This window comes from Pseudomonas sp. UBA5666, from assembly GCF_002420785.1.
GTDB lineage: Bacteria > Pseudomonadota > Gammaproteobacteria > Pseudomonadales > Pseudomonadaceae > Aquipseudomonas > Aquipseudomonas fulva.
This window is the reverse complement of the sequence record NZ_DIIQ01000045.1, coordinates 1-102,694: the sequence shown is the minus strand read 5'-3', so window position 1 is coordinate 102,694 and position 102,694 is coordinate 1. Positions and strand designations below refer to the sequence as shown.

The following is a 102,694-nucleotide window of genomic DNA, read 5'->3' as shown; positions in this document are numbered from 1 at the left end:
CAGCGCTTGACAGGCCTCCATGCGTGGCAACTCCCTCCGCAAGCGCTGCGTTCGGCCTTCTGAAGTCGCGAAGATAAAAAGCAAGACCAAGATCAAGATCAAAAGCAAGATCAAAAGCAAGATTAAACGCTATGGAGTAAGGGGGAGTCAGTATTGAACTCAAGAGTCATGAGAGGTTGTGTTGGAAGCACGTACGCAGCGCAAGGCCCGATAGCGACCTTGAACGTGAAGAAGTTGTAGCTCGGTGCAAGTCAGGCGCGCGTACTGTCGCCTTGAGCACCCCATCAAGGGGCGGGTAATAGCTGAATAACTACAACCTTGGAGGCCAGCGCCGGAAGTCCACAGCGTATCGGCAAGATCACCTCGACCCCGCCACACTATCGCCTCGATAGCGAACGGTGGTTGTCCTGCAACCTGCGAAAGAGGACAATTATCGGCTTCCTGTCACAACCAGCGATCTTGCATGGCCTTTCTTGCACTTGGTATCAACCATAAGACTGCCTCGGTAGACGTACGCGAGCGCGTGGCGTTTACCCCGGAGCAGCTGGTGGACGCCCTGCAGCAGCTCTGCCGCCTCACCACCAGTCGCGAGGCAGCGATCCTGTCCACCTGCAACCGCAGCGAGCTCTACATCGAGCAGGACCAACTGTCGGCCGATGCCGTGCTCCAGTGGCTGGCCGACTATCACCGCCTCAGCCTCGACGAACTGCGTGCCAGCGCCTACGTGCATGAAGAACACGACGCCGTCCGGCACATGATGCGCGTCGCCTCCGGCCTCGACTCACTGGTGCTCGGCGAACCGCAGATCCTCGGCCAGATGAAATCCGCCTATGCCGTTGCCCGCGAGGCCGGCACCGTCGGGCCGCTGCTCGGGCGCCTGTTCCAGGCCACGTTCAGCGCCGCCAAACAGGTCCGTACCGACACCGCCATCGGCGAAAACCCCGTGTCGGTCGCTTTCGCGGCCGTCAGTCTGGCCAAACAGATCTTCAGCGACCTCGCCCGCAGCCAGGCACTGCTGATCGGCGCCGGCGAGACCATCACCCTGGTCGCTCGCCACCTGCACGAGCAGGGCGTACGCCGCATCGTGGTGGCCAACCGTACGCTCGAGCGCGCCAGCACCCTGGCCGAACAGTTCGGCGCACATGCCGTGCTGCTCGCCGATATCCCCCAGGAACTCGCCAACAGCGATATCGTCATCAGCTCCACCGCCAGCCAGTTGCCGATTCTGGGCAAGGGCGCCGTCGAAAGCGCCCTCAAGCAGCGCCGACACAAACCCATCTTCATGGTCGATATCGCCGTCCCGCGCGACATCGAGACCGAAGTGGGCGAGCTCGACGATGTGTACCTGTATACCGTCGACGACCTGCATGACGTGGTTGCCGAAAACCTCAAGAGCCGCCAGGGCGCTGCCCAGGCCGCCGAAGAACTGGTGGCGGTGGGGGCCGAGGATTTCATGGTGCGCCTGCGAGAGCTGGCCGCTGTCGATGTGCTCCGGGCCTACCGCCAGCAAAGCGAGCGACTGCGCGATGAAGAACTGCAAAAGGCCCAGCGCTTGCTGGCCAATGGTGGCAACCCTGAAGACGTATTGGCCCAATTGGCGCGCGGCCTGACCAACAAGCTCCTGCATGCGCCCAGCGTGCAGCTGAAAAAGCTCTCGGCCGAGGGCCGCCTCGATGCGCTGGCCATGGCCCAGGAACTCTTTGCCCTCGACGAGGGCTCCACGGACAAATCCCTGCAATGAAAGCGTCGCTGCTCAATAAACTGGACATTCTCCAGGACCGCTTCGAAGAACTCACCGCCTTGCTCGGTGATGCCGAGGTCATTTCCGACCAGACATGTTTTCGCGCCTATTCCCGCGAATATGCCGAAGTCGAGCCGGTGCACACGGCCTATCAGCAATGGCGCAAGGTCCAGGATGATCTTGAAAGCGCCCAGGCGCTGCTCAAGGACAGCGACCCGGACATGCGTGAAATGGCCGTGGAGGAAGTGCGTGAGGCCAAGGACCAGTTGGTGGCGTTGGAGTCGCAACTGCAGCGCATGTTGCTGCCCAAGGACCCCAACGACGGGCGCAACGTGTTTCTCGAGATTCGCGCTGGAACGGGTGGCGACGAAGCGGCGATCTTTTCGGGCGATCTGTTTCGCATGTATTCGCGCTACGCGGAAAAGCGCGGCTGGCGGCTGGAGATCCTTTCCGAGAACGAAGGCGAGCACGGCGGGTACAAGGAAATCATCGCCCGCGTCGAGGGCGAGAACGTGTACGGCAAGCTCAAGTTCGAGTCCGGCGCGCACCGTGTACAGCGCGTCCCTGAAACCGAATCCCAGGGCCGCATCCACACCTCGGCCTGCACCGTGGCGGTTTTGCCGGAGCCGGATGAACAAGCGGCCATCGAGATCAACCCAGCCGACTTGCGCGTGGACACCTACCGCGCGTCCGGCGCGGGCGGTCAGCACGTGAACAAGACCGACTCGGCCATCCGCATCACGCACTTGCCCACAGGCATTGTCGTCGAATGCCAGGAAGAGCGTTCCCAGCACAAGAACCGTGCGCGCGCCTTGTCCTGGTTATCGGCGAAGTTGAACGACATGCAGACCAGCGCCGCTCAGAACGCCATCGCCAGTGAGCGCAAACTGCTGGTGGGCTCCGGGGATCGCTCCGAACGCATCCGCACCTACAATTATCCACAGGGTCGGGTCACGGACCATCGCATCAACCTGACCTTGTACTCGCTGGACGACGTGCTGGCCGGTGGGGTCGATGCGGTGATCGAGCCCCTGCTGGCCGAATACCAGGCCGACCAACTGGCTGCACTGGGGGACTGATGACCATCATCGCCAGCCTGCTGCGCAACGCGCAGTTACCCGACTCGCCTACCGAGCGCCTGGATGCCGAGCTGCTGCTGGCGGCGGCGCTTGGCAAGTCGCGCAGTTATTTGCACACATGGCCAGAGCGCATCGTCAGCAGCGAAGCTGCCCAGACCTACGCCGGCTACCTGCAGCGGCGCAGGGAAGGGGAGCCTGTGGCCTATATCCTGGGCCAGCAGGGCTTCTGGAAGATCGATCTGGAAGTGGCCCCGCATACGCTCATCCCGCGCCCGGACACCGAACTGCTGGTCGAGACGGCACTGGAGTTGCAGCCTGCGCTGCCGGCCAGGGTGCTCGACCTGGGGACCGGCACCGGTGCAATTGCCCTGGCGCTGGCCAGCGAGCGACCGGCGTGGCAGGTAACGGCGGTGGATCGCGTGCCCGAGGCCGCCGCGTTGGCCGAGCGCAATCGCCAGCGGCTTGGCCTGGCCAACGTCCGCATCCAGGTCAGCCACTGGCTTGAGGGGCTTGCCGACGAGCGCTTCGACCTGATCGTCAGTAACCCACCCTACATCGCGGCTTCAGACCCGCATCTGGTCGACGGTGACGTGCGCTTCGAGCCCAGCAGCGCGCTGGTAGCCGGGGTCGACGGTCTTGACGACCTGCGGGTCATCGCCGCCCAGGCGCCGAGCCACCTCGCCCCTGGCGGTTGGCTTCTGCTCGAGCATGGTTACGACCAGGCTGATGCCGTCCAGGTGCTGTTGCGGGAAAACGGCTTTGTCGAGGTGGGCAGCCGCATCGACCTGGGCGGTCACCAGCGCATCACCGTGGGGCGCTTGCCATGCTGAGCGACCAGGAGCTGCTGCGCTACAGTCGGCAGGTATTGCTGTCCCAGATCGACATCGACGGCCAGCTGCGCCTCAAGCAGAGCAAGGCCCTGATCGTCGGACTCGGTGGCCTGGGCTCGCCTGTGGCGCTGTATCTGGCAGCTGCCGGCGTTGGCGAGCTGCACCTGGCGGATTTCGATACGGTCGACCTGACGAACCTGCAGCGCCAGGTCATCCATGACAGTGCCAGCGTGGGCATGAGCAAGGTCGACTCGGCCCTGCAACGTTTGCAGGCGATCAACCCGGAAATCGACCTGGTCGCCCACCGCCAGGCGCTGGATGAAGACTCACTGGCCGCTGCCGTATCGGCAGTGGACCTGGTCCTGGACTGCTCGGATAACTTCGGTACACGTGAGGCGGTCAACGCGGCCTGCGTGGCGGCCGCGAAGCCCTTGGTCAGTGGCGCCGCAATACGCCTGGAAGGCCAGCTGTCGGTGTTCGACCCGCGCCGGGACTACAGCCCCTGCTATCACTGCCTGTATGGCCATGGCAGCGAGGCCGAGCTGACCTGCAGCGAGGCTGGCGTGATCGGCCCCTTGGTGGGTCTGGTGGGCAGCTTGCAGGCGCTGGAGGCCATGAAGCTGCTGGCCGGCTTTGGCGAACCCTTGGTAGGGCGACTGTTGCTGATCGACGCCTTGGGCACGCGCATCCGTGAGTTGCGGGTCAAACGCGACCCTGGCTGCGCGGTGTGTGGCAAGCGCGATGGCTGAGCGCGAGGGGCCGGTCGGGGTGATGGACTCCGGGGTGGGGGGGCTGTCGGTGCTTGCCGAGATTCGTCAACGCTTGCCCAACGAAACGCTCCACTACCTCGCGGATTGTGGCCATGTGCCGTACGGGGAAAAGTCCCCGGACTACATTCGTGAACGCTGCCGCCACATCGCCGCCTTCTTGCATCAACAAGGCGCCAAGGCCATGGTACTGGCCTGCAACACGGCTACCGTGGCTGCGGTGGCTGATCTGCGCGCGCACTATCCTCACTGGCTGATCGTGGGCATGGAGCCGGCGGTCAAGCCTGCCGCAGCGGCCACCCGTTCAGGGATAGTCGGCGTGCTGGCCACGACCGGAACCTTGCAAAGTGCCAAGTTCGCCGCCTTGCTCGATCGCTTTGCCAGCAACGTGCAGGTGATCACCCAGCCTTGCCCCGGGCTTGTCGAACTGATCGAAACGGGAGACCTGAACAGCCCGGTGTTACGCACGTTGCTGGGCAGGTACGTTGAACCGCTTCTGGCGGCGGGCTGCGATACCTTGATACTGGGCTGCACGCATTATCCGTTCCTGAAACCCTTGCTGGCTGAAACGGTGCCGTCCCACGTGGCCGTCATCGATACGGGCGCAGCCGTGGCGCGCCAACTCGAACGCCTGCTCGCGGGTGCTGATCTGCTGGCACCCGGCCCGGCTCGGCCAACGCGGTTCTGGACCAGCGGCGATCCACGCGCGTTGATGGATATCCTTCCGGTGCTGTGGCATACCTCTCAAGACGTGGAACGTTTCACGTCCTGAGCACGCTGCACTGCATGACTGCACGGTGTGTTGAGCCTCGCAGCTAGTGCTGCGGCAGCGGCCAGAGATTCGACGGGTTCAGCGTCTCGAGCACCAGCTCAGGCTCACGTGCAGGCAAGCGCGCCAGAAGCTCCAGCGCCGCTGTGTCGGCGGTCCAGTCTTCCGGCACCGCGCTGGCAGCCGTCACAGGGTTTTTCAGGGATTGTGGCGCTACCACTGTCAGCGCTATGCCGTTGGCGAGCAACGATGAACGCTGCTCCCTTACCCACTGCACGGCGTTGTTCCAGCCGGCAGGAAACTGCGTCGGCGCGTAGAGCTGCGTGGCGGAGTAGCGGCTGAAAACCGCCATTATCTGGGGCGTATCGCCCTTGTCCAGCAAGGGCGTGGCGTACTCGAGGCAGTGCTGTGCCGCCTGAAGGTTGGTGGTGATCAGATGCTCGAACAACTCGCTGTCCGAGGTACCAGGGAGCAAGTAATCACAGGTGGCGGCATTCAGGATCAAGCCATCCAATGAGCCCCAGGCGTCGCCGATCATGCGGCCTGCCTCGTCAGCATCGGGCTGCTGATGTAACTGGCCTGGAAGCCGCAGCAAGCGATCGCCATGGTGCAAGCACAAGCGATCGAGTTCCTCGCTTGCACCTGCACTGGCGGCGACCCGCTGCCCATTAGCTAAAAGATTGCGGACCAGTGCCAGGCCCAGCCCATCCGTTGCGCCCGTAACCCAAAAACTGCGTGAGCCACCCACGGCATTGCCCTCTATACACGACTAGCGGGGCAACTCCTTGAAAGCCTGGAGCGCCCGCTGTCGACTACTGTGAAGATCGACGATAGGAGTGGGATAGAGGTTAGCATCAATCAAGCCGTGGCATTTTCCGGGGTCGTGGATATTTTTGTCGTCAATGCCCTGCAATTCAGGTACCCACTGACGAATGAAGCGGCCCTTGGGGTCAAAACGTTGGGACTGCGACACGGGGTTGAAGATCCTGAAGTAGGGGACCGAGTCGGTGCCGGTGGATGCGCTCCACTGCCAGCCGCCGTTATTGGCCGCCAGATCGCCGTCGATCAGATGGCGCATGAAGTGACGTTCCCCCAGCCGCCAGTCGATCAACAGGTTCTTGCTCAGGAACATGGCGGTCAGCATGCGTAGCCGGTTGTGCATCCAGCCGGTGGCCAGCATCTGGCGCATGGCCGCATCGATGATCGGGAAGCCGGTTCGGCCCTGCTGCCAGGCTTCGAATTCCTTGGGTGCCTTACGCCACGGCAACGCCTCGGTGTGCGCACGGAAGGCACGATGCCGAGACACCTGGGGATAGCCCGTCAAGATGTGCTTGTAGAATTCGCGCCAGAGCAGCTCGTTGATCCAGGTCTGGACGCCGCTGCTGCCGCTGTCGAACTCGCCTCGGTTGTGGGCCAGCGCGGCATGCAGGCATTGGCGGGGTGAGATGACCCCCGCTGCAAGGTAGGCTGACAGCTGACTGGTGCCCTCGCGAGCAGGAAGATCACGCAACGTCTCGTAATCGTCGATGACCTCGTCGGTGAATCGGGCAAGCCTTGCCTGAGCCTCCTGCTCGCCAGCAGGCCAATGCTTGCGCAGCGCGTCTGCGGGCTTTTCGAAGGGATCGACATGGTGCGCAATCGGGTCGCTCTTGATTGATGTCGGGGCTTGACGTTTAACCGGTGAGGCCATTGAGGGCAGGCTGCGGTGCAAGTGTTCCAGGCAGTTTTTCTTGAATTGGCCGAACACCTGGAAGTAGCCGCCACTGCGGGTCAGCACCGTTCCGGGCCGGAACAGGAGCTGGTCGAGGTGGCTGTGAACCTGAACCTCGGAGGCTTCGAGCAACTGGCGCGTGGCCGTGTCGCGGCGGGCCTCGTTGATGCCGTATTCCTCGTTCCAGTGAACGCTCTGGACATGATGCTTCCGGCAGACGTCGAGCACAGCCTGAGGCGCATCATCCCAGGTGTCTATCGTGCGTATGAGCAATGGGATGTTGAGCGCATCAAGCGACTGGCGCACCTCGCGCAGGTTGCGTAGCCAGAAATCCACTTTGCAGGCCGCATCGTCATGGGCCTGCCATTGACCAGGACTGATAAGCCACAGGGCCAGGGTTGGGCCACGTTCACTGGCGGCGCTCAGGGCGGTGTTGTCGGTAACGCGTAGGTCACTGCGAAGCCAGGTCAAATGCATGAAATCGGAATCTCTCCAGGCTGGCAGTCACAGGCCTTGCAGTAACTGCAAGGCCGCTTGAGGGGTATCGAAGGTGTGCAGGTGAGGCAGGTCGAGCGAGCCCAGTTGGGCCTGATGCAGCGCCAGCAAGGCTCCCCCGGCAAGGGTGGGCAGCTGCAGGTTCTGGAGCGTGCGCTGCAACGCGCGGGTGTCGATGCGCGGGCCGAGGTTCAGGAGCACCGCGCGCGGCTTCAAGGCCGCAGCTGCACTCTGCAACTGCGCACCGGCCACGGCTTGCTCGAGGATTTCCACCGCAAAGCCATTGCTGGTGAACAGCCATGCGCAGAGCCACAGGCCAGGGTCGAAGCCTCGGTCACTGTCTTCGGCAAGCAGAACCGGTGGGCCCTGTAGCAGCTGATTGTCGTGATACACCCGCGCGCCCAGTTTGCTGCGCAACCACGTATGGAAGAACACCTGCTCAAGCCGGGCGTTGAAGTAATTGCGCCAGCGCAGTTCCAGCAGGTCCAGCAAAGGCAGCAGCAACTGCTCGCATAACGTGACGGCAGGGTAGAGCGCCATGGCCTGGTTCAACTGTTGATCCAGCGCCCGTTGCGACAAGTTGGCGATGGCTTCGAGCATCTGGAACTGACGGGTTTGCCAATCCCCGGTGGGTGGGGTGCTGAGTGGCTTGTCCAGCAAATCCCCCACCTGGCTGACCGATGCACCACGCTGCAACCAGGCCAGGATCGCTTCCACTCTCTCGACCTGTTCGACCGGGTACAGTCGATGCCCCTTGGGTGTGCGCTGTGGCTTGAGCAGCCCGTAGCGCCGCTCCCATGCGCGCAGGGTGACCGGGTTGACGCCCGTGCGCCGGGCCAGCTCACCAATTGGTAGAAGAATCTCAGACCGCATTACGTAGTCCCAGGCGTTCAGGATGAGGCTGCAAGTAGGCTTGTTGCAGCAGGTAGGGGTCAGGGTGGTTGCGCAGATGATGCTTGAGTAGGGTCAGCGGTACGATCAAAGGCACGACCCCTTGCTGGTACTGTCCGATCAACGTCTGCAGCTCGGCTTTGTCGGCAGGGGTCAGGGCGTTTTTGAAGTAGCCGCTCAGATGCTGCAACACATTGCCGTGTGTGCCACGGCTGGCACAGCGGCGCAAAGCCTGCATCAGCTCCGAGAAATAGCAGGGGGCGACAACGGCCGTATCGTCGTCCTTGCTCATGCTGCCGAGCATGCGCCCCAAGGTGCGATAAGCCTGCGGGTTGTTCGCCATCAGCAGGTACTTGTAGCGGGAGTGGAAAGCCAGCAGCGCATGGCGACTCAAGCCTTGCTCAAGCAGATGTTGCCAATCGGCGTACGCGTACACGCGGCTGATGAAGTTTTCGCGCAGAACAGGGTCGTGCAGGCGGCCTTCCTCTTCGACCGGCAGGTCTGGCCTTAGCTCGCAAAAAGCTTGCGCATAGGCGCCGCGACCGCGGTTGATGGCCGGGTGACCATTGTCCTGGTAGACCTTGACACGCTCAAGACCGCACGAGGGCGACTTCTGCATGAAGATGTAGCCGCAAACATCATCAAGTTCGGCGGCCATCTGTTTACCGTAATCACGCAGCGGACCCGTATAGTCCAGGTCAGGGTTGCGCGTGCCCACGACTTCAGGATGTTCAGGGTCGCCCACCAGCCGGATTGGATCGCGCGGTACACCCAGGCCAATGGCCATTTCTGGGCACACCGTCGTCCATTCGAAATGTTCTTCCAGTTGGGTGCGGCACAGGTCCGAGGACTTGTGCCCACCGTTGTAACGCACGTTATGCCCGGTCAGGCAGGCACTGATAGCGATGCGCGGCTTGTGGTGAACTGCAGGGTCGTGCATAGCTGCCTCCGTATACCTGTACAACTTATCAGTCATGTACAGGAATATTCCAGCACATAGTGGGTCCGGTGCGAACCCTTAAGGTGTAGATAGCCGATCAGTCCAAGTGTTCAAGTAAACGGCGCGCGGCCTCTTGTCCACTCAACCAGGCACCTTCCACCCGTCCGGACAGGCACCAGTCCCCGCAGGCATATAACCCTTGGTCGGCATCGGCCAGGGCGCCGAATTCGTGATGGCTGCCGGGGCGGGCGTACAACCAGCGGTGGGCCAGGGCAAACGCGGGCTCAGGCACGGCGCAACCGACCAGTTCGGCGAACTCGCCGCGCAGGTGCTCGACGACGTCGTCCTTGGACAGGTCGATGTGTTGTCGGCTCCAGTTGGAAGTGGCGTGCAGTACCCACGTGTCCAGCGTCTCGTCGCGCCCCGGCTTGCTGCGGTTGCGTGCCAGCCAGTCAAGGGGGCTTTCCTGGACGAAGCAGCCTTGCATGGGCGTATCCAGAGGGGCCTTAAAGCCCAGCGCCACCGCCCACGTCGGCTCCATCTGCACCCCGGCGGCCACGGCTGCGAGCTTTGGCGTGGCTGCCAGCAGGGGCGTTGCCTGTGGCGCCGGTACGGCAACCACCACACGGCGGAATGGACCATGGCTGCAGCCCTCGGTGTCCTGCAGGTGCCAGTAGTCCTTGCCGCGAAAGACCTCGGTAATACGGCAGGCGAAGCTTACGGTCATGTCCTTGAGCAGGCCGCGGGTGATGGCGCTCATGCGTGGCACGCCCACCCAGCGGGTCTGTTCATCGGGGGAGGGGGTGAGTGACCCGTCGCGGTAGTTGTACAGCTGTGGTTTCCACTGCGCCGCCCAGCCGGCGGCTACCCAGTGCTGCAGTTCTTCGACGAAGCGGCGGTCACGGGCGGTGAAATACTGCGCCCCCAAGTCCAGTGCACCGGCTTCGCTGCGTTTGCTGGCCATGCGCCCGCCGCTGCCATGGCCCTTGTCGAAAAGGTGCACGGTCTGCCCGGCGCTCTGCAGTGCCTGGGCGGCTGACAGGCCGGCAATGCCAGCCCCGATGATGGCAATAGGTATGGTCATGATGGCCTCTTAAAACCTTGCTATGCGCAGATTACGCTGTCAGGCAAACCTGTACAATCATAAAAATATGTATAAGTATATTCCGCAAGTAACGATTGGTTGGCCTATGTTTATCGGAGAGCATGGGCGCTAGAAAGTGCCTTGATGTTAAAAATAGACCACTGCCTTATTCCATGAGGACACTGCCATGCACATCCTGCTGACAGGCGGCACCGGATTGATAGGCCGGCACTTGTGCCGTCACTGGCTTGCTCAAGGGCATCGGCTCACCGTGTGGAGTCGACGTCCCGAGGCGGTGGCGACGCTTTGCGGCGACGGTGTCAGAGGCATTGCCGAGCTCAATGAACTGGAAGCGGCCGACCCCATTGATGCCGTGGTGAATCTGGCCGGTGCGCCGATTGCCGATCGACCCTGGACGGCCTCTCGGCGCAACCTGCTGTGGTCAAGCCGCATCGCCCTTACGGAGCAATTGCTGGCATGGCTGGGCAGGCGTGAGCAGCGTCCGGGCGTGCTGATCTCAGGTTCGGCCGTGGGATGGTACGGTGACGGCGGCGAACGTGAGTTGACCGAAGACGCCCCGCCGGTGGTCGAAGACTTCGCCAGCCAACTGTGCATCGCCTGGGAGGAAACGGCGTGCCGTGCACAAGCGCAGGGCATTCGGGTGGTGCTGGTGCGTACAGGGCTGGTGCTGGCCAGCGACGGCGGCTTCCTGTCTCGCCTGCGCTTGCCCTTCAAGTTGGGATTAGGTGGGCCGATAGGCAACGGTCGGCAGTGGATGCCCTGGATCCACATAGACGACCAGATCGCCCTGATTGATTTTCTCTTGCAGCGCACCGACGCCAACGGCCCTTACAATGCCTGTGCACCTGAGCCTGTGCGTAACCGTGAATTTGCCAAGCAGCTGGGCAGGGCGCTGCACCGACCTGCCGTGATACCCCTGCCTGGGTTGCTGCTGAAAGCTGGCCTGGGCGAGATGTCGAACCTGCTGCTCGGTGGCCAGCGCGCCTACCCCACGCGGTTGCTGGCAGCCGGGTTCACGTTCCGCTTCAACGATCTGCAATCGGCGCTGGGCAATTTGTCCAGCCGCCTCTGACATAGGATGCTGCATGACCGATCACGCTTTGCTGCTGGTCAACCTGGGTTCACCGGCCTCCACGTCGGTAGCCGATGTTCGCCGCTACCTCAATCAGTTTCTCATGGACCCCTATGTGGTCGACTTGCCCTGGCCCATCCGGCGCCTGTTGGTGTCGTTGATACTGATCAAGCGTCCCGAGCAGTCCGCCCACGCCTATGCCTCGATCTGGTGGGACGAGGGCTCGCCGCTGGTGGTGCTTACCCGTCGCCTGCAAGCGGCCATGGTCGATCACTGGCCTCACGGGCCGGTGGAAATCGCCATGCGCTACGGTGAGCCAGCCTTGCCCCAGGTACTGGAGCGGCTTGCGGCGCAGGGTATACGCAAGGTCACCCTGGCGCCCCTGTACCCACAATTTGCCGACAGCACAGTAACGACCGTCGTGGAGCTCGCCCGGCAGACCATCACCGAGCAGCAACTGCCGCTGCAGATGCGCGTGCTGCAACCGTTCTACGATGATCCAGACTACATCGACGCATTGGTCGCCAGTGCCCGGCCCTATTTGGAGCAGGACTATGACCACCTGCTGCTCAGCTTCCATGGCTTGCCCGAACGCCATTTGAAGAAACTCTTCCCTAGCGGTACGAAGCATGACCTGCGAGCGCCCGAGTGCTGCGAAGGTGCCAGCGCCCAAGTGCGTGCCGTGTGTTACCGCGGGCAGTGCCTGGCTACGGCCAGGGCGTTCGCGACGAAGCTGGGCATACCAGCGGGCAAGTGGTCGGTCTCCTTCCAGTCGCGGCTGGGCCGGGACAAGTGGATCGAACCCTATACCGAAGCGCGGCTGGACGAACTCGCCCAGGCCGGGGTGAAGAAGTTGCTGGTGATGTGCCCGGCCTTCGTGGCTGACTGCATCGAGACGCTCGAGGAAATCGGCATGCGCGGCAGCGAGCAATTCGTCGAAGCCGGTGGTCAGGAGCTGGTGCTGGTGCCCTGCATGAACGAACACCCGGAATGGGTGAGGGTGCTGGCCAAGCTCTGCGAAAACGCTTGATGGCCCGCCTGGTCTGGCCCCGTCGAGGACGGCGCCAGACCAGGCGACTCAGGCGTCAAGGCAACTGATCATCCTGCTGCTTGTGCTTCCAGGCATCGTTGCCTGGCAGGATGAGGTTGAGCGCGATCGCCACGATAGCGCACAACGCGATGCCCTTCAGGCCCCAGTCGTCGGGACCGTCACCGCTGCCGACCAGCACGCCGCCGATACCGAATACCAGGGTCACCGACACGATCACCAGGTTCCGCGCTTCGGCGAGGTCGACCTTGTGGCGGATCATGGTATTGAGCCCGACGGCTGCGATCGAGCCGAACAGCAGACAGAGGATGCCACCCATCACAGGCACCGGAATGCTCTGCAGCAGGGCGCCGAACTTGCCGATGAAGGCCAGGGTGATGGCGAACACCGCAGCCCAGGTCATGATCTTCGGGTTGTAGTTCTTGGTCAGCATCACCGCGCCGGTCACCTCGGCGTAGGTAGTGTTGGGCGGTCCGCCGAACAGGCCGGCTGCCGTCGTGGCGATGCCGTCACCCAGCAGCGTGCGGTGCAGGCCCGGTGTCTTCAGGTAGTCCCGTCCCGTCACGCTGCCCACCGCGATGACCCCGCCGATATGCTCGATGGCCGGCGCCAAGGCCACGGGCACGATGAACAGGATGGCCTGCCAGTTGAAGGCAGGGGCGGTGAAGTTGGGCAATTCCAGCCAGGGCGCCGCTGCAATCTTCGCCGTGTCGACCACCCCGAAAGCGAACGACAGGGCAAAACCCACCAGCACGCCGGCGATGATCGGCACCAGGCGGAAGATGCCTTTGCCGAACACGGCCACGATCAGCGTCGTCAGCAGGGCCGGCATGGAAATCAGCATGGCGGTGCTGTAGGGCAGCAGCACGCTACCATCGCCAGCCTTGCCCATCGCCATGTTGGCCGCGATCGGTGCCATGGCCAGGCCGATGGAGATGATCACCGGGCCGATCACCACCGGGGGCAGCATACGGTCGATGAAGCCTGTGCCCTTGATCTTCACCATCAGGCCCATGAAGGTGTAGACGAACCCGGCGGCCATGACGCCACCCATGGTTTCTGCCAGACCGAACTGGCCCTTGGCGAGAATGATCGGGGTGATGAAGGCAAAGCTCGATGCCAGGAAAACCGGCACCTGACGCCCGGTCACCAGCTGAAACAGCAAGGTGCCAAGGCCTGCGGTGAACAGCGCGACGTTAGGGTCCAGGCCGGTAATCAAGGGCATCAGCACCAGCGCGCCAAATGCCACGAAGAGCATCTGCGCGCCTGAAACGACCTGACGCCAGAGCGGGTCGTTGTAGCCGTCCTGCATGGTCAGGCGTCCTTTTGCTTGGTGCCGAAGATCTTGTCGCCGGCATCACCCAGGCCTGGGACGATGTAGCCATGTTCGTTCAGGCGCTGGTCGATGGAGGCCGTGTAGATCTGCACATCCGGGTGGGCCTTGTGTACCACGTCAATGCCCTCTGGGGCAGCAACCAGGACCATGGCGCGGATTTCCCGGCAACCGGCCTTTTTCAGCAGGTCGATGGTGGCGACCATCGAGGCGCCGGTGGCCAGCATCGGATCGATGATCAGTGCCAGGCGCTGATTGATGTCCGGCGCGAGCTTTTCCAGGTAAGTGTGGGCCTCAAGCGTCTCTTCGTTGCGGGCCACGCCCACCGCGCTGACCTTGGCACCCGGCACTAGGCTGAGCACGCCGTCGAGCATGCCGATGCCTGCGCGCAGGATTGGCACGACCGTGATCTTCTTGCCGGCGATCTTTTCCACGGCAACCTTGCCGCACCAGCCGTCGATTTCGTAGGTTTCCAGTGGCAGGTCCTGGGTGGCCTCATACGTCAACAGGGCGCCGACTTCCTGGGCGAGTTCGCGAAAATTCTTGGTGCTGATATCAGCACGGCGCATCAGGCCGAGCTTGTGGCGGATCAGCGGATGGCGGATCTCACGAGTGGGCATAGGGGGGGGCTCCGAAAGGCGGGCAAAAAAACCGCGCTAGATTAATCTATTCAGCCTGTGCTGTCGTCTGATCATTTTGCACGTTAGTCCATAAACGCTTGATCTGTGACGAGCGGATGCGTACCTTTGCCCGCTTTTCCAAAATGCACCTCCTGGAGAGCGCCATGTCCGCCGATCTCGAGCATATCCGTCAAGTCATGCGTGAAGCAGACTGCCTGTACACCGAAGCCGAAGTCGAAGCGGCCATCGCCAAGGTCGGCGAGCAGATCTGCCAAGAACTGCACGACAAGAACCCCGTGGTGTTCTGCGTGATGAACGGCGGCCTGATCTTTGCTGGCAAGCTGTTGACCCACCTGCAATTCCCGCTGGAAGCCTCGTACCTGCACGCCACCCGTTACCGCAACCAGACCAGTGGCGGCGAGCTGTTCTGGAAGGCCAAGCCGGAAGTCTCGTTCATCGACCGCGATGTGCTGATCGTCGATGACATTCTCGACGAGGGCCACACCCTCAGCGCTATCATCGACTTCTGCAAGCATGCCGGCGCCCGCGCCGTGCACACGGCCGTGCTGATCGACAAGGACCACGACCGCAAGGCCAGCCCGGACCTCAAGGCCAACTACGTGGGCTTGCCGTGCGTCGATCGTTACATCTTCGGTTATGGCATGGACTACAAGGGCTACTGGCGCAACGCCAACGGCATCTTCGCCGTCAAAGGGCTCTGAGCGCAGCCTGCCTGCCGCCCGCGTGTAGCATGCTAGAGTGCTCCTTCAAGCCAAGGAGCCTCACATGCGTGCGTTCATCCCGTTCCTGCTGGCAGTCAGCCTGCCCCTGGCTGCCGCGCCGATGCACAGCCAATTCTTGCCGCCCGACGACCAGTCCCTGCGCCAGGCAGCGCCCACCGCCCAGCAGCTCCTTCAGGTCACCGACTACACCGTGGTGGTCGGCGCCCAGCGCCAATCGGACCAGCAACCCATTCCGATCACTTCTTCCTTGCAGGTGCGCCTCAAAGGCAAGCCTCTGAGCAAGGCGGCCAGCATCACCCAGGTGCTGCTGACCTTCGACGGCGAGGCGGCCAAGAGCCTGAAAAAGCCGCTGTACGACGAGAAGACACGCACGCTGAGCTTGAATTACCCGCTCAGCGATTACCGGGTCATCATGGACCTGCTGCGCAACGAGACCCTGTATGTGCAGTTTCTCACCTATGCCAACGGGCACATCTGGGCGGACCTGCACACCGGCACCGTACGTACGCGTTGAGGCTCGCGCGCGGCGGAAGGTACACTGCCGCCCTTTGAACATCGTGATGGTCCAGTTGGAGTCGGCAATGCGTAAAGACAAGAAACAGGTAATCGGTGACGAAATCAGCGACGACTACATCAAGGCGTTTCTCCAGTTCGAGCCCGCCGATGAGGTCACCTCGCCCTCGCTGCACAAGCTGGTAAAGGCTTACCGCGGCTTGCGCGTGGATGACTTCCGGCGTTTCGTTGGCTTCTTCGTCGAAGCAGGCTTGGACCTCGATGGCAAGGACGAGCACGGCAAGACGTTCGCCGAGCAGATCGCCGATCAGCGCAATGGCGAGGAGTACATCGAAATCATCGAAAACGCCCGCTCACGGGCATGAAAAAACGCCCCGAGGGGCGTTTTTCGTTGGCCGGGCGGCTTAGGCGTAATGCTTGGCTGCCGGGCTGCTTTGCACCAGATCCAGTGCCGCATCGTTGTCGGCGCTGATCTTCTGGTAAAGCGCAGCGTCGGTGGCCAGGGTCTTCTCGCGCGCCGGGAAGATCTCCTTGAGCTTGGCTGCCCAGGCACCTTTTGCCTGCTCCGGGAAGCAGCGCTCGATCAGTTCCAGCATGATCGAGACCGTCACCGAAGCACCGGGCGATGCGCCCAGTAGCGCCGCCAGGCTGCCGTCCTGGGCAGACACCAACTCGGTACCGAACTGTAGAACGCCGCCTTTCTTCGGGTCCTTCTTGATGATCTGCACACGCTGGCCAGCCACTTCCAGGCGCCAGTCTTCGGCCTTGGCCTCGGGGTAGAAGCGGCGCAGGGATTCCAGGCGCTGCTCCATCGACTGCATCACCTCACTGACCAGGTACTTGGTCAGGTCCATGTTGTCTCGGGCCACCGCCAGCATCGGGCCAAGGTTGCCCAGGCGTACCGACAGGGGCAGGTCCAGCAGCGAACCGTGCTTGAGGAACTTGGTGGTAAAGCCGGCATACGGCCCGAACAGCAGGGATTTCTTGCCGTCGACCACGCGCGTGTCCAGGTGCGGCACGGACATGGGCGGCGCGCCAACGGCGGCCTGGCTGTAGACCTTGGCCTGATGCTGACTGACGATTTCCGGATTGTCGCAACGCAGCCACTGGCCACTGACCGGGAAGCCGCCAAAGCCCTTGCTTTCGGGGATGCCGGAGGCCTGCAGCAGCGGCAGGGCAGCGCCGCCGGCGCCGAGAAACACGAAGCGGGCGTCCACTTCGCGGCTGCCGCCGCTGTTGACGTCCTTGATGCTGACCGTCCAGCCGGCGCCGTTGCGACGCAGGCCCACGACCTTCTTGCAATACTTGACCTGCGCGTCGGGCGCGTCGCCCAGCAACTTGAGCAGTTTGTTGGTCAGGGCCCCGAAATTGACGTCGGTCCCCTTGAGCACCCGGGTGGCGGCAATGTGCTGGTCAGCCGGGCGGCCCGGCATCATCAGCGGCATCCACTCGTTCATCACGGCCTTGTCGTCGGTGTACTCCATCTCGGCAAAGGCGTGATGCTGCTTGAGCAGTTCATAGCGCTTTTTCAGGAAGGCGATGCCCTTGTCACCCTCGACGTAGCTCAGGTGCGGTACCGGGTTGATGAACGCCCGCGCCGGGCCGAAGTTGCCTTTCTTGCTCAAGTAGGCCCAGAACTGGCGAGACACCTCGAACTGGGTATTGATGTGCACGGCCTTCTTGATGTCGATGCTGCCATCAGCGGCCTGGGGCGTGTAGTTCAGCTCGCACAAGCCGGCGTGGCCGGTGCCTGCGTTGTTCCAGGGGTTGGAACTCTCTGCGGCCCCGGAATCCATCGCCTCGACCACTTCGAGTTTCAGGGTCGGGTCGAGTTCCTTGAGCAGTACGGCCAGGGTGGCACTCATGATGCCTGCGCCTACCAGTACTACATCAACCGATTCGTTCTGCGCCATTTAACGCGTCTCCACAATCTACAGCTACCTAATTGACAGCACAGGATCACCGGGTTCTCCAGGATCGCCATGTCCGACTTTTCGCAGTTCATGCAACGTCCGCGGACACCGCCAACCAGTCTTTGGGTTCGCCTATTGAACCCTGTTTGCCCCAGGTGCGGCAATTCGACTTATGGTCAACGACCGTCGGATGCGCTACGCAAGCCGCTCAGACACGCATCCAGGTTGGGGCCATTTGCCGCCTGTTCAGGGCTGTAGGGGACACACCTGCCGCTTTTGCACATGCCAGATTGTTCATTTGCTCGCCACACTCTTGTGAAGTAGTGAAAACCGTTTTTTCACGCTCTTTTGGAGACGTGAACCTCAAAAGGGGACTGCGCGATGGCAACCCACAGGTTCTTTGCAGTGTGACGGCCATGGAAGCAGGCACGACAGCCGATGCAAGACCTGAGTGGAAGGCTCTCTGTGGGCGAGGCGGGTAGATTTGCCGTGGTCAGACGGCGGATGCGGGGCCCGATCAGGAGACGTCCTTATAATCGGGGGGAGATTATAGCGATGTCGCAGCCAGAAATGTCGCCATTTCGCGGTTTTATTGCGGGGTTTTTCAGGCAGCCAGGATGCGTTGGTGCCAACGACGACTTGTCGGCTTGCAAACCCGGGCATCGTCCGGCAGTGCATGACCCAGCCAGGCAAGCTGCACCTCTTGCACCTGCACCCAGCCATCGCCCTCGGGTGCTTGCGAGCAATGCTTGAAGGCCAGGCACGTGCCATTCGCGTCGAGCAGGGCGTAGGCGGTATGGCGAGGAGCAGGCAACAGCAGGTGCAAAAGCGAGGCCATGGCAGATGTCCTGTGCAGGTGAACGTGCTGCCACCTTAAGTGTCGCCGGTTAAGCGTTCGTGACAACCTCGGGCCTACCGGGCGCAAGCGGTGCAAGCCGCTTGTAGCCAGGCCCTTGCCGCTGGGTATACTGTGCGCCATCGCCGCATTTTCTGGAGAATCGCGCATGTTGCAACGACTGTTGTTCGGTTTGATCACCGTAGCCAGCCTCAGCCTGGTCGGTTGTGCCCACAGCCCGCAACAACTCAATCCGCAGCCCAAGCTCACCGCGCAACTCACCCCGGTGGGGCAGGGCCAGCCGGTGGTGGTGCGAGTGGTAGACGGCAGGCCTTCACCGTCCCTGGGCACCCGCGGTGGCATGTACCCGGAAACCAGCACCATCAGTGTCAGCGGCAACCAGGTGGTGCCCAAGCTGCAGGCCCAGGCCGAGGCTGCCGTGCGCCTGCTGGGCTTCACGCCCACCACCGCAGGCAACGCGCCCCAGTTGACCGTTACCCTGGCTGAGCTGAAGTACCAGTCGCCCAAGGACAAGCTGTACGTGACCGAAGCCACCATTGGCGCTACCTTCCGTGCGGACGTCGCCAACAACGGCCGCCGCTACACCGGTCGCTATGGCGCTTCGCTGGATCAGCGCTTTGGCATGGCGCCAAACCAGGACACCAACACCCAGTTGGTCAGCGATGTGTTGAGCGACGCACTGACCCGGTTGTTCAAGGACCCAAGCATCGGTCAGGTGCTGGCGCAGTAACGTTCAATGCTTCACTCAAACCGCTGCCCGGTGACGGCCAGCGGTTTTTTCATGCCGCGTGCCGGTATCATGCCGTCGCGATGCGCAGGTCCAGCAGGCTGATCCCGGTCTGGGTGTCCACCTCGGGCCAGTGCTCATGGGCATGCCCGCCCAAGGCGCAGTAGACCAGCCATTGGCGGTCTTGGACATTGATGGCCAAACCATCGATGAGCGCCTGTTGCTCATCACTCTGGGCAACGAGGTAGAGGCGGTCCTGGTTTTCGGCATGCAGCATGAACGAGCTCCGGTTCGAGGAAGGACGACAGGGTGGCCTGTTCTGATGACGAACCGATGACAGATGAAATTAAATGACACCCGGTCGCCGCCGTGCAGGCAGTGCCAGGTGGCTTGGGTAGAATGCTGGCTTTTGTTCAGGTCTACGCCGAGGTAACGCGATGTCCATGCACATGCTCTGGGGGCTGATTGCCGCCCATCCCACCAAGCTCATCAATGTGCTGGCCTTGCTGCTGACGTGTCCGGGCGGCCTGCTGTTGCACAGCGCCAGGCGTGAGGCGGCCGATGCACGGCTAGGGTTGGGGGCGCAGCCGAGGACGTTTGCGCGATTCGCTGGGTGGGTGCCCAGGCAGCGCTACAGCCTGGGCTTCGCCTGCCTGGCCATTGCGCTGGTGCTGTCGTGGGTCAGCACCTGGGCCTGAGCACAATCGGGGGCTCAGGCCGAACGCGAGGCTCGCGTTCAACAGCGCCCCCTTGATGCTCAAGCAAGCGGTGCCTGCTGCCGGACCTGATACTGATTGCGCACCGGCGTCGCGTATTGCAACACCAGGTAAGGCCGCTGCTCTTCAGGGCAGGCATCCAGACGGCGCTGCCATTCTTCCTTGGCCTTGGCCAGTTCATCGGCTGGGAACACCTGCTCGGCGCTTGGCACCTGCAGCGTGTCATCCTGCTCGGCCCACATCGCATAGGCCAGGTAATGCACGGGGAACAGTCGATAACCGCCGAGGATCTGCCGGTCGATTTCCGCTGCCAGCTGCTTGGTGTCCTCGTAGTACTGGGTCACTGGCGGTGCAAAGTTGATGTGCACGCGGCCCTTGTAGCCGGTAATGCCCTTGGCGATGCTGTGATCGTCCTCTCCCGGCGCCTTCTGGTAAGTACCGGTGGTGGCGCGGATGTACAACTCACGGGCCTTGGCCTGGTCGCAGGGGTCGTATTCGTAGCTGATCGATACCGGCGTCAGGTTCAGGCTCTGGATGACCGCGCCGAATGCCTCGTCCTTGCGGCTCATGTGGAACATCTTGAGGATGGCCGAATCGGTGCGGTCGTCGCCATCCTTGGCCCGGCCTTCGGCCTGGGCGATCCAGATGGAGGTGCTGTCGTTGATGATGGAGTGACTGATATAGGCCGACAGTAGCTGGTAGGCGGCCAGTTTCTCGCGACGGCCGGTGATCGAGCGGTGCACGATGAAGCTCTTGTTGAGCCGCATGAGATCGCTGACGAAGGGTTTTTGCAGCAGGTTGTCGCCGATGGCGATGCGCGGGGTGGGCAGGCCGGCGTGGTACACCGCGTAGTTGACGAATGCCGGGTCCATGACGATGTCACGGTGATTGGCCAGGAACAGATAAGCCGTGCCGGCCTTGAGCTGCTCCACACCCGAATAGGTCACGCCATCGGTGGCGCGGTCGATGGTGCGATCAACGTAGTGCTCGACCTTGTCCTGCAGGGTCGATACACAGGTCACGCCAGCGAACTCCTGGCGCAGGCGCCGGGCGATCAGCGGTTTCAGCAGCCAGCCAAAGGCACCGGCTGCGCGCGGGAAGCGGAAATGAGTCAGGATATCGAGGAATGCCGGGTCGCTGAGCAAGCGTGCCAGAACTCCAGGGACCTCAGCGTCGTCGTATGGTCGGATGGCATCGAATTCGCCCATCATGCTCTCTTGTTGGAAACGGCTAGGGTAATAATGAAGTACGGGCAGGCTCCGAAAAACGGCTCGGACGCACGTGGCCCTGTAAACAGAGCGGCAATTATACGCATAACTCGTCGTGGAGGCCCTGATGCTGGAAACAGAGTTCTACGATTGCCCTTATTGTGGCGAACGGGTGGAAACCTACGTCGATCTGTCCGGCGGCGATCAGGTCTACACCGAAGACTGTCAGGTGTGCTGCCGGCCGATCGTGTTCGTGCTGCAGGTGCATGACGACGAATGGATGCTCGATGTCAGACGTGAGGACGATGCGTGATGAGGCGTATCTACGAACCTGAAAGCCTGCTCGAGGCTGAGATGCTGGCCGGTATGCTTGCCAGCGAAGGGGTGCAGGCGCACCTGGTGGGCCGCGATCTTGTCGGGGCGACCGGCGAATTGCCTCTGCACGGTCTGCTGGGCTTGTCGGTGGCCGATGAGCAGGCCGAATACGCACGGCAGTTGATCGATGCGTACAATGACGCCCAGCCACTGGTTGGCGACGAGCCGGAGAGCTTCCCCGGTACCTTGATCTGCTAGGTTCAGAATTACCTCATGTGTGGACGTTACGCCCTGTTCCGCTGGTCCCAGGCATTGGCCAACCTGCCTGGCTTTCCCGCCGGGCAACCCGCCCAGTGGAATATTTCGCCCGGCAATACTGTCCTTATCCAGCGCCAGCTGGATGGGCAGCTGCAAGTGGCCAAGGCACGCTGGGGGCTGACGCCGCCGTGGCTCACCGACCTTTCCCGCACTCCTGCGCACGCCCGCGCCGAAACGCTGGCCGAGCAGCCGATGTTTCGCGAAGCGTTTCGCCAACGACGCTGCCTGATACCGGCCAACGGGTTCTATGAGTGGCGGGGCAGTGTGCGCAAACGGCCCTTCTGGCTGACCCCGGGGGAGGGGGCATCGCTGTATTTCGCCGCTGTGTGGGAGGCTTATGCCGTACAGGAGCAGGTCTGGCTCAGTTGCGCCGTGGTCACCCAGGCGGCGATGAACCAACGCAGGCCCCTGATTCTGGATGAGGCAGGGCAGGCTGCCTGGCTGGATCCGCAAACGCCGCTGATCCGTTTGCAGGAATTGCTGGCCAGCCCCTCGGTGACGTTGCGCGAGCGGGCACTGGCGCCTTTCGTGAACGACCCGAAACTGGACGCTCCCGAGTGCCTCACCCCGGCCTGAGTGCCTGTCCATGCTTTGTGGCGCGCCGCGCAGAGGGCACGGGTGTGCAAAATCTTCCCTGCGGCTATGGCGGCCTACCCATGAGTCATCCTAGGATACGGCGCATGTAAAAAGGAGTGTTTCCATGCGTAAGTCTTTTGTCATCAGCCTATTGAGCGCTGGCATCCTGCTCGCCGGCTGCCAAGGGGTGAACACCACCAGCGGCGGTGCAGTGGGCGTTGAGCGCAAGCAGTACATGTTCAGCATGCTGTCGCCGGACGAGGTCAACACGATGTACGCCCAGTCGTACCAACAGACCCTGGGCGAGGCGTCCAGCAAAGGCTTGCTCGACAAATCCAGTGCCGATGCCAGGCGCGTACAGGCCATTGCCAACCGATTGATTGCCCAAGCGCCCCAGTTCCGGCCGGACGCTGCGCAGTGGAAGTGGGAGGTCAACGTGATCAAGAGCGATGAGCTCAATGCCAACTGCGGACCAGGCGGCAAGATCATCGTCTACACGGGCCTGATCGATCAGCTCAAGCTCAACGACGCCGAGATCGCGGCCGTCGTGGGTCACGAAATCGCCCACGCCTTGCGCGAGCACAGCCGTGAAGCCATGTCCAAGGCCTACGGCGTGGAAATGGCGCGCCAGGGGGCCGGCGCCATCTTCGGCCTGGGTCAGGACAGCATGGCGCTGGCCGACACCGTGGTGAACTACGCCATGACCTTGCCCAACAGCCGGGCCAACGAGAACGAAGCAGACCTGATCGGTCTTGAGCTCTCGGCACGTGCAGGCTACGACCCGAACGCGGCCATTACCCTGTGGAACAAGATGAGCAAGGCCTCGGAAGGGGCGCCACCGGAGTTCATGAGTACGCACCCGGCCTCGGCCAGCCGTATTGCCGCCTTGCAGGCAGCCATTCCCAAAGTCATGCCACTGTATCAGGCAGCGGCCAAGCCCTGAGGCCGGCTGCAAGTGGGCAAGCTGGCGCCATGAAGGCGCCGGTCTGCCCGCCGGTGCGTCAACCCACCCAACCGCTGGCCTTCATGGCCGTGTAGACCGCAACGATCGCGAGCACGAAGAACGCGGCGGCCGCCAGGCGGCGAATCAGCGTCAGCGGCAGTTTGTCGGCGGCGAAATTACCCGCCAGCACCACGGGCACGTTGGCGATCAGCATGCCCAGCGTGGTACCGACGATGACCATGATCAGGTGTGGGTACTGCGCAGCCAGCATGACCGTGGCGACCTGGGTCTTGTCCCCGATCTCGGCAAGGAAGAACGCGATCAGCGTGGTCAGGAACGGCCCGAAGCGGCGCGCAGGGTTTTCGTCGTCGTCCATTTTGTCCGGCACCAGCGTCCACAGGGCCGTGGCGGTGAAGCTGGCGGCCAGGATCCAATGCAGCGCAGCGTCGCTGAAGAAACTGCCGAACCAGGCGCCCACGGCACCTGCTGCGGCATGGTTGGCCAGCGTGGCCGCGACGATGCCGGCAATGATGGGCCAGGGCTTGCGAAAGCGGGCAGCGAGGATGAGCGCGAGCAGCTGCGTCTTGTCGCCGATTTCGGCCAGGGCAACGATTGCGGTGGGGACCAGCAGAGATTCCAGCATCAGGATTCCTACGGGGGCGGGTCGACACGGCTATGACACGTACGACCTCCCCGCCCCGGGTAAGGTGTGCGTGTCATAGGTCTTGTCAAACCCCGGGCCTGTCTGTGCAGGCCTGGCCATGCAGGTTTGCATGGTGGGTCGCACGCGCCATGGTCTGTGGACCAAGTATGTTGACGCGTACCGGGCGAGCGTGGCGCTCGCGGGAGACTACTCCCCTAGGACGGTGCGGATTCTGCCTAGGCGAAACGGTTTCGGCAAGCGCTGTTTTTATCAGCGTGTTGCCTGGTAGATCCTGAACCCGTCGGCTTCCTCCAGGACCTGACAGTTGCCCAACGCTGCTTCGATGATCGGTTTGTAGCGCAGGAAGGTGTTGGCTACCAAGCGTATTTGGCCGCCTTTTCGCAGATGAACGGCAGATTTTTGCAGCAAGTTCTCCGATGCCTGGTAATCGGTATGGACCCCGGTGTGAAACGGTGGGTTGCTCAGTATCACGTCCAGGTCCAAAGGTGCTGCATCGATACCGTCACCTTGCACGACGTCGGCTTCCAGGCCGTTGGCCGCCAGGGTCAGACGGCTGGCGGCCACGGCGAAGGCATCCACATCGAGCATCGTTACCCGGCTGTCTGGGTAGCGCCGTTTCACTGCCGTCCCCAGCACGCCAGCGCCGCAGCCGAAGTCCAGCACATGACCTTCGGGCAGCGCCTCCAGGTGGCGCAGCAGCACCGCCGTGCCTCGGTCGAGGCGGCCGTGGCTGAAGACCCCAGGCAGGCTCACCACCTGCAAGGGACCCTCTGGCAGAGCCAGCTCGAACTGCTTGGCCAACGTGTGCAGCGCGACTGCCTCCGGCGCCTGCTCGATGCTGACTTGCCACAGTTGGCAGTGCCGGGCGCTGTCGAGTTTGCGCGGCTTGCCCAATGCCTGGAGGTGCCGTGCGACGCTTTCGATCCCCCCGCGCTTTTCACCCACCACGTACAACGTGCCGCCTTGCAGGCGTGCGGCCAGGGTGGTGAGCAGGTAGGCCGCCAGCTCGCGCGACTTGGGAAGAAACAGCACGGCAGTGGGCACGTCCACCGCTGGAGGCTCCACCGCGCAATGGCAGCGGCCGGCAAAGCGGCTTTCGAGCAGGGCGTGATCGCCTGCGTGCCAGGTCCAGGCATGAGCCTGGGGCAGTTGAGCCAACAGGCCATCGGCTGGGGCCCCTGCAATCAGCAGCGGGCCCTGGAACAGCTCTGCCTGGCGGAGCAACACTTCACTGCGCGGGTCCATGGACGACGCCTCCGAAAAATCGCGCAGTGTAGCAGAGCCGCGCTTGCGCCTCAGCCGACCACGCGGCGTGCCTGCCCGGCAAAGTACGCCTGGGCGTTTTCCGCCAGTTGGCCCACGATCCGCTGGCGCGCCTCGACCGCGCCCCAGGCGCTGTGAGGGGTAACGATCAGGCGCTCGATGCCAGGTTCGAGCAGGGGGTTGCCGTCAACCGGAGGCTCGACGCTCAATACGTCGGTTGCAGCCCCGCCCAGGTGGCCGCTGCGCAATGCATCGGCCAGCGCCTGTTCATCGATCAGCCCGCCACGGGCGGTATTGACCACCAGTGCACCGGGCTTGACCATGGCCAGCTCGCGCTCGCCGATCATGTGCCGGGTGTGCTCATTCAGGGGGCAATGCAGGGTCAGGGCGTCGACCTGTGGCAGCAGTTCATCCAGTGGCAGGCGGTCGGTACGGCTCGGCCGGCCTGGAATCTGCCCGCTCAGCACGCGCATGCCGAAGGCTTCGGCCAGGCGCGCCACTGCACCGCCCAGTTCGCCATGGCCCAGCAAGCCGAGGGTCTTGCCCTCCAGCTCGACGATTGGATAGTCCAGCAGGCAGAACTGGCTAGCTTTGGCCCATCGCCCCTCGGCCACCGCCTGGTTGTAATCACACAGGCGCGTGGCCAGCGCCAGCAGCAGGCCCAGGGTGTGCTGGGCCACCGAAGGTGTGCCGTAGCCCTGGCAGTTGCAGACCGTGATGCCTTGCGCCCGTGCGGCAGCCAGGTCGACGTTGTTGGTGCCGGTGGCGGCCACCAGGATCAGCTTGAGCTGTGGGTTCGCTTCGAGGCAGGCGGCGTCGAGCACCACCTTGTTACTGATCACCGCAACAGCACCTTGAAGACGTTCCGCCACCTGTTCTGGCGTCGTGGCAGCGAACAGCGCCAGTGAATCGAACGACTGATGCAGCGGTGTCAGGTCCAGGTCGCCCAGGTCCAGGGAGTCGTGGTCGAGAAAAACGGCGTGGCGCGAGCTGGGCATAGATGGGCTCCGGTTACAGAGAAGGGGGGATGAAGGTCTGGTTGACGCCTGTGGACCAGTGTCCAGCCCCTGCTTGCCGCCCGTCAACGCCTGGCGCCTCAGGCTGCATTGGCCAAATCATTCCTTCGGCTGATTTGACCGGCGCAGTCGCACACTACAGTGACGCCACGCCTTGCAAGCCCTCGCCTCAATAAAAGGGATATTTATGCTGCAGACCCGTCTCCTCAAGCCCGCCGACGACGCCTATGCCTACCCCCTGCTGATCAAACGCCTGCTGATGTCGGCCAGCCGCTACGAAAAAACCCGTGAGATCGTCTACCGGGACCAGGTGCGGCTGACCTACGCTCAGTTGAACCAGCGCATCGCGCAGTTGGCCAACGTGCTGAGCGAAGCTGGCGTCAAGGCCGGTGATACCGTGGCAGTGATGGACTGGGACAGCCACCGCTACCTTGAGTGTATGTTCGCCATCCCGATGATCGGGGCGGTGGTGCATACCATCAACGTGCGCCTCTCGCCCGACCAGATTCTTTACACCATGAATCATGCCGAAGACCGGCTGGTGCTGGTCAACAGCGACTTCATCGAGTTGTACCAGTCCATTGCCGGCCAGCTGACCACGGTCGAGCGCACCGTGCTGCTGACCGATGGGGCGGACACCCAGGCGGCCTTGCCTAACCTGGTCGGCGAGTATGAACAGCTGTTGGCTGGCGCGAGCACGCAGTACGATTTCCCCGACTTCGACGAACACTCGGTCGCCACCACCTTCTACACCACAGGCACCACGGGCAACCCCAAGGGGGTGTATTTCACCCATCGGCAACTGGTCCTGCATACGCTGGCCGAAGCCTCGGTCATGGGCAGCATTGACAGTGTGCGGCTGCTGGGCAGCGATGATGTGTACATGCCCATCACCCCCATGTTCCACGTACATGCCTGGGGTATTCCGTACGTTGCGACCATGCTGGGCGTCAAGCAGGTGTACCCGGGGCGTTACGAGCCCGAGATGCTGCTCAAGCTATGGCGCGAAGAGCGGGTCACCTTCTCCCACTGCGTGCCCACCATCCTGCAGATGCTGCTCAACTGCCCTCACGGCAAAGGTGTGGATTTCGGCGGTTGGAAAATCATCATCGGCGGCAGTGCGCTGAACCGTTCGCTCTACGATGCGGCCTACGCCCGCGGCATTCAGCTGACAGCGGCCTATGGCATGTCCGAGACGTGCCCGTTGATCAGTGCCGCGCATCTCAACGACGAGCTGCAGGCCGGCACCGAAGATGAGCGCATCAGTTACCGCATCAAGGCCGGTGTACCGGTGCCGCTGGTGGAGGCGGCCATCATCGATGCACAAGGGCGTTTCCTGCCCGCCGACGGTGAAAGCCAGGGTGAACTGGTGCTGCGCGCGCCATGGTTGACGCAGGGCTATTTCAAAGAGCCGGAAAAGAGCCAGGCCTTGTGGGAGAACGGCTGGCTGCACACCGGCGACGTCGCCACGCTCGACAGCATGGGTTTCATCGACATCCGCGATCGCATCAAGGATGTGATCAAGACCGGCGGCGAATGGCTGTCTTCGCTGGATTTGGAAGACATGATCAGCGCGCATCCGGCTGTGCGGGAAGTGGCGGTGGTCGGGGCTGCCGACCCGCAGTGGGGCGAGCGCCCCTTTGCCCTGGTGGTGGTGCGCGAAGGCCAGGCGATCGACGCCAAGGCACTCAAGGAGCACCTCAAGCCGTTCGTGGAGCAAGGGCGCATCAACAAGTGGGCCATCCCCAGTCAGGTCGCCCTTGTTACTGAAATTCCCAAGACCAGTGTCGGCAAGCTCGACAAGAAACGCATCCGCCAGGACATTATCGAGTGGCAGGCCGGTAACAGTGCCTTCCTGTCCACCCTGTGAAAGCGGGCATGCGGCAATCTGTCCCGGGCCAACCCGCATGCCAGAGCGGTGCAGTGCTTGCCAAATTGCACAAATGCGCCATTCTTCGGCACGGCCGGGGCGCAGTTGGAGCACACAGCACCGCCCTGGCGGCACGGAGCGCAAATCACACTTTAGAGGGATCGAGCGCCTGTGCCTTGCTGGCTATAGTCGGGGCCAGGGGCTTTCGGGAGGGGAGGGTGAGCAGGCGCAGGCTTGCACACCGGTCGTTCGGGCCGTTCCTTGAAGCACCACTGCCATAACAAAAAAGAACATGGAGTAGCGTCGATGAAATCTGCAAACCCGTTCTGGCGCAGGGCCAGGTTGCCCATGGCTGTAAGCCTGGCGTCCACCCTTGCCAGTCCCGCTTTCGCGGTCAGTTTCAACATCGGTGAAATCGAAGGCCAGTTCGACTCGTCGCTCTCCATCGGCGCCAGTTGGTCCACGGCCAACCCCAACCGCAACCTGATCGGGGTCAACAACGGCGGCAAGGGCCTTTCGCAAACGTCCGACGACGGCCACCTCAACTTCAAGAAGGGCGAGACCTTCTCCAAGATCTTCAAGGGCATCCACGACCTGGAGCTCAAGTACGGCGATACCGGCATCTTCGTGCGCGGCAAGTACTGGTATGACTTCGAACTCAAGGACGAGGGCCGGCGTTTCAAGGACATCAGCGACTCCAACCGCAAGGAAGGGGCCAAGTCCTCGGGTGCCGAGCTGCTCGACGCCTTCGTCTACCACAACTACTCCATCGGCGATCAGCCGGGCTCGGTGCGCCTGGGCAAGCAAGTGGTCAGCTGGGGCGAGAGCACCTTCATCGGCAGCGGCATCAATGCCATCAACCCGGTCGACGTGTCGGCGTTTCGCCGGCCAGGGGCCGAGATCAAGGAAGGCCTGATTCCGGTCAACATGTTCTATGTGTCCCAGAGCCTGACCGACAACCTGTCGGCCGAGGCCTTCTACCAGCTCGAGTGGGACCAGACCGTCGTCGACAACTGCGGCACCTTCTTCTCACAGCCAGACATCATTGCCGACGGCTGCACCGACAACCTGCGCGTGCTCAACAGCAGCCGTACCGTGCCTGCCGCCGCTCGCCAGTTCCTGGCCACCCGCGGCGTCAACATCAACGAAGAAGGGGTGATGGTGCGCCGTGGCGGTGACCGCGATGCCCGTGACAGCGGTCAGTTCGGCGTGGCCATGCGCTACATGTTCGAACCGCTGGACACCGAGTTTGGCGCCTACTTCATGAACTACCACAGCCGTGCGCCGATCTTCAGCGCAACCGGCGCATCGCCTTCGGTCTTCTCCGCCATCCCGACCCTTCCAGCGCAGTTGCGTGCACTGGCACCGTTGATCGTGGCTGGCAACTCCAAGTACTTCGTCGAGTACCCCGAAGACATTCGCCTGTATGGCCTGAGCTTCTCCACCACGCTGCCCACCGGCACCGCCTGGAGCGGTGAGATCAGCTACCGCCCCAACGCACCTGTGCAGCTCAACACCACCGACATCCTGTTCGCCGGTGTGCGCCCGCTGGGCGGCGCCTTGAGCAACGCGTCGCTGCTCGATGGCGTGCCTGGTCAGGACCTGCATGGCTACCGGCGCAAGGAAGTCACTCAGTTCCAGACCACCCTGACCCACTTCTTCGACCAGGTGATGGGCGCCAGCCGCATGACCGTGGTAGGCGAGCTGGGCGTGACCCATGTGGGCGGCCTGGAAAGCGCCTACGACACACGCTACGGCCGCGATCCGGTGTTCGGCCCTGGCCCGTTGCCCGCCACCGGTGGGGCCAATACCTGCCAGGCGCTCAACACCAGCACCATTGCTGGCGCAGGTGCCGGTGCCTCGACGGCCAACCTGAACCGCAAGTGCGAGAACGACGGCTACACCACCAGCACCTCGTGGGGCTACCGCGCCCGGGTCATCTGGGACTACAACGATGTGTTCGCAGGCGTCAACCTCAAGCCGAGCGTGGCCTGGTCTCACGACGTCTCCGGTTACTCGCCAGGCCCAGGCGGCAACTTCGAGGAGGGCCGCAAGGCCGTCAGCCTGGGGCTCGATGCCGAGTACCAGAACACCTACACCGCCAGCCTGTCGTACACCAATTTCTTCGACGGCAAGTACAGCACCGTGGATGACCGCGACTTCCTCGCCCTCAGCTTCGGCGTGAACTTCTAAGCATACGGATCCAGGACGACACGACATGAACAACACCAGAAGTCTGCTGCAAGCCGGTGTGCTGGGCCTGTCCCTGCTGGCAACCAGCGTGATGGCGGCAGTACCGGCCGGCGAAGCGGCCAAATTGGGCAACACCCTGACCCCCATGGGCGCAGAAAAGGCCGGCAACGCCGATGGCTCCATCGGGCCCTGGCAGCCGCTTTCGAAGACGGCCGGCAGCGTCGATGGCAAAGGCTTCCTCGCCGACCCCTACGGTACCGAGCAACCGCTGTTCACCATCACCGCGCAGAACGCCGACCAGTACAAGGACAAACTGTCTCCAGGCCAGATGGCCATGCTCAAGCGCTACCCGGACACCTACAAGTTGCCTGTCTACAAGACGCACCGTGGGTCAACGGTACCGGCCGAGGTGTTTGCTGCAATCAAGGAAAACGCCACCCAGGCAACCCTGGTGGAAGGTGGTAACGGCCTGAACAACTTCCGCACGGCAGTGCCGTTCCCCATCCCACAGAATGGGCTGGAAGTGATCTGGAACCACATCACTCGCTACCGCGGTGGCAGTGTGAGCCGCCAGGTCATCCAGGCGACCCCGCAGCAGAATGGTTCCTTCAACCCGGTGTCTTTCTCTGATCAGTTCGTGTTCCGTGATCGGATGAAAGACTACGACCCCAACAATCCAGGCAACATCCTGTTCTACTTCAAGCAGGAAGTGACCGCGCCGGCACGCCTTGCAGGCACCGTGCTGCTCGTTCACGAAACCCTCGACCAGGTCAAGGAACCGCGCAAGGCATGGATCTACAACGCCGGCCAACGCCGCGTACGTCAGGCGCCGCAGGTGTCGTACGACGGCCCGGGGACGGCTGCCGACGGCCTGCGCACCTCCGATAACCTGGACATGTTCAACGGCGCTCCGGACCGCTATGACTGGAAGCTCGAAGGTAAAAAGGAGCTGTACATCGCCTCCAACGCCTTCAAGCTCGACGACCCGAAGCTCAAGTACGCCGACATCATCAAGGCAGGGCACATCAACCAGGACCTGGCCCGCTACGAGCTGCGCCGCGTCTGGCATGTGGTGGCCACACTCAAGCCCGGCCAGCGACATATCTACGCCAAGCGTGACTTCTACATCGACGAAGACACCTGGCAAGCTGCCGTGATCGACCAGTATGACGGGCGCAACCAGCTGTGGCGCGTCTCTGAAGCCCATTCGCAGCCGTACTACAACGTCGAGGTACCATGGATCACCCTGGAAGCCATCTATGACCTGCAATCGGGGCGCTACCTGGCCTTGGGCATGAAGAACGAAGAAAAGCGTGCCTACAACTTCAACTTTACTGCCAGCAAGGCCGACTTCCAGCCTGCGGCCCTGCGTCAGTCGGGCATCCGCTGACAGCGAAGCCATAAAATGATGGGGCCACGCTCGGTGGCCCCATCGCGCCCATGCAAGGGTGCCAGTCCCAGCAGATGCGCCAGGCCGGTGCGATAAACCGTCTGAATACCCCGCCAAAGCCCCCATCCCAGCCTGCGTCGACCGGCGCTGTTGCTTTTTGTCGTAGTCTTTTTCCGACGCAGTCTCCCCGCCAACTTCAAATGCAGGGCGTTAACCGCTAGTCTCGCAACCACCCTTACGCCGTATTTTTCCACCCAGAACGAGCCGGCCATGACAGATCTGTCCCGTACGCATGGATGCACCAGCCAGGCCGTGGGCCTGATGGACGAGCATTTCTTTCGACCGCCCTTGCCCGACGGCCATGTCCCGCGTCAGCGTCTGTGCCAGCGCCTGCAAGCCGGGCTGGGCGGGCGGTTGCTGCTGATCAGTGCGCCCGCGGGCTTTGGCAAGAGTTCACTGGCCATCGAGTTCTGCGAGACGCTGCCTGCCCACTGGCGCACGCTGTGGTTGGGCTTGAGCCAGCGAGATGCCGATCCCGGGCGCTTTCTGGAGCGTCTGCTCGACGGGTTGCAGCAGCACTGCCCAGCCATGGATGGGCAGGCGATGGCGCTGTTGAAGATGCGCCAGCGCCACCAGCCGTTCGCGTTCGAGCCGTGGCTTGGCACGGTGCTCGACGCGTTGGCGCTGAACCTGCGCAGCGAGTCGCCCTTGCTGGTGGTGCTGGACGACTACCACCTCGCCCAGGGGCCCGTCCTGGACCACTGCCTGCAATTCTTCCTGAACCACTTGCCCGCAGGCCTTGTGTTGCTGGTGACCAGTCGTCAGCGCCCGGACTGGCACCTGGCACGCCTTCGCCTCTGCCGGCAGTTGGCCGAACTGAACGAGCAGGACCTGCGACTGACCGCCGAGGAGTCGCTGGCGGTGCTGGGGCGCAGGCCCACTGGCCTGCGTGGCCAAGCGCTGGACAACCTCATCCAGCGCAGCGATGGCTGGGTGGCCGGGCTGCGTTTCTGGCAGTTGGCCGCCAGCGAGTCGAGCGATGAAAACGTTCTGCCCCAGGCGTTGCACGGTGGCGAAGGCCTGATCCGCGATTATCTGCTCGAAGAAGTGATCGACATACTGCCTGCGCCTGTGCAGCGCTTTCTCGACGAGACGGCGTGCCTGGAACGCTTCTGCGCGCCTCTATGCGACGCGGTACGGCTGCAACAGGACAGCAACGCGATCCTGGATTTTCTGCAATCGCACCAGGTGTTTCTGGTGCCACTGGATGAGCATGGCCGGTGGTTTCGCTACCACCACCTGTTCTCCGATCTGCTTCGCAGCCGCCAGGCACGCGAGCCTTTGACCGAGCGGCACCTGCGTGCCTCTTGCTGGTTCCAGGCCCAAGGCTTGCTGGATGAGGCGGTGGAGCAGGCGTTGCGCGGGGGCGACCTGAACGCGGCGGCCGACCTCGTGCAAAGCCTGTCCGAAGAGCAGTTGCTGGCCGAGCAGAACGTCGCCATGTTGCTGCGTTGGAAAATGGACCTGCCTGACAGCCTGCTGGTCAGCACACCGCGCCTGATCGTGTTGTACAGCTGGGCCCTTGGCCTGGCGTGCCAGCTCGACGCTGCCGAGGAACTGGCAAGCCATCTGGGGCGCTTTCTGCCGGCGCCTTCTGCCACTGCCCAGAAGTCCATGCTCGCCCAGTGGCTGGCACTGAGCGGCGTGATCGCCAGAGGCCGAGGCGATCGTGAACGCACCCTGACTTGCTGCACCGAAGCACTGCAGAGCCTGCCCTGCAAACGGTATGGCCAGCGCCTGGTGTGCCTGTCGACATTGTCGAACCTGGCAATCGCCGAGGGCGACTTCTGGCGTGCGCGCGGTTGGAACCGAGAAGCGCTGGAGCTGGCGCAGCGCGTGGGCAACCCATTGTTCGAGGCCTTGGCCCACTATGACAGGGCCCGGGTATTGCACGCCCGAGGCGAGGTTGTGCGTGCACTGGGCGAAGTGCGCGAAGGGCTACAGCGTTTGCACGGGTTGTCCGCACAGCGGTTGTATGCGATCCGGGCGCGGCTGACCTTGTACGAAGGGTATCTGCTGGTCGCACACCTGTGCCCGGAGCAGGGGCTTGCTCGGCTGCGTGGTGGCCTGGGCGAGGCACGTGCCTGCCGCGACATCAGTGTGCTCATCGGTCATTGCGTGATTGCCATGCTCGACGGCCGGGAAGGGCGCTTTGCCGAGGCGTTCACGGAACTCGCCGAAGCCGAACGTCTGATGCATATCTGGGATGTGCCCCCGGTGTACTACCTGGCGATGATCACCCTGGTCAAATGCGAGCTCTGGCTCGCGCAAGGGCGCATGGACCTCGCCGAATCCTGGCTGTCGCGCCTGGGGCAGACCTACGGCGGCGCGCAGGCGGCACTGGCGCCCGAATTTCACCCGTTGTTGCCCTGCCATGTCGCTTTGCAGCAAGCCGCGCTCGACCGCATTCAGGGGCGTGAAGCAGAGGCGGCGCGCAACCTTGAACAGCTTGCCGAGCGCGGCCAGGGTTGTGGGGGCATGATGTTGACGGTCAGCGCCTTGTGCCCCTTGATCGCCTTGCACCTGGATCAGGGGCATCAGGCGCAGGCAGCACGCTTGCTGCCGACACTGCTGCAGGCGGCCAGGGGCGGTGTGTTGCAGCCGTTCCAGGAGCTGCTGCAACGCTACCCGCAGTGGCTGCGCGATCAGGTCCAGAGCAGCGAAAACTGTCCGGTTAGGGCCCAGTTGCTTGAGCGCCTGCCCGGCTTGCCATGCACCAGCGCCAGTGCTGATGCGCTCAGTAGCCGCGAACGGGCGGTGCTGGAGCTGATCGCCCAGGGCTGGTCGAACCAGCAGATCAGCGAGCGGCTGTTCATTTCGCTGCACACGGTCAAGACACACGCCAGCCACATCAACAGCAAGCTGGGGGTCGAGCGCCGCACCCAAGCCGTGGCCAGGGCCAAGGCGCTTGGCTTGCTGGAGTGAGAGTGGCAGGGCATGCGGCGGGTAGCTAAAATGCTGGCCTGATGCCACCTTGCAAGTGGCGCGTACACCTCGCTTATCTTTTCCGACCGCCTGCCGATACAGCGTTCGGTGGTTCGCCTCGTGCCATCTTTCCATTTCTTCCAGGGCAGGTCGTGTTGATGCTGCAGTTCGGGCAAAAGAGTTTTCTGATCGTTGACGACTTCACCGACTTTCGCACGTCGACCCGCTCCATGCTGCGCGAGCTGGGCGTTCGCGACGTGGACACCGCCGACAGTGGCGAGCAGGCGCTGCGCATGTGCGCCCAGAAGCGTTATGACTGCATCCTGCAAGATTTTCACTTGGGCGATGGCAAGAAAAACGGCCAGCAGGTGCTCGAAGACCTGATCATCGACAAGCACATCAGCCACGAATGCGTGTTCATCATGGTCACCGCCGAAAGCAGCCAGGCCATTGTGCTCAGCGCCATCGAGCACGAGCCCGACGCCTACCTGACCAAGCCCTTCAACCGGGTAGGCCTTGCCCAGCGGGTGGAAAAACTCTACCAACGCAAGGCACTGCTAAAGCCGATCCTCCAGGCGCTGGACCGCAATCGCCCTGGTGAAGTGCTGGCAGCCTGCGCCGAGCTGTGCAAGCGCGACCCGCGCCTGGCGCCGCTGTGCCTGCGCTACCGGGCCGATGCGCTGCGCAACCTCAACCGCTTCGAAGAACTCGAGAAGTTTCTCAAGGCCATTCTCGCCAGCCGCCCGCAGCCCTGGGTGTACGCGGCATTGGGCAGCTTGATGCACAAGCGCGGGCAGCTTGCCCAGGCCCAGGCCGTCTACGAGCAGGCGCTCAAGGCCTTCCCGATCATGCCCAGTCTCTACGATGGCATGGCCGATGTGCTGGAGGCGCAAGGCGAAACCAAGCGCGCCCAAGGGCTGTTGGAGGAGGCCGTGCGCCTCTCGCCGTTATCGGTTCGGCGCCAATCGAAGCTGGGCAAGCTGGCGTTGGCCAACGAAGACTTCGACAGCGCGTCCAAGGCGTTCCGGCATGCCGTGAATCAAGGGCAGAGCTCACGCTACAAGGATGCCGAGAATAACCTGGGCCTGGTGCAGGCGTTGATGAGCCGCAATGCAGGCTTTGGCCTGGACGCGCGCACCCGGGTCGAGATCAACACCACGCTCAGCGAGGTGGCCAAGGAAAACCCGGAAGACCAGGGCCTTCAGGTGCGTGCCCGCATGATGAAAGCTGCCAGCCTGCAGCAGGCCGGTGACCCGGAGACCGCTGCCAAGCTGACGGACCAGGCCGTCCAGCGCCTGGAAAAGATGAACCAGTTCTTCTCGGTCGATGCGGCCCTGACCGTTGCTCGGCAATTACAGGCATCGGGGCAGGATGCCGCGGCCATCGGCGTGCTCAGAAGCTGTGTGGAGAGTTATGGCGACGACCCCAAGGTCATGGAACGAGTAGGCCAGCTGACGGATGACCCCAGCGTGCTGAACGCCATTACCGAAGCCGTCACGCTCAATCGTCAGGGCGTGCGCAGTTACCAGGGAGGTCAGCTCGGCGAGGCGTTGCAGCTGTTCCGTAAAGCGTTGGGCCTGCAGCCCAGGAACATCAGTATCGCCCTCAATACCGCCCAGGCGCTGCTGCGCATTGGCGGAGAGAATCCTCAGCCTGCGATCATGCAGGAGTGCCGCGACGCCTTGACGAGCGTGGCCGGTATCCCCGCCAGCGATAATCGCTATGACCGCTACCGCAAACTGCATACCCGGGTGTTCGGCGCATGAATCTTGATAATCAGGGGCTGGATTTTTCCACGGTGATCGCCTCCACCGTGCACGACCTGAAGAATTCGCTCTCGGCACTGATCCAGTCCCACAGCCAGTGGGTCCAGCGCTTGCCTGAAGAGCTGCGCGGTGGCGCGGAACAGGGGGTGATGGAACATGAATTCCGGCACCTCAATGGCATGCTGGTGCAGTTGCTGGGCTTGTACAAGCTCGGCGTTAATCAACTGCCGGTGTGCCCGGACTACCACGAACTCGACGACTTCATCGAAGCGCAGTTGGCGGCCCATGAAGAAGTGCTGCAACACAATGCCATCGAGGCGAACTGGCGCATCGATACCGATAATCCCCTGGGCTTCTTCGACCGCGAACTGGTGGCCTCGGTGGTGACCAACGTCATCACCAATGCCACGCGGTTCGCCGAAAAGGCCCTGCTGATTACCATCGAAGAGGCAGACAACCAACTGGTCATCTGCATCAACGATGACGGGCCCGGCTACCCGGCGCGCATGATCGAACGGCAACAGGAATACATCCAGGGCATCGACTCCACCAGTGGTAGCACGGGCCTTGGCTTGTATTTCGCTGCGCGTATTGCGGCCTTGCATGAAAGCGGCGGCGTGCAGGGTCGCATCGACATCTCCAACGGGGGTGCGCTTGGAGGCGGCCTATTCCGGTTGTACTTGCCCTGAGGAGTGAGCAGGGCGGTGCAGAAATGCGCAGGCGGGTGCGGAATTTTCACCCGGCAAGACACTCCAAGCCTGACATAGAGCCGTTCCAGACCTACGGCCTACATGATCAATACGAGGAGCTTGCCCATGTTCACCATGCGTCGCCTGATTATCGTCGCAACCACTGCTGCCCTGATGACCGGCTGTGCGGGGCAGAACCCCTATGAGAACCAGGGGCAAGATGGCGGCGGCATGAGCAAGACCGCCAAGTACGGTGGCCTGGGTGCCCTGGCCGGTGCCGTGGCCGGCGCCGCGATCGATCACAACCACCGTGGCAAGGGCGCACTGATCGGTGCTGCGGCCATTGGCGCCGCGGCGGCCGGCTACGGCTACTACGCCGACAAGCAGGAAGCCGAACTGCGCGCGAAAATGGCCAACACCGGTGTCGAGGTTCAGCGCCAGGGCGATCAGATCAAACTGATCATGCCCGGCAACATCACCTTCGCCACTGACTCGGCCAACATCTCGCCAAGTTTCTACGCGCCGTTGAACAACCTGGCCGGCTCGTTCAAGCAGTTCAACCAGAACAACATCGAAGTGGTGGGCTTCACCGACAGCACCGGTAGCCGCCAGCACAACATGGACCTGTCCCAGCGCCGTGCCCAGGCAGTCAGCAGCTACCTGACCTCCCAGGGTGTGGACGCCTCGCGGGTCACCGTGCGTGGCATGGGCCCGGATCAACCCATCGCCAGCAACGCCGATGCCAATGGCCGCGCGCAGAACCGCCGCGTGGAAGTGAACCTCAAGCCTATCCCTGGCCAGCAATACGACCAGCAGCAAGGCCAGGTTCAGCAGTATCCCTGACCGAGTTGGGGGGGGCGCTTGATGGCCCCCCGCATTCAGCGCACTTCGCTCGCCTGGATGGCGGTCAGGGCAATGGTGTGCACGATGTCATCGACCTGTGCCCCGCGCGGTAGATCGTTCACTGGCTTGCGCAGCCCCTGCAGCATGGGCCCCAGGCTCACGCCGTCGGTGCTGCGCTGCACCGCCTTGTGCGTGGTATTGCCGGTGTTCAGGTCCGGAAACACGAACACCGTGCCGCGGCCGGCCACCTGACTGCCCGGCGCCAGGTCGCGTGCAACGGCAGGGTTCACGGCCGCATCGTATTGCAACGGCCCGTCGATCATCAGTTGCTCGCCGCCATCCCTGGCCATGCGTGTGGCCTCGCGCACCTTCTCCACTTCCTCGTCGCTTGCCGAATCGCTCGAATAGCTGATCATCGCTACCCGTGGCGTGATACCGAAGGTGAGCGCCGATGCAGCGCTCTGGCGCGCGATCTCGGCGAGTTCGGCGGCATTGGGGTGGGGGTTCATCACGCAGTCGCCGTAGACCAGCACTTGGTCCGGGAACAACATGAAGAAGACCGAAGAGACCAGGCTGGCGCCCGGTGCGGTCTTGATCAACTGCAATGCAGGGCGGATGGTGTTGGCCGTCGAGTGCACCAGGCCCGAGACCAGGCCATCGACTTCATCCAGGGCTAGCATCATGGTGCCGATGACCACCGGGTCTTCGAGCTGTTGCTCGGCCATCGGTGCGTTGAGGTTCTTGCTTTTGCGCAGCGCCACCATGGGCTCGACATAGCGCTGGCGGATCAGGTCCGGGTCCAAAACTTCCAACCCTTCGGGCAGGGTGATGCCCTGTGCGCGGGCCACGGCATCGACCGCTTCAGGCTTGGCGAGCAGCACGCAGCGGGCAATGCCGCGAGCCTGGCAGATGGCCGCTGCCTGCACCAGCAGCGGCTCGGCACCTTCGGGCAGGACGATACGTTTGTTGGCCTGCTGCGCGCGCTGGATCAGTTGATAGCGGAACACGGCTGGCGACAGACGCATCTCGCGCGGCGCGCCGCAGCGCTGGCTCAACCAGGCGCCGTCGAGGTGGCTGGCCACGAAGTCGGTGATGAACTCGGCACGCTCGCGGTCATCGACCGGGATTTCCCGGTTCAGGGCATTGAGCTGGTTTGCGGTGTCGTAGGACCCTGTGCTGACCGACAGGATCGGCAACCCGGCCTGCAGCGCTCCGCGGCACAGCCCCAGGATACGCGCATCGGGCTTGCTGTCGCTGGTCAGCAGCAGGCCTGCCAACGGCACGCCGTTGATGGCTGCCAGGCTCACGGCAAGGATGATGTCGTCGCGATCGCCGGGCGTCACCACCAAGGTCCCGGATGTCAGCAGCGGTACGGTGTTGGCCACCGTGCGGGCGCAGATGATGATCTTGGTCATGCGCCGCTGTTCGTAGTCACCGGCATTGAGGACCTGGGCCCCGAGCAGCTCTGCCACATCGCGCGTGCGCGGGGCGTTGAGCTCTGGTTGATAGGGAATGCAGCCGATCAAGCGGAAGTCATCGCCGCGCAGCAGCGGCGAGTGCTCACGCAGGCGCGTCGAGAATTGCTCCATGCTCTGGTCGGTGCGCACCTTGTTCAGAATCACGCCCAGCACCTTGGGGTCGCGCGGACCTCCGAACAGCTGGGCCTGTAGCTCGACCCTGCCGGACAGTTCACTGAGCACTTCCTGTTCGGCGGCAGATACCAGGATCACTTCGGCATCCAAGCTCTTGGCAAGGTGCAGGTTTACGCGTGCTGCGTAGCTGGCGTGACGGGTAGGGACCATGCCCTCGACCACGACCACGTCGTTGCCCACACACGCCTGCTGGTACAAGCGAACGATCGACTCGAGCAGTTCGTCCAGCTGGCCATCGCCCAGCATCCGTTCGACCTGGGCAAGGCTCAACGGCGTCGGCGGCATGATGCCATGGGTACGTGCGATCAGCTCGGTGGAGCGCTCCGGGCCGGTGTCGCCTGGGTGGGGCTGGGCAACAGGCTTGAAGAAGCCCACTTTCAGGCCGGCGCGCTCCAGCGTGCGCACAAGGCCCAGGCTGATGGACGTAAGGCCGACGCCAAAGTCGGTTGGTGCGATGAAAAAAGTCTGCATGCGTGCTTCTCGAAATAAGCGGTGCAAGGGATCAGCGATCAAGGGTAGCGCTATCGGGACCCTGTGCGCACCAACCGCACGGGAACGCCTGGCCGATGCGCTGCGCACGCTGTTCGGGGTCGAGCACCCAAGGGCGCAGTTGCCAGGGCGGCACGTGGCGCAGGTGCTGGGTGTGGCCACAGCTCAACTGGACGAACCAGTGGCCTTCGGCATCCTGGGAAAAACCGATGATCCGACTGATGGACATGGGCGGATCCAGGCGAGGTTCGCAATCGGGCGATGGCTTGGTTACACTTGTGCGTTCTACATTCTTTTGCAAAAGGTCTTGCCCCATGCTGATCGCCGCCAACAAGGCTGTCTCCATCGACTATACCCTGACTAACGACGCCGGGGAGACCATCGACAGCTCCGCCGGTGGCGCGCCGCTGGTTTACCTGCAAGGTGCCGGCAACATCATCCCAGGCCTGGAAAAGGCCCTGGAAGGCAAGCAGGCCGGCGACGAGCTGACCGTTTCCATCGAGCCTGAAGACGCCTACGGCGAATACCTGGCCGAGCTGGTCAGCACCCTGAACCGCAGCCTGTTCGAAGGCGTCGACGAGCTGGAAGTGGGCATGCAGTTCCACGCATCGGCCCCCGATGGCCAGATGCAGATCGTGACCATCCGTGACGTGGACGGCGACGACGTGACCGTCGATGGCAACCACCCACTGGCCGGCCAGCGCCTGAACTTCCAGGTCAAGGTCGTTAACGTGCGTGACGCCAGCGAAGAAGAAATTGCTCACCGTCACATCCACGGTGAAGGTGGCCATCACCACTGATCTTTCTGCGCTAAGCTCAGAAAGTCGCCAGGCGTTCGGGCAAGCCGCCCTGCCTTCCCAAGGAAGGCGACGGCTTGAACGAACGCCTTTTTAGTGGGCGCAATTTGCCCAGGTGCCGTCGGCGACCTGAAAAGGGGATTACAGCATGAGTGCATTTCACGACCTGAAGTTGAACGCGCTTGACGGTGGCGATCTGTCCTTGAAACCGTACAAGGGGCAGGTAGTGCTGGTGGTCAACGTGGCCTCCAAGTGCGGCCTGACACCTCAGTACGCGGCGCTTGAGCAGCTCTACCAGACGTACAAGGACAAAGGTTTCACGGTCCTTGGCCTGCCCTGCAATCAGTTCGCAGGGCAGGAGCCGGGCAGCGAAGCGCAGATCCAGGCGTTCTGCCGCGGGAACTATGGCGTGAGCTTTCCGCTGAGCGCCAAGCTCGATGTGAATGGGCCCCAGCGTCACTCGATGTATCGCCTTCTGGCGGGCGAGGGCGCGGAGTTTCCGGGGGACATCACCTGGAATTTCGAGAAATTCCTGGTGGGCAAGGACGGGCGGGTATTGGCGCGCTTCTCTCCACGCACGGCGCCGGATGATCCTGCGGTGGTCCAGGCCATCGAGAAGGCCCTTGGCTAATCACGCACCGGGTGCTCGCCTTGGCCGCGGCGTTGGCTTCACAGCGGCGGCAGTGGCTGCATCGAGGGAGCTTGGCGCCCATGAGTGCTCAGTGAGGCGCTGAGCAGGTGCGCTTCGAACTGATCGACGATTTTCGACCACCCCTGATGGCTGGCATGCTGCCGCGCGTTGAGCCTCACCCGCCGCAGGGTCTCGCTGTCTTGCAGCAGCCAGCAAGCGGCATCGATGAATGCTGCCGCGTCGCCTGGCATGGCCAGCGCACCATTGTGGCCATGGCCGATGTGCTGCGCGGCCGTTGCCTGGTCATAAGCGACCACCGCCAACCCTGACGCCATGGCTTCGAGCACCACATTGCCAAACGTCTCGGTCAGGCTCGGAAATAGAAACAGGTCACTGCTGGCATAGTGCTCGGCCAGTTGTTCGCCTCGCTGGACCCCGCATAAGACAGCCTCGGGGACCTGCTGCAGCAGCTTCCCCCGCAGTGGCCCGTCCCCCACCAGGATCAGGCGTAATCTTCGCTGTGGCAGAGCCCGCTGCAGAGCTTCGAAACAGCTTTGCAAAAGCCCCAGGTTTTTCTCCGGTGCCAACCGTCCCACATGCAGGACGGCGATATCATCGTGGCTCAGCCCCCAGCGTTCGCGCAGCGCCTGGCTGCGACGAGCCGGGTTGAACAGCTCCGCATCTACGCCGCGCTCCATGTGCACCAGCCGCTCGAAGCCGCGGCGCTCGAGCCAACGCTGTTGGTTCAAGCTGGGCACGAGGGTCAAGACGGCCCGGTGATGAAACCAGCGCAGGTAAAGGCTTAGCAGGCGTGCTACCACGCCCATGCCGTATTGCCCTGAAGGGTGCGCAACGTGGGTATGCAATCCGCTGACAACGGCGATCCCTAACCGCCGAGCGGTGCGCAATGCGCTCAGCCCCACGGGGCCTTCAGTGGCGATGTAGATGACATCAGGCCGTTGCCGGCGCCAGTGCCTTGTTAGCGTATGCAGGGAGACCCCGCCGCGTTGCAACCCCGGGTAGCCGGGCAGTGGCCAGTCGCGCCACAGTCTCACGCCAGGGTTGTGGCTCGAAGCCTGCTCCCCTGGCTGGCGGGGGCGGACGACGCTGACCTGATGGCCACGCAGGCGCAGCCCTTCGCTCAGGTTCAAAAGAATGCAGGCCACGCCGTTGATGTGCGGGGCGAAGGTGTCGCTGACCAGGCAGATGTGCAGAGCAGGTGTGTTCATGAACTGACTATCCACTTGCTGCATTGCCGGGGTATGACGGCGAGGTGACGCCTGCATGATACATGGCTCACGACGGCCGATGACGCGCACGAATATTCATCGCGGCTGCACTCAAGAGGCGCAGTTCCCCGCCGATGCAGTTGCATTCGCCCCCACGCTCCAGGAGAGCGGTGATGTTCAACAACAAGCTCAAGCAAGAAATCCGGCAGTTGCGTGAAGAACTGATGATCATCGACCAGATCAAGAGCAGCCTTGACAGCGAAATGCTGGTGCTGCAACTCGATCCGGCCGGTCGGATCGAACTGGTCAATGGCAATTTCGAAACCGAGATGCTGTATAGGGCCGACCAATTGCTTGGGCGCAACATCGAAGACATCGTGCCTGCCCACGTCAAGTCGCTGGATTTTCACCAGCGCATGAAAAATGCCATCAGCCGGGGCGAGCATTTCAATGGCGCGTTTCGCCTGCTGCGCGGGAACGGCCAGGAAGCCTGGCTGCGTACGATCCTGCAACCTGTGAAGGGTAGCGACGGGCGCATCAAGTATTTCACCCTGCATTCGAGCGACCTGACCCGCACCATCGTCACCTCCCGCGAGCACGAGAGCCTGATCAAGGCGTTGATGCGCTCGACGGCGGTCATCGAGTTCGACCTCGATGGCATGATCCTGACCGCCAACGAACGCTTCCTGTCGGCAGTGGGGTACCGGCTGGATCAAATCCGTGGCAAGCACCACCGTATGTTCTGCGAACCTGCCGAGGTCAATGCACCGGGCTACCAGGCATTCTGGGACAAGCTTCGTCGCGGTGAATACATTGCCGAGCGCTTTCGGCGGATCGATGCTCACGGCCGGGTAATCTGGCTGGAAGCGTCCTACAACCCGATCTTCAACGCCCACGATGAGCTCTACAAAGTGGTCAAGTTCGCCACGGTCATCACCGAACAGGTGAACCAGGAGCAAGCAGTGGCCCAGGCGGCGGACGTTGCCTACAACACCTCGCGGGAAACGGACACCAGCGCCCGCCGGGCCACCGAGGTGGTCGGGCAGAGCGTCAGCGTCATGCGCGGGCTGGAAGCCTCGATGCTTCAGGCTGCCGACGGCATCCAGGCGCTGGACACCCAGTCGCGGGTCATTGGTTCGATCATCAAGACCATCAGCGATATCGCCGGGCAGACCAACCTGCTGGCGCTCAACGCCGCCATCGAAGCCGCCCGCGCTGGCGAGCAGGGGCGGGGCTTTGCGGTGGTGGCCGATGAGGTGCGTCAACTGGCCTCGCGCACCAGTACGGCTACCGAGGAAATAGCCCGTGTGGTGCAGCAAAACGAGCAGTTGGCCCAGGCTGCGGTGTCGATCATCGACACCAGCAAGCGTCAGGCCGAAGAAGGCCGCGCGCTGGCGGACCAGACCGGAAGCGTGATCGAGGAAATCCAGGAAGGGGCCAGGCGGGTGGTGGATGTGGTGGGGCAGTTCTCCAGCCGCCTGGGGCAGTGATGCTGGGCAGTTTTGCAGGCCAGTGGTGACCCTGAACCAAGCGACACGCAGCCGTCTGCTTGGAGACGTACAAGGTTAGCCGCTGCCTGAAAGGCACGCGGCCGGTTTACGCGCTCACCGCCAGCCCATCGCCCACGCCTGGGCGTCGCGCAGCACCCGCCAATCCAGCCACTCGCTGCGCCCACTGTGCACCGCCTGCAGTTCCACGCGCAGCAGCACGCCCGCTTCGTCATGCTCCAGGTCGGTGACCAGGAAGTGCTTTTCACGGTTTACCGGCTGCGTTGCGGTCCATTTCGACAGCTTTAGTTTGGCGGGGCTGAAGCGGTTCATGGTCTGCTCCTGTAGATGGGGTAGGGTTACGCCTGGGGCAGGCTCAGGCTCGATGCGTAGGTGTGTTCACGACCCGCGCATTGCCGTTCTCGCGCACCCAGAACAACGTCGCCCCCGCCACCGCCGCCGGCATCATCACCACATTCACCCCCGGGATCAGCAACGCCAGGTAGGTCACCCCGCCAAAGCCCAGGGACTGCCAGCGCTTCTCCCGCAGCCAGGCGAGCATGTCTTGCCAGCTCATCTTGTTGTTGTCGGCCGGGTAGTCGATGTACTGGATGGCCATCATCCATACGCCGAAAATCAGCCAAAGCGGCGCGGCGACCACGTTGACCACCGGGATCAACGACAGGATGAACAAGGCCGTGGCGCGTGGCAGGAAGTAGCCGAGCTTGCGCATTTCGCGGCCCAGTGTGCGGGGGATCATCGCCAGCAGCTCTGCCCAGCTGAAGGCCGGGAAATGATCGTCGCCGCGCACCACCACTTCCACCTTTTCAGCCAAGAAGCCATTGAACGGCGCCGCGATGATGTTGGCCACCAGGGTGAAGGTGAAGAACACCATCAACACCAGCAGCACCACGAACAAGGGCCAGAGGATGTAGGTCAGGAAGCTCAGCCAGCTTGGCAGCGTGGGCACCAGCGCGTCCAGCCACTGGCTGAACTGGTGGCCGGCAAAATAGATGAGACCACCGAACAGCAGCAGGTTGATGGTCAGCGGCAGCAGCACGAACAAGCGCAGGCCAGGGCTCAGGATCAGCTTCAGGCCTTCGCGCAGGTACTGCGGCCCGGAAAGAACGGGGGCTTGCATGTATCACTCCGCAGAAAAGGTAGTCGGCAGACATTACCGAGTTTCGGGGTGATGCGGAAGCTGCGCCATCTGGGTGAAACCGGCGGTAACAAAAGCCAAGGTTCGACCCTGCCAACGCAAAGACGCGCATAGACGATGGCTATGAGGTGGATTGTCTAAGGATATTTCCTTACTCTTTGCCACCTCGCTACAGTGCGCTCATATTTCAGCGTCACAGGCCTGCCCGTGGTGCAGGCCCTACTTCATTTGCACAGCTGGCCCTTACAGCCCGCTCGACAGGAGTTCGACATGTCCGAAGCACGTCATTCGCGCGTCATCATTCTGGGCTCCGGCCCTGCCGGTTACAGCGCAGCGGTCTACGCGGCCCGTGCCAACCTCAAGCCGCTGCTGATCACTGGCATGCAGGCCGGTGGCCAGTTGACCACCACCACCGAAGTCGACAACTGGCCGGGCGACCCGCACGGCCTGACCGGCCCTGCACTGATGCAACGCATGCAGGAACACGCCGAGCGTTTCGAAACTGAAATCGTCTTCGACCACATCAACGCCGTAGACCTGGCCAACAAGCCGTTCACGTTGACCGGCGACAGCGGCACCTACACCTGCGACGCCCTGATCGTGGCCACTGGCGCCAGCGCTCGTTACCTGGGCCTGCCGTCGGAAGAAGCGTTCATGGGCAAGGGTGTATCGGCCTGCGCCACCTGCGATGGCTTCTTCTACCGCAACAAGCCGGTCGCGGTGGTTGGCGGCGGCAACACGGCCGTTGAAGAGGCGCTGTACCTGGCCAACATCGCCAGCAAGGTAACCCTGGTGCACCGCCGCGATACCTTCCGCGCCGAGAAGATCCTGATCGACAAGCTGCATGCCCGCGTTGCCGAAGGCAAGATCGAGCTCAAGCTGAACGCTACCCTGGATGAAGTCCTGGGCGACAACATGGGTGTGACCGGCGCGCGCTTGAAGAACAACGATGGCAGCAGCGACGAGATCAAGGTAGACGGCGTGTTCATCGCCATCGGCCACACCCCGAATACCTCGCTGTTCGAAGGCCAGCTGACCCTCAAGGACGGCTACCTGGTGGTCAGCGGCGGCCGTGAAGGCAACGCCACTGCCACCAACGTCGCGGGCGTATTCGCCGCAGGTGACGTGGCCGACCATGTGTACCGTCAGGCCATCACCTCGGCCGGTGCGGGCTGCATGGCTGCGCTGGACGTCGAGCGCTACCTGGACGGCCTGGCCAACGCCTCGTTCTGATCCTTCGATCGGGGCCGCCTGGCGGCCCCGTGTTACAAGCTAAGGCGCATCGACAGGTCGACCGCTCGCACATCCTTGGTCATCGAACCTATCGAGATGTAATCCACACCGGTTTCGGCAATGGCCCGCAGGGTCGTTTCGCTGACGCCGCCGCTGGCCTCCAGCTTCGCCTTGCCGGCTGTGATGCCGACGGCTTGCTTCATCTCATCGAGCGTCAGCTCATCGAGCATGATGATGTCGGCGCCAGCGCTCAGCGCCTGATGCAATTCCTCCAGGCTTTCCACCTCGATTTCCACCGGCTTGCCGGGGGCGATGCGGTGGGCGGCGTGTACCGCTTCAGCGACGCCACCACAGGCTGCAATATGGTTTTCCTTGATCAGGAAAGCGTCATACAGGCCTATGCGGTGGTTGTAGCAGCCGCCACAGGTCACTGCGTATTTTTGCGCCAGGCGCAAGCCAGGCAAAGTCTTGCGGGTGTCCAGCAACCGTACCTGCGTGCCTTCGACCAGATCCGCCAATGTGCGCGCACGCGTGGCAACCCCGGACAGCATCTGCAGGAAATTGAGCGCACTGCGCTCGCCGCTGAGCAGCGCCCGCGCCGGGCCTTCCAGATGAAACAGCGGCTGGTTGGGCTGGGCGCGATCGCCGTCGACCACCTGCCAGTGCACGGCTACGCGTGGGTCGAGTTGACGAAACACCGCATCGACCCAAGCCGTACCGGCTACCACACACCCTTCGCGAGTAATGATCGTTGCCTTGGCCAGCCGCTCGGCCGGGATGAGCTGGGCGGTGATGTCGCCGCTACCGATGTCCTCCAGCAACGCGCGGCGCACGTTGGCTTCGATTTCGGCGGTGAGGTCGGCAAGGCGTAGGTTAGGCATGGTTGGCTCCACAAGCGAGATGCCCGCGATTATAGGGCAGGGCGCAGGTGTGTACAGCCGGTGGTCGGTTGCCATGACGCAGCGGGTTGAGCAACCACTGCCTATTCAGGGTCAAGACTTACCAAGGGAAACGTATCTGGCAGTAAAAGGAATTATTCCCGATAATGCTGTCTGATATTTGGCGTCATGCTATTGGCGAAATCGGCCGTGTCTGGGCCCGACACCCTGCAAGGAGTACAGGATGCACAAAGAGGGCAAGGTAGTGCCCTTGGCGGCGGCTGAACATGGACGGCGCACGCCCCCTTCGAGTCTGCCCATTGCGCTGCTGCAGGTGCGCGATCAGGCCGCCTTGCAGCTGCGTCAGGGTTTGCAGGCGCTGTTCGACAATGCCGACGATACGCTGTTCGAAATGGCGGACAAGGCCGCTGACCGGTTCGCTCAGCACCTGTATTTCGAAGCCATGCGCGACTTGCGGCTCAAACGCAAGAGCATCGAGCGGCTGTTTCTCGATACCGTCCATGAAGCCTTCGCGCGCTTGGTCGAGCCTGAGCCTGAACGTGCCCCGGCAACCATCGTTCACGCCTTGTCTTCTACCCCCGGTCAGTCCGAGCGCGCAGCAGCGGTGGAAGCGATGGTTGCCAGAGTGAAGGCCCGTGATGGCGTCGCCTTGCAGCAACTGGGCCTGCGCTTGCAGACGCTGCTCGAACGTCATGTGCCTGAGCAGTGCAACCCCCTGAACCCTATTGCCCTGTGCCGCTGCTTTCTCGAAGCCGGGCAAAGCCTGGGTGTAGGACCGCGCGTAAAGCTGGTGCTGCTCAAGCTGTTCGAACGGTACGTGCTGTGCGACGCGCAAGTCATCTATGGCGAAGCCAACAGGGTACTGATTGCGGCAGGTGTGCTGGGGCAGCTGCCACCGACGCCTTGCCGACGAGCTGGAGACAGTTGCTTGCTGGCGGAGCCGGACGAGCGTTCCTATCATGAGCCTGAAGCGGCCGACGATACCGCAGGCGAGGCCTTGTTCGCCTCCCTGCAGCCGCTTCTGCGATCGACACGTGGGGTGTTGGCGCCTCGCCTGGGTGCACCGGCCGGCGCCCAGCAGGTCAGCAGGGCCGATCTGCTGCGGTTGCTTTCACACCTGCAGCACTATGTGCCGGAGCCCGGCGCGGCTGATGACTTCGTCCTTGGCCAGCAACTGGAGCAGTTGCTGCTGACCATCAGCGTGCGTAGCGGTACCCGCCGCTTCATTGGCGGTGACGACGAAGACATGATCAACCTGATCGAGCAGGTGTTCAGGTTCATTGCAAGTGATGACAATCTGCCCATTTGCCTGCGAGCAGTGCTGGCGCGCCTGCAGATCCCGCTGCTCAAGGTGGCGCTGCTGGACAGGGGGCTGCTCAGCCGCGCCAGCCATCCCGCCCGACGGCTGCTCAACGAATTGGCGGCGGCGGGGCTCGGCTGCGACCCGGGCGAGCAAGGGCAGGGTGATGCCTTGCAACTGCGCGCAGAACATGTGGTTCAGCGCTTGCTCATCGATTTTGCCGAAGACTCGCGTCTGTTCGGTGAGCTGCTCGAGGACTTTCTCGGGCAGACCCAGCATGAACGGCGGCGTACCGAGCTGTTCGAGCAGCGCACTCGGGACGCCGAAGAAGGGCGGGCCAATGCCTCGCTCGCCAGGCGACAGGTGCAACAGGTGCTCAGCCAGCGTCTGCGCGGACGTGTGTGGCCGCAGGCAGTGGTACAGATGCTGAGCAACAACTGGAGCCAGGTCATGATGCTGGCCTGGCTCAGGCACGGAGAAACCTCTCTGGGCTGGCGCAATGCTCTGCAGACCCTCGATACGTTGCTGGCCAGTGTGATGCCATCGCTTGCGCCGCAGGTCCTGATGCATCAGGTACCGCCGTTGCTCAAGTCACTGCGCGATGGGCTGGCCAGTGTTGGCACCGATTCGCTGGTGACCCGTGAATTTTTCCGCAAACTCCAACAACTGCACCTACGTGCTTATGCAGGTGACGCCGAGATAGACGAGGACGACATCCTGGTTACCCAGGACATCCTGGTGACGTTGGCCGAAGAGGCAGACGGGCCTGGGCTGCAACCGGCCGGTGAGCAGGGCAAGGTCTCGCAGAAGGTGCAACGCTTGCGCATGGGCACCTGGATTGAAGTGTCCGATGACTGTGGCATCCAGCGCTGCAAGTTAGTGGCTCGCCTGGACAGCTGCGACAAGCTCGTCTTTGCCAATCGCAGCGGCATGAAAGTGCGGGAGTGGAGTGGCGCCGGCCTTGACCAGGCCCTGGAAGCCGGCACTGTCCGCGTACTGGATGACGGCCCTTTATTCGAGCGCGCCCTGGAAGCGGTCATAGAGACTTTACGCAGGAGCGGGCAGGCCGCCTTGTGACGATTACCGTGTCAACGACAGCGGCGGCAGGGCATACTGACGCTCTGTGCAGCACTTTTCAGGACAGGCCCCATGCAATTGGACCGTGCCACTGGCTGGTTCCACGGAGACGGAATCACCCACTGCCCCTCACCGAATTTCAATGTTCGCCCGCAAGGTGAGCACATTTCTCTGCTGGTGCTTCACAACATCAGCTTGCCGCCGGCCAACTTCGGCGGCGGTTACGTCCAGGCGTTCTTCCAGAACCGACTCGATCCGAACGCTCACCCCTATTTCGCCACCATCGAGCACCTGAAGGTATCTGCGCACCTGTTCATCGAGCGTGGAGGCGCGGTGACCCAGTTCGTCTCGTTGCACGACCGCGCCTGGCATGCGGGCGTCTCCTGTTTCGACGGCCGTGAGGGATGCAACGACTTCTCGATCGGCATCGAGCTCGAGGGCACTGACCACATACCCTATACCGAGGCGCAGTACCTGACCCTCGACCGCTTGACGCGTCACATCCGTAAGGCCTGGCCGGCCATTACCCCCGAGCGTATTCAAGGGCACAGCGACATCGCCCCCCAGCGCAAGACCGACCCCGGCCCTGCCTTCGACTGGGAGCGGTACCGCCAGGCGTTACAGCGCAATGAGGGCTGAAGTATGAGTTTTCTGGTATTGATCCTGGTGCTGTGGTTCGAGAAGTTTTCGGGCTTGCGCCATCTGGTCCAGCGTGACGGTTTCTTCCTTGGCGAACTGGCGCGCCTTGAGCGCAGAGGTGGGCTGCCTGCAGGGTGGGTGCTGGCCGCTGTGGTGCTGGCGCCGGTGGTGGTGCTGTCACTGCTGTTGCATGTGCTTGAGCCCGTTGCCTACGGCCTGCTGGCCTTGCCAGTGCATCTTCTGGTGCTGGTCTATAGCCTGGGGCGTGGCGATGCCAAGGCTTCCCTCGGGCCTTTGCGTGACGCCTGGCACAGGGGCGATGAACAGGCCGCGCTGCACGTGGCCGCACGTGACCTGGGGGTCGTGGCCGATGGGCCCCGCAGCCTGCGCGAACGCCTGCAAAGCAGGCTGCTGTGGGAGGCCTATCAGGGCTTTTTCGCCGTCATCTTTTGGTACTTCCTGCTGGGCCCGGCCGTCGCGCTAGCTTACCGCCTTCTGGCGTTGTGCCAAGCGCACAGTCAGCGACCCGCACTCCAGCAACGTGCCGAGCAGCTTCGCCATCTCATGGACTGGGTGCCGGTCAGGGTGGTGGCATTGAGCTTTGCTTTGGTCGGCAACTTCGTCGCCGTTGCCCGCGAAATGTTGCACGAACTGTTGAACTGGCATATCAGCGCCGCGCACCTGGTGGCCCGCATCGGGCGCATTGCAGATGACGGCAGTCATGCCGGCACTGCCGGCGACAATGAAGGTGGGGCGCGGCGCCTGGACAGCCTGTGGGACCTGGTGCTGCGTTGTGGTGTGCTGTGGTATGCCGCTTTCGCGTTGTGGACCGTGTTGGCCTGACCACGTAGGCCGGGCCTGTGCGAGTCAGCCCAGGGCTTGCCAACCAAACAGCTCGCAGGCGTTGCGCGTGCTCGCTTCGGCCAATTGCTCGACGGGCACGCCCATCGACTCGGCCAGCGAGTGTGCGATGTCTGGCAGGTGCTCGGGACTGTTGCGCACCCCAGGATGCATGACCGGCGCCATGTCCGGTGCGTCGGTCTCCAGCACCACGCTGTCGAGCGGTAAGCGGGCAACCGTACGGCGCAGCCGCACGGCCTGGGGCCAGGTCGCCGCGCCGCCCAGCCCAAGCCGAAAGCCTAGCTTGATGTACTCACGTGCCTCTTCGTAACTGCCGGCGAACGCATGGATGATACCCGCCCGCATCGGCCTGTAGCGCTTGAGGGCGGCAATCACCTGGGCGTGGCTGCGGCGTACGTGCAGCAGGGCCGGTAACTGGAAATCGCACGCCATTTGCAACTGTGCCTCGAACAACCGTTGCTGACGGACCTTGTCCAGTTCAGGCAGGTAGTAATCCAGTCCGAACTCGCCCACCGCACACAGACGGCCGTCGCCACGCAAGCGCTCCAACCAGGCACGCAACTGCTCGATGTGGCTGGGTTGATGCTCTTCAAGATAGACCGGGTGCAGGCCAAGCGCCGCCGCCAGGCGCGAGTCGCTGCAGGCCAGGTCCCATACCCGCTGAAAGTTGGCCTGATGAACCCCCAGCACCACCATTCGCTCGACGCCTCGCGCGCTTGCGCGGGCCATCAGGCTCGGGCGGTCGGCGTCGAAGTCAGGGAAGTCCAGGTGCGTGTGGGTGTCGATCAGGCGCAGGTTCATGGCGCGTCGATTCGTTGCTTGAAGGTACGCGCTACCGCATGCACGCCGGGTTCATAGCGTTTGTCTTCGATTGCGGCAAGTGCCAGCTCCAGTGCCTTGGCGGCCATGTCACCATGACGCTGGGCCATGGCATTGACCGGCAGCGGCAAGAAATCGAGCAGTTGGTTGTCGCCGAAAGTGCCCAGCTGCAACCGGCGCGATTCGATGGGCTGGGCGTGCAGCGCGTCGAACACCCCCTGCAGGAGCACGTACGAGGTGGTGATCAAGGCATCGGGCAGGTGGCCCAGCTCATCGATCAATTGCTGCATGAGCCGCTGCCCGCACTCTCGGCTGAACGCTTCGCCCTGGTAGCGGCGCACCTCACCGGCAAAGCCCTGCAGCGCATCGTCGAAACCACCGGCGCGGGCCTGGCTGACCGACAGTTCAGGGCGTGCGCCGATCAAGGCGATGCTGCTTGGCGCGGTGCTCAACAGGCTGGCCGCCAGACGACGACTGGCATCATGGTCATCGCTGATCACCGAGCAAAAATACCGGGGGTCCAGGCCGCGGTCGATGGCGATGACCGGCAGGCCCTTGTCTTGCAGTTCGCGGTAGCTCTGGTCTTGCGGCGGTAGGCAGCTGGCGACGAACAAGGCATCGCAGCGGCGTGCCCGGAACAGCTGCTGCAACTGGCGTTCGCTGTCGGGCTGGTCGTCACTGCTGGCGATCAGCAACTGATAGCCCCGGGCCCGGGCGCCTTGCTCAAGGCGCTTGGCAATACGCGCATAGCTGGGGTTCTCAAGGTCCGGGAGAATGAAGCCGAGCGTACGGGTGTGCCGGCTGCGCAAACCAGCGGCCTGGGGGTTGGGCGTGAAGCCATGGGCCTGCACCACCGCCTGCACGCGCTCCACGGTGCTGTTGCTGATGCGTTGCTGTTCGGCCTTGCCATTGATGACGTAACTGGCGGTGGTGACGGACACACCGGCCAGACGGGCGATATCGCTGAGTTTCACCGAGTTTTCCTTGTTATGACCAAAGCTGGCTGTGGGCGATGACCAGGCAGTTTGACCCTGATACCCCAGCGAGCGCAGGCGACCATTGTCGCAATTGTCCGACAGGATGGGGCTTTTTCATCGGCAGATTATCGAGTAACGTGGCCGCCTGGTCAGATTAAACGTTTCAGCCTCCTGATTTTCTGCATCTGCTGCCCACTGTGCAAGGCGGTTGAACTGGCCATTTCCGTGAATTTCACAACAATACTCCAGTACCCATCCGGGAACTGCAAAGGGAGAAGGTCATGCTCGAGCTCGCCAAGGAGCAGATAGCCATGGGCCAGACGGCCCCCGACAAGGCGCACGCATTGCGCCTGCTGGCGGATCGCCTGGTCGCCGACGGACTGGTCGCCGAGGGCTACCTGCAAGGGTTGCAGGACCGCGAGGCGCAAGGTTCCACGTTTCTTGGCCAGGGCATCGCCATCCCTCACGGTACGCCGCAGACCCGCGACCTGGTGCACACCACAGGCGTGCGTCTGTTGCAGTTCCCCGAGGGTGTGGACTGGGGCGATGGGCAGATTGTGTACTTGGCCATTGGTATCGCTGCGCGCTCTGACGAGCACTTGCGCCTGCTGCAATTACTGACCCGCGCCCTGGGCGAAACCGATCTGGCCGAGGCCCTGCGCCGTGCGGGCTCGGCCGAGGCCTTGCTCAAACTGCTGCAGGGTGCACCGCAGGAGTTGGCGCTCGATGCGCAGTTGGTCGCCTTGAACCTTCCAGCCGAAGATTTCGATGAGCTGGCCTGGCGCGGTGCGCGCTTGTTGCAGCGCGCCAACTGCGTGGACAGCGGCTTTGCTGCCGTACTGCAACAGGCAGAGCCGCTGCCGCTGGGAGAGGGTTTGTGGTGGCTGCACAGCGAACGTCAGGTTCGCCAGCCAGGGCTGGCCTTCGTCACCCCGGCACAACCTGTGCGCTACCGCGATCAACCCCTGACGGGTCTGTTCTGCCTGGCCAGCCTGGGGGCTGCCCACCAGGCCTTGCTCGAACGGTTGTGCGAAGTGTTGATCGAAGGCCGTGGGCAGATGCTTTACCAGGCCACCAGCAGCCGCGCCGTGCTCGAAGTGCTCGGCGGCGAGGCGCCTGCCGACTGGCCGAGCGCGCGCATCCTGCTGGCCAACGCCCACGGCCTGCATGCTCGCCCAGCCAAGGTGCTGGCGCAGCTGGCCAAACGTTTCGAGGGCGACATTCGCGTCCGCGTGGTCGACAGCGGTCAGCCTGGCGTGTCGGTGAAAAGCCTGAGCAAGCTGTTGAGCCTTGGCGCGCGCCGCGGCCAGGAACTGGAGCTGGTGGCCGAGCCTGCTATCGCCGCCGATGCCCTGCCTGCGTTGCTGGCAGCCATCGAGCAGGGTTTGGGTGAGGAGGTGGAAGCGCTGCCGCTTGTTGCAGAGGCCCCTGCGCAGCCAGCAGTCGAAACGGCGAAGGCGCCGGCGGCCGGCAGCCGCGTGCAGGGTGTGGGGGCTGCCCCAGGTATCGCATGCGGCCCTGCCCACGTCGTGACCGAACGCACGTTCGACTACCCGCTGCGCGGCGAGTCGTACGATCAGGAACGACACAAACTGACCCAGGCCGTGGCTACCGTCAGTGCCGACCTTCAGGTGCTGGTGCAGCGCAGCGACGCGGCCATCGGCGAGATTTTCGTCACCCATCAGGAAATGCTGGCCGACCCGGCCCTGACCGACGACGTCGAGCAGCGCCTGGCCCAAGGGGAAAGTGCCGCCGCCGCGTGGATGGCGGTGATCGAATCAGCGGCCAGCCAGCAAGAAGCGCTGCACGACGCGTTGCTGGCCGAACGGGCCGCTGACCTGCGCGATGTGGGTCGCCGCGTATTGGCCCAGCTGTGCGGCGTCCAGACGCAGAGCGAGCCTGACCAACCTTACGTGCTGGTGATGAGCGAGGTTGGACCCTCCGATGTCGCCAGGCTCGACCCGGCGCGGGTTGCCGGTATTGTTACAGCCCAGGGTGGCGCCACCGCGCACAGCGCCATCGTCGCCCGGGCGCTGGGTATTCCTGCCGTAGTCGGAGCAGGCCCCGGCGTGCTGCTGCTCGAGAATGGCACACCGCTGCTGCTCGACGGCCAACGCGGTGTGGTCAACGTCGCGCCGCCAGCCGAAGAGCTGCAGCGTGCCCTGGCCGAGCGTGACGTGCGCGAGCAGCGTCTGCAAGCCGCCTGGGCCAACCGTTTCGACCCGGCAGTGACCCGTGATGGCCATGCCATTGAGGTCTTCGCCAACATCGGTGAAAGCAGCGGTATCGACAAGGTGGTGGAGCAGGGGGCCGAAGGCGTCGGCCTGTTGCGCACCGAACTGATTTTCATGGCCCACTCTCAGGCGCCGGATGTGGCCACCCAAGAAGCCGAGTACCGCCGCGTGCTCGATGGCCTGGACGGGCGCCCGCTGGTGGTGCGAACCCTGGACGTAGGCGGCGACAAACCGCTGCCGTACTGGCCGATCGCCGCAGAAGAGAACCCGTTCCTCGGCGTGCGCGGCGTGCGTCTGACCCTGCAGCGCCCGCAGGTGATGGAAGACCAACTGCGGGCCCTGCTGCGCGCCGCCGATCAACGCCCTTTGCGCATCATGTTCCCCATGGTCGGGCAGATGCACGAGTGGCGCGAGGCCCGTGCGATGGTCGAGCGCCTGCGCACGGAAATACCCGTGGCAGACCTGCAGGTGGGCATCATGGTCGAGGTGCCTTCGGCAGCCCTGCTGGCGCCGCAACTGGCGCGCGAGGTGGACTTCTTCAGCATCGGCACCAATGACCTGACCCAATACACCCTGGCCATCGACCGTGGCCACCCCAGCCTGTCTGCCCAGGCCGATGGGCTGCACCCTTCGGTCCTCAGCCTGATCGACATGACGGTGCGCGCCGCCCACGCCCATGGCAAGTGGGTGGGAGTGTGCGGCGAACTGGCGGCTGACCCGCAGGCCGTCGCGGTGCTGCTGGGGCTTGAAGTGGACGAGCTGAGCGTGGCATCGCGCAGCGTTGCCGAAGTCAAGGCCCTGGTGCGCCAGGCCGATTCCCGTACAGCCCGCGCCTTGGCGCGTGAGGCCTTGCAACAAGACAGCGCCGCCGCGGTTCGCGCGCTGGTGGAGCGTTATTGAATGGCCAAGATCCTGACCCTGACCCTTAACCCCGCCGTGGACATCACCATCGGGCTCGACAGCCTGCGCCCTGGTCACGTCAACCGCAGCCAGGCCCAGCACAGTCACGCGGCTGGCAAGGGCCTGAACGTCGCCCAGGTGCTGGCCGACCTGGGCCATAGCGTGACCGTCAGTGGCTTTCTCGGGCAGGACAACCTGCCGGCGTTCGAAGCGCTGATCGACTGGCGCGGCTTTTGCGATTGCTTCGTGCGCGTGCCTGGGGAAACCCGCAGCAACCTCAAGCTGGTCGAGGCCGATGGCCGCGTCACCGACATCAACGGTTTGGGCCCGGAAGTGGACGCGGCCGCTTGCGATGCCTTGCTGCGCCTGTTGCGCCAGCACGCGCCGGGGCACGATGCCGTGGTCGTTGCTGGCAGCCTGCCACGCGGGATCAGCCCTCAATGGTTTGGTGACTTGCTCGATGAACTCAAGGCGATGGGTTTGAAAGTGGCGCTCGACACCAGCGGCCAGGCGCTGCGCGTCGGTCTGCAAAGCCTGCCCTGGCTGGTCAAGCCCAATACCGAAGAATTGGGCGAAGCCCTGGGCACGCCCGTGGACGATGTCGGCCAACAGCGACTGGCTGCCCGCCAGCTACTGGACGAGGGCGTCGAGCATGTGGTGGTGTCGGCCGGCGAGCACGGGGTGCGCTGGTTCGCCCGGAACTTCACCCTGGTGGCGGTACCGCCCAAGGTGAACGTGGCCAGCACGGTCGGTGCCGGGGACTCTCTCGTGGCCGGCATGGTCCACGGGCTGTTGCAGGGTGAGGCCGCGTCGCGCACCTTGGCCCGCGCCACCGCCATCGCCGCACAGGCCGTCACCCAGGTGGGTTTCGGCATCAATGACCATGACCAGTTGGCCCGCCTGCAAGCCGCCGTGAGCCTGACAGAACAACAAGAGGGTTGCCAATGAACATTGTCATTCTCACCGCCTGCCCCAATGGCCAGGTATCGAGCCTACTCAGCGCTCGCCTGCTGGCGGCTGCGGCCCAGCGCCGTGGCTGGACCACCCAGGTCGAGGTGCAGGATGCCGAGCATCCCGAACGACAGCTCGACGCAGCACAGATCGCTGCCGCCGACTGGGTGCTGGTGGTCAGCACCGGCCCGGTGGACCTGAGCCGTTTTGTCGGCAAGCGTGTGTACCAGAGCACGCCGTCCCAGGCATTGGCTGACCGCGAAGGCTTTCTCGACGAAGCAGCCGCCAATGCGCAGCCGCTGACGGCCGTAGCACCGGATGTCGCTACCCGCGATGAAGTGCGCATCGTTGCAGTCACTGCGTGCCCGACTGGCGTCGCCCACACCTTCATGGCGGCCGAAGCCCTGCAACAGGCCGCGCAGCAGATGGGCTACCAGCTCACCGTTGAAACCCAAGGCTCGGTCGGGGCACGCAACCCGCTTTCGGCCGAAGCCATCGCAGCGGCCGACGTGGTGCTGCTGGCCGCTGACATCGAGGTGCCCGCCGCGCGCTTTGCGGGCAAGCGCATCTACCGCTGCGGTACTGGCATTGCGCTCAAGCAGGCCCGCGCCACCCTGGACAAGGCGCTGGCCGAAGCCAAGGTGGAGGAGGGTGGGGCTGCTTCGGCCAGCGCCGCCGCCAGCAAGGGCGAAAAGACCGGCGTCTACAAGCACCTGCTGACCGGTGTCTCGTTCATGCTGCCCATGGTCGTGGCCGGGGGCCTGCTGATCGCCTTGTCGTTCGTGTTCGGCATCGAAGCTTACAAGGAAGCGGGGACGCTACCGGCTGCGCTGATGCAGATCGGCGGCGAAGCGGCGTTCAAACTGATGGTGCCACTGCTGGCAGGCTATATCGCCTGGTCCATCGCTGATCGGCCAGGGTTGGCCCCAGGCATGATCGGCGGTCTGCTGGCCAGCACCCTGGGCGCCGGCTTCATTGGCGGCATCGTGGCAGGCTTTCTGGCCGGCTACAGCGCCAAGGCCATTGCCCGCTGGGCGAAGCTGCCCACCAGCCTGGAGGCGCTCAAACCGATCCTGATCATTCCTTTGCTGGCGAGCCTGTTCACCGGGCTGGTGATGATCTACGTGGTGGGGCAGCCCGTGGCGGCCATGCTTGAAGGCCTTACGCGGTTTCTCGACAGCATGGGCACTACCAACGCGATCCTGCTGGGGCTGCTGCTCGGTGGCATGATGTGCATCGACCTCGGCGGGCCGATCAACAAGGCCGCCTATGCGTTCTCGGTAGGGTTGCTGGCCTCTTCGAGCTATGCCCCGATGGCGGCCACCATGGCCGCTGGCATGGTGCCGCCGATCGGCCTGGGCCTTGCCACGTTCCTGGCCAGGCGCAAATTCGCCCAGAGCGAGCGGGAGGCAGGCAAGGCAGCGTTGGCGCTGGGGCTGTGCTTCATTTCCGAAGGGGCCATTCCATTCGCCGCCAAGGACCCGCTTCGAGTGATCCCGGCGAGCCTGGCAGGGGGCGCGCTGACCGGAGCGTTGTCCATGTACTTTGGTTGCAAGCTCATGGCGCCACACGGTGGCCTGTTCGTTCTGCTGATCCCGAACGCCATCAACCATGCCGCGTTGTACCTGTTGGCGATTGTCGCAGGCAGCTTGCTGACGGCGGTGGTGTATGCGCTGATCAAGAAGAATGAAAACGTCGAGTTGATGGTGGCGCCGGCCAAGGGGTAGGGTTGCTCAGCGGCAAGCCTTCTCGGCTACGGATGCCGTTCATCGGGCTTGCTGGCTTGCACATGAAGTGCAAGGCGATCCGATGAATACGTCAACTCCGACATTACGCGATCACTGTGGGAGCGGCCTTGCCGGGGCGCTCCTACAGGGAGCGGAGTCAGCGCTACACCGTGCCGTCCCGTGAGGGCGCGGTCGGCCAACCCGCTCAACAGCCATGCTTGCGCCGCAACGGCGCCAGCAGGTCAGCCAGGCCGTTATGATCGACCTCATGCATCAACGCCAGCAACTCCCCTAGCTCTCCTGTGGGAAAGCCCTTGCGCGCAAACCACGCCAGGTAATCGCCCGGCAGGTCGGCAATGATCCTGCCTTGGTATTTGCCGAACGGCATGCTGCGGGTCACCAGCAGTTCGAGACGTTCCGGGTTGAACATTTTCGTACTCGTCATAAAGACGCCCACCATACTGCAAACTGCACGACCCACCTAGGCAGATCATGCAGAACGCGATGCATGGCAATTTGCCTTTATCTTTTAAGCTGCTGATTTAAAAGACTTTATTTTTTTTGGAAAGCTGGCACGAAGGCTGCTCCTGTCTACTTATCAACCCTCAAGGAGTTTGAGTCATGAGCGATACCAATAAAGACGTGATCGATATTCTCAACGACCTGATCGAATACAGCAAAGATGGCCAGAAAGGCTTTCTGAAATCGGCAGAAGACGTCAAGAATCAATACCTCAAAGGCTTCCTGACCGAGCGCGCCACTGGTTGCGGCAAAGCTGTTAAGGAGCTTCAGGACGAGGTCCGTAAATTGGGCGGTGACCCGGAGACGTCCACCAGCTTCACCGGTGACCTGCACCGTGCCTGGATCGAACTTAAGACAGCCTTCACCAGCCATGATGACGAGGCGGTGATGAACGAGACCGAGCGTGGCCAGGACTATGCCCTGAAGGCGTACCGTCAAGCCCGTGAAAAGCTCGTCAAGCTCAACGTCCCTGCCGCAGCAAGCAGCCTGGACCTGGTCGATCGTCAGCTCCAAGGCGTGCAGCAAAATCATGATGAAGTAAAGGCGCTGCGTGACAAGGTCCGCGCTCATTCCTAAGTGACCGGGCCTTCTACCCGGTTGCGGCCGTTGGCCTTTGCCCGGTAGAGCGCTTCATCCGCCCCATCCAGCATGGCTGCAAGGTCTTGCTGGGTGTGTGCGTTGAGGCTGCCAATACCGATGCTCACCGTGACCGGTTGGGTATCGTCACCAAAAGGTGCGAGTCGTGCGACGCTGCGGCATATTCGTTCCGCCAGCATCCGTGCCCCTTCCACGTCGGTTTCCGGCAGTACCACCTGAAATTCCTCCCCGCCATACCGGGCGGCCAGATCGGCCGGCCGACGGATACAGGCCTCGATGGCCTTGGCCACTTCGCGCAGTACATGGTCACCGCCCGCATGGCCGTGGCGCTGATTGAACGCCTTGAAATGATCCATATCCACCATCAGCACCGTCAGTGGTTGGCGCGTACGCTGTGCACGTGCCCATTCAAGGCGCAGCACTTGGTCCAGGTGCCGGCGGTTGGCCAGGCCGGTCAGGCTGTCGGTCGCGGCCAAGGTCGCCAGGCGCTGTTCAGCCTGGAAACGGCGACGCAGCTCGCGACTGAGCAGCCAGGTCAACCAGATGATGCCCGCACACAGCAGCCCGGTGGCAACGCTGACCAGCAGTGCCGTACGGCGCCAGGACGCGAACACCTCGTCGGTGGCATGTACCACCAGCACGATCAGCGGCAAGTCGCCCACGCGGGCAAAGGTATACATGCGCTCGCCGTCATCCCCGGCGGAGGCCGCGACGAAGCTGCCACTCTGCTGCCCGAGTATTCGCTGGAAATTGGGTTTGCCGGCATGCTGGCTACCGACCGATGGATCGGAGGGGCCCATGGGCTGGCGGGCCAGAAGCTGGCCTTCGACGTTGAGCAGGTTCACGCTGCTGTTGGCGCCGATATCCAGGCGTTTGAACAGATCGGTAACGTAGCCAAGGCGCAGCGCGCCAGCCGCGATGCCTGCGAAATCACCGTTCGGGTCGGTGATGCGCCGGCTGAAACTGGTGCACCAGTCCAGGTCGCCCAATCGGGCCTTGAACGGCGGCCCCACCAGCAGGGTGGTGTTGGGGTTGTGCAAATGGGTCTGGAACACGCCTGTGTCCCGGAAGTTGGCCTTGCGCGGTACGCTGCTGGTCGAATCGCCTACCACGTCACCGTTGCTGTTCAGCCACAGTACATCCCCACGCTTGCGGTCGGCGAAGGTGTCATCGAACAGCAGCCGCTGGCGCAGGGGGCCGGGTACGGAGGGCAGCTCCTTGCGGCCTACCGCCCAGATCAGCCTTTGCAGGGCCTGATCGTAAAGCTCGACATTGCGCAAAATGTCACTTTCGATCAATTGCACGATGTTGTTGGCCGAGCGTACGGCCGATTGCTCCACGCTTTCACGCTCGCGCATCAGCAAGTAGCTGACGATGGCCACGATGGCGAACACGGCCAGGCAACTGCCCAGCACGAGAGCAAGTTCGGGGTGCGACCGGGAAGGGGGGAGGCGTAACGGTGAGGTAGGCATGGTCGCGACTGCTGGGGGCCATTTGCGGCGGCGACATTCTAGGCAAGTGAAGATTGTCGGACAAGTTCGCCCGACGGAATTACCGTGCGGCAGGGGTTCCCCTGCCGCGCTGATCAGCCAGTGATTGCAGTGACTGTCAGAACACGTTCAAGGGATAGTCGACAATCACGCGCATCTCGTCGTTGTTGCTGTTGCCGTCAATCGAGGCGTAGCCCTGGCCGCCGCGGTGCGTGGCATACCGTACCAGTACCGAGAGGTCTTTGAGGTCGCCTTCCTGGAACACGTACTTGATGTCCAGGTCGCGTTCCCAGTGCTGGGCATCCTTGCCATCGGCCCGGTAGTAATCGTAGTGGCTGTTGCCCTGGGCGGCCTTGGTCAGGTCGGCCTTGCCCCGCGAGTAAGACAGCGATGCGCTCAAGCCGGGCAAGTCGAGGCCGGCGAAGTCGTACCCGTACTGAAGTTTCCAGGACCGCTCGTTCGGCGCGTTGAAGTCCGAATACATGCGCGAGTTGTCCAGGTAGACGCTGTCACCGAGGTTGATGTAGTCGAACGGGGTATCGCCGTTGACCCGCTGATAGGCGGCCGTCACGGTATGGGCGCCTGCATTGAGTGTCAGGTGAAGGCTGTAGGTATTGTTGTCGATGCTGCCCAGCAAGGCTCGGCCTGTGTCTTGCGTATGGTAGAAATGCGCGCCCGGGTTGAGGCTGACCTGCTCGTTGACCACGTAGGTGTAGTCGAAGTCGGCGTAGTACTGGTTCCAGATGTCCTTCAGTTCGGCCGCATACACGCTGGTAGTGATGTTGGGTGTACCGCTCCAGGCTGCGCCCGCCCAGCTCAGGTGCTTGCTCTTGCCGCGCTCATCCAGCGAGCCATAGTAGGTATCGATACGGCGGTGGCCGCTTTGGTTGTAGGGCTTGGTGAAACTGACCTTGCCACCCTCAAGCAGCAGCCCCTCGACGCTGGTGTTGATCAGGCTGATACCCCGGAACGTTTGCGGCAGCATGCGGGTTTCGCCACCGGCGATCACGGGGTTGGTCAAGAACAGGTCGCCGGCCTTGAACTCGGTGTCCAGCGCCTTGAGCTTGAGCGCCGCGCCTGCTGTGGAAAACGACTGCGGGGCAGCGCCCAGTTCGCCGTCGCCTTTCACATGTGTAGGCAGAATGCTGGTGCCTGCATGACCACCGCCACCGTCCAGCTTAACCCCCAGCATGGCGTGCGCGTCGAGACCGAAACCGACAATGCCTGGCGTGTAACCGGATTCGAAGCGCGCCACTGCCCCTTGACCCCATTCCCGCGTATCGCGTGCACCCTGATTGTGGGAGTCGCGGTTGAAATAAGCATTGCGCAGGTGCAGGTTCAACGATGAACCCGCTACAAAACCTTCGGCATTGTCATCGGTGGCCTGGGCCGTGACGGGAATACTTGCACTGAGCGCAATGAAAAGCGGGGTGAAGCGAAACGCGAAAGACACCGGTATTGACTCCTTGATCGGTAGGCGGGGCAGTGCTTGTTGTAGGAGATGGTCATGCTTGCTGCATGACGAATCTGCCAGGGGAAAACCCAGCGCATACGAAAAAAAGCCGCTGATAGGGCAGCGGCTTTTTAGAGGCTAACATATTGAAACAGATGAATCCCATGGCGCATGTTGAACGCGCCGAGGCGTAGGCTCAGCTGTCGGCGTCGGTATCGACAACCGCTTTGGACGCTGTCTGCTGCGAGGCTTTGACCGTCTCGGCATGCTGGGCGGCCACTGTTTCGCGGGCGTCCTGATGGGCCGCTGCGAACTCGGCGTTGCGGGCCACGAATGCAGGCGACTCTTCGGCCATGGCCAGGGGGGACAACAACAGGGACGACAGGACGAACACGCTGGCAATACCCATACTGTTGGACATTTCTAACTACCTTCTTGCGGTGCAAGTGCTAATGAGGACAGGGGTAAAGTTAGTCGTGTGGAGGCAGTTTAAACAGAGCGAAGTTGGATAAGCACTGTTGCGTAAAAGGTAAGTATCGGGGCTGAAACGGCGCAGATTGTCGTTGAAATGCCCGGTTTAGAGCCTTGTGGCGTGACGAAAGACAAGGCGCTCAGTGGGCGGTGTGAACACACCCTGTGAAAGGATCACCGAACCTTGTGAGTCGCGAAGCTGCGTGGCACGGCCACTGCGTAGGCCACTACAGCCGCAGCGGCGCCCCTGACCGGCTAAAACGGGCTGACGGTGTTCAAGCCAACATCACCCGTCCTGCCCCTAGAACCCGATAAAAGCGTAATAAACCGGTGGCTGGTCAGTCACCTGCACCCCAAGTGCCTGTAACTGGGCCTGCAATACAGCGTCTTCGACATGCAGAGCCCAAGACCCCCCTGTGTCCTGAGGATGCTCTGCAAGGGCTGTGGCAAATGCCTGCATGTCAGGCAGGTAGGCCGTGAAGCCGTTGCCCTTGAGCGCGCTGGTGGTCATGCCCAGTGCTTGGCAGACCGCCACCTTGGCCGCAATGTCTTCCCTGTCTGCCTGCCGAGAGGCCTGCACCAGCGCCTGCAACTCGGCATCGACCAGCTGTGTGCCGTGAATCAGCTCAGGCCCCTGTTGCCAGGCCTCGGGTGGGCAATCCTTGCTCTCGGGCCGCAAGGGAATGTGCGGGTTGATTTCAACCGGATAGATCCTGCACACCAGTGGGCGCTGGTCGTAAATGGCGCACAGGTCGTTGTCGTCCAGGTAGCGGCAACGGCCAGGGTTGAAGGCCGCGAAGGTCACCGATACCCGGACCTGGCCGTCGGCACTGGGCACGGCATGAGAGCGCAACAGCACATGTTCGCGTTGCTCAGGGGGCATGCCAGGGCCGTCCACCACGAATGCCTCTAACAGCACTATCACCTGCCCGCCGTCACGGGCCCAGCGCTGCGACTCGGCCAGGGTCAGGGGCACATGGTGGCCGCTGCAGCACTTGCCGCAGCCGGTGCAGGCGAAACGCAGGCTATCGCTCACTTGGTTTGCGGGCTCCATTCACTCACATACGCCCGCTGTTGCTTGCGGTCATACAGGCACAACTCGGTACCGGTTCGCTGCTTCATGTGCTTTTGCGGGTACAGGCCTTCGACCAGCAGGGCGCTCATGCCGGTCTGGTCGTCGAATTCGGCGGGCTTGCTACGGGCATGGGCGTTCTTGAACTGGCTGGCAGCCAGGCAGGCCTTGAGCATTTGCTGGCGGTGCTCGTTCCAGGCCTGGTTGCTGGAAGCCTGGACGAGGCCGCTGAACAGGGCGCAACTGATCAGGATGAGGCTGATACGTTTCATGCGTGGCTTCCTGTTGGTTGCGAAAGGGGTATGGAAGTATGCCCCAGTCAGTCCGAGGGGCAAACCCGCTGCCGTGTGGGCAGGTCAGCGCTCGGCGAAGACCACCGCCCGCGCCGCCACCACCAGGCAGTCGGTCAACTCCGGGGACGAGAACTTGGTCAAGATGGCATTGGCCCCGGCCTGGGTCGCCTTTTCGCTGCTCATGGCGCTGTCCAGCGAGGTGTGCAGCAGCACATACACGTGCTGGAAATCCGGGCTTTCGCGCAGGCTGCGGGTGAAGGCATAGCCGTCCATCTCGCTCATCTCGATGTCCGAGACGATGACATTGATCTCCTGCGCCGTGCCTTGCAGCTCCAGCAGAATGCCGATGGCGTCCTTGGCACTGCGGGCGGTGCGGCATTCGATCCCCAGGTTGCGCAGGGTATGCACCGACTGTTGCAGGGCGACGTTGCTGTCGTCGACCACCAGGATGTTGGCGGCAGCCAGCAGGCTGGCGTCCTCGACGCTCAGGCCACTGGCGGGCAATTCGACGGGGGGCGGGGCGATGCCGTGAATGACCTTCTCGATGTCGAGCACCTGCACCAAGGTGTTGTCCACGCGGGTGACGCCCGTGATGAACGACTGTTTGCCCGCACCGTACGGCGGCGGTTTGATGTCGGTGCTCAGGCAGTGCACGATGCGGCTGACCGCTTGCACGTGCAGGCCCTGGCGTGAGCGGCTGATCTCGGTGACGATCAAACACCCGCCGTTGGGGTCGGCCAGCGGTTGCTCGCCAATGGCGCGGGACAGGTCGATCACCGACAGCGGATGCCCGCGCAAGGTCGCCACGCCTTTGACATGCGGGTGGGACTCGGGAAGCTTGGTCAGCGCCGGGCACGGAATGATTTCGCTGACCTTGAGCAGGTTGATTGCCATCAGCTTGCCGCTGCGCAGGGTGAACAACAGCAGGGACAACGCGTCCGCGCGGGCATTTTGCTTGGCCATGGTGACCTTCGGTGGGGAACAGGGGATGACAGGTTATCGGCCTGTTCCGTAAAGGCTTTAGGGGCGCTTGCGCTAACGCTCGCGCAAGGCTTCCTTGGCTCGGTTCAGGGGTTTGATGAGGTAGTCGAGTATCGTCTTCTCCCCGGTGCGAATATCCACCGTGGCGATCATCCCTGGCACGATTGCAAACTGCTTGCCGGCCTTGTTCTGCAGGCTGTCCTGTTCGGTGCGAATGAACACCCGGTAATAGTAGATTTCAGGTTTGACCTCGTCTTGCAGAGTATCCGGCGAAATCCCCACCACCTTGCCGTCCAAGCCGCCATACACCGAGTAGTCGTAGGCGCTGATCTTCACTTTGGCGGCCTGATCGGGGTGAATGAAGGCAATGTCCCGTGGCGCGATGCGGGTCTCGATCAGCAGGCGCTCATCCATCGGCACGATCTTCATCACCTGGCCACCTGGCTGCACCACACCGCCCAGGGTGTTGACCTCGATGTCCTTGACGATACCCCGCACCGGCGAGCGCAAGGTCAGGCGCGTCAATGAGTCGCTGCGGCCACGGATTACCTCCGACAGGCTGTCGGCCTCGGCACTGGCCTTGGCCAGTTCCTCCCTGGCCCGCACCAGATACTCCGAGCGTGCCTCGGTGGCCTTGAGCTCCAGTTCCGAGCGCTGGCGGTTCAGGCGGATGACCTCGACGCGGCTGGAAGCGCCCATCTTCGCCAGGTTTTCGGTGATCTTGAGCTCGCTGCGCACCAGCCGCAGCGAGTCCTCGATACCGGCCAGCGTCTGCTCAAGACCACGGCGGCGGGTGGTGTACAGCGCCGTCTCCGCCTCGATCAGCTCGGGCGACTCGCGCAGACTAGCCGGGAATTTCAACGGCTTGCCCGTGACCTCTGCCTGCAGGCGCGCCTGGCTGGCCTTGGCGGCGCGGTACTTGGCTTCGCTTTCGCCCACGCTTGATGATGTCTTGGTCGGATCGAGCTGGGCCAGGACCTGGCCGCGCTCGACCAGATCTCCTTCGGCCACGCTCATCTGCGCGACGATCCCACCTTCGAACGACTGGATCACCTGCTCACGGGAGCTGGGGATGACCTTGCCCGTGCCGGTGGACACCTCGGTCACCTCGAACCAGGCCGCCCAGGCCAGGAATGCCGCCAGCATCACCGCGCACAGGGTGATCAGGCGCCCAGCCCGAAACACCGCCTGGTCATCCTGACCATCGAGGTAAGAGGCGGGAAGTTCATGGTTGCTCATGCCTGCGCTCCTTGCAGTTTGGCCAACGCGGCGTCGCGTGCGTCGTCGATCACGATACGGCCGCCGTCGAGCACCAGGATGCGGTCCACCCGCTGCAGCACGCTCAACCGGTGGGTGGCGATCACCAAGATGCGGCCCTGGCAGAAGCGATCCAGGTTATCCAGCAACCGGCGCTCGGTGATGTCATCGAGCGAAGCGGTGGGCTCGTCCAGCAGCAGCACCTGCGGCTGACGCACCAGCAGCCGCGACAGCACCAGGGCCTGGCGCTGCCCACCGGACAGGCCCAGGCCGCCTTCGAGGATCAGGTGATCCATGCCTTTGGGCAGGCGACGCACGAAGTCCAGCGCACCGGTGGCCGACAGCGCCGCCACCAGCTCCTGATCGCTGGCCTGGCCGGCGCCCAGGGTCAGGTTCTCGCGCAGGGTGCCGTGGAACAGCCTGGCGTACTGGGCCAGCAAGCCCACGTCACGGCGCAGGTCGGCCGGGTCCAGGTGCGCCATGGCGATACCGTCCAGGCTCACCTCCCCCTGCATCAGGTCCATGCTACCGGCCAGCGCCTGCAGCAAGGTCGACTTGCCAGCGCCGTTGCGGCCGAGCACGGCAATGCGCTCGCCCGGGCGAATGTCCAGCTGCGCGATGTTGAGCACAGGCGGCGCCTCTTCGCTGTAGCGGAAGGTGGCCTGGCGCAAGCGGTATTCACCACGCAGGGCAGGCATGTGCACCCGTGCCTCGCCTTCGGGGTGGTCCACTGGCGACTGCATCAGCTTGTCCAGCCCTTGCAGGGCCACCTTGGCCTGCTGCCAGCGGGTCAGTACATGGGTCAGTTGGGCCAGCGGCGCCATCATGCGCGAGGCCAGCATGGAGGCGGCCACCAGGCTGCCAGTGGTCAGGTCGCCGGCGATCACCATGGGCGCGCCGATCACGATGACCACGGCGAATACGGCCCCTTGCACATTCTGCGTCCAGGCCACCAGCCCGTTGGTGAGGGTGCGCAGGCGCAGGTTGGTGTGGGCGCAGGCGGCGTTGTACTGGTTCCATTGCCGCTCGAAACGCGCTTCGGCTTGCAGGGCCTTGATCTCGTCCAGGCCCTGGATGCTCTCGACCAGCATGGCATTGCGCAACGAGGACTCACGCATCGAGGCATTGGCCAACCGTGCCAGGCGCCGCTGCGCGAGCAAGCCCGGCACCACCATCGCCACCAGGGCCACGATCGGCACGAACACCAGCACGCCGCCGATCAGCCAGAACACGAACAGGAACAGCAGGAAGAAGGGCAGGTCGGCCAGTGCCGTCGCGGTGCTGGAGGTGATCAGGTCGCGGATCGACTCCAGCTCGCGCAACTGCGAAATGAACGAGCCGGTGGACTTGGGCCGCACCGAGTTGCGCAGGCGCAGGGCGTGGCCATAGACCAGGTCGCTGACGCGCAGGTCGGCCCGCTTGCCCAACAGGTCGGTGACCTTGAGACGCAGCAGGCGCATGCTGAAGTCGAACACCAACGCCAGCACCACGCCGCCAAACAGCACATACAAGGTCGGCAGTGATTCAGCCGGAATCACGCGGTCGTAGACCTGCATCGAGAACAGCACCCCGGCCAGCGCCAGTACGTTGGCGACCAGTGAGGCGATCATCACTTGCCCGTACGGGCGCAGATCGCGCAGTACGATACGGGCGAACCAGTGCCGGTCGTACGGGGCGGTGTAGTCATCGGTGCGCACATCGCGCAGTGGCCGTGCGGGGCGCAGCAGTGCAACGCGGGTGATCCTGCCTTGCAGCGCATCGCGGGGCAGGCGCGAGGTCAACCCTTGATCGCCTGCGAAGACCACCGCCAGGTCGTCCTCCTGGGTCACCGACTCGACCACCGCCAGTTGGCCGTCATCGAGCTCCAACACCAGCGGCGTGCGCCATTGCCGCAAGCCTTTTGCGTCGAAACGCACGAAGCGCAAGGCCAGGCCGGCTTGTCGGGCCATGTGGCGCAGGATTTCGTCCAGGGGGCGGGCATCCTCATCGGCGGCCAGGCGGATGCGCTGGGGTGACACGTCCAGACGATAATGGTGCGCGACCTGCAGCATCACCTCCAGCCAAGGGCCGAGGTCAGCGCGCGCGCTGGTGGCAGGCGCCGGGGCCTGGGCCGGTTCGGGCAGCGTCACATTGACCGGATCGCTCATGGCTGAATCTCCACACCTTGCAGGTTACGCCCCTCGAGGCCGAAGGCCGCCCGCAGGGCGCCCGTGTTGTAGAGGCAGTCCACGTCCAGACGCAGCAGGTCGGAACGGGTGCCGGCCAGTTCGAAGCGCGACTGGTGGATTTCCTGCTCGGCATTGAGCAAGTCGAGCAGGGGGCGCGTGCCCAGATCCAGGTACTGGCGGCCATAAAGCATTCGCGCTTCCTGGATGCTGTCCTGGCGGGCCTCGAGCGAGTTCAGGCGGCGCCCCAGGCCCGCTGTTTGTGCGGTGGCCTCGGCCAGGCCGCGACGGGCCTGCAGGCGCGCGGCATCCTCGGCCGATTCGGCGGCCGTCAGGGCATAGCCGGCCGCGCGGCTGCGGGCACTGATGGAGCCGCCCTGGTAGATGGGTACCTCCACGTTGAGGTAGATACCGGCCTGGGTACGGTCCAGGCGCGAGTTGTCACGGTTGTAGTCGTTATCCAGGTAGTGGTTGACCTGCGGCTGCAACGACACGGTGGGGTAAGCCTCGGCCTTGGCCTGGGCCAGTTCGGCCTGGCCCTGGGCACGTTGGGCAAGCGCCATCAGTACCGCTGGCAGGCGCTCGTCGCCCTGACTCGGGCGCTTGCAGGCCTGGGCCAGTTCCTGAGGCGGTCGTTCGTCCAGAGAGACCGGCGTGGCACGTCCGAGCAAGGCCGCCAGGGTCGAGCGCCAGCGCTCGTACTGGGCGCTGTATTCCTCCAGCACGGCGCGGGCGCTTTGTACCCGCGATTCTGCCTGGACCACGTCAGAGCGGGTGCTGGCGCCCATGTCGCTGCGCTGGCGAGCCATGTTGGCAATGTCGCCCACCCCGCGGATCTGGTCACGGGCAATGCCGATCAGCTGCTCATAGCGGCGCGTTTCGATCCAGGCATAGGCCGTGTCGCGGGCCAGGTCATCGACCACCAGCAAAATATTGGCCTGGGCCCGGGCGGCTGCGGCCTGGGCAGCGCTGACCGCATGATCGACCTTGCCGAAGTCGTACAGCATCTGCTTGAGCGACAGGTTGATGGCCTGGCTGCTGCGGTCACCGCCGTACCCGGTGTCATAGCCGGTACGCAGCCCACCGGAGATCTGCGGGTAATAACCTGCACGGGCGACGTTGATACCTTCGCCTTGCTTGTACAGGTTACCGATGGCCTCGGCGATGCTGGGGTGCCATTGCGCGGCTTGCAACACGGCCTCGGACAGCCCCAAGGCCTGCGCGCCGGCTACCGGTGCCATGCCCACGGCAGGCCTTGCCGGTACCGCTTCAGGCGCGTCCCTGAGCAGGGACGGCCCGATCTGGCGTAATGCGGGGTCTATGTCATCGGCGGCCTGGGCCGCCGGTTGAAAATTCAAGACCAGGAGCCCGAAGGCTCCCAGCAACCACGGTGACAGCGTACTGCTTGGTTTCACAGAGTGTCCTTACTGCTGATCATCGTCCTTGCCCCCGGGGATGTACCCGGCGGGTTTGCAGCGGCCTCAGACCACATGGATACCGCTTTGCACCCACAAGTGGTGACTCGGATCCTCCTGAGCCGTGTACTGGTTATAGTCGATACCGTCGGCAGTTTGGTTCCCCACCTTGCTCCAGGTGTCGGTCATGTGAACCGAGTCACTGTCATCCCCCTTGATGATCAGCGTGTCGCTGGCGCTGTCGGTAACCGCCACCACGTCGGCCAGGGTCAATGTGAGAGTCACTGCGCTGGTGTCGTTGAGGTCGATGGTGTCGATCTCGTGCACCCGACCGACCAGGTTGCCCAGGTCGATGCTGGCATCACCGCCATTCCAGAGCAGCGTGTCGCTACCGCTTCCCCCGTTGATGCTGGCAAAGCCCTGGTCGCTGATCACCAGAGTATCGTTACCGGCGCCTCCGTCGAGCGTGACCGCGCTACCGGCACTGGCCACCAGCGTGTCATCGCCATCGGTGCCGGCGATCACCTCACTGGCAGCGACCGTGGCGACACCGGCCAGCGCCGCGCCCTCGTCACCGGTGTCCGCCATGATCGCAGCGGTGGCGGCAAAGCCTGTGACCGGGTCGAGGTTGATGGTGAGCGTGGCGGTGTCGGTAGTGCCGTTGGGGTGGGTCAGCTCGTAAGTGAACACCTCTTGTTGCCCGATCACCGACGAACTGAGGCCGGCATCGAGGGTATAGGCGTAGCTGCCATCGGCCTGCACCACCAAGGTCCCGTAGCTGCCCTGGACGATGGCCCCGTTGTAGCCCGGGATGGTGAAGGTGTTCGCCGCCGTCAGCACGCTCAGCACCGTCAGGGGCGAGCCCAGATTGTCGGCGCCCGCGCCGTCGGTCAGCAGGTTGCCGGTGACCGGCGTATAGCTGCCTACCACGAACTCATTGAGGTGAGTGGCCGTGGCATTGACCGTGGTGGTCAGCGAGCTGAGTAGTCCAATGCCGCCTGCGGTGACCCGCACGTGGTAGGTGCCGGCGCCCTGGTTCTGGAAGGTGTAGCCCGCTCCCCCGCCCAGCAGAGTGACCAGTGAACCACCGCCGACGGTCTGCACCGTCACGTACTGCCCGGTGGCCGGGTTGAGCTTGAGCAGCTCAAGCGTGGTGCCGTTGAGCAGGGTCAGCAGGTTGGCAGAATTGAGGACTACCTGTACATCAGCGGTGGTGTTGGCTGCCACGGTAGTGGTGTACGTGGCCGAGCGGGTACCGAGCACCGGCAAGGACAGCGGTGAGAACGTGGTGGTGCTGCTGGTTTGCAGGTTCACCAGGCTGATGTTGGTGTTGTCGACGTCATTCACCGCGTCCACTACGGTGGCGGGCGCTGCATAGTTGGTGTTGCTCCACACCTCGGTGGCTTGTGGGCTGTCGATGCGCACGTACAGGTTGGCCGTGTCGGACTTGCCGTTCGGATGCACCAGCTGATAGCTGAACACATCCACCTTGCCGACGCTGCTCGGGCTGCCGTTGGGGGTATAGGTGTAGCTGCCATCGCCCCGTATTACCAGGGTCCCGTACTGGCCCTGCACGGTGGTAGCGCTGCCAGCGGTCACGTAGCTCCCGCCCTTGAGCACTTGCAGCACCGCGTCGCTGTCCGGCCCACGCGCATCGGTCGTGCCGTCGATACCCACATCGGTGACGACGTTGCCGGACGTCGCTGCGCCCGTACCGGTGAACTGGGTCAGGCTGGTGGTATCGACCTGCAACGTGGTGTTGACCGTGGTCAGCAGGCCGATACCGCCGCTGCCCACGGTCAGCCGGTAGTCACCGGCACGCAGCTCGCCGATGTCCACGCGCAGGCCTTGGCCCAGCGGCAGCAATACCAGGTCGAGCAAGCCCTGGCTGTTACCGGTCGCCAGCGTCACCCAGGCGCCGCTGGCATTTTTCACCTGCAAGGTGAAGGTGGCGTTGTCCAGCAGGGCCAGGGCACTGCCCGTGTTGAGCGTCAGCGTTGGATCCGCCGTTGTGCCTGCTCCCACTGTCCAGGTAAAGGTCTTGCTGAAGCCCGCCAGCAGGGTGCTGAACGAGTCCTGGTAGGTACGGCTGCTGACGACGGGCGCAAGGTTGACCACGGCGGTTGCCAGGTTGTCGCTGGCGATGACCGGCGCATCGGCGTCCACATCGGGCGCGGTGACGGTGACGTTGCCCGACACGTTGCCGCGTGGGTCGCTCAGGGTGATCGACAGCAGCTGGCCATTGTCCTGTGGTGGGTTCAAGGCCACGGTGAAGCTGCCGTTAGGCTGCACGGTACCGGTTTGCAGCACCGTGCCGGTTGCGCTGCGCACGGTGACGGTGGCGCCGGGCTCGCCGGTACCGGTCAGGCTGGTACCGTCGGCATTGACCTGCAGGTTGCCGGCGACTGCTGGCGGGGTGAAGTCCGGCGCGGTCAACGCGGTGGGCGTCGAAACGTTGCCTGCTGCGTCCGTGAGCGTGACCGACAACGCCTGGTTGTCGATCTGCGCGGCCGCCAGGCTGACCACGAACAGGCCGTTGCTGCCGACCGTGGCGGTGCCCAGCACCGTACCGGCGCCGTTGCGCACTTGTACCGTGCTGCCGACCTGGCCCGAGCCGCTGACGGCGGTGCCGGTGGGGTTGATGGTGGCAATCGGCGCGGCAGGCGGCGTGGTATCGGGTGCGAACACACTGGCGCTGCCGGACAGGTTGCCGGCGGCATCGGTCTGGCGCACCACCAGCAGTTGCCCATCGTTCTGCGGCGAGGTCAGGGCGATGGTGAAGGTGCCGTTGGCCTGCACCACACCGGTACCGACCTGGCCACCTGGGCCTTGCACGGTAACGGTAGCGCCTGCTTCTCCGTTGCCGGTCAGCACGGTGCCCGCACCGTTGACCGTCACGTTGGTCGGCGCAGCCGGTGGTTGGAGGTCAGGCGCGGTGAAGGCCGTGCTGCCAGAGGCGTTGCCCGCCCCGTCGGTCTGGCTGACGTTCAGCACCTGGCCATTCAACTGCGGTGCATTGAGGTTGATGCTGAACTCGCCTGCGGCGTTGACCTGCCCGGTGCCCAGCACCGCATTGCCGGCGCTGCGCACGGTCACGGTTGCGCCCGCTTCGCCGGTGCCGGTCAGTACCAGGCCATTGGTCGACAGCGCGGCGATGACAGGGTTTGCAGGCGGGGTGATGTCTGCCGCCACCACGAAGGTCGGCTGCGATTCGCCGCCAACCAAGGCAACGGCCGTGACGGTCAGTTGCTGCCCGTTGAGCTGTGCAGTCGTCAGTTGCAGGCTGAACGTACCGTTCAAGGTGGCGCCGCCGACACCAATCTGATTGCCTGCCGCGTCGTATACCCGAATGCCTGTTCCCGAAGGCGCATTGCCCGACAAAGTCAGGCCATCGCTGGCCAGCACGACATTGGTAGGTGGTACAGGAGGGGGTGCCAACGGCGTGACAAAGGTGATGCTGGCAGACGTATTGGCCGCCGCATCGGTCTGGTAGACCACCAGCGACGCCACCGAGCCGGCAGGCGGACTGGTGACGATCTGGAAGGTCCCGGCCTCGCTGACTTCACCGGTACCGATCACCGTCCCGTTTTTGCTGATGGTAACAGTTGCGCCTGGCTCGCCACGGCCCGTGATCACGGTGAAGGTGTTGTCCACCGCCAGGTCTGTGACGGCATCGGGCGGCGAGGTATCCCGGGCCAGCAAGGTGGCCGGGAGTGAGGTGTTGCCTGCTGCGTCGATGGAGACGACGGTCAGAAGCTGGCCGTTGTCCTGGGCTGGATCCAGGGCGATCGTGAAGGCACCGCCCGCCGCCACCTGCACAGTGCCGACTTCGACACCGTCCGGCCCGCGCACGCTGATGGTGGTGCCGGCTTCGGCCGTGCCGGTGAGGGTCTGGCCGGTGGCATCGAGCACCAGGTCGCCCGGCTGCACCGGTGGGGTGAGGTCAGGCGCTTGCAATTGCACCCCCGGCGATGGGTTGCCGGTGGCGTCCTGGGCGATGAGGGTCAGCACTTCACCGTTGATCTGTGCCGGCGTCAGTGCCACCACGAAACGGCCGTCAGCGGCGACGACAACCTGGCCTACCAGATCGCCCTGGCTGTTGAGCACCGTCACGCGCGCCCCGACTTCGGCTGTGCCGACCAATTGGGTGCCGCTGCTGTTGATGGTCGCCACCACTGCTTCAGGGGGCGTGATGTCCAGTGCGGTCAGGGTGCTGACCGGCGAGACGTTCTGGGCAGCATCGGTCAGGGTCACCTGCAAGCGCTCGCCATTGAGCTGCGGGGTTTGCAGGGCGATGGTGAAGGTGCCTGCGGCGCTCACCACACCCGTGCCGATCTGTGTCGTGCCCACGAACACCCGCACGGTGGCGCCCACTTCACCGACGCCACCGAGGGTGTCGCCGGCCGCATTGAGCCGCAACTCGGTCGCCGCTGCTGGCGGCGTCAGGTCTGGCGCCTGCACCGTGACCGCCTCGCTGACGTTGCCGGGTGGGTCGGCCTGCAGCACGGAAAGCACTTGGTTATCGATCTGAGCCGGCGACAGGTCCACACGGAAGCTGCCGTCGGCCAGGACCGGGCCCGTGCCCAGCGTCACGCCCGCTGCATCCCTGACGGTTACCGTTGATCCCGGCTCACCAAAGCCGGTGACCACGCTGCCATCGGCGTTGATCACTACCTGCGTCAATGGCTCTGGTGGGGTGAAATCAGGCGTTTGCAAGGTGGCGACCGGCGAGACATTACCGGCCGCATCGGCCTGGGTGAAGCTCAGCACTTCGGCGTTGGTGAGCGGCGGGTCGAGGGTCAGCGTGAAGTTGCCGCTGGCATCGACAATGGCGCTGCCGATGTCCTCACCCGCTGCATTGGTGACGGTCACTGCTGCGCCGGCTTCGCCGCGCCCTGTGATGGTGACGCCGTCACTGGAAACCGCCAGCTCTGCCGGTGCGGTTGGCGGCGTGGTATCGGGCGCGGTGATGACGCTGGCGCCCGATTGGTTGCCGGCGGCGTCGGTCAGCAGCACCTGCACCTGTTGCCCGTTGGCCTGAGGCGCAGAGAGGTTGACCTGGAAGGTGCCATCGACACGCACGGTGTCGGTGCCCAGCACACTGCCGTCGGCAGCGATCACCCGCACGGTGACGCCTGGCTCGCCTGTCCCGTTGAGCAGGCTGCCACCGCCAGCGAAGGCCAAGTCCTGTGCAGGTGTTGGCGCGGTGCGGTCTGGCGCGGTAAGGCTGACGCTGTTCGATTCGTTACCGGCCACATCGGCCTGGCTGGCATTGAGCAGCTCGCCGTCCAGTTGTGCCGTGGCCAGCGTGGCGCTGAAGTTGCCAGCGGCATCGACCACGGCGGTGCCGAGTTCGACACCACCTTCGCCAGTGATGGTCACGGTAGCGCCCGGTTCGCCGCGGCCGGTCACGACCAGGCCGTCGCCAGACAGCACCAGGCCGGTGAGCAGCAGCGGCGCCGTGGTATCCGGCGCCTGCAGCGTGGCAGGTAGCGATACCGCGCCGTCGGTGCCAGTAGCGGCGATCAGCAGCACTTCGCCGTTGGCCTGCGGGCTGCCAAGGTTGACCGTGAAACTGCCGTCATTGGCCACCGGGCTGCTGCCCAGGAGTTGCCCATTGGTGCCGTACACGTTGACGGTGGTGCCGCTGGCTGCCGTTCCCGAGACCGACAGGCCGTCGGCGGCCAGGACCAAGTCTGCCGGGGTTGCCGGTGCCAAAGGCCCAGGGGCGTTGATCGATTGGGCAGGCGAGACGTTCTGTGCTGCGTCGGCTTGCACCACGCTCAAGGTTTCACCCACCAGTGCCGCAGGGCTGAGGCTGACGTTGAAGCGACCGTCGGCTGCGACCACTGCTGTGCCCAACAGGCTGCCATCGGCTGCACTGACGCGCACTGTGGCACCGGCCTCACCGCTACCCACCAGGCTTGCGCCGTCGGCGGACACGGCCAGGTTGCTGACGGCGGCTGGCGGCGTGGTGTCCGCTGCGGTATAGGGCGCAGCGGTCGAAACGTTGCCGGCAGCGTCGGTGGCGGTCACCTGCAGGGCCTGCCCGTTGGTTTGGGGCGCGTTGAGGGTTACCTGGAAGGTACCATTGGCGGCGGCGACTGCCGTGCCCAGCACGTTGCCGGCGTTGTCACGCACGGTCACCGTGCTGTTTGCTTCGGCGCTGCCGGTCATCTGCAGGCCCGACGGGGCGAGCAGCAGGTTGACCGGCGCGTCGGGGGCGGTGAAGTCCGGCGCAGTCACGGCAACCGCCACCGATGTGTTGTTGCCCGCATCGGTCTGGGTGACGCTCAGGCGCTGCGCGTTGAGCTGGGCGCTGTTCAGGGTCAGGGTAAAGCTGCCATTGGCCGCGACCAGTCCTGTACCGAGGATAGTGCCGTCGACCCCGCGCACGCTGACGGTGGCGCCTGCTTCGCCCAAGCCGGTCAGGGTCAGGCCGTTGTTGTTAAGCACCACGTTGGTCAGGGTGGCAGGGGGCGTGAGGTCTGGCGTGGTGAGGTTGACGGCGACCGAGGTATTGCCGGCGGCATCGACCTGGGTGACGCCGATGGCCTGACCATTGGCCTGGGGCGTATCGAACACCACGGTAAAGCGGCCATCCACACCCACCGTCGCGGTTCCCAGCACGGTGCCGGAAGCGTTGCGCACCTGCATGGTGGCGCCGGGTTCACCGCTGCCGGACAGCTGCCGGCCATCGCCGCTCAACTGCGCGTCGATCACTGCCGCTGGCGGTGTGCGGTCTGGGGTCGCGAGGCTGGCCGGCGCCGACACGTTGCCGGCTACGTCGCTGAGGGTGACCTGCAGCGCGCTGCCGGTGGTCTGGGCACTGGGCAGGGTGATCTGGAACTGGCCACTCTGGTTGACGGTGCCGGTGGCCAGTACCGCGCCGCTGGCATCGCGAATCGTCACCAGCGCCCCGGCTTCACCCTGGCCGCTGACGACCGTGGCTGCGTTGTTCAAGCTCAGGTTGTTGGCAGCCAGAGGCGCCTGCAGATCGGGTGCCTGCAAGGTCGCAGCCAATGACACATTACCGGCCGCGTCCGCCTGGGTCACGATGAGGTTCTGGGCGTTGGCCACTGCCGGGACGAAGTCGACCGTGAACAAGCCATTGCTGCCTACGGTCGCGCTGCCCAGGAAGTTGCCCAAGCTATCGCTGACACGCACGGTAGCGCCCACTTCCCCCTGGCCGGTCAAGGTGCTGCCGATACGGTCGATGGCCACGCCTGTCGGTGCATCAGGCGGCGTGGTGTCTTCGGCAACCACGGTGGCTGGCACCGAGGGTTGGCCGCCTGCCGTGGCTCGCGCGGTGACCTGCAATTTCTGCGCATTGAGCTGGGCATTGAGGAAGAACACGCGGAAGATGCCGTCGGTGCCAACCGTCGCCGTGCCCAATGTGGTACCGGCGGATGTCACGGTAATCAAGGTACCGACGGTGCCCTGGCCGGTCAGGAGGAAGCCGTCTTCGCTGATCGCCAGGTTGCTTGGGGCCGCCACTTCGTTACCGGTCGGGCCTTGCAGCTGCACGTCGGTGGAGGCGTTGCCGGACGGGTCGATCACGACCACGTCGACCGTTTCGCCCGTGCTCAGGGGCGGGTCGACCGGGATCACGAAGGTGCCGTCCGGGCCGGCCGTATCACTGCCGCGCTCGGAGCCATCCGGGTTGCGGATGACCACCGTGCTGCCAGGTTCGGCCGTGCCGCCGACCGTCGTACCATCGGGGCTCACGCTGACATTGGTAGCTGGCAGCGGATCGGTGTTGTCCGGTGCTGTCACGCTGATCGGCGCCGATGCATTGCCGGTCGGGTCGGTGACCACGACGGTGACGGTCTCCCCATTGTTTTGCGCGGTGGGCAGCGTCACGCTGAAGCCGCCGTCGGCGTCTACCGGGACAGTGACTTCACCGCCGGCACTGTCGCGTACCGTGACGGTCTGGGCGCCAGGCGCGTTACCGGTCACAGTGGTGCCGTCTTCGCTGACCACCACGCCGGTGGGTTGCGCAGGTGGGGTGATGTCCGGCGCGGTGACCTGGCCTGGCAACGAGACGTTGCCGGCGCCGTCGATCAATACGACGTCCAGCACCTGGCCATCGAGCTGCGCAGGTGACACGGGTACGGTGAAATTACCACCCTCAGGCACCAGGATACTGCCCAGCACGGCGCCGCCAGCGCCCCGTACTTCCACCGTGGCGCCGGGCTCGCCAACGCCCTGGATGGCAGTGCCGCCCGGGGTGATGACAAGACCCGTAGCGGTTGCCGGTGGTGTGCTGTCGTCAGCCGTGAGCGTGGTTGCAGGCGACAGGTTGCCCTGTGCGTCGATGAGGATCACCGACAGCACTTCGCCATTGGTTTGCGCTGGGGTGAGAGGGACTTCGAAGTTGCCATCTACCCCTACTTCGACGCTGCCCAGCACATTGCCAGCGGCATCGCGCACCTCGACAGTGGTCCCGGCCTCACCTTGACCGCTCAGTACGTTCCCGGCGTCATTGAGCGAGAGGCCAACAGCCGCCAGAGGCGGTGCGAGGTCGGGCGCCGTCACGGTGCCCGCCGGGGACGGGTTGCCGGCAGGGTCGGTCTGTATGATCGACAGGTCCTGGCCACCGAGCTGCGCGGGTACCAGGGTGACGCTGAAATTGCCATCGGCTTGAACCTCGGCAGTGCCCAGCACGATGCCAGCCACACCGGTCACCGTGACTTGTGCGCCAGGCTCGCCCGTGCCGGTCACGAGGGTGCCATCGGCTGATACCAGCAGGGTGCCGGGTAGGGCAGGCGGTTCGTTGTCCGGTGCAGTCAGATCGACGGCTTGGGACAGGTTGCCGGCAGCATCACGCTGTTCGACACTCAGCACTTGGCCATTGGTCTGCGCGGGGTCGAGCGTGACCGAGAAGGCGCCATTGCCGCCTACCTGGGCGAAGCCCAGCACGGCGCCGTTCGGCGCGCGTACGGTCACCGTGGCGCCGGCTTCGCCAGTACCGCTCACCGCGCTGCCTGCGCCGTTGATGACCGCATCGGTAACCTGCTGAGGTGGCGTGGTATCCGGCGCCGTGAAGGGTACAGGCCCTGCGCTGTTGCCCAGGTTGTCGGTGGCTTCCACGCTCAAGCTTTCGCCGTTGCGCTGGGCAGCGGACAGGGTGACGTCGAAGCGTCCGTCAGCGCCCACGGTTGCGCTGCCCAACACAGCGCCGCCTGCGTCGCGGACGGTGATGATCGAGCCGACCTGACCCACGCCGGTGAGGTGGATACCCGCCGTGTCGATGGCCAACGCAGAAGGCTGCAGCGGGCCGTCCAGATCAGGCGCCGTGAGGGTGGCGCTGGAGGTGTTGCCGGCGCCATCGCGCACGGTGACTTCCAGGGTCTGGCCATCGGTTTGTGGTGGCGTCAGCTGCACGCTGATAACGCCGTTGGCACCGATTTGAGCCGTGCCGAGCACGTTGCCATCGGCATCGGTGACCTGCACCGTGGCTCCTGCCTCGCCCCGTCCGGTCAATACGCTGCCATTGGTGTTCAACTGCAGCTCGGTAGGTTCATTGGGGGCCGTGATGTCGGGAGCGACGATCTGCACGGGCAGCGAGGGGGTGCCGTCGCCGTCGACGGCGACCACATCCAGGGTTTCGCCGTTCGCCTGGGCCGGTGTGAGCCCCACGGTGAAGCTGCCGTCAGGGTTGGCCTGCACGGTGCCGATGACATTGCCCTGGGCATCGCGTACTTCAACCTGAGCGTTGCCCGGTGCGGTGCCACTGACCGAGGTGCCGTCCCCAGCCACCACGATATCGGTCGGGCTGGCCGGTACAGGGGCTTGCGAAACGGTGACGTCTATCACCGTGGAGGTATTGCCAGCTGCGTCGGTCTGCACCAGCGAGATGGCCTGGCCGGCCGCCAGCGGCGCATCGAGGTTGACGACGAAGGTGCCGTTGACCGCGACAGTCCCCGTGCCGATGACAAGGCCCTCATCATTGCGCACCTGTACGGTGGCGCCCGGTTCACCCCTGCCTGCGACGGCGAGGCTTCCCGCACCTGCTTGCACGTTGCTGACCGGCACTGGCGGCGTGATGTCGGGGGCGACATAGCCCAGCGGCACCGAGCTGTTACCCGCAGCGTCGGTCACGGTCACGGACAGGGCCTGACCGTTGGCCTGCGGCGGGTCGAGTGTGAGGCTGAAGGTACCGCCGGGCTGGGCGATGGCGCTGCCGATCAGGGTGCCAGCGGCGTCGCGCACTTCAACGCGCGCGCCGGCCTCGGCAGTACCGCTCAAGGTCACGCCGTTTTCCAGCGCCAGATTGGCAGGCTGCAGCGGCGCCACCTGGTCAGGCGCGGCCAGCGAGCTTGGCGCCGAGACGTTGCCCGCTGCATCGGTAAGGGTGACCTGGAGCGCCGAGCCGTCAATCACCGGCGTCTGCAACTGCACCACGAAGGTGCCGTCGGCTTGTACCGTGCCGCTTGCCAGCAGCTGCCCCTGATAATTACGCACTTGCACGGTGGTGCCGACTTCGCCGCGCCCGGAAACGGTGGCGCCATTGGCACTGATCACAAGGTCGGTGGCAGGTTGTGGCGGCGTGTTGTCGCCCCCGTTGTCAATCACAGGCGCAGTGACCGAGCCTGGCAACGAGGCATTGCCGGCGGCATCGGTGGCATTGACCTGCAAGACCTCGCCGTCGACCTGTGGCGGATTCAGGGTGATGCTGAAGACACCGGTTGCACCCACCACGGCTGACCCCAGCACAGTGACCCCGTCAGCGGCCAGCACACGCACGGTGCTGCCTGCTTCGGCGCGCCCCGTGACCACGCTGCCGTCGCCATTGACCTGCAACTCGCCGGGGATGGCTGGTGGCGTGATGTCCGGCGCCGTCACCTGCACGGGCAGGGAGGCGTTTGCTGCGCCATCGATGGCCACCACGTCGAGCAGTTCGCCGTTGGCCTGAGCCGGGTTGAGCACCACGGTGAACGTGCCACCGGCACCTACCACCACACTGCCGACTACGTTGCCATCGGCATCACGTACCTGCACCTGGCTGCCTGCCGGGGCCGTGCCGCTGATGCTGGTGCCGTCGTCGGCCACCACCAGACCGCTCGGGCTGGCCGGGGCCGGAACAAGAGGGACGTCGAACAGCAGCGGTTCGGACGCATTACCGCTGGGGTCGGTCTGCACGAGATTCAGGCGTGCGCCGGGCTGGGCGGGTGGGTTGAGTTCGAGCAGGAAGGTCCCGTTGCCACTCACGGTGCTGCTGCCGATCACAGTGCCGGTCGCATCGCGCACTTCCACGCGCGCGCCCGCTTCGCCTCGACCGGCCACGGTCAAGCCGGCGTTGCCCACCACGACATTGCTTACCGCAGCCGGCGGCGTGATGTCCGGTGCTTCGAACTGCAGCGGGGTCGAGGCGTTGCCGGCGGCGTCCACCAGGCGTACATCGAGTGCTTCGCCGTTGGCCTGCGCGGGTGCCAGGATGAGACTGAAGTTGCCGTTTGCATCCACCAGGCCGGTGCCGATCACGGCCCCACCAGCGGTGCGTACTTGCACCGTTGCGCCAGGCTCGCCACGACCGGTAAGCGTGATGCCGCCTTCAAGGGCAAGCTCGGTTGGCTGGGCGGGCGCCAGCAGGTCGGGGCTGACCACGGTGGCGGGGGTGGAGGCGTTGCCGGCGGCATCGGTGAGCACGACTTGCAGGGTGCTGCCGTCCTTGACCGCAGGGTCCAGGTTGAGCTGGAAGGTGCCGTCGGCATTGACGGTTCCGCTGGCCAGCAGATTGCCTTGGCCATCGCGTACCTGCACCGTAGCGCCAGCTTCACCGCGCCCGTTCAGTTGCGCGCCGGCAAGGTTGATGGCCAGGCCCGTGGCAGGTGCAGGCGGGGTGTTGTCCACGGCATCGATATCCGGCGCGGTGACATTACCCCCAGCAGAGGTGTTGCCCGCTGCGTCGGTGGCCGTGACCTGCAAGACCTCGCCGTCGACCTGTGGCGGGTTCAATGTGATGCTGAAGCGGCCAGTGGCGCCGACCACTGCGCTGCCCAATACCGTGGTGCCATCGGCAGCCAGCACACGCACGGTGCTGCCGGGTTCGCCACGTCCGCTGAGCACCGTGCCGTCGGCATTGATGGCCAGTTCGCTTGGCGTTGCAGGCGCAGTGATGTCCGGGGCGATGATCTGGGTGGGCAGGGAAGAAAGCCCTGCACTGTCGATCGCGACCACATCGAGCAATTCGCCGTTGGCTTGTGCGGGTGCCAGCTCGACGGTGAAGCTGCCGTCAGGGCCTGCGACTGCGCTGCCAAGCAACGCACCGTCCGCCCCGCGCACTTCCACCCGAGTGCCTGCCGGGGCGGTGCCGGTGAGGGCGGTACCGTCTTCGGACAGTGCCAGCTCAGCAGGGCTGGCGGGTGGATTGGTCGCCGGCACCGCGATTGTCACGGGGATAGAAGCATTGCCGCTGGGGTCTACCTGAATCAGCCTCAGTTGCTCACCGGCCTGCGCGGCAGGGTCGAGGTTTACCAGGAATGTGCCGTTGGCGGTGACTACGCCGCGACCTAGCAGATTGCCATCGATGTCACGCACTTCAACTGTGGCACCGGCTTCGCCACGACCACTGAGTGCGGTCCCCCCTTGGCCGACCAGAAGATTGGTCACGGCTTCGGGTGGGGTGATGTCCGGGGCATCGAACTGCAACGGGTCAGACGTGTTGCCAGCTGCGTCTACCAGGCGCACGTCCAGCGCCTGGCCGTTGGCCTGGGCAGGAGAGAGGGTGACCGTGAACAGGCCGTCGTCACCCACGATTGCCGAGCCGATCACGGTACCGGTTGCGGTACGGACCTGCACGATGGCACCCGCTTCACCGCGACCGGTCAGGGTCACGCCGCCAGCCAAGGCCAGGTCGGTTGGCTGCGCCGGGGCAATCAGGTCAGGGGAGGTAACGGTCGCGGGCTGGGACACGTTCCCCGCGGCATCGGTGAGCGTGACCTGCAGGTCGCTGCCGTCCTTGACGGCGGGGTCCAGGTTGACAGTGAAGGTGCCATCGGCAGCCACGGTGCCTGTTGCAATCAGGTCACCGGCCGCATTACGCACTTGGACGGTAGCTCCGGCTTCACCGCGACCGCTCAACTGAGTACCCGCCACACCCACGACCAGGTTGGAAGCCGCTTCAGGCGGCGTTGTATCGCCACCGCCATCGATATCCGGTGCGGTGACCGAACTGGCCTGGGATGCATTGCCTGCGGCATCGGTGGCAGTGGCTTGCAGCACTTCGCCGTCTACCTGAGCCGGGTTCAAGGTGATGCTGAACACGCCGGTAGCGCCGACGACCGCCGAGCCCAGCTCGGTGCCGTCAGCGGCCAGAATACGCACGGTGCTACCCGGCTCGGCGCGGCCCGTGACCACGGTGCCGTCGGCGCTCACCGCCAGCTCCGCGGGGGAGGCAGGCGCTGTGATATCGGGGGCGGTGATTTGAGCGGGCAGTGACGACACATCGTCGGCGATGGCCACCACATCCAGCAGTTCGCCATTGGCCTGGGCGGGGTTCAGGTCGATGCTGAAGCTGCCGTCGGCATTGGCTATGGCGCTGCCGATCAACGCACCGCTGGCATCGCGCACCTCGACGCGTGAGCCTGCCGGAGCAGTACCGCTGAGTGCGGTGCCGTCGGCGTTTACCGCCAGGTTGGCAGGGCTTTCCAGGGCTGGCGTCAGGGGCACTTCGTAGTCGACTGCGGGCGAGGCGTTGCCGCTAGGGTCTGTCTGCACCAGGCTCAGTTGCTCGCCGGGTTGCACGGCGGGGTCGAGGTTGACCAGGAAGGTGCCGTTGGCGGTAACCACGGTGCTGCCCAGCAAGGTACCGTTCGCATCGCGCACCTCGACCGTCGCACCTGGCTCGCCTCGGCCACCGATCACGTTACCGCCAGGGCCGACCAGCACATTGGTGACCGCCTCTGGCGGGGTGATGTCAGGGGCATCGAACTGCAAGGGTGCCGAGGCATTGCCTGCCGCATCGACCAGGCGTACGTCCAGTGCCTGGCCGTTGGCCTGGGCAGGGGAGAGGGTGATGCTGAAGGCGCCGTCTGCGCCCACGGTGCCTGTGCCGATCACGGTGCCGGCAGCATCGCGCACTTGCACGGTAGCGCCTGGCTCACCGCGCCCGGTGAAGGTGACACCATCGGCCAGGGCCAGGTCGGTGGGTTGCGCAGGCCCCACAAGATCTGGAGATGCCACGCTGGCGGCTGGCGAAATGTTGCCTGCCGCGTCGGTCAGGGTGACTTGGAGGCTGCTGCCATCCTTGACGGCGGGGTCCAGGTTGACGGTGAAAGTGCCATCGGCGCCGACAGTGCCCGTGGCGAGCAGGTTGCCTGCCGCGTCGCGCACTTGCACGGTGGTGCCGGCTTCGCCGCGACCGGTCAGTTGGCTGCCTGCCAGTCCGATGACCAAGTTCACGGGCGCGTCTGGCGGGGTGACATCACCGCCACCATCGATGTCCGGTGCTGTGACTGCGCTGGCTTGGGATATGTTGCCCGCAGCATCGGCGGCAGTGGCTTGCAGCACTTCGCCGTCTACTTGGGCAGGGTTCAAAGTAATGCTGAACACGCCGGTGGCGCCGACGACCGCCGAGCCCAACTCAGTGCCGTCAGCGGCCAGAATACGCACGGTGCTGCCCGGCTCCGCGCGGCCGGTGACCACGGTGCCGTCGGCGCTCACCGCCAGCTCTGTGGGGGCGGTGGGCGCCGTGATGTCAGGGGCGGTGACTTGGGCGGGCAGCGATGACACATCGTCGGCGATGGCCACCACATCCAGCAGTTCGCCATTGGCCTGAGCGGGGTTCAGGTCGATGCTGAAGCTGCCGTCGGCATTGGCGATGGCGCTGCCGATCAACGCGCCGCTGGCATCGCGCACCTCGACGCGCGAGCCCGCCGGAGCAGTACCGCTGAGCACTGTGCCGTCGGCGTTTACCGCCAGGTTGGCAGGGCTTTCCAGGGCTGGCGTCAGGGGCACTTCGTAGTCGACTGCGGGCGAGGCGTTGCCGCTAGGGTCTGTTTGCACCAGGCTCAGTTGCTCGCCGGGTTGCACGGCGGGGTCGAGGTTGACCAGGAAGGTGCCGTTGGCGGTAACCACAGCGCTGCCCAGCAGGGTACCGTTCGCATCGCGCACCTCGACCGTCGCACCCGGCTCGCCTCGGCCACCGATCACGGTGCCGCTCGGGCCAACCAGCACATTGGTGACCGCCTCTGGCGGGGTGATGTCAGGGGCATCGAACTGCAAGGGTGCCGAGGCATTGCCTGCCGCATCGACCAGGCGTACGTCCAGTGCCTGGCCGTTGGCCTGGGCAGGGGAGAGAGTGACGCTGAAGGCGCCGTCTGCGCCTACGGTGCCTGTGCCGATCACGGTGCCGGCAGCGTCGCGCACCTGCACGGTAGCGCCTGGCTCACCGCGCCCGGTGAAGGTGACGCCATCGGCCAGTGCCAGGTCGGTGGGCTGCGCGGGCCCCACAAGATCTGGCGACGCCACGCTGGCGGCTGGTGAAGTGTTGCCTGCCGCGTCGGTCAGGGTGACTTGAAGGCTACTGCCGTCCTTGACGGCAGGGTCCAGGCTGACGGTGAAGGTGCCATCAGCACCCACGGTGCCCGTGGCGAGCAGGTTGCCTGCCGCGTCGCGCACTTGCACGGTGGTGCCGGCTTCGCCGCGGCCGGTCAGTTGGGTGCCAGCCAGGCCTACCACCAGGTCCACCGGTGCATCCGGCGGCGTGGTGTCACCGCCATCGACCAAGGGCGCGGTGATGTTGGCTGCCGGCGACGTATTGCCTGCCGCGTCGGTGGCGCTCACGGCCAAGGCCTGGCCAGTGGTCTGCGGGGGTTGTAGCGTGATACTGAACAGGCCGTCAGCGCCCGCGATGGCGGTGCCCAGCAACGCGCCGCCGGGGCCGCGTACCGAAACGGTAGACCCGGGCTCGGCCCGCCCGGTCAGGGTGGCACCCTGGGCATCGACGGCCAGATTGGTCGGTGCGAGCGGCGCCGTGAGGTCTGGCGCTACGACAGCACCCGGTGCAGAGACGTTGCCAGCGGCATCGGTAAGGGTAACTTGCAGGTTCTGGCTATCGAGCTGCGCGGGTGTGAGCACCACCTCGAAGGCACCATTGGCCCCCACCACGCCGCTGCCGATCACATTGCCGGCAGCGTCGCGAACATTGACCGTAGTGCCGGGCTCGCCACGGCCCGAAAGGCGCGTGCCATCAGCGGACACAGCGAGCGCCACGGGCGCATCAGGAGGGGTAGTATCGGTGCCATCGACCACTGGAGCGGCAATACCGGCTGCGGCGGACGTGTTGCCCGCCGCATCCTCGGCCGTGACCTGTAAGGCCTGGCCGGCGGTCTGTGCCGGTTGCAGGGTAACGCTGAACAATCCATCCGTCCCTGCCGTGGCCGAGCCCAGCAGCACGCCGTCGGCCCCTCTGACCGACACCGTGGAACCTGGCTCGGCACGGCCGGTAAGCGTTGTACCCTGAGCGTCGATCGCCAGTTCGGTTGGCGCCAGCGGAGCGGTCGCATCCGGTGCGGTCACGGTGCCTGGTGCAGACACATTGCCGGCTGCATCGGTCAAGGTCACTTGCAGGTTTTCGCTGTTGATCTGGGGGGCGTTGAGCGCTACATCGAAGCTGCCATCGGCCCCGACCGTACCGGTACCGAGCAGGTTGCCAGCCGCATCGCGGATGTTCACGATCGCACCCGCTTCACCGCGCCCCGACAGGCGCAGGCCATCCGGGGAAACCAGCAGGTCGATGGGGGTCGCCGGGGCCGTGGTGTCAGGCACTGCACCGCCACCACCGCCGCCGCCGCCACTACCGCCGCCTACCGCCGCCCACGCCGAGCAACCCCAGGCCTGCGATGGCCCACGTCGGCATGGCATCGCCCGCCGTACCGATGCCTGCAACCAGTTCGTCCAGAGAAGCCACTTCGTTGAAGGTGAAGCCGGTGAACGCCTGGGCGTCGTATTCGGCTTGCCAGAGGGTACCGTCTTCGCCGACGAACACCATGTCGCTGCCAACGCCAGCCTGATTCACCGCGAAGAAATTGCCGATGGTGACCTTCTCGCCGGACTTGAGCGTGACGATCAAATCCTGCCCGCGTTGGGTGACGGTGGCGACCTGGTCGGGGGCGACGGGCATCTGCACGACGCCTGGGCCATTGAGACTGATATTGCCCCAGGCATTCTGGGTGGCGACGGCGGACTGCTTATCGGCGACGACGATGTTTTCCATGAAGTGCTCCCTGCTGGTCGACTGATCCCCCCGGCCTGAATGTGGCCGGCATTGCTGCACCAGGTCCTCTGGAACGCGATGCGGCAACCTCGACTGGTGAGTCGAGGCATGGGCGTTTAGGAGATATAGCAGCCGTGTTCAGACCAACCAGAGGCTTTCTGGGTTAATCCTTTTGTGAGGCATCCCTAGCGGATACCTAGCCGCCGGGCCAGGCGGCTGAGGTTCGCGCGGTCGAGTTCGAGCGCTCTTGCGGTGGCTGCCCAGTTGCCCTGATGTTGGTCCAGGCAGGCCTGGATCAGCTGGCGTTGGTAGGTGTCCAGCGCTTGGCGCAGGCCTCCAGCACCCAGGTCCGGTACCATCGTCTCAGGGGCTGGAGCGGGCTGCGAGTGCAGTGAGGTAGGTGGTTGCAGATCCAGATCGACAGCGGTCAAGGACAAGATCCTGGGGCGTACCGTTTGTCGGCCCAACGCCTTGAGCGCCGAGCGGCCTATCAGATGCTCCAGTTCACGCACGTTGCCCGGCCAGTCGTAGGCCAGGAGTGCAGCTTGAGCGTCCGCGCCCAGTCGTAGGCTGCTCAGGCCCAAGCGTGAGCGATTCTGTTCGAGGAAGTAGCCTGCCAGCAGCAACACGTCGCGTGCGCGTTCCCGCAGAGGAGGGACATGCAACGGATAGACGCTCAGACGGTGGTAGAAATCGGCACGCAAGCGCCCGTTGCGGACCTCGGCGGCCAGATCACGGTTGGTGGCGGCGATCAGGCGCACATCGACGTGGTGTTCGCGGTCTGAACCCAGCCGCTGCAACTGTCCGCTTTGCAACACGCGCAGCAGCTTGGCTTGTACCGCCAGCGGCAACTCGCCCACCTCGTCGAGAAACAAGGTGCCCCCATGGGCCAGTTCGAACTTGCCCCGGCGGTCTGCATGGGCGCCGGTGAAGGCCCCGCGCACGTGGCCGAACAGCTCGCTTTCCACCAGCGTGTCGGGCAGCGCTGCGCAGTTCAGGCTGATCAGCGGCTTGTGGGCCCGGCTGCTCGCCTGGTGCAGGGCCTGGGCCACCAACTCCTTGCCCACCCCGGTCTCGCCGGTGATCAGCACGGTGAGATCGCTGCTGCCCACCAGTCGGATTTCCTCCACCATGCGCTGGTGGGCCGGGCTCTGGCCGATCAGCTCTCGGTCCTGACCACTGGCCTGGCGGTACACCTCCGCCCGCTGATGCTCATTTTCCGCACGCAGGGCCAGGCGTTCGATCCGCTCGGCCACGGTCACCGTCGCAGCGGCCAGGCTGGCAAAGGCTTGCAAGGCGTCGAGCTCCAGGCTCTGGAACTGGCCGGGCGTCAGGGCATCGAGGGTGACCAGCCCCCACGGGCGCTCATCGACCATCAAAGGGCAACCCATGCAGTCGTGAACCTCAAGGTCCACATCCGGCGTATTGACCAGGCCATCGTACGGGTCCGGCAGCTCGGAGTCGCTGGCAAAGCGGGTAGGGGAGGGGCTGCTCAACAGGATCTGAAAACGTGGATGCTCACTGACCTTGAAGCGACGTCCAAGGGTGTCTGGGCTCAGGCCATCCACGGCCAAGGGCACTAGCCATTCGCCATCGAGCCGGAGCAAGGCGGCAGCGTCACAGGGCAACAGACTCCGCATGGCTTGCAGTAAACGGCGATAGCGTTCCTGATCAGGCAGGTCGCGAGACAGGTCGCTGACCAGTGGCAGCAAGGCAGTAAGCAGTGGCTTGGCAGTCATAGGGACTCCTGTGGGTCTAATTGACTATACGCTGCCCTGAGTCATTTAGACATGCTGCGGCTTGAAGGCCGCGGATTTGCTGCGCGCTGGACTTGGCACGAATGATGAAAAGACTGAGCATCATTCGAAGCCCCAGGCTCAGGAGTTGCTGCAATGCTCAATGCCGAACAACGTGCGATCATCAAGGCCACCGTTCCATTGCTGGAAACAGGCGGCGAGGCACTGACCACTCATTTTTACCAGATGATGCTCAACGAGTATCCCGAGGTACGCCCACTGTTCAACCAGGCGCATCAGGCCAGCGGTGACCAGCCCCGTGCCTTGGCCAATGGCGTGCTGATGTATGCCCGTCATATCGACCAGCTCGAACAGCTGGGCGGTCTGGTGGGCCAGATCATCAACAAGCATGTGGCGCTGCAGATCCTGCCCGAGCATTACCCGATCGTTGGCCGCTGTTTACTGCGGGCCATCGAGGAAGTGTTGGGCACAGACATTGCCACGGCCGAGGTAATCGATGCCTGGGGCGCAGCCTATGGCCAGTTGGCAGACATACTCATTGGTGCTGAAGAAAACCTTTACAAGCAAAAGGAAGAGGCCGACGGCGGGTGGCGAGGGGCTCGCGAATTCCGACTGGCACGGCGGGTGGAAGAAAGCCTCGAGATCGTCTCCTTCTACTTCGCACCGGTGGACGGCAAGCCGGTGCTCAAGGCTGAACCAGGGCAGTACATCGGCCTGAGGCTGATGATCGATGGTGCAGAGCAACGCCGCAACTATTCGCTCTCCGCCTTGTGCGACGGGCGTGAATATCGGATCAGCGTCAAACGCGAATCCGATGGCAAGGTCTCCAACTACCTGCATGACCACCTGAGGGTAGGTGACACCCTCGAATTGTTCCCGCCAGCCGGTGATTTCACACTGGCCGCCAGTGACAGACCGTTAGTGCTGATCAGTGGGGGCGTGGGCATTACGCCTACCTTGGCCATGCTAGAAGCAGCCTTGCCGACCGGGCGGCCGGTGCACTTCATTCACTGCGCGCGCAATGGACAGGTGCATGCATTTCGCGAGTGGCTCGACACTCAGGCAGCGCGGCATCCGCAGCTCAAGCGTTTCTACTGCTACGCCGAAGCGGATGAAGCAGCCCACGCCGATGCCGTGGGCCTGCTGGACCAGCATCTGCTGGGCGAATGGCTCCCTCGCGAGCGCGATGTGGACGCCTACTTCCTCGGGCCGAAGCCCTTCATGGCCGCCGTTAAACGCCAGCTTCTGGCCTTGGGCGTACCCGAGCAACAGACCCGCTACGAGTTCTTCGGGCCGGCCGCAGCGCTGGCGTAAGCGCATTAGCGCCTAGTGACTATATATAAAGAAGCGTAACGGCCAGGCGCAAGGTCGGCCGTCTCTGGGGCTGCAAGGCAGCCCCTTCCTGCGAAGACGAGATCGCCAGGGCGATACGTGTCTGAGCGTTAATCCTGCATTAACCCAGCTGCCATTCACTCCTGCTGAGCGAGAAGCAGGCGGCAACTGCGGCCTGTTCGGTAGCTTCAATTTTCGCTGCCCCTCGTTGAACCGTCCTGCCAATGCCCGGTCTGAACCACACCCCATTGCCGCCTGGAATATGTATCCATGAAAGGCGGGGCGCCCAGGCAACCGGCGTCTGTGTAGAATTACGCCGGGCTGGCGGAATACGCTGCGACTATCCATCCAAGGAACCGGCAATGAATGATCAAACATCGCGCCTGAATCGGGAACGGCGCTTTCTGGTACTGTTGGGCCTGATCTGCGTTTCGCTGATCGGTGGCGCTCTCTACATGCAGGTAGTGCTGGGCGAGGCGCCATGCCCGTTGTGCATCCTTCAGCGCTATGCGCTCCTGTTCATCGCCGTCTTTGCATTCCTGGCCGCAGCCATGCCCGGGCGACGCAGCCTGACCTTCTTCGAGGCACTGGTGGTGGTCAGCGCCATTGGCGGAATCATTGCAGCCGGCAACCATGTGTATATACTCGCCAACCCCATGGTCAGTTGTGGCATCGATACCCTGCAGCCCATCGTCGATGACTTGCCCTTGGCCAAGCTCTGGCCGCTGGCGTTTCAAGTGGACGGCTTCTGCAGCACGCCTTACCCACCGGTGCTGGGCCTTTCGCTGGCGCAATGGGCATTGATTGCCTTCGTCCTGACGGCGTTGCTGGTGCCACTTGGCATCTACCGCAACCGTCGCCGCCCTTAGACAAAAGTCCCTGAATCCAACAAGGTTTTCAGGCGCTCGATCAAGGTCGGGAAACCCCTGGGAAGTTGATCCAGATCAAGCTGTAGCCCTTGCTGAATGCGGGTTGCAGGGCTATAGCCAGGGGTGCGACAAAGTGTCGCGAAGTTGAATTTATCGGCGTTATTGTTACAGATCCTGTAAAGGACTGTTGCTCAATAAGTCATAGTCAAGGGTTGGCGACCTATCTACAATCGCCCCCAATTTCCGTTCGGCACTGCTTGCAAGTCGCAGGATTGAAGGAAGCCCCAGCGCTCCTTTTTGCTGACTTCGTCAAGTTTCGCCCAACGGCGATACCGGGCGGACCCCCCTCCGCGTTTTCCGCACCAAATGGAATTGGTCTGCTATACAGGCCTTTGCCTACGAAACCAAAAGCACCGCTAACTCGCTTGAAGCCAAGGTCCTGCAGTCGGGCCCAGGCAGGAGCGGGTACGGGCGCGCAATGCCTCACTTGGTTGGACGAAGTGTTGGCTACCAAACACCAATTGCATTGAAGCAAGCTGATCTAGAGGTCGTGAGATGAGTAAAAAGCGTTACCCCAGACTGTTTGGCATATTGCCCTTTTTAGGCATGCTTTTACTCAGTGGGTGCAACTGGACCCTGCTCGACCCGAAGGGACAGGTCGGCATTGAGCAAAAGAACCTGATCCTGATCGCAATCGGCCTGATGCTGCTGGTCGTCGTGCCAGTCATCATCATGACCGTGGTGTTCGCCTGGAAGTATCGCGCTTCCAACAAGGCAGCCACCTACACCCCGGACTGGTCTCACTCGACCAAGATCGAGGCTGCGGTGTGGATCATCCCGATTCTGATCATCATCGTGCTGGGTTACGTGACCTACAAGTCCACCCACAGGCTCGACCCGTACCGTTCTCTGGATTCCGACGTGAAGCCCGTGCAGATCGACGTCGTCGCGCTAGACTGGAAGTGGCTGTTCATCTACCCGGAACAAGGTATCGCCACGGTCAACAAGATCGTCTTCCCGGCCAATACCCCGGTCAACTTCCGCGTCACCTCCGACGCCGTGATGAACTCGTTCTTCATCCCGGGCCTGGGCGGCCAGATCTACGCCATGGCGGGCATGACCACCAAGCTGCACCTGATCGCCAACGAGAACGGCGTGTTTGACGGTATCAGCGCCAACTACAGCGGTGCTGGCTTCACCGGCATGAAATTCAAGGCTACTGCCACGTCCCAGGAAGACTTCGAGAAGTGGGTCGCCGAAGTCAAGCAGTCGCCGAAGAAGCTGGGCAAGGCCGAATACGAAGCCTTGGCCAAACCAAGCGAAAACAACCCAGTCACGCTGTATAGCGAGGCCTCGCCTGACCAGTTCCAGCTGATCGTCGACAAGTACGAAGGCATGAACCGCGGTCGTTCGAGCCACGAACAAGCTGGCAGCAAAGACCTGGCCACTACCAAGGGTGTGGAATCGAGTATGCAACCAGCTGCCGGTGCAGAGGAGTAAGAGATGTTCGGTAAATTAAGCCTGGAGGCGATACCCTATCACGAGCCGATAGTCATGGTGACACTCGCCATTATCGCGCTCGGTGGTATCGCTGTCGTTGGTGCGGTCACCTACTTCCGCAAGTGGTCCTACTTGTGGACCGAGTGGTTGACGACCGTCGACCACAAGAAAATCGGGGTGATGTACATCATCGTCGCGATGGTCATGCTGCTGCGCGGCTTTGCCGACGCCATCATGATGCGGACCCAGCTGGCTGTTGCCACCGGTGGTTCCGAAGGCTACCTGCCGCCTGAACACTATGACCAGATCTTCACCGCCCACGGTGTGATCATGATCATCTTCATGGCGATGCCATTCTTCACCGGCCTGATGAACCTCGCGGTTCCTCTGCAGATCGGTGCGCGTGACGTGGCCTTCCCGTTCCTGAACTCCCTGAGCTTCTACCTGCTGCTGGCAGGCGTGCTGCTGGTGAACATCTCGCTGGGCGTTGGTGAATTCGCCAAGACCGGTTGGGTTGCCTATCCGCCGCTCGCGGGTATTCAGTACAGTCCGGGCGTGGGTGTCGACTACTACATCTGGGCGCTACAGCTCTCAGGATTGGGTACGACGCTGACAGGCGTGAACTTCCTCGTCACCGTGATGAAGATGCGCGCACCTGGCATGAAGCTGATGGACATGCCCATCTTCACCTGGACCTGCACCTGGGCAAACGTCCTGATCGTGGCTTCGTTCCCGATCCTGACCGCTGCACTGGCACTGCTGACCGTTGACCGTTATCTGGACTTCCACATCTTCACCAACGAGCTTGGTGGGAACCCGATGATGTACGTCAACCTGTTCTGGGCCTGGGGTCACCCTGAGGTTTACATTCTGATCCTGCCGGCCTTCGGCGTGTTCTCGGAAGTGACCTCCACCTTCTCCGGCAAGCGCCTGTTCGGCCACCACGCGATGATCTACGCATCGGGTGCGATCGCTGTACTGGGCTTTGCGGTTTGGCTGCACCACTTCTTCACCATGGGTGCCGGCGCCAGCGTCAACACCTTCTTCGGCCTGGCGACGATGCTGATCTCCATTCCGACGGGTGTGAAGCTGTTCAACTGGCTGTTCACCATCTACCAGGGCCGTCTGCGCTTCACTGCGCCGATCCTCTGGACCCTGGGCTTCATGATCACCTTCTCCATCGGTGGCATGACTGGCGTTCTGCTGGCTGTACCGGGTGCTGACTTCGTGCTGCACAACAGCCTGTTCGTGATCGCCCACTTCCACAACGTGATCATCGGTGGTGCGGTATTCGGCTACATCGCCGGCTTCGCCTACTGGTTCCCGAAAGCCTTCGGTTTCACCCTGAACGAGAAGTGGGGCAAAGCTGCCTTCTGGTTCTGGATCTCGGGCTTCTACGTGGCATTCATGCCGCTGTACGCACTGGGCTTCATGGGTATGACCCGTCGTCTGAACCACTCGGACAACCCACTGTGGGAACCCTACCTGTACGTTGCCGTGGTCGGTGCCGTGCTGATCCTGTTCGGTATCGCCTGCCAGCTGATCCAGCTGTTCGTATCGGTTCGCGATCGTCACCAGAACCTGGACGTGACCGGCGACCCATGGGGCGGCCGTACCCTGGAATGGTCGACTTCGTCGCCACCTCCGTTCTACAACTTCGCCCACATGCCTGAGAAGGTTGGCCTGGATGCCTGGCACGAAGCCAAGGAAGCCGGTGTTGCCTACAAGGTGCCGGGCAAGTACGAAGCGATCCACATGCCGAGCAATACCTCTACCGGTTTGTTCATGGGGCTGTTCCTGACCATCTTCGGCTTCGCTTTCATCTGGCACATCTGGTGGCTGGTCGGCGCAAGCCTGGTTGCAACCATCGCTGTCTTCGTTCGCCACGCTGCGCGTGACGACCAGGGCTTCATGGTTCCGGCCGAAGAAGTGGCGCGCATCGAAGGCGAGCGCATGAAAGCGTTGGCCAATGCAGGTGCTCTGCCTGCCGGCGCACGTGTCGAATCGTTTGAGCGGGTGTAATCAATGTCCAGTCAAGTAATGCACGGTGCTCATGGTCACGACCATGGGCACGACGATCACCACCACGACTCGGGCCAGATGACCGTACTGGGCTTCTGGCTGTACCTGATGACCGACTGCATCCTGTTTGCGTCGCTCTTCGCCACCTACGCGGTGCTGTCCGGCAGTTTTGCCGGCGGCCCGTCGGGTCATGACATCTTCGAGCTCAAGTTCGTAGCTGTCGAAACGCTGTTCCTGCTGCTGTCCTCGATCACCTTCGGCTTCGCCATGCTGAAGATGTTCGCCGGTAACAAGGCAGGCGTACTGGGCTGGTTGGCTGTGACCTTCCTGTTCGGTGCGGGCTTCATCGCGATGGAAATCTACGAGTTCCATCACCTGATCGGCGAAGGCTTCGGCCCGAACCGCAGTGGCTTCCTGTCGGGCTTCTTCGCCTTGGTAGGCACCCACGGTCTGCACGTGACGGCTGGTCTGATCTGGATGGCAATCATGATGTACCAGATCAACAAGCACGGCATCACGCCGACCGCCAAGACCCGCATGAGCTGCCTGAGCCTGTTCTGGCACTTCCTGGACGTGGTCTGGATCTGCGTATTCACCGTCGTCTACCTGCTGGGGGTTCTGTAATGGCTAACGCACACGACACTCATCACGAAGGCAGCCACGGCAGCGTCAAGTCGTACATGATCGGTTTCGTCCTGTCGATCATCCTGACCGCGATTCCGTTCGGCCTGGTGATGTACCCAAGCCTGCCGAAGAACCTGACCGTTCTGATCGTTGTGGCCATGGCCGTGATTCAGGTAGTGGTACACCTGGTGTACTTCCTGCACATGGACCGCTCGAAAGAGCAACGCAACAACGTATCGACGTTCCTGTTCACCGCCATGGTGATCGCGCTGCTGGTTGGCCTGTCGCTGTGGATCATGTTCAGCATCCACGTCGAAATGCTGGCCAAGTGAGGTAAGACTGCATGTCCGTTAAGCACTTTATCCAAATCACCAAACCGGGGATCATTTTCGGTAACGTGCTTTCCGTGGCAGGCGGTTTCTTCCTTGCCGCGAAGGGCCATGTGGACTTCGCCCTGCTGCTGGCAGTGGTCGTTGGTACTTCCCTGGTGGTGGCGTCCGGTTGTGCATTCAACAACTGCATCGACCGCGACATCGACCAGAAAATGGAGCGCACCAAGAACCGCGTGATGGTACAGGGTGGCATGTCACTGCCCCTCGCGCTGATCTACGCCACCCTGCTTGGGGTGGCGGGTTTCAGCTTGCTGTACGTGCAGGCCAACCCCTTGTCCGCGTACTGCGCACTGATCGGCTTCGTGGTCTATGTAGGCTTCTATAGCCTGTGGCTCAAGCGTAAATCGGTGCACGGCACCTTGGTCGGCAGCCTGTCCGGTGCCATGCCGCCTGTCATTGGCTACTGCGCTGTCAGCAATAGCTTCGACCTGGCGGCTGTGACCCTGCTGGTGATGTTCAGCCTGTGGCAGATGCCGCACAGCTTTGCCATCGCCATCTTCCGCTTCAAGGACTACAGCGCCGCAAACATTCCGGTATTGCCGGTGGCGCGTGGCATCCTGGCTGCGAAGAAGCAGATCGTGCTGTATGTGCTGGCGTTCGTGCTTGCGACCTTGATGCTCACCCTCGGTGGTTACGCTGGCCTCGGCTACATGGCCGTGGCAGCTGCCATGGGCCTTTACTGGCTGTACATGGCATGGGGTGGCTACAAGGCTGAAGACGACAGCAAGTGGGCGCGCAAAGTGTTCGGCTTTTCCATCCTCACCGTCATGGCCCTGAGCCTGATGATGGGGGTGGACAGCCAGACGGCTGCTGACGTGCTGATGACCTACGCACGCTGAAACCACGCCTGCTTCACGAAAACCCCGGCCTGTGCGCCGGGGTTTTTTTATGTCTATTTGGGGCCTGTGGCGGGTGAGCCAGACCCCTCGCTTGGTTTGTAGAGCTTTTTTGGAACAGGCCTACCAGCGATGGTGAAGCGCACCACTGCGCGCGTTGGCGTTACAAAAAATGCCCCTGTTTAGATAATAAAAAACAGCAGATTACCCTTTACAAGACATCTATATCGGCACTATCTTCTGAGTCAGGTCGCCGCATGCGGCCAGCGTCGCTCGGACGGTTCCGGGCGCTTACGTTTTTTAGAGGAAACCATGGCCACTCCAGGTTTGCCGCGCCGTTTTGCGCGCATCGATCGTCTCCCGCCCTACGTCTTCAACATCACTGCCGAGCTCAAGATGGCTGCCCGCCGCCGTGGCGAGGACATCATCGACCTGAGCATGGGTAACCCCGATGGCGCCACGCCGCCGCATATCGTCGAGAAGCTGGTGCAGGTCGCTCAGCGCGAGGATACCCACGGCTACTCCACATCCCGCGGCATCCCGCGCCTGCGTCGCGCTATCTCGAACTGGTACAAGGAACGGTACGGGGTCGACATCGACCCCGAAGATGAGGCCATCGTCACCATTGGTTCGAAAGAGGGCCTGGCGCACCTGATGCTGGCCACACTGGACCAAGGCGATACGGTACTGGTACCCAACCCCAGCTACCCGATCCATATATACGGGGCTGTCATCGCCGGGGCCCAGGTGCGTTCTGTCCCGCTTGTGCCGGGCGTGGACTTCTTCAACGAGCTTGAACGGGCCATTCGCGAGTCGATCCCCAAGCCCAAGATGATGATTCTCGGCTTCCCGTCCAACCCGACTGCCCAATGCGTGGAGCTGGACTTCTTCGAACGCGTTGTGGCATTGGCCAAGCAATATGGCGTGCTGGTGGTCCACGACCTGGCGTATGCCGACATCGTGTACGACGGCTGGAAAGCGCCATCGATCATGCAGGTGCCTGGCGCCAAGGACATTGCGGTGGAGTTCTTCACCTTGTCCAAGAGCTACAACATGGCCGGCTGGCGGATCGGCTTCATGGTCGGCAACCCCGAACTGGTCAATGCCCTGGCGCGCATCAAGAGCTACCACGACTACGGCACGTTCACGCCTTTGCAGGTGGCTGCCATTGCAGCGCTGGAAGGGGATCAGCAGTGCGTACGGGATATTGCCGAGCAGTACCGCCAGCGTCGCAATTTGCTGGTCAAGGGTTTGCACGAGTTGGGCTGGATGGTCGAGAACCCCAAGGCGTCCATGTACGTCTGGGCCAAGATCCCGCCTGAGTACGCACACCTGGGTTCGCTCGAGTTTTCCAAGAAGCTGCTTGCCGAGGCCAAGGTATGTGTCTCGCCAGGCATCGGCTTTGGGGACTATGGTGATGACCATGTGCGCTTTGCCCTGATCGAAAACCAGGACCGGATCCGTCAGGCCATCCGCGGTATCCGCCAGATGTTCCGGGCTGACGGGCTGGCGCGCAAGTAATCCGTGACGCCCTGCCGCTGGCGTTGCCGGCGGCAGGTGCGCTGCGCTGCGCTCAATGGTGGGGTGGGCTTCCGAATGTGCCTTGCTTCGCTGACTGATTACCTTCGGCACTCATTTCTCGCACGATGATAGTGACATGAGTGTTTTTACCGCCTATTTCTGTGGGACAGGTTCCCATCGCTTCGACGACACCAACACCAACTTCTGGAACGGCGAACTGGTCTCGACCCTGGCAAGCCATGACCAAGGCCGCGAATTTGCCCACTGGGTCGCTGTCGACGGTCCGGGCAGCGGCAATCTCCAGGACGACAGCCTGTTCGTCGATCCCGGCGGCTACTACAACTGGACAGGGCAGTTGTTTGGCCGTGGCTGGGAAGAAAACGTCAGCCATGTGCTGCAGATCATCAAGGGCGAAAGCCGCTGGCAGCGCACCAAGCTAAGCGAAGCCGAGTACAAACGCCTCAAGGATGCCGGCGTTCCTGTGCCAGAGGTGGCTTCGACCGCTTCGTGGTTCTGGAGAACCTATGACTACGGCGATCGCCACCCCACGCCGCAAGAGCTGCAAGAGCGCATCATTCATCTGTTCCGCAAGCCGCGCGTGCCTACCCAGGTCAACCTGGTCGGCTGGAGCCGCGGCGGCATCAGCTGCCACATGCTGGCCAATGCCATGGCCAAGGACCCTGAACTGTGCGATGTCCCGGTCAACATTTTTACCATTGACCCGGTTCCAGGCATTGGCAATGTGCAGCCAGAGCGCGTGATGCTGCCGGGCAATGTGCGCGAGTATGTGGGCTTCTACTCCCGTGACGAACGCTCCAAAGGGTTCGCCTGTGTGGTGCCAGGCGTGCAACCCGGTACCCGGATAAGCGTGTTTCCCATGCCGGGTCGGCACGCGACGTTGGTGGGGAATGCGTCGGTTGACGGTGCGGGCAGCGGCGAAGTGCTCGTCGAGCCGGGTTTGGTGGTCAGGCACTACGCCGAAGTATGCCTGAGGCGCTGGGGTGTCGAATTGGCCAAGTGCCTGAACTTGAGTGACGGACAAGTGATGGCCTATCACAAGGCAATGGCAGACTGTGAGGACCGGTACCAAGCAATGCGTCGTGCGTCCTACACCCTTGTGACCGAAGGTAGCCCTGACGACCGGCTGTTACACCAGGGCACCCGGCAAACGACCTTCAGCCATGTGCGCGGTGATCCCTATCGCCCAGCCGCGGGCCTTGGCCTGAATCAATGCGATGGCGATACCTATAAAGCGCTGCGCTAACTGAAATCGAGGGGCGAATAGGGTGTCTGGTGAAAGCCAAGCGCCTGCGGTTATTTTTTTCTGCCCCTCTATTCAATCACCCCCGCTTGGACCGAGAATGGCTGCTCGGGCCAGCCCCGATCTCAACCACCTTTCTTCCGTGCAATCATGTCCGAATATAACCCTTGCCTTGACTGCGGCGCTTGCTGCGGGTACTTCCGTGTGTCCTTCTTCTGGGGTGAATGCCAGTCCTCCGGCGGTGTGGTGCCTGACGATCTGGTGGTGCAAGTGAGTCCGTCTCGGGTGGCCATGATTGGCACCGACGCCAAGCCCTGCCGCTGCATTAGCCTGCAGGGCGAGGTGGGGCAGGGCGTGGCCTGCGCCATCTACGCCAACCGTTCCAGTCCCTGCCGCGAGTTCGAGGCGTCGTGGGAAGGGGGCGTACACAACCCACGCTGTGATACCGCCCGGGCCGCCTACGGGCTACCGCCATTGACCCCGCCTGGGGCGAATGAGCCGCATTGGCCCGATGATGGGGCTGAGGTCGCCTAAGCCCGTATCTAAGCGTGCGCGCACGAGCGTCTTGGATCTGAATCGTTGACATGGAAGTCGGTAGGATTCGCCATCTCTGACAGAGTCGCGATGCGAAGCTGAATGCGTTGGCTGTCGACTGTGGCCCGCCGTGCAGTTTTGCACTGCCTGAAGGTCGCGCTTGACGCTAAACTGTCATCTTACCCAGCAATGGACAGGTGAGCCGGCGTGACCCCACCCCGAAGTTTCCCGAGTGATCTGTGTCTCGATAGCCCGCGCCTTTACCTGCGCCCCATGCGCCACGCCGATGCGGCGAAGTGGTTGGCGATCATGGCCGACCCTGAGGTCATGCGGTACTGGCACCACGCGCCCTGGCAGAATCTGGCTGAAGCCCAGAGCGCGCTGGCAGCTGACCGTGAAGCGTACGCCAATGGCGAGCAACTCAAGTTGGGTATGTACCGCCGGGACAACGGCGAACTGATCGGTATGGTTCAACTGTTCAACATCGACGACACCTCCCGGCGAGGTGAGATCGGCTATTGCCTGGCCAGCGCTGTGCAGGGCAGGGGATACATGGATGAAGCGTTGACGTGCTTTATCGACTACATCGCCAATACCCTGCACATGCGCCGCCTGGAAGGCGAGATCGACCCTCGCAACCAAGGCTCGGCGCGTACGTTGGAGCGCCAGGGGTTCGTGCTGGAGGGCACCCTGCGAGCGCGCTGGTGCGTGGGCGGTGAGCTGTCGGACTCGGGTATCTACGGGCTGCTGCTGGAACCGCCGGTGGCGTGAGAGGCTGCGATCACCCAGTTTGGAAGCGGGGGATGACATGGGTTATGGTCATCCCCTGTGCCGACCTTCCAGGTGTCCTTTGCCCGCTTTTTACCTCAGCATTACCCTCCTGTTGTACCTGGTCGCCCTGTGTCTCGATGGCGCCTCGATGAGTGACGGCCACCACATGCCCGCCCTGCAGATGCTGCTGTACGGGCCTTGGGGCATACCATTCGGCCTGCACCAGTGGTTTGCCAACCCATTGCTCGCCCTGGCCATCCTGGCGCATCGGCGCTTTCGCCGTTTGGCCCTGCTGCTGGGGCTTTGTGCGCTGTATCTGGCAGGGACCAGCCTGGGTATCGACCGCCTGCCTGACAACCAGAGTTATGAGTTCCACGACCTGACGGGCTTGGCGGCAGGCTTCTACGTGTGGGTGGCAGCGATGCTGGTGTTTTGCTTTGGTCAGGGCTGGTACTGTCTGAAAGCGCGCCAAGCCGCTGATATGCCTGGGTGGAATTGGGCGGACGTTACCCTGATTGCAGCATTGGCGGTGATGTTGTATGCCGCCACACAGATGCCGTCGCTGCGCTTCGAGCCGAGCAGGGTGTTGATGCCGCCGGAGCAACCTCAAACGCTTTGACCTTCACGGAGAGTTCGCATGATCAAGCACTATCTGGCTGGGCTGGCATTGGCGTGCTGCACGCCGCTGGCCATGGCCGACGATCCGTCGCCCGCTTATGCCCGCTGTATGGACAATGCCTCCAGTACCCTGGCCATGGGTGAATGCCTCAAGGCCGAGATGCAGGTACAGGACCAGCGTCTGAACCGCGTCTACAAACAGCTGATGAATAAACTACCGGCGGATCAGCAAAAGAGCCTGCGTGATGTGCAGCGCAAGTGGCTGGCTTATCGGGATGCCAACTGCCAGTTTCATCGCACGGCCAGTGGCGGCACCATGGCGCAGCTTGAGGGCGGGACCTGCCTGATGGACATGACCCGAGAGCGGGCGGCGGAGCTTGAGCGGGTGTTGGATCCGCAACGGTGATGGTGGCTTGTGCTGGTGTAGTTGAGGCTATGTTGTAATTGCGTGGGCGTTCTTACGCCCATACGCAAAGTTGGCCACTCGTTACAACTTGGGTAACAGTGCCTTGTCATGATTCTGTAAGTGCATCTTATTTGTCCCTTCTCATTCATACTAATCCGGTTCAGTATTGCAGGCACTCCTGCCTACTCTAAGTAAAACTGCTGTTGCTGTTGCTGTTGCTGTTGCTGTTGCTGTTGCTGTTGCTGTTGCTGTTGCTGTTGCTGTTGCTTCTAAGCGCGCGGTAGTCCAGGCAACACAGATCGCGACTTCAGGAGGCCGAGCGCAGGGCTTGCGGAGGGAGGTGAC

General features: G+C 63.4%; 79 protein-coding genes, 3 pseudogenes and 1 riboswitch. Of the genes and pseudogenes, 48 read left to right on the top strand and 34 right to left on the bottom strand.

The window, feature by feature from the left end; translation table 11 throughout:
• Positions 1–463 precede the first annotated feature (463 nt).
• Genes hemA through murI form a run of 5 tightly spaced genes read left to right on the top strand, consistent with a single transcriptional unit; the run spans position 464 to position 5,189 of the window.
• Entirely contained in the window at positions 464–1,741 is a 1,278-nt protein-coding gene (gene hemA, locus B2Y33_RS20480) for a glutamyl-tRNA reductase (RefSeq protein ID WP_027916625.1), read from the top strand.
• Positions 1,738–2,820, top strand: coding sequence for a peptide chain release factor 1 (prfA, locus tag B2Y33_RS20475; RefSeq protein WP_206405981.1), 1,083 nt, complete (start codon positions 1,738–1,740; stop codon positions 2,818–2,820). The genes hemA and prfA overlap by 4 nt, the downstream gene beginning before the upstream one ends.
• On the top strand, positions 2,820–3,650 hold the full coding sequence (gene prmC, locus B2Y33_RS20470; RefSeq protein ID WP_140175028.1) for a peptide chain release factor N(5)-glutamine methyltransferase: 831 nt from the start codon (positions 2,820–2,822) through the stop codon (positions 3,648–3,650). Before prfA ends, prmC begins: the two co-directional genes overlap by 1 nt.
• Positions 3,644–4,399, top strand: a complete 756-nt coding sequence (locus B2Y33_RS20465) for a molybdopterin-synthase adenylyltransferase MoeB (RefSeq protein WP_027916622.1) — start codon at positions 3,644–3,646, stop codon at positions 4,397–4,399. The genes prmC and B2Y33_RS20465 overlap by 7 nt, the downstream gene beginning before the upstream one ends.
• Positions 4,392–5,189, top strand: coding sequence for a glutamate racemase (murI, locus tag B2Y33_RS20460; protein WP_027916621.1), 798 nt, complete (start codon positions 4,392–4,394; stop codon positions 5,187–5,189). Before B2Y33_RS20465 ends, murI begins: the two co-directional genes overlap by 8 nt.
• Before the next feature lie 43 nt (positions 5,190–5,232).
• On the opposite strand, the gene B2Y33_RS20455 is transcribed toward murI, so the two are convergent.
• The 5 genes and pseudogenes from B2Y33_RS20455 to B2Y33_RS20435 all read right to left on the bottom strand — a co-directional run bounded on the left by B2Y33_RS20455 (position 5,233) and on the right by B2Y33_RS20435 (position 10,307).
• Entirely contained in the window at positions 5,233–5,934 is a 702-nt protein-coding gene (locus tag B2Y33_RS20455; protein ID WP_196110177.1) for an SDR family NAD(P)-dependent oxidoreductase, read from the bottom strand.
• A gap of 21 nt (positions 5,935–5,955) precedes the next feature.
• A complete protein-coding gene (gene phrB, locus B2Y33_RS20450; RefSeq protein ID WP_027916619.1) occupies positions 5,956–7,374 on the bottom strand; it encodes a deoxyribodipyrimidine photo-lyase in 1,419 nt (472 codons plus the stop codon).
• Positions 7,365–8,265, bottom strand: a pseudogene (locus tag B2Y33_RS20445) (MerR family transcriptional regulator). The gene phrB and the pseudogene B2Y33_RS20445 overlap by 10 nt, the downstream one beginning before the upstream one ends.
• Positions 8,255–9,223, bottom strand: coding sequence for a YbgA family protein (locus B2Y33_RS20440; protein WP_206405983.1), 969 nt, complete (start codon positions 9,221–9,223; stop codon positions 8,255–8,257). Before B2Y33_RS20440 ends, B2Y33_RS20445 begins: the two are co-directional and overlap by 11 nt.
• Before the next feature lie 97 nt (positions 9,224–9,320).
• On the bottom strand, positions 9,321–10,307 hold the full coding sequence (locus B2Y33_RS20435) for an NAD(P)/FAD-dependent oxidoreductase (RefSeq protein ID WP_027916617.1): 987 nt from the start codon (positions 10,305–10,307) through the stop codon (positions 9,321–9,323).
• Positions 10,308–10,494: 187 nt separating this feature from the next.
• On the opposite strand from B2Y33_RS20435, the gene B2Y33_RS20430 reads away from it, so the two are divergent.
• Entirely contained in the window at positions 10,495–11,400 is a 906-nt protein-coding gene (locus B2Y33_RS20430; RefSeq protein ID WP_140175030.1) for a TIGR01777 family oxidoreductase, read from the top strand.
• A 13-nt stretch (positions 11,401–11,413) separates the two neighbouring features.
• Positions 11,414–12,430: a ferrochelatase gene (hemH, locus tag B2Y33_RS20425; protein WP_104926520.1), complete on the top strand. Its 1,017-nt coding sequence runs from the start codon at positions 11,414–11,416 to the stop codon at positions 12,428–12,430.
• A gap of 55 nt (positions 12,431–12,485) precedes the next feature.
• Here the strand turns inward: hemH and B2Y33_RS20420 are convergent, their stop codons facing one another.
• Positions 12,486–13,760 (bottom strand): uracil-xanthine permease family protein, encoded by a 1,275-nt coding sequence (locus tag B2Y33_RS20420; protein WP_023534705.1) that lies wholly within the window; start codon positions 13,758–13,760, stop codon positions 12,486–12,488.
• Between the two features lie 2 nt (positions 13,761–13,762).
• Positions 13,763–14,401, bottom strand: a complete 639-nt coding sequence (gene upp / locus B2Y33_RS20415; protein WP_027916614.1) for a uracil phosphoribosyltransferase — start codon at positions 14,399–14,401, stop codon at positions 13,763–13,765.
• 164 nt (positions 14,402–14,565) lie between these two features.
• Between upp and B2Y33_RS20410 the strand changes: the two genes are divergently transcribed.
• The 3 genes from B2Y33_RS20410 to B2Y33_RS20400 all read left to right on the top strand — a co-directional run bounded on the left by B2Y33_RS20410 (position 14,566) and on the right by B2Y33_RS20400 (position 16,022).
• Positions 14,566–15,123, top strand: a complete 558-nt coding sequence (locus B2Y33_RS20410) for a hypoxanthine-guanine phosphoribosyltransferase (protein WP_140175033.1) — start codon at positions 14,566–14,568, stop codon at positions 15,121–15,123.
• Positions 15,124–15,187: 64 nt separating this feature from the next.
• Positions 15,188–15,658, top strand: a complete 471-nt coding sequence (locus B2Y33_RS20405) for a hypothetical protein (RefSeq protein ID WP_028688106.1) — start codon at positions 15,188–15,190, stop codon at positions 15,656–15,658.
• Between the two features lie 67 nt (positions 15,659–15,725).
• Positions 15,726–16,022: a PA4642 family protein gene (locus tag B2Y33_RS20400; RefSeq protein WP_027916611.1), complete on the top strand. Its 297-nt coding sequence runs from the start codon at positions 15,726–15,728 to the stop codon at positions 16,020–16,022.
• Positions 16,023–16,061: 39 nt separating this feature from the next.
• On the opposite strand, the gene mqo is transcribed toward B2Y33_RS20400, so the two are convergent.
• Both mqo and B2Y33_RS20390 read right to left on the bottom strand, forming a co-directional pair.
• On the bottom strand, positions 16,062–17,570 hold the full coding sequence (gene mqo / locus B2Y33_RS20395; RefSeq protein ID WP_023534698.1) for a malate dehydrogenase (quinone): 1,509 nt from the start codon (positions 17,568–17,570) through the stop codon (positions 16,062–16,064).
• 604 nt (positions 17,571–18,174) lie between these two features.
• Entirely contained in the window at positions 18,175–18,408 is a 234-nt protein-coding gene (locus B2Y33_RS20390) for a hypothetical protein (RefSeq protein WP_027916610.1), read from the bottom strand.
• Between the two features lie 166 nt (positions 18,409–18,574).
• On the opposite strand from B2Y33_RS20390, the gene B2Y33_RS20385 reads away from it, so the two are divergent.
• The gene (locus B2Y33_RS20385) at positions 18,575–19,156 is read left to right on the top strand and encodes a YajG family lipoprotein (protein WP_023534676.1); all 582 of its coding nucleotides are present in this window, start codon (positions 18,575–18,577) and stop codon (positions 19,154–19,156) included.
• A gap of 67 nt (positions 19,157–19,223) precedes the next feature.
• Here B2Y33_RS20385 and B2Y33_RS20380 read toward each other — a convergent pair whose 3' ends face one another.
• Positions 19,224–19,430 carry a hypothetical protein gene (locus tag B2Y33_RS20380; protein WP_027916609.1) on the bottom strand — a complete coding sequence of 69 codons (207 nt, stop codon included), beginning with the start codon at positions 19,428–19,430 and terminating at the stop codon, positions 19,224–19,226.
• A gap of 160 nt (positions 19,431–19,590) precedes the next feature.
• Here B2Y33_RS20380 and B2Y33_RS20375 point away from each other — a divergent pair, with 160 nt between their 5' ends.
• A complete protein-coding gene (locus tag B2Y33_RS20375) occupies positions 19,591–19,851 on the top strand; it encodes a hypothetical protein (protein WP_027916608.1) in 261 nt (86 codons plus the stop codon).
• A gap of 59 nt (positions 19,852–19,910) precedes the next feature.
• Here the strand turns inward: B2Y33_RS20375 and B2Y33_RS20370 are convergent, their stop codons facing one another.
• Positions 19,911–21,077 (bottom strand): 1-acyl-sn-glycerol-3-phosphate acyltransferase, encoded by a 1,167-nt coding sequence (locus tag B2Y33_RS20370; RefSeq protein ID WP_027916607.1) that lies wholly within the window; start codon positions 21,075–21,077, stop codon positions 19,911–19,913.
• 127 nt (positions 21,078–21,204) lie between these two features.
• Between B2Y33_RS20370 and B2Y33_RS20365 the strand changes: the two genes are divergently transcribed.
• From B2Y33_RS20365 to B2Y33_RS20350, 4 genes are all read left to right on the top strand, one after another.
• Positions 21,205–21,390: a CPXCG motif-containing cysteine-rich protein gene (locus tag B2Y33_RS20365; RefSeq protein ID WP_023534664.1), complete on the top strand. Its 186-nt coding sequence runs from the start codon at positions 21,205–21,207 to the stop codon at positions 21,388–21,390.
• Positions 21,390–21,650: a putative signal transducing protein gene (locus B2Y33_RS20360; RefSeq protein ID WP_027916606.1), complete on the top strand. Its 261-nt coding sequence runs from the start codon at positions 21,390–21,392 to the stop codon at positions 21,648–21,650. Before B2Y33_RS20365 ends, B2Y33_RS20360 begins: the two co-directional genes overlap by 1 nt.
• A 15-nt stretch (positions 21,651–21,665) precedes the next feature.
• Entirely contained in the window at positions 21,666–22,286 is a 621-nt protein-coding gene (locus B2Y33_RS20355; RefSeq protein ID WP_027916605.1) for an SOS response-associated peptidase, read from the top strand.
• 124 nt (positions 22,287–22,410) lie between these two features.
• Positions 22,411–23,229, top strand: coding sequence for a M48 family metallopeptidase (locus B2Y33_RS20350; protein WP_023534677.1), 819 nt, complete (start codon positions 22,411–22,413; stop codon positions 23,227–23,229).
• Positions 23,230–23,287: 58 nt separating this feature from the next.
• Here the strand turns inward: B2Y33_RS20350 and B2Y33_RS20345 are convergent, their stop codons facing one another.
• The 3 genes from B2Y33_RS20345 to B2Y33_RS20335 form a co-directional block, all read right to left on the bottom strand.
• Entirely contained in the window at positions 23,288–23,872 is a 585-nt protein-coding gene (locus B2Y33_RS20345) for a TMEM165/GDT1 family protein (RefSeq protein ID WP_023534668.1), read from the bottom strand.
• Positions 23,873–23,959: 87 nt separating this feature from the next.
• A riboswitch (yybP-ykoY riboswitch) is annotated at positions 23,960–24,100 on the bottom strand.
• A 42-nt stretch (positions 24,101–24,142) separates the two neighbouring features.
• On the bottom strand, positions 24,143–25,138 hold the full coding sequence (locus B2Y33_RS20340) for a class I SAM-dependent methyltransferase (protein WP_104926519.1): 996 nt from the start codon (positions 25,136–25,138) through the stop codon (positions 24,143–24,145).
• A 50-nt stretch (positions 25,139–25,188) separates the two neighbouring features.
• Positions 25,189–26,154, bottom strand: coding sequence for a 2-hydroxyacid dehydrogenase (locus tag B2Y33_RS20335; RefSeq protein ID WP_206405984.1), 966 nt, complete (start codon positions 26,152–26,154; stop codon positions 25,189–25,191).
• A 205-nt stretch (positions 26,155–26,359) separates the two neighbouring features.
• Between B2Y33_RS20335 and B2Y33_RS20330 the strand changes: the two genes are divergently transcribed.
• The 7 genes from B2Y33_RS20330 to B2Y33_RS20300 all read left to right on the top strand — a co-directional run bounded on the left by B2Y33_RS20330 (position 26,360) and on the right by B2Y33_RS20300 (position 37,908).
• Entirely contained in the window at positions 26,360–28,042 is a 1,683-nt protein-coding gene (locus B2Y33_RS20330) for a fatty acid--CoA ligase (protein WP_027916602.1), read from the top strand.
• Positions 28,043–28,348: 306 nt separating this feature from the next.
• Positions 28,349–30,235, top strand: a complete 1,887-nt coding sequence (locus B2Y33_RS20325; RefSeq protein ID WP_206405985.1) for a DUF1302 domain-containing protein — start codon at positions 28,349–28,351, stop codon at positions 30,233–30,235.
• Between the two features lie 25 nt (positions 30,236–30,260).
• Complete coding sequence (locus B2Y33_RS20320; protein WP_027916600.1) at positions 30,261–31,625, top strand: DUF1329 domain-containing protein; 1,365 nt, start codon at positions 30,261–30,263, stop codon at positions 31,623–31,625.
• A gap of 270 nt (positions 31,626–31,895) precedes the next feature.
• The gene (locus B2Y33_RS20315) at positions 31,896–34,610 is read left to right on the top strand and encodes a LuxR C-terminal-related transcriptional regulator (protein ID WP_110606931.1); all 2,715 of its coding nucleotides are present in this window, start codon (positions 31,896–31,898) and stop codon (positions 34,608–34,610) included.
• Positions 34,611–34,768: 158 nt separating this feature from the next.
• The gene (locus tag B2Y33_RS20310; RefSeq protein WP_027916598.1) at positions 34,769–36,376 is read left to right on the top strand and encodes a tetratricopeptide repeat-containing response regulator; all 1,608 of its coding nucleotides are present in this window, start codon (positions 34,769–34,771) and stop codon (positions 36,374–36,376) included.
• On the top strand, positions 36,373–37,065 hold the full coding sequence (locus tag B2Y33_RS20305; protein ID WP_027916597.1) for a sensor histidine kinase: 693 nt from the start codon (positions 36,373–36,375) through the stop codon (positions 37,063–37,065). The genes B2Y33_RS20310 and B2Y33_RS20305 overlap by 4 nt, the downstream gene beginning before the upstream one ends.
• Before the next feature lie 126 nt (positions 37,066–37,191).
• Positions 37,192–37,908: an OmpA family protein gene (locus B2Y33_RS20300; RefSeq protein ID WP_028688113.1), complete on the top strand. Its 717-nt coding sequence runs from the start codon at positions 37,192–37,194 to the stop codon at positions 37,906–37,908.
• A 35-nt stretch (positions 37,909–37,943) separates the two neighbouring features.
• Here the strand turns inward: B2Y33_RS20300 and pta are convergent, their stop codons facing one another.
• Complete coding sequence (pta, locus tag B2Y33_RS20295) at positions 37,944–40,031, bottom strand: phosphate acetyltransferase (protein ID WP_206405986.1); 2,088 nt, start codon at positions 40,029–40,031, stop codon at positions 37,944–37,946.
• A 31-nt stretch (positions 40,032–40,062) separates the two neighbouring features.
• A complete protein-coding gene (locus B2Y33_RS20290; protein WP_027916594.1) occupies positions 40,063–40,365 on the bottom strand; it encodes a DUF3565 domain-containing protein in 303 nt (100 codons plus the stop codon).
• Between B2Y33_RS20290 and B2Y33_RS20285 the strand changes: the two genes are divergently transcribed.
• Both B2Y33_RS20285 and B2Y33_RS20280 read left to right on the top strand, forming a co-directional pair.
• A complete protein-coding gene (locus tag B2Y33_RS20285; RefSeq protein WP_027916593.1) occupies positions 40,364–40,849 on the top strand; it encodes an FKBP-type peptidyl-prolyl cis-trans isomerase in 486 nt (161 codons plus the stop codon). The genes B2Y33_RS20290 and B2Y33_RS20285 overlap by 2 nt on opposite strands.
• Positions 40,850–40,994: 145 nt before the next feature.
• Complete coding sequence (locus B2Y33_RS20280; protein WP_206405987.1) at positions 40,995–41,477, top strand: glutathione peroxidase; 483 nt, start codon at positions 40,995–40,997, stop codon at positions 41,475–41,477.
• A 38-nt stretch (positions 41,478–41,515) separates the two neighbouring features.
• Here B2Y33_RS20280 and B2Y33_RS20275 read toward each other — a convergent pair whose 3' ends face one another.
• Positions 41,516–42,706, bottom strand: coding sequence for a glycosyltransferase family 4 protein (locus B2Y33_RS20275; protein WP_206405988.1), 1,191 nt, complete (start codon positions 42,704–42,706; stop codon positions 41,516–41,518).
• 134 nt (positions 42,707–42,840) lie between these two features.
• On the opposite strand from B2Y33_RS20275, the pseudogene B2Y33_RS23315 reads away from it, so the two are divergent.
• A pseudogene (locus B2Y33_RS23315) lies at positions 42,841–43,656 on the top strand (PAS domain-containing protein); the annotation flags it as partial.
• Positions 43,651–44,196 (top strand): methyl-accepting chemotaxis protein, encoded by a 546-nt coding sequence (locus tag B2Y33_RS23310; RefSeq protein ID WP_371259688.1) that lies wholly within the window; start codon positions 43,651–43,653, stop codon positions 44,194–44,196. The pseudogene B2Y33_RS23315 and the gene B2Y33_RS23310, both read left to right, overlap by 6 nt.
• A gap of 114 nt (positions 44,197–44,310) precedes the next feature.
• Here the strand turns inward: B2Y33_RS23310 and B2Y33_RS20265 are convergent, their stop codons facing one another.
• Both B2Y33_RS20265 and cysZ read right to left on the bottom strand, forming a co-directional pair.
• On the bottom strand, positions 44,311–44,526 hold the full coding sequence (locus tag B2Y33_RS20265) for a TIGR02450 family Trp-rich protein (protein ID WP_206405990.1): 216 nt from the start codon (positions 44,524–44,526) through the stop codon (positions 44,311–44,313).
• 43 nt (positions 44,527–44,569) lie between these two features.
• Entirely contained in the window at positions 44,570–45,334 is a 765-nt protein-coding gene (cysZ, locus tag B2Y33_RS20260) for a sulfate transporter CysZ (protein ID WP_027916589.1), read from the bottom strand.
• 288 nt (positions 45,335–45,622) lie between these two features.
• On the opposite strand from cysZ, the gene trxB reads away from it, so the two are divergent.
• The gene (gene trxB, locus B2Y33_RS20255) at positions 45,623–46,585 is read left to right on the top strand and encodes a thioredoxin-disulfide reductase (RefSeq protein WP_027916588.1); all 963 of its coding nucleotides are present in this window, start codon (positions 45,623–45,625) and stop codon (positions 46,583–46,585) included.
• 32 nt (positions 46,586–46,617) lie between these two features.
• Here the strand turns inward: trxB and nadC are convergent, their stop codons facing one another.
• Positions 46,618–47,466: a carboxylating nicotinate-nucleotide diphosphorylase gene (gene nadC, locus B2Y33_RS20250; RefSeq protein WP_028688118.1), complete on the bottom strand. Its 849-nt coding sequence runs from the start codon at positions 47,464–47,466 to the stop codon at positions 46,618–46,620.
• A 241-nt stretch (positions 47,467–47,707) separates the two neighbouring features.
• On the opposite strand from nadC, the gene B2Y33_RS20245 reads away from it, so the two are divergent.
• The 3 genes from B2Y33_RS20245 to ampE all read left to right on the top strand — a co-directional run bounded on the left by B2Y33_RS20245 (position 47,708) and on the right by ampE (position 51,343).
• The gene (locus B2Y33_RS20245; protein WP_206405991.1) at positions 47,708–49,861 is read left to right on the top strand and encodes a DUF1631 domain-containing protein; all 2,154 of its coding nucleotides are present in this window, start codon (positions 47,708–47,710) and stop codon (positions 49,859–49,861) included.
• A gap of 72 nt (positions 49,862–49,933) precedes the next feature.
• Positions 49,934–50,500: a 1,6-anhydro-N-acetylmuramyl-L-alanine amidase AmpD gene (ampD, locus tag B2Y33_RS20240; protein ID WP_104926516.1), complete on the top strand. Its 567-nt coding sequence runs from the start codon at positions 49,934–49,936 to the stop codon at positions 50,498–50,500.
• Positions 50,501–50,503: 3 nt separating this feature from the next.
• Complete coding sequence (gene ampE, locus B2Y33_RS20235) at positions 50,504–51,343, top strand: regulatory signaling modulator protein AmpE (protein WP_027916584.1); 840 nt, start codon at positions 50,504–50,506, stop codon at positions 51,341–51,343.
• 24 nt (positions 51,344–51,367) lie between these two features.
• On the opposite strand, the gene B2Y33_RS20230 is transcribed toward ampE, so the two are convergent.
• The gene (locus B2Y33_RS20230; protein WP_027916583.1) at positions 51,368–52,156 is read right to left on the bottom strand and encodes a TatD family hydrolase; all 789 of its coding nucleotides are present in this window, start codon (positions 52,154–52,156) and stop codon (positions 51,368–51,370) included.
• A 2-nt stretch (positions 52,157–52,158) separates the two neighbouring features.
• Positions 52,159–53,154: a catabolite repressor/activator gene (cra, locus tag B2Y33_RS20225; RefSeq protein WP_023534675.1), complete on the bottom strand. Its 996-nt coding sequence runs from the start codon at positions 53,152–53,154 to the stop codon at positions 52,159–52,161.
• Positions 53,155–53,438: 284 nt separating this feature from the next.
• Between cra and ptsP the strand changes: the two genes are divergently transcribed.
• From ptsP to B2Y33_RS20210, 3 genes are read left to right on the top strand one after another with little or no spacing between them, the layout of a single operon-like run.
• Entirely contained in the window at positions 53,439–56,291 is a 2,853-nt protein-coding gene (gene ptsP, locus B2Y33_RS20220; protein ID WP_110606934.1) for a phosphoenolpyruvate--protein phosphotransferase, read from the top strand.
• Entirely contained in the window at positions 56,292–57,239 is a 948-nt protein-coding gene (gene pfkB / locus B2Y33_RS20215; protein WP_027916581.1) for a 1-phosphofructokinase, read from the top strand.
• Positions 57,236–58,969, top strand: coding sequence for a PTS fructose-like transporter subunit IIB (locus B2Y33_RS20210; protein WP_028688124.1), 1,734 nt, complete (start codon positions 57,236–57,238; stop codon positions 58,967–58,969). Before pfkB ends, B2Y33_RS20210 begins: the two co-directional genes overlap by 4 nt.
• Positions 58,970–59,174: 205 nt before the next feature.
• On the opposite strand, the gene B2Y33_RS20205 is transcribed toward B2Y33_RS20210, so the two are convergent.
• A complete protein-coding gene (locus B2Y33_RS20205; RefSeq protein WP_027916579.1) occupies positions 59,175–59,399 on the bottom strand; it encodes a DUF3820 family protein in 225 nt (74 codons plus the stop codon).
• 191 nt (positions 59,400–59,590) lie between these two features.
• Between B2Y33_RS20205 and B2Y33_RS20200 the strand changes: the two genes are divergently transcribed.
• The gene (locus tag B2Y33_RS20200) at positions 59,591–60,067 is read left to right on the top strand and encodes a PA2169 family four-helix-bundle protein (protein ID WP_027916578.1); all 477 of its coding nucleotides are present in this window, start codon (positions 59,591–59,593) and stop codon (positions 60,065–60,067) included.
• Here B2Y33_RS20200 and B2Y33_RS20195 read toward each other — a convergent pair.
• The 11 genes and pseudogenes from B2Y33_RS20195 to norR all read right to left on the bottom strand — a co-directional run bounded on the left by B2Y33_RS20195 (position 60,064) and on the right by norR (position 89,645).
• The gene (locus B2Y33_RS20195) at positions 60,064–61,560 is read right to left on the bottom strand and encodes a sensor domain-containing diguanylate cyclase (RefSeq protein WP_027916577.1); all 1,497 of its coding nucleotides are present in this window, start codon (positions 61,558–61,560) and stop codon (positions 60,064–60,066) included. The two genes, B2Y33_RS20200 and B2Y33_RS20195, sit on opposite strands and share 4 nt — an antisense overlap.
• A gap of 136 nt (positions 61,561–61,696) precedes the next feature.
• Positions 61,697–63,031, bottom strand: a complete 1,335-nt coding sequence (locus tag B2Y33_RS20190) for an OprD family porin (RefSeq protein WP_125922011.1) — start codon at positions 63,029–63,031, stop codon at positions 61,697–61,699.
• A 196-nt stretch (positions 63,032–63,227) separates the two neighbouring features.
• Entirely contained in the window at positions 63,228–63,452 is a 225-nt protein-coding gene (locus B2Y33_RS20185; RefSeq protein ID WP_028688221.1) for a hypothetical protein, read from the bottom strand.
• A gap of 351 nt (positions 63,453–63,803) precedes the next feature.
• Positions 63,804–64,538: a YkgJ family cysteine cluster protein gene (locus B2Y33_RS20180; RefSeq protein ID WP_027916574.1), complete on the bottom strand. Its 735-nt coding sequence runs from the start codon at positions 64,536–64,538 to the stop codon at positions 63,804–63,806.
• A complete protein-coding gene (locus B2Y33_RS20175) occupies positions 64,535–64,846 on the bottom strand; it encodes a hypothetical protein (RefSeq protein WP_027916573.1) in 312 nt (103 codons plus the stop codon). Before B2Y33_RS20175 ends, B2Y33_RS20180 begins: the two co-directional genes overlap by 4 nt.
• 84 nt (positions 64,847–64,930) lie before the next feature.
• Complete coding sequence (locus tag B2Y33_RS20170) at positions 64,931–65,830, bottom strand: chemotaxis protein (RefSeq protein ID WP_027916572.1); 900 nt, start codon at positions 65,828–65,830, stop codon at positions 64,931–64,933.
• 72 nt (positions 65,831–65,902) lie between these two features.
• Positions 65,903–67,087 carry an HlyD family type I secretion periplasmic adaptor subunit gene (locus tag B2Y33_RS20165; RefSeq protein ID WP_023534727.1) on the bottom strand — a complete coding sequence of 395 codons (1,185 nt, stop codon included), beginning with the start codon at positions 67,085–67,087 and terminating at the stop codon, positions 65,903–65,905.
• Positions 67,084–69,252, bottom strand: coding sequence for a type I secretion system permease/ATPase (locus B2Y33_RS20160; RefSeq protein WP_206405992.1), 2,169 nt, complete (start codon positions 69,250–69,252; stop codon positions 67,084–67,086). Before B2Y33_RS20160 ends, B2Y33_RS20165 begins: the two co-directional genes overlap by 4 nt.
• The gene (locus tag B2Y33_RS20155; RefSeq protein ID WP_206405993.1) at positions 69,249–70,685 is read right to left on the bottom strand and encodes a TolC family outer membrane protein; all 1,437 of its coding nucleotides are present in this window, start codon (positions 70,683–70,685) and stop codon (positions 69,249–69,251) included. The genes B2Y33_RS20160 and B2Y33_RS20155 overlap by 4 nt, the downstream gene beginning before the upstream one ends.
• Before the next feature lie 66 nt (positions 70,686–70,751).
• Positions 70,752–87,906 (bottom strand): annotated as a pseudogene (locus B2Y33_RS20150) (BapA/Bap/LapF family large adhesin).
• 185 nt (positions 87,907–88,091) lie between these two features.
• The gene (gene norR / locus B2Y33_RS20145) at positions 88,092–89,645 is read right to left on the bottom strand and encodes a nitric oxide reductase transcriptional regulator NorR (protein ID WP_206405996.1); all 1,554 of its coding nucleotides are present in this window, start codon (positions 89,643–89,645) and stop codon (positions 88,092–88,094) included.
• Between the two features lie 153 nt (positions 89,646–89,798).
• On the opposite strand from norR, the gene hmpA reads away from it, so the two are divergent.
• The 13 genes from hmpA to B2Y33_RS20080 all read left to right on the top strand — a co-directional run bounded on the left by hmpA (position 89,799) and on the right by B2Y33_RS20080 (position 102,349).
• A complete protein-coding gene (hmpA, locus tag B2Y33_RS20140) occupies positions 89,799–90,977 on the top strand; it encodes an NO-inducible flavohemoprotein (RefSeq protein WP_028688215.1) in 1,179 nt (392 codons plus the stop codon).
• A 380-nt stretch (positions 90,978–91,357) separates the two neighbouring features.
• Entirely contained in the window at positions 91,358–91,864 is a 507-nt protein-coding gene (locus B2Y33_RS20135; RefSeq protein ID WP_027916567.1) for a disulfide bond formation protein B, read from the top strand.
• A gap of 555 nt (positions 91,865–92,419) precedes the next feature.
• Positions 92,420–93,364 (top strand): ubiquinol oxidase subunit II, encoded by a 945-nt coding sequence (gene cyoA / locus B2Y33_RS20130; RefSeq protein WP_288633334.1) that lies wholly within the window; start codon positions 92,420–92,422, stop codon positions 93,362–93,364.
• 3 nt (positions 93,365–93,367) lie between these two features.
• Positions 93,368–95,386 carry a cytochrome o ubiquinol oxidase subunit I gene (gene cyoB / locus B2Y33_RS20125; RefSeq protein WP_023533473.1) on the top strand — a complete coding sequence of 673 codons (2,019 nt, stop codon included), beginning with the start codon at positions 93,368–93,370 and terminating at the stop codon, positions 95,384–95,386.
• 3 nt (positions 95,387–95,389) lie between these two features.
• Positions 95,390–96,010 carry a cytochrome o ubiquinol oxidase subunit III gene (gene cyoC / locus B2Y33_RS20120; protein WP_023533465.1) on the top strand — a complete coding sequence of 207 codons (621 nt, stop codon included), beginning with the start codon at positions 95,390–95,392 and terminating at the stop codon, positions 96,008–96,010.
• Positions 96,010–96,342, top strand: coding sequence for a cytochrome o ubiquinol oxidase subunit IV (gene cyoD / locus B2Y33_RS20115; protein ID WP_023533459.1), 333 nt, complete (start codon positions 96,010–96,012; stop codon positions 96,340–96,342). Before cyoC ends, cyoD begins: the two co-directional genes overlap by 1 nt.
• Positions 96,343–96,353: 11 nt before the next feature.
• On the top strand, positions 96,354–97,241 hold the full coding sequence (cyoE, locus tag B2Y33_RS20110) for a heme o synthase (RefSeq protein ID WP_023533464.1): 888 nt from the start codon (positions 96,354–96,356) through the stop codon (positions 97,239–97,241).
• A 309-nt stretch (positions 97,242–97,550) separates the two neighbouring features.
• Positions 97,551–98,759, top strand: coding sequence for an alanine transaminase (gene alaC, locus B2Y33_RS20105; RefSeq protein WP_027916566.1), 1,209 nt, complete (start codon positions 97,551–97,553; stop codon positions 98,757–98,759).
• Between the two features lie 136 nt (positions 98,760–98,895).
• Complete coding sequence (locus tag B2Y33_RS20100; protein WP_028688213.1) at positions 98,896–100,023, top strand: hypothetical protein; 1,128 nt, start codon at positions 98,896–98,898, stop codon at positions 100,021–100,023.
• Between the two features lie 147 nt (positions 100,024–100,170).
• Positions 100,171–100,554 (top strand): YkgJ family cysteine cluster protein, encoded by a 384-nt coding sequence (locus tag B2Y33_RS20095; RefSeq protein ID WP_027916564.1) that lies wholly within the window; start codon positions 100,171–100,173, stop codon positions 100,552–100,554.
• Between the two features lie 207 nt (positions 100,555–100,761).
• Complete coding sequence (locus B2Y33_RS20090) at positions 100,762–101,325, top strand: GNAT family N-acetyltransferase (RefSeq protein ID WP_027916563.1); 564 nt, start codon at positions 100,762–100,764, stop codon at positions 101,323–101,325.
• 79 nt (positions 101,326–101,404) lie between these two features.
• Positions 101,405–101,944 carry a hypothetical protein gene (locus B2Y33_RS20085; protein ID WP_027916562.1) on the top strand — a complete coding sequence of 180 codons (540 nt, stop codon included), beginning with the start codon at positions 101,405–101,407 and terminating at the stop codon, positions 101,942–101,944.
• A gap of 18 nt (positions 101,945–101,962) precedes the next feature.
• A complete protein-coding gene (locus B2Y33_RS20080) occupies positions 101,963–102,349 on the top strand; it encodes a lysozyme inhibitor LprI family protein (RefSeq protein ID WP_027916561.1) in 387 nt (128 codons plus the stop codon).
• Positions 102,350–102,694 lie beyond the last annotated feature (345 nt).

What these genes read in the sequence shown, in the direction of transcription:
- pta (WP_206405986.1), bottom strand. Translation starts at nt 40,031, where the DNA reads ATGCAGACTTTTTTCATCGCACCAACCGACTTTGGCGTCGGCCTTACG.
- B2Y33_RS20325 (WP_206405985.1), top strand. Translation starts at nt 28,349, where the DNA reads ATGAAATCTGCAAACCCGTTCTGGCGCAGGGCCAGGTTGCCCATGGCT.
- B2Y33_RS20095 (WP_027916564.1), top strand. Translation starts at nt 100,171, where the DNA reads ATGTCCGAATATAACCCTTGCCTTGACTGCGGCGCTTGCTGCGGGTAC.
- norR (WP_206405996.1), bottom strand. Translation starts at nt 89,645, where the DNA reads ATGACTGCCAAGCCACTGCTTACTGCCTTGCTGCCACTGGTCAGCGAC.
- B2Y33_RS20175 (WP_027916573.1), bottom strand. Translation starts at nt 64,846, where the DNA reads ATGAAACGTATCAGCCTCATCCTGATCAGTTGCGCCCTGTTCAGCGGC.
- cyoB (WP_023533473.1), top strand. Translation starts at nt 93,368, where the DNA reads ATGTTCGGTAAATTAAGCCTGGAGGCGATACCCTATCACGAGCCGATA.
- mqo (WP_023534698.1), bottom strand. Translation starts at nt 17,570, where the DNA reads ATGGCGCAGAACGAATCGGTTGATGTAGTACTGGTAGGCGCAGGCATC.
- prfA (WP_206405981.1), top strand. Translation starts at nt 1,738, where the DNA reads ATGAAAGCGTCGCTGCTCAATAAACTGGACATTCTCCAGGACCGCTTC.
- B2Y33_RS20330 (WP_027916602.1), top strand. Translation starts at nt 26,360, where the DNA reads ATGCTGCAGACCCGTCTCCTCAAGCCCGCCGACGACGCCTATGCCTAC.
- B2Y33_RS20300 (WP_028688113.1), top strand. Translation starts at nt 37,192, where the DNA reads ATGTTCACCATGCGTCGCCTGATTATCGTCGCAACCACTGCTGCCCTG.
- B2Y33_RS20135 (WP_027916567.1), top strand. Translation starts at nt 91,358, where the DNA reads ATGAATGATCAAACATCGCGCCTGAATCGGGAACGGCGCTTTCTGGTA.
- nadC (WP_028688118.1), bottom strand. Translation starts at nt 47,466, where the DNA reads ATGCCTAACCTACGCCTTGCCGACCTCACCGCCGAAATCGAAGCCAAC.
- hemH (WP_104926520.1), top strand. Translation starts at nt 11,414, where the DNA reads ATGACCGATCACGCTTTGCTGCTGGTCAACCTGGGTTCACCGGCCTCC.
- alaC (WP_027916566.1), top strand. Translation starts at nt 97,551, where the DNA reads ATGGCCACTCCAGGTTTGCCGCGCCGTTTTGCGCGCATCGATCGTCTC.
- cysZ (WP_027916589.1), bottom strand. Translation starts at nt 45,334, where the DNA reads ATGCAAGCCCCCGTTCTTTCCGGGCCGCAGTACCTGCGCGAAGGCCTG.
- B2Y33_RS20305 (WP_027916597.1), top strand. Translation starts at nt 36,373, where the DNA reads ATGAATCTTGATAATCAGGGGCTGGATTTTTCCACGGTGATCGCCTCC.
- B2Y33_RS20285 (WP_027916593.1), top strand. Translation starts at nt 40,364, where the DNA reads ATGCTGATCGCCGCCAACAAGGCTGTCTCCATCGACTATACCCTGACT.
- B2Y33_RS20165 (WP_023534727.1), bottom strand. Translation starts at nt 67,087, where the DNA reads ATGAGCAACCATGAACTTCCCGCCTCTTACCTCGATGGTCAGGATGAC.
- B2Y33_RS20400 (WP_027916611.1), top strand. Translation starts at nt 15,726, where the DNA reads ATGCGTAAAGACAAGAAACAGGTAATCGGTGACGAAATCAGCGACGAC.
- B2Y33_RS20430 (WP_140175030.1), top strand. Translation starts at nt 10,495, where the DNA reads ATGCACATCCTGCTGACAGGCGGCACCGGATTGATAGGCCGGCACTTG.
- B2Y33_RS20380 (WP_027916609.1), bottom strand. Translation starts at nt 19,430, where the DNA reads ATGCTGCATGCCGAAAACCAGGACCGCCTCTACCTCGTTGCCCAGAGT.
- B2Y33_RS20265 (WP_206405990.1), bottom strand. Translation starts at nt 44,526, where the DNA reads ATGAACCGCTTCAGCCCCGCCAAACTAAAGCTGTCGAAATGGACCGCA.
- B2Y33_RS20440 (WP_206405983.1), bottom strand. Translation starts at nt 9,223, where the DNA reads ATGCACGACCCTGCAGTTCACCACAAGCCGCGCATCGCTATCAGTGCC.
- cyoD (WP_023533459.1), top strand. Translation starts at nt 96,010, where the DNA reads ATGGCTAACGCACACGACACTCATCACGAAGGCAGCCACGGCAGCGTC.
- B2Y33_RS20405 (WP_028688106.1), top strand. Translation starts at nt 15,188, where the DNA reads ATGCGTGCGTTCATCCCGTTCCTGCTGGCAGTCAGCCTGCCCCTGGCT.
- B2Y33_RS20210 (WP_028688124.1), top strand. Translation starts at nt 57,236, where the DNA reads ATGAACATTGTCATTCTCACCGCCTGCCCCAATGGCCAGGTATCGAGC.
- B2Y33_RS20320 (WP_027916600.1), top strand. Translation starts at nt 30,261, where the DNA reads ATGAACAACACCAGAAGTCTGCTGCAAGCCGGTGTGCTGGGCCTGTCC.
- hmpA (WP_028688215.1), top strand. Translation starts at nt 89,799, where the DNA reads ATGCTCAATGCCGAACAACGTGCGATCATCAAGGCCACCGTTCCATTG.
- ampE (WP_027916584.1), top strand. Translation starts at nt 50,504, where the DNA reads ATGAGTTTTCTGGTATTGATCCTGGTGCTGTGGTTCGAGAAGTTTTCG.
- B2Y33_RS20420 (WP_023534705.1), bottom strand. Translation starts at nt 13,760, where the DNA reads ATGCAGGACGGCTACAACGACCCGCTCTGGCGTCAGGTCGTTTCAGGC.
- B2Y33_RS20100 (WP_028688213.1), top strand. Translation starts at nt 98,896, where the DNA reads ATGAGTGTTTTTACCGCCTATTTCTGTGGGACAGGTTCCCATCGCTTC.
- B2Y33_RS20365 (WP_023534664.1), top strand. Translation starts at nt 21,205, where the DNA reads ATGCTGGAAACAGAGTTCTACGATTGCCCTTATTGTGGCGAACGGGTG.
- prmC (WP_140175028.1), top strand. Translation starts at nt 2,820, where the DNA reads ATGACCATCATCGCCAGCCTGCTGCGCAACGCGCAGTTACCCGACTCG.
- B2Y33_RS20195 (WP_027916577.1), bottom strand. Translation starts at nt 61,560, where the DNA reads ATGCCTACCTCACCGTTACGCCTCCCCCCTTCCCGGTCGCACCCCGAA.
- B2Y33_RS20170 (WP_027916572.1), bottom strand. Translation starts at nt 65,830, where the DNA reads ATGGCCAAGCAAAATGCCCGCGCGGACGCGTTGTCCCTGCTGTTGTTC.
- B2Y33_RS20375 (WP_027916608.1), top strand. Translation starts at nt 19,591, where the DNA reads ATGTCCATGCACATGCTCTGGGGGCTGATTGCCGCCCATCCCACCAAG.
- ptsP (WP_110606934.1), top strand. Translation starts at nt 53,439, where the DNA reads ATGCTCGAGCTCGCCAAGGAGCAGATAGCCATGGGCCAGACGGCCCCC.
- B2Y33_RS20355 (WP_027916605.1), top strand. Translation starts at nt 21,666, where the DNA reads ATGTGTGGACGTTACGCCCTGTTCCGCTGGTCCCAGGCATTGGCCAAC.
- B2Y33_RS20465 (WP_027916622.1), top strand. Translation starts at nt 3,644, where the DNA reads ATGCTGAGCGACCAGGAGCTGCTGCGCTACAGTCGGCAGGTATTGCTG.
- B2Y33_RS20435 (WP_027916617.1), bottom strand. Translation starts at nt 10,307, where the DNA reads ATGACCATACCTATTGCCATCATCGGGGCTGGCATTGCCGGCCTGTCA.
- B2Y33_RS20200 (WP_027916578.1), top strand. Translation starts at nt 59,591, where the DNA reads ATGAGCGATACCAATAAAGACGTGATCGATATTCTCAACGACCTGATC.
- B2Y33_RS20345 (WP_023534668.1), bottom strand. Translation starts at nt 23,872, where the DNA reads ATGCTGGAATCTCTGCTGGTCCCCACCGCAATCGTTGCCCTGGCCGAA.
- B2Y33_RS20245 (WP_206405991.1), top strand. Translation starts at nt 47,708, where the DNA reads ATGCACAAAGAGGGCAAGGTAGTGCCCTTGGCGGCGGCTGAACATGGA.
- murI (WP_027916621.1), top strand. Translation starts at nt 4,392, where the DNA reads ATGGCTGAGCGCGAGGGGCCGGTCGGGGTGATGGACTCCGGGGTGGGG.
- B2Y33_RS20280 (WP_206405987.1), top strand. Translation starts at nt 40,995, where the DNA reads ATGAGTGCATTTCACGACCTGAAGTTGAACGCGCTTGACGGTGGCGAT.
- ampD (WP_104926516.1), top strand. Translation starts at nt 49,934, where the DNA reads ATGCAATTGGACCGTGCCACTGGCTGGTTCCACGGAGACGGAATCACC.
- B2Y33_RS20310 (WP_027916598.1), top strand. Translation starts at nt 34,769, where the DNA reads ATGCTGCAGTTCGGGCAAAAGAGTTTTCTGATCGTTGACGACTTCACC.
- B2Y33_RS20390 (WP_027916610.1), bottom strand. Translation starts at nt 18,408, where the DNA reads ATGGCCTCGCTTTTGCACCTGCTGTTGCCTGCTCCTCGCCATACCGCC.
- B2Y33_RS20385 (WP_023534676.1), top strand. Translation starts at nt 18,575, where the DNA reads ATGTTGCAACGACTGTTGTTCGGTTTGATCACCGTAGCCAGCCTCAGC.
- B2Y33_RS20080 (WP_027916561.1), top strand. Translation starts at nt 101,963, where the DNA reads ATGATCAAGCACTATCTGGCTGGGCTGGCATTGGCGTGCTGCACGCCG.
- B2Y33_RS20340 (WP_104926519.1), bottom strand. Translation starts at nt 25,138, where the DNA reads ATGGACCCGCGCAGTGAAGTGTTGCTCCGCCAGGCAGAGCTGTTCCAG.
- B2Y33_RS20315 (WP_110606931.1), top strand. Translation starts at nt 31,896, where the DNA reads ATGACAGATCTGTCCCGTACGCATGGATGCACCAGCCAGGCCGTGGGC.
- pfkB (WP_027916581.1), top strand. Translation starts at nt 56,292, where the DNA reads ATGGCCAAGATCCTGACCCTGACCCTTAACCCCGCCGTGGACATCACC.
- upp (WP_027916614.1), bottom strand. Translation starts at nt 14,401, where the DNA reads ATGCCCACTCGTGAGATCCGCCATCCGCTGATCCGCCACAAGCTCGGC.
- B2Y33_RS20205 (WP_027916579.1), bottom strand. Translation starts at nt 59,399, where the DNA reads ATGTTCAACCCGGAACGTCTCGAACTGCTGGTGACCCGCAGCATGCCG.
- B2Y33_RS20335 (WP_206405984.1), bottom strand. Translation starts at nt 26,154, where the DNA reads ATGCCCAGCTCGCGCCACGCCGTTTTTCTCGACCACGACTCCCTGGAC.
- B2Y33_RS20410 (WP_140175033.1), top strand. Translation starts at nt 14,566, where the DNA reads ATGTCCGCCGATCTCGAGCATATCCGTCAAGTCATGCGTGAAGCAGAC.
- cyoA (WP_288633334.1), top strand. Translation starts at nt 92,420, where the DNA reads ATGAGTAAAAAGCGTTACCCCAGACTGTTTGGCATATTGCCCTTTTTA.
- B2Y33_RS20275 (WP_206405988.1), bottom strand. Translation starts at nt 42,706, where the DNA reads ATGAACACACCTGCTCTGCACATCTGCCTGGTCAGCGACACCTTCGCC.
- phrB (WP_027916619.1), bottom strand. Translation starts at nt 7,374, where the DNA reads ATGCATTTGACCTGGCTTCGCAGTGACCTACGCGTTACCGACAACACC.
- B2Y33_RS20360 (WP_027916606.1), top strand. Translation starts at nt 21,390, where the DNA reads ATGAGGCGTATCTACGAACCTGAAAGCCTGCTCGAGGCTGAGATGCTG.
- B2Y33_RS20370 (WP_027916607.1), bottom strand. Translation starts at nt 21,077, where the DNA reads ATGGGCGAATTCGATGCCATCCGACCATACGACGACGCTGAGGTCCCT.
- cyoC (WP_023533465.1), top strand. Translation starts at nt 95,390, where the DNA reads ATGTCCAGTCAAGTAATGCACGGTGCTCATGGTCACGACCATGGGCAC.
- B2Y33_RS20185 (WP_028688221.1), bottom strand. Translation starts at nt 63,452, where the DNA reads ATGTCCAACAGTATGGGTATTGCCAGCGTGTTCGTCCTGTCGTCCCTG.
- B2Y33_RS20290 (WP_027916594.1), bottom strand. Translation starts at nt 40,365, where the DNA reads ATGGGGCAAGACCTTTTGCAAAAGAATGTAGAACGCACAAGTGTAACC.
- trxB (WP_027916588.1), top strand. Translation starts at nt 45,623, where the DNA reads ATGTCCGAAGCACGTCATTCGCGCGTCATCATTCTGGGCTCCGGCCCT.
- B2Y33_RS20160 (WP_206405992.1), bottom strand. Translation starts at nt 69,252, where the DNA reads ATGAGCGATCCGGTCAATGTGACGCTGCCCGAACCGGCCCAGGCCCCG.
- hemA (WP_027916625.1), top strand. Translation starts at nt 464, where the DNA reads ATGGCCTTTCTTGCACTTGGTATCAACCATAAGACTGCCTCGGTAGAC.
- cyoE (WP_023533464.1), top strand. Translation starts at nt 96,354, where the DNA reads ATGTCCGTTAAGCACTTTATCCAAATCACCAAACCGGGGATCATTTTC.
- B2Y33_RS20350 (WP_023534677.1), top strand. Translation starts at nt 22,411, where the DNA reads ATGCGTAAGTCTTTTGTCATCAGCCTATTGAGCGCTGGCATCCTGCTC.